This is a genomic window from Bdellovibrio sp. HCB117, from assembly GCF_047305915.1.
In the GTDB taxonomy this organism is placed as follows: Bacteria; Bdellovibrionota; Bdellovibrionia; order Bdellovibrionales; family Bdellovibrionaceae; genus Bdellovibrio; species Bdellovibrio bacteriovorus_B.
The window spans coordinates 3495936-3611278 of record NZ_CP178622.1; the positions used below are offsets into that span (position 1 = coordinate 3495936).

The 115343-nt window shown below is 44.7% G+C and carries 107 protein-coding genes, 1 tRNA gene and 2 other RNA genes (2 of these 110 cut by a window edge); 63 read left to right on the forward strand and 47 right to left on the reverse strand.

Annotated elements, in window-relative coordinates:
• Positions 1-305 carry the 5' portion of a YciI family protein gene (locus tag ACLWBD_RS16535; RefSeq protein WP_413569030.1) on the reverse strand. 49 nt of this gene lie to the left of the window's left edge, so only the first 305 of its 354 coding nucleotides appear in the window; it begins with the start codon at positions 303-305; the stop codon falls past the left edge of the window.
• Between the two features lie 151 nt (positions 306-456).
• Between ACLWBD_RS16535 and ACLWBD_RS16540 the strand changes: the two genes are divergently transcribed.
• From ACLWBD_RS16540 to ACLWBD_RS16550, 3 genes are all read left to right on the forward strand, one after another.
• On the forward strand, positions 457-1359 hold the full coding sequence (locus tag ACLWBD_RS16540) for a sigma-70 family RNA polymerase sigma factor (RefSeq protein WP_413569031.1): 903 nt from the start codon (positions 457-459) through the stop codon (positions 1357-1359).
• Positions 1360-1361: 2 nt separating this feature from the next.
• Entirely contained in the window at positions 1362-1733 is a 372-nt protein-coding gene (locus tag ACLWBD_RS16545) for a DoxX family protein (RefSeq protein WP_063205443.1), read from the forward strand.
• A gap of 119 nt (positions 1734-1852) precedes the next feature.
• Complete coding sequence (locus ACLWBD_RS16550) at positions 1853-2311, forward strand: PepSY domain-containing protein (protein ID WP_063205444.1); 459 nt, start codon at positions 1853-1855, stop codon at positions 2309-2311.
• A gap of 62 nt (positions 2312-2373) precedes the next feature.
• Here the strand turns inward: ACLWBD_RS16550 and ACLWBD_RS16555 are convergent, their stop codons facing one another.
• A complete protein-coding gene (locus ACLWBD_RS16555; protein ID WP_413570744.1) occupies positions 2374-2850 on the reverse strand; it encodes a nuclear transport factor 2 family protein in 477 nt (158 codons plus the stop codon).
• Positions 2851-3178: 328 nt separating this feature from the next.
• Between ACLWBD_RS16555 and ACLWBD_RS16560 the strand changes: the two genes are divergently transcribed.
• The 7 genes from ACLWBD_RS16560 to ACLWBD_RS16590 all read left to right on the forward strand — a co-directional run bounded on the left by ACLWBD_RS16560 (position 3179) and on the right by ACLWBD_RS16590 (position 12576).
• Positions 3179-3475, forward strand: coding sequence for an ArsR/SmtB family transcription factor (locus ACLWBD_RS16560; RefSeq protein WP_413569032.1), 297 nt, complete (start codon positions 3179-3181; stop codon positions 3473-3475).
• 194 nt (positions 3476-3669) lie between these two features.
• On the forward strand, positions 3670-4419 hold the full coding sequence (locus ACLWBD_RS16565; RefSeq protein ID WP_063205447.1) for an SDR family NAD(P)-dependent oxidoreductase: 750 nt from the start codon (positions 3670-3672) through the stop codon (positions 4417-4419).
• Positions 4420-4960: 541 nt separating this feature from the next.
• Entirely contained in the window at positions 4961-5803 is an 843-nt protein-coding gene (locus ACLWBD_RS16570; RefSeq protein ID WP_413569033.1) for a hypothetical protein, read from the forward strand.
• Positions 5804-5807: 4 nt separating this feature from the next.
• A complete protein-coding gene (locus tag ACLWBD_RS16575; RefSeq protein ID WP_413569034.1) occupies positions 5808-7277 on the forward strand; it encodes an Eco57I restriction-modification methylase domain-containing protein in 1470 nt (489 codons plus the stop codon).
• Positions 7278-7280: 3 nt separating this feature from the next.
• A complete protein-coding gene (locus ACLWBD_RS16580) occupies positions 7281-9758 on the forward strand; it encodes a DEAD/DEAH box helicase family protein (protein ID WP_413569035.1) in 2478 nt (825 codons plus the stop codon).
• A 387-nt stretch (positions 9759-10145) separates the two neighbouring features.
• Positions 10146-10883, forward strand: a complete 738-nt coding sequence (locus ACLWBD_RS16585; RefSeq protein ID WP_413569036.1) for a PaeR7I family type II restriction endonuclease — start codon at positions 10146-10148, stop codon at positions 10881-10883.
• A 1-nt stretch (position 10884) separates the two neighbouring features.
• A complete protein-coding gene (locus ACLWBD_RS16590; protein ID WP_413569037.1) occupies positions 10885-12576 on the forward strand; it encodes an Eco57I restriction-modification methylase domain-containing protein in 1692 nt (563 codons plus the stop codon).
• A 330-nt stretch (positions 12577-12906) separates the two neighbouring features.
• Here ACLWBD_RS16590 and ACLWBD_RS16595 read toward each other — a convergent pair whose 3' ends face one another.
• From ACLWBD_RS16595 to ACLWBD_RS16610, 4 genes are all read right to left on the reverse strand, one after another.
• A complete protein-coding gene (locus ACLWBD_RS16595) occupies positions 12907-13311 on the reverse strand; it encodes an Arm DNA-binding domain-containing protein (RefSeq protein ID WP_413569038.1) in 405 nt (134 codons plus the stop codon).
• A 162-nt stretch (positions 13312-13473) separates the two neighbouring features.
• Positions 13474-13819: a transfer-messenger RNA gene (gene ssrA, locus ACLWBD_RS16600) on the reverse strand.
• A gap of 344 nt (positions 13820-14163) precedes the next feature.
• Entirely contained in the window at positions 14164-15273 is a 1110-nt protein-coding gene (locus tag ACLWBD_RS16605; protein WP_413569039.1) for a TIGR02147 family protein, read from the reverse strand.
• Between the two features lie 175 nt (positions 15274-15448).
• On the reverse strand, positions 15449-16306 hold the full coding sequence (locus tag ACLWBD_RS16610) for a hypothetical protein (RefSeq protein WP_063205463.1): 858 nt from the start codon (positions 16304-16306) through the stop codon (positions 15449-15451).
• Between the two features lie 241 nt (positions 16307-16547).
• Here ACLWBD_RS16610 and ACLWBD_RS16615 point away from each other — a divergent pair, with 241 nt between their 5' ends.
• Positions 16548-16835 (forward strand): hypothetical protein, encoded by a 288-nt coding sequence (locus tag ACLWBD_RS16615; RefSeq protein ID WP_413569040.1) that lies wholly within the window; start codon positions 16548-16550, stop codon positions 16833-16835.
• A 60-nt stretch (positions 16836-16895) separates the two neighbouring features.
• Here the strand turns inward: ACLWBD_RS16615 and ACLWBD_RS16620 are convergent, their stop codons facing one another.
• Positions 16896-18317 (reverse strand): hypothetical protein, encoded by a 1422-nt coding sequence (locus ACLWBD_RS16620; RefSeq protein ID WP_253696501.1) that lies wholly within the window; start codon positions 18315-18317, stop codon positions 16896-16898.
• A gap of 124 nt (positions 18318-18441) precedes the next feature.
• On the opposite strand from ACLWBD_RS16620, the gene ACLWBD_RS16625 reads away from it, so the two are divergent.
• Positions 18442-19134 carry a phosphatase PAP2 family protein gene (locus ACLWBD_RS16625; protein WP_063205465.1) on the forward strand — a complete coding sequence of 231 codons (693 nt, stop codon included), beginning with the start codon at positions 18442-18444 and terminating at the stop codon, positions 19132-19134.
• Here the strand turns inward: ACLWBD_RS16625 and ACLWBD_RS16630 are convergent.
• Positions 19131-19910, reverse strand: a complete 780-nt coding sequence (locus ACLWBD_RS16630; protein WP_253696503.1) for a M48 family metallopeptidase — start codon at positions 19908-19910, stop codon at positions 19131-19133. The two genes, ACLWBD_RS16625 and ACLWBD_RS16630, sit on opposite strands and share 4 nt — an antisense overlap.
• Before the next feature lie 71 nt (positions 19911-19981).
• Here ACLWBD_RS16630 and ACLWBD_RS16635 point away from each other — a divergent pair, with 71 nt between their 5' ends.
• Complete coding sequence (locus tag ACLWBD_RS16635; RefSeq protein WP_413569041.1) at positions 19982-20959, forward strand: serine/threonine protein kinase; 978 nt, start codon at positions 19982-19984, stop codon at positions 20957-20959.
• On the opposite strand, the gene ACLWBD_RS16640 is transcribed toward ACLWBD_RS16635, so the two are convergent.
• The gene (locus tag ACLWBD_RS16640) at positions 20950-21747 is read right to left on the reverse strand and encodes a prolyl oligopeptidase family serine peptidase (protein WP_413569042.1); all 798 of its coding nucleotides are present in this window, start codon (positions 21745-21747) and stop codon (positions 20950-20952) included. The two genes, ACLWBD_RS16635 and ACLWBD_RS16640, sit on opposite strands and share 10 nt — an antisense overlap.
• Positions 21748-21952: 205 nt before the next feature.
• Between ACLWBD_RS16640 and ACLWBD_RS16645 the strand changes: the two genes are divergently transcribed.
• A complete protein-coding gene (locus ACLWBD_RS16645; RefSeq protein WP_413569043.1) occupies positions 21953-22612 on the forward strand; it encodes a hypothetical protein in 660 nt (219 codons plus the stop codon).
• 60 nt (positions 22613-22672) lie between these two features.
• On the opposite strand, the gene ACLWBD_RS16650 is transcribed toward ACLWBD_RS16645, so the two are convergent.
• Entirely contained in the window at positions 22673-23170 is a 498-nt protein-coding gene (locus ACLWBD_RS16650; RefSeq protein WP_413569044.1) for a hypothetical protein, read from the reverse strand.
• Positions 23171-23281: 111 nt separating this feature from the next.
• Between ACLWBD_RS16650 and ACLWBD_RS16655 the strand changes: the two genes are divergently transcribed.
• Together ACLWBD_RS16655 and ACLWBD_RS16660 are read left to right on the forward strand one after the other, a co-directional pair.
• Positions 23282-24151, forward strand: a complete 870-nt coding sequence (locus ACLWBD_RS16655) for a LysR family transcriptional regulator (RefSeq protein ID WP_063205470.1) — start codon at positions 23282-23284, stop codon at positions 24149-24151.
• A 562-nt stretch (positions 24152-24713) separates the two neighbouring features.
• Positions 24714-25013 carry a hypothetical protein gene (locus ACLWBD_RS16660; protein WP_063205471.1) on the forward strand — a complete coding sequence of 100 codons (300 nt, stop codon included), beginning with the start codon at positions 24714-24716 and terminating at the stop codon, positions 25011-25013.
• Between the two features lie 40 nt (positions 25014-25053).
• On the opposite strand, the gene ACLWBD_RS16665 is transcribed toward ACLWBD_RS16660, so the two are convergent.
• Together ACLWBD_RS16665 and ACLWBD_RS16670 are read right to left on the reverse strand one after the other, a co-directional pair.
• Positions 25054-25632, reverse strand: coding sequence for an NAD(P)H-dependent oxidoreductase (locus tag ACLWBD_RS16665; protein ID WP_413569045.1), 579 nt, complete (start codon positions 25630-25632; stop codon positions 25054-25056).
• On the reverse strand, positions 25629-26075 hold the full coding sequence (locus tag ACLWBD_RS16670) for a DoxX family protein (RefSeq protein WP_413569046.1): 447 nt from the start codon (positions 26073-26075) through the stop codon (positions 25629-25631). Before ACLWBD_RS16670 ends, ACLWBD_RS16665 begins: the two co-directional genes overlap by 4 nt.
• A 63-nt stretch (positions 26076-26138) precedes the next feature.
• Here ACLWBD_RS16670 and ACLWBD_RS16675 point away from each other — a divergent pair, with 63 nt between their 5' ends.
• Positions 26139-26741 carry a TetR/AcrR family transcriptional regulator gene (locus tag ACLWBD_RS16675; RefSeq protein ID WP_063205473.1) on the forward strand — a complete coding sequence of 201 codons (603 nt, stop codon included), beginning with the start codon at positions 26139-26141 and terminating at the stop codon, positions 26739-26741.
• On the opposite strand, the gene ACLWBD_RS16680 is transcribed toward ACLWBD_RS16675, so the two are convergent.
• Positions 26742-27536: a M48 family metallopeptidase gene (locus ACLWBD_RS16680; RefSeq protein WP_063205474.1), complete on the reverse strand. Its 795-nt coding sequence runs from the start codon at positions 27534-27536 to the stop codon at positions 26742-26744.
• A gap of 318 nt (positions 27537-27854) precedes the next feature.
• On the opposite strand from ACLWBD_RS16680, the gene ACLWBD_RS16685 reads away from it, so the two are divergent.
• On the forward strand, positions 27855-29084 hold the full coding sequence (locus ACLWBD_RS16685; RefSeq protein ID WP_063242449.1) for an isocitrate dehydrogenase (NADP(+)): 1230 nt from the start codon (positions 27855-27857) through the stop codon (positions 29082-29084).
• A 51-nt stretch (positions 29085-29135) separates the two neighbouring features.
• Here ACLWBD_RS16685 and ACLWBD_RS16690 read toward each other — a convergent pair whose 3' ends face one another.
• Complete coding sequence (locus ACLWBD_RS16690; protein WP_063205476.1) at positions 29136-29741, reverse strand: ankyrin repeat domain-containing protein; 606 nt, start codon at positions 29739-29741, stop codon at positions 29136-29138.
• Between the two features lie 146 nt (positions 29742-29887).
• On the opposite strand from ACLWBD_RS16690, the gene ACLWBD_RS16695 reads away from it, so the two are divergent.
• Entirely contained in the window at positions 29888-30457 is a 570-nt protein-coding gene (locus ACLWBD_RS16695; protein WP_063205477.1) for a lipocalin family protein, read from the forward strand.
• Between the two features lie 54 nt (positions 30458-30511).
• Here the strand turns inward: ACLWBD_RS16695 and ACLWBD_RS16700 are convergent, their stop codons facing one another.
• Positions 30512-30877: a hypothetical protein gene (locus ACLWBD_RS16700; RefSeq protein WP_063205478.1), complete on the reverse strand. Its 366-nt coding sequence runs from the start codon at positions 30875-30877 to the stop codon at positions 30512-30514.
• A gap of 397 nt (positions 30878-31274) precedes the next feature.
• Between ACLWBD_RS16700 and ffs the strand changes: the two genes are divergently transcribed.
• From ffs to ACLWBD_RS16740, 8 genes are all read left to right on the forward strand, one after another.
• Positions 31275-31373, forward strand: an RNA gene (gene ffs, locus ACLWBD_RS16705) — signal recognition particle sRNA small type.
• A 35-nt stretch (positions 31374-31408) separates the two neighbouring features.
• Positions 31409-33190, forward strand: coding sequence for a DNA polymerase III subunit gamma/tau (gene dnaX, locus ACLWBD_RS16710; RefSeq protein WP_413569047.1), 1782 nt, complete (start codon positions 31409-31411; stop codon positions 33188-33190).
• A 1-nt stretch (position 33191) separates the two neighbouring features.
• Positions 33192-33515, forward strand: a complete 324-nt coding sequence (locus ACLWBD_RS16715; RefSeq protein WP_063205480.1) for a YbaB/EbfC family nucleoid-associated protein — start codon at positions 33192-33194, stop codon at positions 33513-33515.
• 3 nt (positions 33516-33518) lie between these two features.
• Positions 33519-34133: a recombination mediator RecR gene (recR, locus tag ACLWBD_RS16720; RefSeq protein ID WP_063205481.1), complete on the forward strand. Its 615-nt coding sequence runs from the start codon at positions 33519-33521 to the stop codon at positions 34131-34133.
• The gene (locus ACLWBD_RS16725; RefSeq protein ID WP_063205482.1) at positions 34133-34726 is read left to right on the forward strand and encodes a GTP-binding protein; all 594 of its coding nucleotides are present in this window, start codon (positions 34133-34135) and stop codon (positions 34724-34726) included. The genes recR and ACLWBD_RS16725 overlap by 1 nt, the downstream gene beginning before the upstream one ends.
• 326 nt (positions 34727-35052) lie before the next feature.
• Entirely contained in the window at positions 35053-36018 is a 966-nt protein-coding gene (gene nadA, locus ACLWBD_RS16730; protein WP_063205483.1) for a quinolinate synthase NadA, read from the forward strand.
• Between the two features lie 23 nt (positions 36019-36041).
• Positions 36042-36572 carry a hypothetical protein gene (locus tag ACLWBD_RS16735; protein ID WP_413569048.1) on the forward strand — a complete coding sequence of 177 codons (531 nt, stop codon included), beginning with the start codon at positions 36042-36044 and terminating at the stop codon, positions 36570-36572.
• A 66-nt stretch (positions 36573-36638) separates the two neighbouring features.
• The gene (locus ACLWBD_RS16740; protein WP_413569049.1) at positions 36639-37031 is read left to right on the forward strand and encodes a hypothetical protein; all 393 of its coding nucleotides are present in this window, start codon (positions 36639-36641) and stop codon (positions 37029-37031) included.
• 129 nt (positions 37032-37160) lie between these two features.
• Here ACLWBD_RS16740 and ACLWBD_RS16745 read toward each other — a convergent pair whose 3' ends face one another.
• Positions 37161-37796 carry a hypothetical protein gene (locus ACLWBD_RS16745; RefSeq protein ID WP_063205486.1) on the reverse strand — a complete coding sequence of 212 codons (636 nt, stop codon included), beginning with the start codon at positions 37794-37796 and terminating at the stop codon, positions 37161-37163.
• Positions 37797-37898: 102 nt separating this feature from the next.
• Entirely contained in the window at positions 37899-38639 is a 741-nt protein-coding gene (locus ACLWBD_RS16750; protein WP_063205487.1) for a L,D-transpeptidase, read from the reverse strand.
• Positions 38640-38894: 255 nt separating this feature from the next.
• Between ACLWBD_RS16750 and ACLWBD_RS16755 the strand changes: the two genes are divergently transcribed.
• Positions 38895-40109: a hypothetical protein gene (locus tag ACLWBD_RS16755; RefSeq protein ID WP_413569050.1), complete on the forward strand. Its 1215-nt coding sequence runs from the start codon at positions 38895-38897 to the stop codon at positions 40107-40109.
• An 85-nt stretch (positions 40110-40194) separates the two neighbouring features.
• Here the strand turns inward: ACLWBD_RS16755 and ACLWBD_RS16760 are convergent.
• The 3 genes from ACLWBD_RS16760 to ACLWBD_RS16770 all read right to left on the reverse strand — a co-directional run bounded on the left by ACLWBD_RS16760 (position 40195) and on the right by ACLWBD_RS16770 (position 42027).
• Positions 40195-40270, reverse strand: a tRNA-Val gene (locus ACLWBD_RS16760).
• 65 nt (positions 40271-40335) lie between these two features.
• Positions 40336-40914, reverse strand: a complete 579-nt coding sequence (locus tag ACLWBD_RS16765; RefSeq protein ID WP_063205493.1) for a hypothetical protein — start codon at positions 40912-40914, stop codon at positions 40336-40338.
• Positions 40915-40923: 9 nt separating this feature from the next.
• Positions 40924-42027, reverse strand: a complete 1104-nt coding sequence (locus ACLWBD_RS16770; protein ID WP_063205494.1) for a helix-turn-helix domain-containing protein — start codon at positions 42025-42027, stop codon at positions 40924-40926.
• Between the two features lie 355 nt (positions 42028-42382).
• Between ACLWBD_RS16770 and ACLWBD_RS16775 the strand changes: the two genes are divergently transcribed.
• Entirely contained in the window at positions 42383-43735 is a 1353-nt protein-coding gene (locus ACLWBD_RS16775; RefSeq protein ID WP_413569051.1) for an SUMF1/EgtB/PvdO family nonheme iron enzyme, read from the forward strand.
• A gap of 142 nt (positions 43736-43877) precedes the next feature.
• Here ACLWBD_RS16775 and lon read toward each other — a convergent pair whose 3' ends face one another.
• Positions 43878-46382 carry an endopeptidase La gene (gene lon / locus ACLWBD_RS16780; protein WP_413569052.1) on the reverse strand — a complete coding sequence of 835 codons (2505 nt, stop codon included), beginning with the start codon at positions 46380-46382 and terminating at the stop codon, positions 43878-43880.
• A gap of 406 nt (positions 46383-46788) precedes the next feature.
• Here lon and ACLWBD_RS16785 point away from each other — a divergent pair, with 406 nt between their 5' ends.
• Together ACLWBD_RS16785 and ACLWBD_RS16790 are read left to right on the forward strand one after the other, a co-directional pair.
• Positions 46789-48240, forward strand: coding sequence for an ATP-binding protein (locus ACLWBD_RS16785; RefSeq protein WP_413569053.1), 1452 nt, complete (start codon positions 46789-46791; stop codon positions 48238-48240).
• The gene (locus tag ACLWBD_RS16790; protein ID WP_413569054.1) at positions 48240-48632 is read left to right on the forward strand and encodes a response regulator; all 393 of its coding nucleotides are present in this window, start codon (positions 48240-48242) and stop codon (positions 48630-48632) included. The genes ACLWBD_RS16785 and ACLWBD_RS16790 overlap by 1 nt, the downstream gene beginning before the upstream one ends.
• Positions 48633-48686: 54 nt before the next feature.
• Here the strand turns inward: ACLWBD_RS16790 and ACLWBD_RS16795 are convergent, their stop codons facing one another.
• From ACLWBD_RS16795 to ACLWBD_RS16810, 4 genes are all read right to left on the reverse strand, one after another.
• Positions 48687-49109, reverse strand: a complete 423-nt coding sequence (locus ACLWBD_RS16795; protein ID WP_413569055.1) for a cysteine rich repeat-containing protein — start codon at positions 49107-49109, stop codon at positions 48687-48689.
• A 151-nt stretch (positions 49110-49260) separates the two neighbouring features.
• Positions 49261-50352 (reverse strand): hypothetical protein, encoded by a 1092-nt coding sequence (locus tag ACLWBD_RS16800; RefSeq protein ID WP_413569056.1) that lies wholly within the window; start codon positions 50350-50352, stop codon positions 49261-49263.
• Positions 50353-50919, reverse strand: a complete 567-nt coding sequence (locus ACLWBD_RS16805; protein ID WP_413569057.1) for a YceI family protein — start codon at positions 50917-50919, stop codon at positions 50353-50355. It abuts the gene before it with no gap.
• A gap of 9 nt (positions 50920-50928) precedes the next feature.
• Positions 50929-51612, reverse strand: a complete 684-nt coding sequence (locus ACLWBD_RS16810; protein WP_413569058.1) for a hypothetical protein — start codon at positions 51610-51612, stop codon at positions 50929-50931.
• Positions 51613-51711: 99 nt separating this feature from the next.
• Between ACLWBD_RS16810 and ACLWBD_RS16815 the strand changes: the two genes are divergently transcribed.
• Positions 51712-53514 carry a DeoR family transcriptional regulator gene (locus ACLWBD_RS16815; RefSeq protein ID WP_413569059.1) on the forward strand — a complete coding sequence of 601 codons (1803 nt, stop codon included), beginning with the start codon at positions 51712-51714 and terminating at the stop codon, positions 53512-53514.
• Complete coding sequence (locus ACLWBD_RS16820; RefSeq protein ID WP_063205505.1) at positions 53511-53957, forward strand: hypothetical protein; 447 nt, start codon at positions 53511-53513, stop codon at positions 53955-53957. Before ACLWBD_RS16815 ends, ACLWBD_RS16820 begins: the two co-directional genes overlap by 4 nt.
• An 87-nt stretch (positions 53958-54044) precedes the next feature.
• On the opposite strand, the gene clpX is transcribed toward ACLWBD_RS16820, so the two are convergent.
• Complete coding sequence (gene clpX / locus ACLWBD_RS16825; protein ID WP_063205506.1) at positions 54045-55337, reverse strand: ATP-dependent Clp protease ATP-binding subunit ClpX; 1293 nt, start codon at positions 55335-55337, stop codon at positions 54045-54047.
• A gap of 6 nt (positions 55338-55343) precedes the next feature.
• Positions 55344-55949 carry an ATP-dependent Clp protease proteolytic subunit gene (locus tag ACLWBD_RS16830; protein ID WP_063205507.1) on the reverse strand — a complete coding sequence of 202 codons (606 nt, stop codon included), beginning with the start codon at positions 55947-55949 and terminating at the stop codon, positions 55344-55346.
• A 152-nt stretch (positions 55950-56101) separates the two neighbouring features.
• Between ACLWBD_RS16830 and ACLWBD_RS16835 the strand changes: the two genes are divergently transcribed.
• Entirely contained in the window at positions 56102-57598 is a 1497-nt protein-coding gene (locus ACLWBD_RS16835) for a leucyl aminopeptidase (protein ID WP_063205508.1), read from the forward strand.
• Positions 57599-57675: 77 nt separating this feature from the next.
• Here ACLWBD_RS16835 and ACLWBD_RS16840 read toward each other — a convergent pair whose 3' ends face one another.
• Positions 57676-58308 (reverse strand): hypothetical protein, encoded by a 633-nt coding sequence (locus ACLWBD_RS16840; protein WP_063205509.1) that lies wholly within the window; start codon positions 58306-58308, stop codon positions 57676-57678.
• Between the two features lie 247 nt (positions 58309-58555).
• Between ACLWBD_RS16840 and ACLWBD_RS16845 the strand changes: the two genes are divergently transcribed.
• On the forward strand, positions 58556-59305 hold the full coding sequence (locus ACLWBD_RS16845; protein WP_063205510.1) for a TIGR02147 family protein: 750 nt from the start codon (positions 58556-58558) through the stop codon (positions 59303-59305).
• Positions 59302-60558, forward strand: a complete 1257-nt coding sequence (locus ACLWBD_RS16850) for a hypothetical protein (protein ID WP_063205511.1) — start codon at positions 59302-59304, stop codon at positions 60556-60558. The genes ACLWBD_RS16845 and ACLWBD_RS16850 overlap by 4 nt, the downstream gene beginning before the upstream one ends.
• A 2-nt stretch (positions 60559-60560) precedes the next feature.
• Here the strand turns inward: ACLWBD_RS16850 and gshA are convergent, their stop codons facing one another.
• Genes gshA through ACLWBD_RS16870 form a run of 4 tightly spaced genes read right to left on the reverse strand, consistent with a single transcriptional unit; the run spans position 60561 to position 64907 of the window.
• The gene (gshA, locus tag ACLWBD_RS16855; protein WP_063205512.1) at positions 60561-61820 is read right to left on the reverse strand and encodes a glutamate--cysteine ligase; all 1260 of its coding nucleotides are present in this window, start codon (positions 61818-61820) and stop codon (positions 60561-60563) included.
• 23 nt (positions 61821-61843) lie between these two features.
• Entirely contained in the window at positions 61844-62968 is a 1125-nt protein-coding gene (locus ACLWBD_RS16860; RefSeq protein WP_413569060.1) for a tetratricopeptide repeat protein, read from the reverse strand.
• Entirely contained in the window at positions 62965-64044 is a 1080-nt protein-coding gene (locus tag ACLWBD_RS16865; RefSeq protein WP_063205514.1) for an ArsA family ATPase, read from the reverse strand. The genes ACLWBD_RS16860 and ACLWBD_RS16865 overlap by 4 nt, the downstream gene beginning before the upstream one ends.
• A complete protein-coding gene (locus ACLWBD_RS16870; RefSeq protein WP_063205515.1) occupies positions 64041-64907 on the reverse strand; it encodes an ArsA family ATPase in 867 nt (288 codons plus the stop codon). The genes ACLWBD_RS16865 and ACLWBD_RS16870 overlap by 4 nt, the downstream gene beginning before the upstream one ends.
• Positions 64908-65022: 115 nt before the next feature.
• Here ACLWBD_RS16870 and tig point away from each other — a divergent pair, with 115 nt between their 5' ends.
• A complete protein-coding gene (gene tig / locus ACLWBD_RS16875; RefSeq protein ID WP_063205516.1) occupies positions 65023-66336 on the forward strand; it encodes a trigger factor in 1314 nt (437 codons plus the stop codon).
• Between the two features lie 48 nt (positions 66337-66384).
• Here the strand turns inward: tig and ACLWBD_RS16880 are convergent, their stop codons facing one another.
• Positions 66385-67242 (reverse strand): LysR family transcriptional regulator, encoded by an 858-nt coding sequence (locus tag ACLWBD_RS16880; RefSeq protein WP_413569061.1) that lies wholly within the window; start codon positions 67240-67242, stop codon positions 66385-66387.
• Positions 67243-67331: 89 nt separating this feature from the next.
• Between ACLWBD_RS16880 and ACLWBD_RS16885 the strand changes: the two genes are divergently transcribed.
• Positions 67332-67628, forward strand: coding sequence for a hypothetical protein (locus tag ACLWBD_RS16885; RefSeq protein ID WP_063205518.1), 297 nt, complete (start codon positions 67332-67334; stop codon positions 67626-67628).
• A 12-nt stretch (positions 67629-67640) separates the two neighbouring features.
• The gene (locus tag ACLWBD_RS16890; RefSeq protein WP_413569062.1) at positions 67641-68825 is read left to right on the forward strand and encodes a helix-turn-helix domain-containing protein; all 1185 of its coding nucleotides are present in this window, start codon (positions 67641-67643) and stop codon (positions 68823-68825) included.
• On the opposite strand, the gene ACLWBD_RS16895 is transcribed toward ACLWBD_RS16890, so the two are convergent.
• The 7 genes from ACLWBD_RS16895 to ACLWBD_RS16925 form a co-directional block, all read right to left on the reverse strand.
• Entirely contained in the window at positions 68822-69157 is a 336-nt protein-coding gene (locus tag ACLWBD_RS16895) for a KH domain-containing protein (RefSeq protein WP_063205520.1), read from the reverse strand. The genes ACLWBD_RS16890 and ACLWBD_RS16895 overlap by 4 nt on opposite strands.
• Before the next feature lie 100 nt (positions 69158-69257).
• Positions 69258-69821 carry a hypothetical protein gene (locus ACLWBD_RS16900; protein ID WP_063205521.1) on the reverse strand — a complete coding sequence of 188 codons (564 nt, stop codon included), beginning with the start codon at positions 69819-69821 and terminating at the stop codon, positions 69258-69260.
• Between the two features lie 71 nt (positions 69822-69892).
• Positions 69893-71272, reverse strand: a complete 1380-nt coding sequence (locus ACLWBD_RS16905) for a S41 family peptidase (protein ID WP_063205522.1) — start codon at positions 71270-71272, stop codon at positions 69893-69895.
• A gap of 6 nt (positions 71273-71278) precedes the next feature.
• Positions 71279-72394 (reverse strand): murein hydrolase activator EnvC family protein, encoded by a 1116-nt coding sequence (locus ACLWBD_RS16910; protein WP_413569063.1) that lies wholly within the window; start codon positions 72392-72394, stop codon positions 71279-71281.
• A gap of 2 nt (positions 72395-72396) precedes the next feature.
• A complete protein-coding gene (locus ACLWBD_RS16915; RefSeq protein WP_063205524.1) occupies positions 72397-73290 on the reverse strand; it encodes a cell division protein FtsX in 894 nt (297 codons plus the stop codon).
• Positions 73287-73949, reverse strand: coding sequence for a cell division ATP-binding protein FtsE (ftsE, locus tag ACLWBD_RS16920; RefSeq protein WP_063205525.1), 663 nt, complete (start codon positions 73947-73949; stop codon positions 73287-73289). The genes ACLWBD_RS16915 and ftsE overlap by 4 nt, the downstream gene beginning before the upstream one ends.
• An 82-nt stretch (positions 73950-74031) precedes the next feature.
• The gene (locus ACLWBD_RS16925) at positions 74032-74304 is read right to left on the reverse strand and encodes a hypothetical protein (protein ID WP_063205526.1); all 273 of its coding nucleotides are present in this window, start codon (positions 74302-74304) and stop codon (positions 74032-74034) included.
• A 96-nt stretch (positions 74305-74400) separates the two neighbouring features.
• Here ACLWBD_RS16925 and ACLWBD_RS16930 point away from each other — a divergent pair, with 96 nt between their 5' ends.
• The 10 genes from ACLWBD_RS16930 to ACLWBD_RS16975 all read left to right on the forward strand — a co-directional run bounded on the left by ACLWBD_RS16930 (position 74401) and on the right by ACLWBD_RS16975 (position 89453).
• Positions 74401-75126 carry a YdiY family protein gene (locus tag ACLWBD_RS16930; protein WP_413569064.1) on the forward strand — a complete coding sequence of 242 codons (726 nt, stop codon included), beginning with the start codon at positions 74401-74403 and terminating at the stop codon, positions 75124-75126.
• 15 nt (positions 75127-75141) lie between these two features.
• The gene (mscL, locus tag ACLWBD_RS16935; protein ID WP_413569065.1) at positions 75142-75576 is read left to right on the forward strand and encodes a large conductance mechanosensitive channel protein MscL; all 435 of its coding nucleotides are present in this window, start codon (positions 75142-75144) and stop codon (positions 75574-75576) included.
• A 149-nt stretch (positions 75577-75725) separates the two neighbouring features.
• On the forward strand, positions 75726-77135 hold the full coding sequence (locus tag ACLWBD_RS16940; protein WP_413569066.1) for a hypothetical protein: 1410 nt from the start codon (positions 75726-75728) through the stop codon (positions 77133-77135).
• Between the two features lie 83 nt (positions 77136-77218).
• Complete coding sequence (locus ACLWBD_RS16945; RefSeq protein ID WP_063205529.1) at positions 77219-79879, forward strand: penicillin-binding protein 1A; 2661 nt, start codon at positions 77219-77221, stop codon at positions 79877-79879.
• Positions 79876-82821 (forward strand): excinuclease ABC subunit UvrA, encoded by a 2946-nt coding sequence (gene uvrA, locus ACLWBD_RS16950; protein WP_413569067.1) that lies wholly within the window; start codon positions 79876-79878, stop codon positions 82819-82821. Before ACLWBD_RS16945 ends, uvrA begins: the two co-directional genes overlap by 4 nt.
• Positions 82822-82833: 12 nt before the next feature.
• Positions 82834-84552 carry an ABC transporter ATP-binding protein gene (locus ACLWBD_RS16955; protein WP_373998514.1) on the forward strand — a complete coding sequence of 573 codons (1719 nt, stop codon included), beginning with the start codon at positions 82834-82836 and terminating at the stop codon, positions 84550-84552.
• A gap of 138 nt (positions 84553-84690) precedes the next feature.
• Complete coding sequence (locus ACLWBD_RS16960) at positions 84691-86247, forward strand: sigma 54-interacting transcriptional regulator (RefSeq protein WP_063205532.1); 1557 nt, start codon at positions 84691-84693, stop codon at positions 86245-86247.
• Between the two features lie 268 nt (positions 86248-86515).
• Positions 86516-87385: a hypothetical protein gene (locus ACLWBD_RS16965; protein ID WP_413569068.1), complete on the forward strand. Its 870-nt coding sequence runs from the start codon at positions 86516-86518 to the stop codon at positions 87383-87385.
• A 32-nt stretch (positions 87386-87417) separates the two neighbouring features.
• Positions 87418-88452 carry an aminoglycoside phosphotransferase family protein gene (locus ACLWBD_RS16970; RefSeq protein WP_253720790.1) on the forward strand — a complete coding sequence of 345 codons (1035 nt, stop codon included), beginning with the start codon at positions 87418-87420 and terminating at the stop codon, positions 88450-88452.
• Complete coding sequence (locus ACLWBD_RS16975) at positions 88449-89453, forward strand: sugar phosphate nucleotidyltransferase (RefSeq protein WP_413569069.1); 1005 nt, start codon at positions 88449-88451, stop codon at positions 89451-89453. The genes ACLWBD_RS16970 and ACLWBD_RS16975 overlap by 4 nt, the downstream gene beginning before the upstream one ends.
• 53 nt (positions 89454-89506) lie before the next feature.
• Here ACLWBD_RS16975 and ACLWBD_RS16980 read toward each other — a convergent pair whose 3' ends face one another.
• The 3 genes from ACLWBD_RS16980 to ACLWBD_RS16990 form a co-directional block, all read right to left on the reverse strand.
• Positions 89507-90538 (reverse strand): hypothetical protein, encoded by a 1032-nt coding sequence (locus ACLWBD_RS16980; protein WP_413569070.1) that lies wholly within the window; start codon positions 90536-90538, stop codon positions 89507-89509.
• Positions 90539-90547: 9 nt separating this feature from the next.
• Positions 90548-92101: a hypothetical protein gene (locus ACLWBD_RS16985; RefSeq protein ID WP_413569071.1), complete on the reverse strand. Its 1554-nt coding sequence runs from the start codon at positions 92099-92101 to the stop codon at positions 90548-90550.
• A 93-nt stretch (positions 92102-92194) separates the two neighbouring features.
• Positions 92195-94423: a Tad domain-containing protein gene (locus ACLWBD_RS16990; RefSeq protein ID WP_413569072.1), complete on the reverse strand. Its 2229-nt coding sequence runs from the start codon at positions 94421-94423 to the stop codon at positions 92195-92197.
• 121 nt (positions 94424-94544) lie between these two features.
• Between ACLWBD_RS16990 and ACLWBD_RS16995 the strand changes: the two genes are divergently transcribed.
• The 8 genes from ACLWBD_RS16995 to ACLWBD_RS17030 all read left to right on the forward strand — a co-directional run bounded on the left by ACLWBD_RS16995 (position 94545) and on the right by ACLWBD_RS17030 (position 104878).
• The gene (locus ACLWBD_RS16995) at positions 94545-95423 is read left to right on the forward strand and encodes a hypothetical protein (RefSeq protein WP_413569073.1); all 879 of its coding nucleotides are present in this window, start codon (positions 94545-94547) and stop codon (positions 95421-95423) included.
• Between the two features lie 3 nt (positions 95424-95426).
• Positions 95427-96542, forward strand: coding sequence for a beta-N-acetylhexosaminidase (gene nagZ / locus ACLWBD_RS17000; RefSeq protein ID WP_063205540.1), 1116 nt, complete (start codon positions 95427-95429; stop codon positions 96540-96542).
• Between the two features lie 66 nt (positions 96543-96608).
• A complete protein-coding gene (locus tag ACLWBD_RS17005; RefSeq protein WP_413569074.1) occupies positions 96609-97601 on the forward strand; it encodes a ligase-associated DNA damage response exonuclease in 993 nt (330 codons plus the stop codon).
• Complete coding sequence (locus tag ACLWBD_RS17010; RefSeq protein WP_413569075.1) at positions 97598-99220, forward strand: ATP-dependent DNA ligase; 1623 nt, start codon at positions 97598-97600, stop codon at positions 99218-99220. Before ACLWBD_RS17005 ends, ACLWBD_RS17010 begins: the two co-directional genes overlap by 4 nt.
• The gene (locus ACLWBD_RS17015) at positions 99217-101658 is read left to right on the forward strand and encodes a ligase-associated DNA damage response DEXH box helicase (RefSeq protein ID WP_413569076.1); all 2442 of its coding nucleotides are present in this window, start codon (positions 99217-99219) and stop codon (positions 101656-101658) included. The genes ACLWBD_RS17010 and ACLWBD_RS17015 overlap by 4 nt, the downstream gene beginning before the upstream one ends.
• A complete protein-coding gene (pdeM, locus tag ACLWBD_RS17020; RefSeq protein ID WP_413569077.1) occupies positions 101627-102280 on the forward strand; it encodes a ligase-associated DNA damage response endonuclease PdeM in 654 nt (217 codons plus the stop codon). Before ACLWBD_RS17015 ends, pdeM begins: the two co-directional genes overlap by 32 nt.
• Positions 102281-102370: 90 nt before the next feature.
• Positions 102371-103345 carry an SDR family oxidoreductase gene (locus ACLWBD_RS17025; protein ID WP_413569078.1) on the forward strand — a complete coding sequence of 325 codons (975 nt, stop codon included), beginning with the start codon at positions 102371-102373 and terminating at the stop codon, positions 103343-103345.
• A gap of 150 nt (positions 103346-103495) precedes the next feature.
• Positions 103496-104878, forward strand: coding sequence for an energy transducer TonB (locus ACLWBD_RS17030; RefSeq protein ID WP_413569079.1), 1383 nt, complete (start codon positions 103496-103498; stop codon positions 104876-104878).
• 130 nt (positions 104879-105008) lie between these two features.
• Here the strand turns inward: ACLWBD_RS17030 and ACLWBD_RS17035 are convergent, their stop codons facing one another.
• Complete coding sequence (locus ACLWBD_RS17035) at positions 105009-105137, reverse strand: hypothetical protein (protein ID WP_291516163.1); 129 nt, start codon at positions 105135-105137, stop codon at positions 105009-105011.
• Between the two features lie 36 nt (positions 105138-105173).
• On the reverse strand, positions 105174-105998 hold the full coding sequence (locus ACLWBD_RS17040) for a hypothetical protein (RefSeq protein ID WP_063205547.1): 825 nt from the start codon (positions 105996-105998) through the stop codon (positions 105174-105176).
• Between ACLWBD_RS17040 and ACLWBD_RS17045 the strand changes: the two genes are divergently transcribed.
• Positions 105997-107103, forward strand: a complete 1107-nt coding sequence (locus tag ACLWBD_RS17045; protein WP_063205548.1) for a M23 family metallopeptidase — start codon at positions 105997-105999, stop codon at positions 107101-107103. The two genes, ACLWBD_RS17040 and ACLWBD_RS17045, sit on opposite strands and share 2 nt — an antisense overlap.
• Here the strand turns inward: ACLWBD_RS17045 and ACLWBD_RS17050 are convergent.
• The gene (locus ACLWBD_RS17050) at positions 107100-108359 is read right to left on the reverse strand and encodes a hypothetical protein (protein WP_253696517.1); all 1260 of its coding nucleotides are present in this window, start codon (positions 108357-108359) and stop codon (positions 107100-107102) included. The two genes, ACLWBD_RS17045 and ACLWBD_RS17050, sit on opposite strands and share 4 nt — an antisense overlap.
• A gap of 152 nt (positions 108360-108511) precedes the next feature.
• Between ACLWBD_RS17050 and ACLWBD_RS17055 the strand changes: the two genes are divergently transcribed.
• From ACLWBD_RS17055 to ACLWBD_RS17075, 5 genes are read left to right on the forward strand one after another with little or no spacing between them, the layout of a single operon-like run.
• Positions 108512-109396, forward strand: coding sequence for a UTP--glucose-1-phosphate uridylyltransferase (locus tag ACLWBD_RS17055; RefSeq protein WP_063205550.1), 885 nt, complete (start codon positions 108512-108514; stop codon positions 109394-109396).
• 9 nt (positions 109397-109405) lie between these two features.
• Positions 109406-110254 carry a hypothetical protein gene (locus ACLWBD_RS17060; protein WP_413569080.1) on the forward strand — a complete coding sequence of 283 codons (849 nt, stop codon included), beginning with the start codon at positions 109406-109408 and terminating at the stop codon, positions 110252-110254.
• Positions 110251-112290, forward strand: coding sequence for a primosomal protein N' (priA, locus tag ACLWBD_RS17065; protein WP_413569081.1), 2040 nt, complete (start codon positions 110251-110253; stop codon positions 112288-112290). The genes ACLWBD_RS17060 and priA overlap by 4 nt, the downstream gene beginning before the upstream one ends.
• Positions 112291-112334: 44 nt before the next feature.
• Positions 112335-113171, forward strand: coding sequence for a CFI-box-CTERM domain-containing protein (locus tag ACLWBD_RS17070; protein WP_413569082.1), 837 nt, complete (start codon positions 112335-112337; stop codon positions 113169-113171).
• Between the two features lie 55 nt (positions 113172-113226).
• Positions 113227-114351, forward strand: coding sequence for an NAD(P)-binding protein (locus ACLWBD_RS17075; protein WP_063205555.1), 1125 nt, complete (start codon positions 113227-113229; stop codon positions 114349-114351).
• A 125-nt stretch (positions 114352-114476) separates the two neighbouring features.
• Here the strand turns inward: ACLWBD_RS17075 and ACLWBD_RS17080 are convergent, their stop codons facing one another.
• A protein-coding gene (locus ACLWBD_RS17080) for a sensor histidine kinase (RefSeq protein ID WP_253696520.1) crosses the window boundary here: on the reverse strand, positions 114477-115343 show its 3' portion. The gene runs 471 nt beyond the window's last position; the window shows 867 of its 1338 coding nt (coding positions 472-1338); its start codon lies off the right edge, out of view; it ends in the stop codon at positions 114477-114479.

Sequence of the window (115343 nt, forward strand, 5' to 3'; positions counted from 1 at the left end):
GCCGCGGGAATTCTAGAAGCTACGGCTACTGCGGCTTCGATATTATCCGCCTCTAAAATGCAGTATCCACCGACACCTTCAGGCATGTAAGTTCCAGTTTTTACTTCTGGCTTGCCGTTGCGAACTTGCACCGTTTTCGCAACATTCGGAAGCCCCAGCGGAAGACCCGATACAAGGCCGGCAGTTTTATTAAACTCGGCATAGTCGGCGTAAATGGCCTTTTGCTCTTCATTAGATAAGGCATTCCATTCCTTTGTCCCTGGGAGTGGCGAATATCCCTGGTAAATTAATAATACGAACTTCATAAATAGCCTCCTTTTATTCGTGATTCCAATGGGTTAGGATATAGCAAAAATAATTGCAGTATCCTGTCACATTCTGTAGTGCCCATTCGTCATCCTTCTGACGAATGAAAGTTCACCGATGTGACAAAAAAAAATAAAATGTTGGCGGAGCATGGATAAAAAAGACTGGCTTACAAAAAATTTCGAAGACACGCGCACTCACTTAAAAGCCGTGGCTTATAAAATGTTAGGTTCTGCCGGCGAAGCGGAAGACGCCGTTCAAGAGGCGTGGATTCGATTGAATCATTCTGAATCCGAAAAAATTGAAAATCTAAATGGTTGGTTAACAACCGTTGTCGCCCGAGTTTGCCTAGATATGCTTCGCTCGCGCAAATCGCGCCGAGAAGAGGCTTTGGATCAAGACGACTCAAAAATGCAGATTCAGGATCCGGAAAACTTAGAAGCGAAATTTCTTATCGCGGATTCGGTCGGACCAGCTCTGCTAGTCGTACTAGATCATCTAACACCGAGTGAAAGAATTGCTTTTGTACTTCATGATCTTTTTGAAGTTCCTTTTGAAGACATCGCTCCTATTATTGACCGCACAGAAGAAGCCACAAGACAGCTTGCCAGCCGAGCACGTCGGCGCATCCGCGGCGTCAGTCATTCGCAACAGGATATCGAACGCCAACAAGAAGTTGTGGCGGCGTTTTTAGCGGCATCGCGCGAAGGAAACTTTGAAGCCCTTCTTCGCGTTCTTCATCCAGATGCTGTTCTTCGTGCGGATGAAACGGCGATTAAAGTCGCTGAGATGAATAAAGCTAGGGGCGCACCGCAATTCAAAAAAGAGATCAAAGGTGCTGCCGGTGTGGCAAACACTCTTAAAGGAAAAGCATCAGAGGCAAGATTGGCGTTAATTAACGGCGTTCCGGGACTGACTTGGGTTCCTGGTGGAAAACCCGTCGTTGCGTTTTGTTTCTCTGTCGAGGACGAAAAAATTTCCGCCATCGATATTGTTATGGATAAAGATAAGCTTACAAATATTGAAATTGAAATCATCGAAGCAGGAGAATAAGCATGAGCATTTTTTTATGGGTCCTTCAGTTTGCACTCGCATTTCATACGATCATCGGTGCAGTTTGGAAGTTTTCAAACACCGCAGAAGCCACGATGCCGACCTTAGCTTCCATTCCTCAAGGGGCCTGGATGGCCCTGGCGGTTGTGGAGATCATCGCGGGACTTTGTTTGATCCTACCTCTGTTTAAAAGAAATCTTGCGAAAGTCGCACCTATGGCGGCAGGCCTTATTGCCGTAGAGATGTTAGCGTTCTGCGCTCTTCATTTATTTTCGGGCAGTTCAGAATATGGTCCGATGATTTATTGGTTGATCGTTGCAGCACTCTGCGGATTCATCATTTATGGTCGCTTAGTACTAAGACCTATCAAGTAAATTTGTCATTCATCGGCGACGAATTTGTGTATAAGCAATGAGGTCGCGAATATGTCCTCCTTTGGTTGAGCTTTTCTAGAGTCAAAAATAAAATGACTCAAAACAATCAAGGAGGACAAATGCGTTTAGCAATTCTTGTGACTACGGCCATTTTAGGACTTTCTCTTCCTGCACTTGCCGAAAAAGTTTCTGAAGGAAAAATGAAAGAGAATTTAACCAAGCTCGTGCCTGAATCTAAAGTTGTAAAGCAAGACGGAGATGAATTCGAAGTCTCTACAGCGAAACAAACTATCGTTGAAGTGGAATTCAACCGTGATGGAACGGTGGAAGAGGCTTCCGGAGACGCCGCCGTGGCGGGTGACGTTTTCACTCCCGGAAACAATATGATCACTTTGCAACAAGCCGTCGATTCATTGAAAAAAGCCGGTAAAACTCCAAAAGGTGATTGGTCCTATAAGAAGTCCTTCACGAATGGATGGGTTTATGAATTTGAAGGCGTTGAAAACGGCAAAGACATGGAATACGCCGTGAGCGCTAAGGACGGTAAGATCGTCAAAGACAACCGCGATCTGCTTTAATATTTACTAAGCAAAGTCTTTTCATCTTCGCGTGAGAAGACTTTGCTTTTTGTCTATTCAGATCAATCTGCTTTAGACCCTTCAAACATTGTATTTCCGTTTGCCGTTTCCGCAGGAACAGGTTGAACGACATCAAAGTGCTCAACGATCTTTCCATTTTCGACTCTGAAAATATCCACGATAGCTCGGCCTAAATCTTTTTCATCCTTCTTTGAATGAAGATGAAGCGCCACCAAATCACCGTCAGCAATCGCGCGATAGATTTTTACGTGCGACTTCGGATTTTCTTTAAAGTAGCCCTCGAAGTAATTGTAAAAGGCAGCTGCTCCATTGGGAACTTGCGGATTGTGCTGGATGTATTTATCACCGATGTATTTCTTTGCGGCCTCAGTGGGCTTGTGTTTGTTGAACGCAAGTTCGTAGAATTCCGTGACTACTTTTTTATTCGCCTCTTCAGTTTTTTGGGCATTTTGAGTTTTAGCCCCAAGTGCCGTGACGGAAAAGAATAATACGGAGAAGATGCATAGGACTTTTTTGATATTCATTTCAATGCTCCTGTTAAAATTTTTGTTTCGATTTATTTCACCATAGGGAATTTCAAGTGACTAGCCCCTGCGGTCTTCAGTTTGTATATGAACATCAATTAGGACCAATACCGATGCTTATGCCCGGCTGGAAAAGCAACAGGTGGATTAAGTTAACCAAGCTTCGAAGGTTGGAAGGTTGGATTACTAAATATTCTTAATATAGAGATGTATAATAGATTAATACTCAATTCTCGTAAGACATCTTGCGGAATTCGAGTCTGAGGTCAAAATATGCGGCTATCTGGACAAAATTCATCATTTCCAGTATGATCACTGTATTATGACGACAAAAACAGTTCGCTTAACAGACAAACAGTTTGAGCAAATCGGAAAGGCCCTGGCGGAGCCTCGTCGTTATATGATTTTAAAGCAGATTGGCTCTTGTAAGAACGACGGTACGATGTCTTGTAGCGCCCTCCAGGAAGTGCATGAAATTTCCGCCGCCACTCTTTCCCATCACATCAAGGAACTTGAAACGGCAGGTCTTATTGAGATCACTCGCGAAGGCAAGTTCATGCGTATGTCCATTCGACGTGAAGTTTTACATGCCTATTTAGATAAGCTCGCAAAGATTTAATTCGCACCCCATTGCATTTTTAAACATCCCTTTAATTTTTAAGACATTTATATCTATTTGATTTAACTGAGCATTATAGAACATTTCGATAATTATCTAATCGTCGTATTGACAAAATAAATTTCATTTCGATATTTGTCTAAGTGTCGAACAATCAACCCGGTTTCATCCGGACCAATCAATGGAGTTCTTAAATGAAGAAGTTAAACGGAAAAGTTGCAGTAGTAACTGGAGCCTCTAAAGGCATTGGCGCGGCGATCGCAAAAGAATACGCCGCCCACGGCGCTTCGGTGGTGGTGAATTATTCATCCAGCAAAGAAGACGCGGATCGCGTGGTTAAAGAAATCATCGCTAATGATGGCAAAGCTATCGCCGTTCAAGGTAGCGTTGCCAACGAGAGCGACGTTAAAAGAATTTTTGAACAGACCAAGCAGGCTTTCGGAAAATTAGACATTCTAGTTAATAATGCCGGCGTTTATAAATTTGGCTCCATCGAAGAAGTTACCGAAGAAGAATTCCACCGCCAGTTCAACATCAATGTTTTGGGAATCCTTCTATCTACCCGCGAAGCTGTGAAATATTTTACCAAAGAAGGCGGAAGCATTATCAATGTCAGCTCCGTCGTAAGCACCAGCCCGATTCCAGGCACAGTGATTTATGCAGCCACCAAAGGCGCCGTTGATACGATGACCATCGGACTTGCTCGTGAGCTTGCTCCACGCAAGATTCGCGTCAACAACATCGCTCCGGGCGGCGTCGAAACTGAAGGCTCCATCACACTAGGTATGATCGGTTCCGACTTAGAAAAACAGATCGTTGCTCAAACACCACTTGGACGTATCGGCCAACCACAAGATATTGCAAAAATCGCGTTATTCTTAGCTTCCGACGAAGCTGGTTGGGTTACTGGTGAACGCATTCATGGCTCCGGTGGCGCCCGTTAATTAATTTTTTTTTCGAACTCGAAGAGGTGCAGGTTGGAACATTTCAGTAGCGAAAACTTAATAGTGATTTTGTTAGCGGGATTTTCCTTCTTGGACCTCTTCAAGAGCAGTGTGGTGCGGATACTTTCTTGGCGCAAGAATAGGTTTCTAGATATTGGATTTTCAACAAGAACAAGGTGTAACGAAAATTTCTGAAGGTTTCTAATTAAAGCCTAAAATCCGCAGTGCTTCTTTTGCGACTTGTCGTTCAGCTTTTTGTTCATCTTCATGTGCAAGTTTAGTGGGCTTTTCCTTTCTAATCTTACTTTAAAACCTCCGTGGTTATGATATTTGCAGCCGCAGCTGATCTGCTTTCATGGCTTTATCGATTGAACAATTTTGGAACCGTTCATGTTCAGGGATCCGAGAATAAGAAGGACCAATTAGATACCGTCTTTAGGCTAGAGCTCATTGTGTGATTCAGCTACTTAAGAAAGTCAGAAAGAAATCTGCTTAAACTGGAACGCATATCTGGCCTCTCGTTATAAACAAACCTGACGATATGTATAAGCAAATTAATATTGTTTGTTTATTGGGAGCAGCCATGAAAAACCTATTTTTTCTAGAAAATATGTATCATCGAAGTCGTGATAGAATTAAAGATCTCGGTGAGGTCTTCACACCGGAGGCGTATGTCGAGGACATGTTAAATTTGTTAGCAAAAGATAAGCGTGGGCTGTGGTCCGATGAGGACACTATATTTTTTGAACCTTGCGCGGGTCACGGAAATATAGTCATACCAATTTATAAAAGACGACTTGATGGGATTTACACGAAAGCTGTAACCAAAGGTTTATACAGTAAACCTGAGAGCCCTTTTTATGCAGTGGCCAGTGCTCTTAATACTTTATGGGCAATTGATATCGATCCTAAAAATGTTGAAAATTGTCGTTCCCGTGTATTGTCAGCGACCTTGAATTTCTTAAAAGCAAAATTAGAAATTAAAAGCGATGCAGTTCTATTTTCAAAAAACCGGATTTTTTTCGCTCATGTTCTGTCGGCGATCAAATGGCACGTCGATGAAAATGAAACCCTGTCCGCATTAAGTGCCCCCGAAAACGCCGAGGCCAGTGGCAACCTTACAAAAGCAGGGGCCAAGTGGTTTTCACAGAATGGCCACCACCCGATGGACTTTGATTTATCGTGGGTGAATTTTTACAAATCCTGCGAAGCCTCTAAAACTGTACCTTTAGAATACGAACGGTCCGTTCGTTTTATTGATGCCATTATTTCAGGAAATTTAAGAGGCTTTGAAGATTATGAATTTGCCAAAGCCGTTATTGAAATCACTAAACCACAAGATACCGCTCGCAAACCAAGCAGGACGCTGTCAGCTGGAGCCTAATTGAATGCATGCCTTAGCGATCAAACCCACAGCCCATATCGTTGATGTTCTGGGGAATGTAATTGGCCGAGATCAACCTATTTTACGAATGGAAAAGGCCCTTGAAATGGTGGCCCTACTAGGAGAAGAAATTTTCGCCAACGAAAATGTGGTTTTCTTTGACCCGTTCTGTAAAGCGGGTGAGCTACTGCTTGCCTGTGCATTTCATAGTTGTTTGGCCAAATCAAAAGGCCAAACCAAGTTATTGGATATAGATATGGTGATGAAAGAAATTTTCCAATCCAATAGATATTTTGGTCTTGCTCCCGATGAGCGACACCACCGCCTTAGCATACGCACTTTTTTAGGAAACGAACATTCACATAACGAAAAATTTAACCATATCATCCGTGATGGGCATTATTTGTCCGAGGAAGACGGAACACTCGACAAAGAGAAATTTGAAAGAGAGTTCAAATCTATGATCGAATACATCAGTTCAAAGGCAAAAAATAAAAAGGTAATTGCAGTGGGAAATCCGCCATACAGTGAAAACGATAATGGCGGAAATGGCTCAGGAGCAAGAGCCATATATCCATACTTTGTCGAATCACTGATAAACGCAGATATTATAGAAAAATCTATACTGGTGATACCTTCCAAGTGGTTTTCATCGGGTCGCGATCTTGAAAAATTTAAAAATAAAATCATTAACTCAAATCACGTAAAATCCATTACATATTTCGAAAATTCAAAAAATGTATTCCCTACTGTCAACATTGACGGTGGCGTCTGTTATCTAAATCTTGATAAATTTCATAATGATATCCCTTTATTTTTCGATGGTCTGTCACCTGATGTAGGATCAAAACTTGACCTCACCGGACTCGATATTATTCCAGATGATCCCAAGGCAATTCCGATACTGAAAAAAGTTAGGAGTAAATGGACCGGGAAATTTATTTCAGATAAATCAATCAAAGGCCGAGCCTTTGGCCCACGAACATTCTACTTCAAAAGAAATAGAGCCGAAAATAAGCCATTCGCGGGATCAATTGGATGCATTGGAACAGGAAAGGTTAAAAAGTATATTGACCGTAGTGCAGTCACAAGTAATCAAGATAAAATCGATCACTACAAAATATGTGTGCCAGTTGTCTATGGAGGGCGAGTTGGTGATCAAAAGACAACACTTCCACCACATGCAATTTGGATTGCTGAAGCAGGAACAGTTGTCACTGAGACTTACATGGTAGTTTATTCCTCCAAAAATAAAAAAGAGGTCGAACGAGTAGCTACCTACCTAAGAAGTGACTTCTCCCGCTATCTTTTTGGTTTAAGAAAACTCACAGCCAGCATTTCTTGGGAAAAATGGCTATGGGTTCCTCTTTTAGAAATGAATCGAGATTGGTCAGATGAAGATTTATTTGATTTCTTTAATTTTACAAAAGAAGAACGATCCCACATTAAAAGGAAAGTTAAGGAATGGTCCTAAATCATGGGAAAACTATTACTCTATGCCTACACCACTGAAACTTATTTAAGAGATGGTTGGATTAAAGTAGGCCACACAAAGAGTGAAATTGGCGAAGAGAGGATTTGGAACCAATTTGGTTCATCAAACCCTGAAAATCCAATTTATCAAATCATTGGTGAACTTCCTGATGGAATGCAGGATCACAACATCCATAAACAGCTACAAAGAAATGGATGTAGACCTATTGAAGGTGGTCCGGGTAAAGAATGGTTTAAAGCTAAAAATATCACCGACCCGTTTAAGGACGTGCGCCAGGCCTATAATGAAATTGTAAATAACTGCTCACGGACGGAGCATTATAAACTACGCAAAGAGCAAGAGAAAGCCGTTGAAAAAGCAAGTAAATGGTTTAATAAGGTATATCCTAAAGAAGTCATCGAGTCCGCTACTCACCCAGACCGTTTCCTTATAAATGCTAAGATGCGATTTGGTAAATGCTTTACCAGTATTCATTTGGCTAAAAAAATCAATGCACGCACAACCTTAATCGTTACCTATAAGCCCGATGTTATCGGTGAATGGATTGATACCGTAAATGAACAGGTGGATTTTAAAGAATGGACAGGAATTAGAGCCAAAGCGAAAAGCGACCGTCCCGCAGATCCCTGTTTAAGTGATAATGGTGAATTTCCCCGCTCAAGCGGCCCGATTGTTTTATGTGTTTCTTTTCAAGATTTATCTATTGGCGAAAATGGTGAAATCAAACCAAGACTTCAGCAAATCCCAGAAATTGAATGGGACTTGATAATTTTTGATGAAGTTCATTACGGGAATACTGAACGGGCCAATAATATCCTAAGTAAACTTAAAATTTCAAAAAGGCTTTACTTATCAGGGACACCATTCCGATTAATCGAGCAGGACGATTTTTCTGCCCAACAAGTTTATACTTACAGCTACTTAGACGAACAAAAAAATAAACGAGAAGAAATTGCATCGGATCCGGACGAGCAGGCAGAAAAAATTTACCGCTTGATGCCCGATCTTAATATGTCGGTCATTGAAATTACCGACCATGATATTTCTGAGCAGCGAACAACATTTGAAACTGATGATATTGATTTCTCTTTAAACCGACTTTTTGAAACTGAACGAGCTGACGATACAAAAGAACTTTCTTTTGTTTATGAAAATGCCGTCGATCATTTTATTGAAGGATTACATAAAGAGGGCCACGATGCCCGCTCAATCAGTGTTTATGGAAAATTAGGCCAGCGATTAGGATGTCCCGTTAAAAGGCACACAGTTTGGTGGATGAATCGAGTTGATGGTATATCAGCACTTATTGAAAAGTTACAAAACCACCCACACTTTTCTAAGTTCATTTTAATCAATGCTTCAGGTAGTGATACCATCCGTAATGGTGAAAGCGAGGCTATTTTAGCGAGGGAAAAAAACTCAGTACAAAGAGCCATTAATGATGCGAATGAAGATCCAACAAAGCTAGGAACAATTACCTTTTCTTGTGGCCGTTTCTTAACAGGGGTAACGATTAAGGAGTGGGACAGTATTTTAATTTTAAACGATATTAAATCGGGCGAGAGTTATTACCAAGCGATCTTCCGCGTGCAGTCCGCTTGGGTAAACGAAAAGACAAAGCAACCCATAAAAACCAAAGCGTTCGTCTTTGATTTTGCCATTAGCCGATGTCTTAAAGTGACGTACGATTGTGCTTACAATATTGCTGATCAAATAGACCAAGAGCGAAGTTACGAGCAACAAGTTAATTTGAATAATAATACCCTCGAAATTGTAGCCAAGGGTCTATGCGATACCTTGGATATTAAACGATTTTATGAGGGAAGTTTGACCTCTGATCCCACTACAGCCCAGGATATTTTAGAGGCAGGAAATTACGACGGCGGACGCATGGCCCTAGCTCGCAGGATTACATCCAATATGCTTGTGAGCTTTAGTCACTTACGATTGCTAGAGCAATATCCAGATGTCTTAGAAATTCTAAAAAAGGTGAAAGGTTATCGTACTCAAGAAGTAGCCGATATATCCGCCGATGATCTAATCCAAATAGGCCTTGACGCTGCTGACCTAGATGTAGTGAAGGATGATCCAAATATTCCTCCCGAAGACAAAGAGAAAGTCATTGAGGACTTTGCTGAGAAAGATCGGGACAAGGAAAGAAAGAGTCTAAAAAAATGGTATGCCACCCAAATCAAAAGATTAGCTATCTGCATGGCGGATTTTATTTATATGACCTATGAACGAGAATATAAAATTGATCACGTTATTCAAACAAAGTCCCCACAATTCTTTAGAGTTATGACTGGAATTACTAAAGAGGATTTTGTCTTGCTTTGCGATATGGGGTTTATCAAGAAGCCTGCCCTTAATCGGATCGTACGCGAGTTCAGTGATCAAGAGTCCTCATCTCTTGAACCCGAAAAGTATATTCTGGAAAATTTGAAAAAAGTCGCGTCCTAAATCACTACATTTAGAATGCGTGCCACCACAAATATCGTGAAGTCCTGTGGAATGCCTCTTATTTAGACTTAACCTCTCCTCCGCCAAATTAGGCGAGGTAAATGGTGGAACGGAGGGAACTGAACTAATCTGATTGGGTTCTACCGTGGCCTACCCCTAAAGTTAGCCCCCGAGGGGTCTTTATCTACCTAATGAATGAAATCCGTCTAAAGTACTAAGATCTCTGAATTACCTCATTTCTATTCGATGTTAATTCTAGTTCTTATTGCCTCACTATCCTGCACATTTGCTCAGTAAATAGGCATCATGACTCAACTTATGTAATTGGTCTTCCGCGAATCTGAACCTCTTTGACTAGGCTTACCACCCTGATATACGTTTTTTCCCATGAGCACAAAATTCAAAAAATATGAGCCTCTAATTGCTAACGCCGTCGGTATTTATTGGCAGACGCTGAAGAAGCAATCGGCCAAGCAGGCACAAGGAAGTGCGGATCGTGGAAACCGCTCCGCGGTCACTGGCGGAAAGCAAATGGACGGATTTTGTGCTTTAATTCGCCAAGTCCTACTTGATGCAGGGTTAAAAGAAGCACAAATCCACCTAAAGAAGAAACTAGAGCTTCCCGGTTATTATCGTCCCACAAAGAACTGGGACATGCTCATCGTCTCAGACGACACTCTGCTAGCCGCTTTGGAGTTCAAATCTCAGAGAGGTCCGTCCTTCGGCAACAATTTTAATAATAGAGCAGAAGAAGCCATCGGAACTGCGACCGATCTATGGGTTTCTCATCGAGAGGGAGCTTTCGGGAAAAATGCTCAAGCACCTTGGCTTGGCTGGGTGATGCTGCTTGAAGACTGCAAAGGCTCGACCGAACCTGTCGCTGTTGCCGAACCTCACTATAAGGTGTTCCCAGAATTTCGCGGGGCCTCGTATGCGAAGCGATATGAAATACTGCTGCGTAGACTTGTTGCGGAACGTTTATATAATGGGGCCGCATTCTTAATGGCGACCGATCAAAGCGGCCCGGAAGGCAAGTACGCAGAGCCCGCGAAGGACCTGGGAATGCTTACGCTGTTAGCTGGGCTCGCTGGTCATATCGGCGTGCATCTTGCTTCGAAGGAATAGAATGGAAAATCAGATCGAATTATTGCCTACAACATTTCCGAAAGAAGCATACCAGTACGGCCAGAGGTCGGACGGCGAAGTTCATGGTGTTGTTCTTACGAAGCCACATATCGTCGATCTAATCCTTGATCTTTCTGGCTATAAAGTCGGAAAAGACCTTCCCAACAAGCGTTTGCTTGAGCCATCATGTGGTCACGGTGTATTTCTAATTCAAGCAGTGAAGAGGCTAATGAAATCCCTCAAGCTTTCGAGCCTGCCTCTTGAAAGCACTAAGGACTCCATTACTTCATTTGATATCGATGCCAAACATGTGGAAATAACTCGAAAGGCCCTTGCAGACATAGTTGCGAGTCACGGGTATCCAAAAGCTGAAGCTAAAGAGCTAGCAAAAGGATGGGTCCATGAAGGAGATTTTCTGCTTGCCGCACTTTCGCCAGTCTTCGATTGCATAATTGGCAACCCTCCATACATAAGAATCGAACAAATATCTCCACAACTTCAAACTGAATACCGTCGTCGATATGCCTCTCTTTATGATCGCGCAGATCTTTACGTCGCATTCATCGAACGTAGCCTTGCCCTTCTTTCGAACAAGGGGATGCTATCGTTTATCTGTGCTGATCGGTGGATTTTGAACAAGTACGGAGCACCTTTACGAAAGAAGGTTTCAAACGGCTTCAAAGTTCACAGCTACATCGACCTTCATCAAGCGTCGCCGTTCGACTCGAATGTAATTGCTTACCCTTCCATATTCCTTGTTTCAAGAGGAGTGACAGAGCAAGTTCACGTGTTGTCGATGAAAGCAGCCTCGAAGGAAGATTGCGACGCGGTAACGACGGCGTTAGCTGGAAAGTCACCTTCCACTGATATTTCTTACGCTCTTTATGATCGTTGGTTCGAAGGTGACGAACCTTGGACGCTTGGATCTCCTGAACAACTTCTTGCGCTCCGTGATCTTGAAGCGAGATTCGACGAGTTAGAAGCCGATGGCACAACCAAAGTCAAAATCGGTGTCGCCACCGGTAGTGATAAAGTCTATGTTGTTCCAAAGAACGCTCCAATTGAGAAGAGTCGCCTTCTACCCCTTGTTATGAGAGCGGACCTAAGACAGGGACAGATTGAAAATGCTGGCCGTTGTGTGATCAATACCTTCAAGAATGAAGGCGGCGTCGTTGATCTAGCAGACTATCCCAAACTAAAAAAATATATCGAGGAACACTCAACGGAACTCAAGAAGCGACATGTCTCAAAGAAGGGTGGAGCTGGCTGGTTCCGCACTATTGATCGAGTTTATCCTGAGCTTGTTACGCGTCCCAAGTTGCTTATTCCCGATATTGCCGGATCTAATGAAGTAACTTTGGATTCAGGAAATTACTATCCTCATCATAATCTCTACTTCATCGTTTCGGACTCTTGGGATCTTGAGGTCCTTGGCGGATTACTGAGTTCGCGAGTTGCCCTGTTCTTTGTCTGGTCTTATGCGGTTAAAATGCGCGGTGGATACCTTCGATTTCAGGCCCAGTATATTCGTAGGATACGCCTGCCGAAGCCAGAAACACTCTCACGGGAACTAACAAATGATATTAGACACGCGTTCCGTAAACGAGATTTCAAAGAGTTAGACGAACTTGCACTTAAGGCATTCGGACTCAAGAAGCTACCGACATTTGACTTTGTAGATACGCGACGCTAAAGGCGGAGGCGCGGTCTATAAGCTTCTGTGACCACTGCCTGGGACCTCTAGCAACTTTATACACTTTAAAGCGATATCGACACGGAGAAGTCGGATTCGTTCAAACAATAATGGTCAACTATCGGCACTATCAAGCAAGGCCTTAAGAGTGAGAGTGGGCTAAATATCCAAACATTGTTCAGACTTTCAAAGGTCTTCAAGGTCCGCATATCGAAATATCAGACTACAGTTTTGCATAGGCCTATGGGAGGCTTCGATAGTCCCGCGCTTTTCAATACGACGGATACAATCAGAACATCATTTGGATTGATCTCTTTAATTGGCGTTTACCTAGCCTGGAAAAATATCTTTTTCTAAGCGGCTAAGAATTCTATTCGCGTAACTTGGAACCCAAGAATTAGAAAATCTCAAATGCCACTCTCGTACAATCGCCTCTAACGTATTAGCTGAGCTTTCGATATGAGCTTCTTTAAGAGCTTGGCGTTGTGCACTGGGATCAATCCCCTCTGCAACCTGACGGCGAAGATCATCACGGCGCTCACGAGCAACCTTAAGGGTAATCTCAGGATACAAGCCGACAGACAAAAGCTTTTCTTTACCCATAAAGCGGTATTTAAACCGCCAGCGCTTACTTCCATTAGGGGTAACTTCCAAATACAGCCCATTGCCATCAAATAGCTTCTGAGTCTTCACTGTAGCCTTTGTATTCTTAATTAGGGTATCCGTTAATGCCATCTGGGGGTAACTCCCTAATCCCCAAGTAGATTACCCCCAAGGATACCCCCCCAGAACTCGGCTGTGATTGGATGATGTCGGACAATACTGGATGATTTCTCTATGAAAATAGCCCCCAAGAGGGGAAGACTGGTATCTATCGGATTTTCTCGGAAAAGTAATTGGTGGAGGCGGCGGGAATTGAACCCGCGTCCGCAAGAGATCCACGATAAGGCGCTACATACTTAGTCAGTGTTTTAGTTTGTCTGTACAGCTTCCCCTGACAAAATCAGCACAGACACTCCCCCAGTAAATTTAAGCGAGTCTGCTGGAGAAAACCCAACTCACCGAGGTCCCTAAATGACGATCAATCCAAGCGCGGAACCACCGCAAGGTTGATCGTGCGAGCTAATTAAGCTGCAAGTGCGTAATCGTTGCCAATTACAAAATGGACGTTTTTAACGAGGTCCTCATCCGCCCCGGTATGCTCCTTATGCTTCAGCACCCACGTCGAAGCCAGTACGCCCCCATGTGTGAAAAACATCTTTTCATTCTACCACAAGATTCGCGGCAAAATGAAAATCGTTTATCCTTCCGATTTTGCACCTCACATTCAATGATTAAATTTTTCGTGACGCAGTACTTTGGTCTTGGTGAACTGGTGTCATCCTAACAAGATCTTAATGTTAGCAAGAGACAATTTACGCCAAAAGGTCGAGATATCCACCATTTATGGGTGTATTCCACAGACTTATCCACATTGCATCCGCAAATTCGGGGCAGAAATGACACTGAAATTTAAGAATCTTAAATTTTCGCGAGAGGCTTTCGCGTTTGTCGAAAGCCTTTGTTGCGGTGGGACATAACGAAGTTTTAACGGAAAAGATCAGCTGCGGAAGCAGCTGTTGCGGCCAACGAACTCACATTTGCACGTGAATCTTTGTCAGCAGGAGCAGCCGTTACAGGTGCCGCCTCCGCTGGAGCCGCCATCACAGGAGCTGGTGTTTCAATGATCGCCGTCTCGGTTTTGATATCAAGAGCAGGCTTAATCACTGGAGTCTTCTCTACACCCTCAACCGCGTTTGTGACTGGGAACAATTGAATGTTCAACTGATACACGCGCTCACCCTTTTGCTTCATACGAGCAATTGAGTTGTCTTTGTGAAGAGCTTTTCTCATCTGACGAAGTTTGAATTTGATCTCTTCAAACTCTGTCTTTGTTAAAGACAAAGTCAAAGTGCCGAACTCACGCTCTGTCGGTTGATCTTGATACAAAGACTCTAAACCTAAGTACATAAGCTGAGATTGAAGCTTACGAACAAGAGCGACTGGAATCTCTTCTGGAGATTCAATCAAACTGCGGTTCTTTTTAAGTTCGCCTGTCACTTCGTCACGACGAAGCTCGCCAGAAGCTAGCAAAGTATTTAAAGCTGCTTCAATTTCATCTTCAGAAGCTTTTCCACGAAGAAGAGCTTTCAACGCCGATGTATCAAAGCTAACGCCCTCTTGATCCACCATTGCATAGATGATCCAAGCAACCCAGTTCGGAACTTTTTCCCAAGTTTTACGATCGATCTCGCCGGATTTTAATTTTCCAGCCACACGATGCTCGCTGAGCTTCTTAAGATACATGTTACGTTCAGCAGGATCCGTTGCTTGAGTAAAGTGAACAAGCAAACGGAACTCTTCTGTTTGATCTTTCATGAAGCTCAAAGCTTTACCGAATTTGCCAATCATATCGTCAGAAAGATTTCTTTTTCCTTCGATGATCATTTTTAAGTAATTCGGAGATTTGATATTCGCCGCCGCTGAAAAAACAGCATAGTTATACGCACGCAAAGAGCCTTTTGAACTCTTACGTTTGAACTGATAAAAATCAGCCAAGAACTGGCGATAGTTCATGTAATCAGATAGCACCGGAGCAATCACGGAAGCTGTTGAAATTTCTTTGCCTTTGTTAAACTCAGGATGATTGTTTTGCATAGAAATCGGATCTCCTTTGTACTGGAATAGTTCACCCGATTTAAATTCTCAAAACAAGCGGATTCGTTAGATGCGACCCTTAACTTATTGCAAGGCATTATCTAAAGCCTCGCAGAAATAAAAAAAGGACTCTGGGTAGAGTCCTTTTAAGTCGTCGAATTTTAAAACTTATTTACTAGCGAGCAGACAATCTTAAAGTCACGCGATGGATATCAAGATCTCCACGAGTGTAAAGAACGATGCTGTCCGCTCCGTACCCGATCACTGCATTTTGCGGAACCACAGTCTGACGAGTGTTATAGCGATCCACTTGCAAAGTTTGGCCTTGATTGAATCCGTTAATAAGAACATCGATCAAAGCAGTATTGTAAGCTGGAGTTGCCTCAATCACGATCTGCTGGATTCTGTAACCACGGTAGCGTTGAGCATCGAGGTATTGGGAAAGATCTAAGCGATCATTTCCATACATGCGACGTGACACATAAAGTGGAACATCAATACCGCGATCAGGACGGCCTGGGCGATCCGGGCGACCGATGCGATCACCTTCTCTTAAAGAGATGCGAATCGAAGCAATATCGGCGTTACCACGAACTAAAAGCTGCAAAGTGCGGATATCTTCGCCGATGGTAGCTCTGTAACGAGGACGAAGAAGAATAGATCCTTGCGGAGAGTAAGAAGTTTCATCCACGCGACCATCTGTTAGCAAAGAAATTTCAGCGCGAGGTCCGCTGCGATTGATTTCAACTTCTACGGACTCGACTTCATAACCACGGTAGCTTTCACCGATACCGGCAAGTTGACGAAGTTCTAAAGTCTCATTTGAAACGCGGCGACCGACATAGATGATTCTTTGATCTAAACGACCACTGCCGTTTCCGAAATCATCTTGTCCTGGAAAAGGAAATTCAGGCCCCACATCAGGACGTGGAATGGGCGCAGGCCCGCGACCTGGAACGATATAAGCTTCCGCGATAGCCGCAGTCAGAGTGATGGCAGAGAAGGCAACTAACAAACTAGATTTAAAAGTCATTGTATCCCCCAAAAAGATTCAGTGATTCCCCACTGACCGCTAAAGCAACCAGCGTACCAAATGTTTCAAGGTCACTTCGACACCAGATTCGCGCGGTATAACAGCGTTTAATTGCAATTGAAGGTTCAAACAGCCAAAAAGTGGGACCTGGCAAAATCTTGAGCGTTTCTGAAACTAAAAAGAACACCGGCCGGTGCGGTTCTGACCTTGCAGTAAAAAATGCCATTAACAGGAGACTTATATGAAAAGTGCCATGATCGCGATTTCCGTATTCTTTGCTTCTATGACTGTAGCCCAAGCCGGGGAATATAGCGGACTTGTTCAAAGACAGGTTCGTCAGATCACCGAGCAAAAAACCCTTATTCAACAGTTGAACCACGAACAAAACGGTGAAAAAGAAAACCTTTGCGGATATTTCTTAGAAAATCTGATTGAACAAAAACACTCTGCCATTAAGCTTGCTGCCACGTTGGGCGAAGACCCCTCCGAGCTTCTGCAAATCGAAATTGATTCGAACCTTTGCAGATAGAAAAAGGGACCACGGTTGGAGGTCCGTGGTCCCAGGGAAGATCTATTATTTAAGATCAAATTACTTCAAGTTATCGTCAGTCAAATCCACAAGAGGTTTGATTCTTCTCATGAAAGTGATCGCAAGTTGATCTTGAGCGTAAGCGCCACGCTTTCTCATTTTCAACGCGATACGAACCTGACCTAAACCGTTATTCGCAATCAAACGCGCTTCACCAATGTAGTTTGCATAATTCAATTTCGTGTTGTTCAAAGAGATCAAATCCAAAGTGTCTTCCTGATCTTTCGCGATACGAGAAAGATTGATGTTCACACCCGTACCCGCTTCAGGAGCAAGCAATGGACCCGCGAAAGCCAGAAGCTCTTGGTTCACGCCTTTTAAAGATACATTAAAACCAGAGCGACCGTTCACAACTTCCCATGAAGAGATTTTTGAAGTCTTCACTTTGTTTTCAACATTCAATCTTTGGATCGTGCTTAAAGCAAACTCTTGGATCAACAAGAACTCTGGGTTGTCAGAGTGAGCCCCTTGAGCCGGCAAGTGGAAATACAAATCAGCAGGTGAGTTTCTGAAAACCAAGTTGATGATCGCTGTATTTGGAGAAGTACCAATTTGAAGTCTTACGAAAGTAGTTTCACAACCACCATCAAGATCCAAACATTTCAAAGTACCAGAAAGAGCGCGTGCTCCTGTGGATTTTTCTCCGTTACCAGCGCGAACTGATTTAACTGGAGATGCGTAACCACCGTTCACACTTGCGCCGGCTACGTTATAAACTTTAACGTCACGGCCTTCTTGAACTTTCAAAGTCACAACCGCGTCGCCAGACAAACCGTCTACAGACATTTTTGCAGACAAGATAGAAGCAGCTGCCGCCAAATTAGCACGACGAGATTCAGCGCCGACTTTTTCGTTACGAGCTCTAAGATAAGTTAAAAGATCATCTGTTGAAGAAGAGGTATAAACCAAACCATCCTCAGTCACTGCACCCGTCATACGTTTAGAAAGTGCATCGTTCGTCGCATTTGAAGCGTCGTTTGAACGATAGTCTGAAGGCAAACGATTTGTGCCTGGAGCTGGAACCGGAAGAGTGTCCACAACAGGAGGAGTTTGCTTAGGAATCTCTGTTGTTGGAGGAGGAGGAACCGGCGTCGACGGTTTAGAAGGAGCACCACCACCTGTAGAAGGAGGAGTTGTCGTTTTTGGTGGGTTCGCTTTCGGTGGATTTGCCTTAGGCGGATTCACTTTTGTATCAGGGATCGGCTCTGGAAGAGGCGGCAAAGTATCATTCGGATTGCTAGGATCTGGCAATTCACCTTGACCATTTGTATTTGAAGTTTCGGAATCGGAACCCGTCTTTTGTGTAGTTTGCTGCTCTGTCGGAGGAGCAAGAACGTCTTTTTTCTTACCGCAAGCAGTAAGACTTAATGATGCAAGCAAAGCTGCGGTAATCACAGTGTGCTTATGAAGCATTGGTAACATGAAAAACCTCCAAGTATTCTGTCGCTGGACCAATAAGCAAGCCTTGGGCCAGTTTTCGTCACCCCTCATCAGGGCTTGTATTGCAATACGGTTACGTTTTAGACTCTGCTTTGGAAGGAATTACATGCCTGTACAACAATTCGGCGAGCTCGTCGGCGACCCTCAAAAACTGACAAAACATATTATCAAAGTCATTCTTGGCTCATTCATTTTAGCTATTTTGGCGATGTATTTGTTCGACCAAAACCTTTCTTTATACTTCGCGAATGAGCAAGTTAGAACCGCATTAAGAGAACCTGCACGGGAGCTGACTGATGTTGCGCTTTCAGAATACTGGTTCGTATTGGCGTTAGCGACTTGGGGATTTGCAGCGTGGATTGCTCCACGTATTTCGGCTTTTCGCAAGCACTCAAATACAGTCGATTTCTTTCGTCGCTGGGGTCTTAATTTTTTTGTTTCCCTGATCGTGTGTGGAATCATCACGCACATTATTAAGTTTACAGTGGGACGTCAGCGCCCACATAAAACTCCGGATTTTGATCCTTTCATCTTCACACCAATGACGACACATTGGCATTGGCATTCGTTTTCTTCAGGACACTCACAAGTGATCTTCACTGTAGCGACAATGATGACTGTGGCCTTTCCGAAGATGCGTTGGTTTTGGATTCCTGCGGCAGTGATGATTTGCCTGACTCGCGTTGTGGTTCACGATCACTTCTTAAGTGACACTATCTTCGGTGCTTGCGTCGGTTATGTGGGAACATTGCTTGCGATGTCCTTGATGCGCGCAAAAACAGCGAACGGTCTTTATTAGTTTTGTTCAGATAAAAATTCGACTAAGTACTGCGACTCTTTAAGGGATTTCATAATCCCTTTATAGTCTGCCACATACTTTTCTACTAAAGACCAAAAGCGATCCGAGTGATTCATGTGCTGCAAATGTGCCAACTCGTGCACGATCACATAATCAATGATTTCTTGATTAAACACGATTAAACGCCAATTCAGATTGATGATCTTACGAGACGAGCAACTCCCCCAGCGGGTGCGTTGCTCGCGGAACTTCACTTGCGCTGGATGCAGGTTCATTTGTTCAGCCCAGAACTTGATTCTTTCAGACAATAATTGAACGGCTTCGCGTTTATAGAAATGGCGGATTTCTGTCAGTGCCGTGGGATGCTCTTCTATCAACGAGTTTGCACTCCAATCGTTTCTTGGAATATGCAAAAGAAGATTTTCTTCTGTCACGGACACGAACGGTTTTTTATTCAAGGTGATGACAACCTTGAGCTTGCGGTCTTTCCCTAAGAAAGGAAAGTTTTCGTAGGCCTTGATCTTCTTTTCAGGGAATTTTTCAGCGATCTCAGAAAACTTTTCGAAGTTCTTTTCGATCCAGTCCTTTTTCGCCATCAAAAAGTCGGTGATCACTTTTTGCGATGTGCTTTTCGCCGCTACGACCTTAATAGGCTTATTAGGATAAAGATAAATCGAAACCGAGCGACGAAAGTTGCGCCGATGCACTTCAACAGGCCATTTAGCAAAGAGGAAAGTTTCTTTATCGCTCATCCAGTCAGAGAATGACTTACCCACAAAAAACTGGCAAGAAAAAGGTACCTGCTTCCCTTTGTGAAGAAAAGGAAGCAGGTACCTTTGGGAGCAAAATGGATAAAACCTCTTCTTTCTATAGTTTAGATCCTGAAAAAGTTCTGCAAGCGGCGGAAAATGCAGGGTTTTATCCGACGGGAGAGTTCACTCAGTTAAATTCCTATGAGAATCGCGTTTTTGATATCAAGCTAGAAGAAGCGCCCGAACCAAATGGCTCTCCCAAGAACGTCATTGCGAAGTTCTATCGCCCCAATCGCTGGAGCAAGGACGCCATTTTAGAAGAGCACGAGTTTCTGCTTTCCTTAAAAAATGAAGGCATTCCTGCCGTCGCTCCCCTTTTTCAAGGGCATGACAGCACGGTTTCTGAAGTTGATGGGATGTATGTCGCGTTTTTTCCAAAAGTTTTAGGAAGAATGCCGCAAGAGTTTCTAGACGGAGAACTTAAAAAAGTCGGCCGCCTGATGGCGCAAGTCCATAACATTGGCGCAAAGAAGAAAGCTCTTCATCGTCCGACGTTAGATACCAGCTATTATGGCGGTTGGGATACGATTGATTATTTGCATGACTGGATCATCCCCGAAGTTCGCAATCGTTACCTTACGGCGGCGGAAGACATTCTTTATGCTATCGACGATAGTTTTAATCCCTCTGAATTCATTCGCATCCACGGCGACTGCCATAAGGGAAATCTTTTAAATAACGGAAAAGAATTTTTCTTAGTCGACTTCGACGATTTCGTGAACGGCCCGGTGATTCAAGATTTCTGGATGCTTCTTTCCGGAGACAACGACACTTTGGATGAAGAGAAGTTTCAAATCATCGAAGGTTATGAAGAGCTGCGCGAGTTCCCAGATCACCAATGGTCCTGGGTCCCACTATTGCGCGGCCTTCGTATTATTTCTTACGCGGGATGGATTGCAAAGCGCTGGGAAGATCCAAGCTTCCCCCGTCTTTTCCCTGAGTTTAATACGTACAGATATTGGGCCGAAGAGGTCGAAGCTTTAGAAAAAATCGCCTGGCAAATTCAAGGGTGATCTAAAAACCATTGAGTGATGAGTTCAGGTGCCTGTTCTAACCACTGATGTCTTGCTGTGGGATCAACAAAAAATTCTGTATCGATACCGTGAGCCTTTAATGTATCGAAGTAGGGATACATGGTTCCCACTGGAACAACGGTATCTAGTTCCCCGTGTAAGAAAAGTGTTGGAGGATGATTTTCTGGAATCGCCGTTGGAACAAAACAAACAGGCCCTTTGCAATCCGCAAAGGATGCGGATTCCACGGCCAAGGCCTTAAAGACACCTGGAAAACTGACAGCCATGCGGCTTGAATGATAACCTCCGCTAGAGATACCGGTGGCATAAAGTCGCTTCATGTTTAATTTACCTAAACTCCCCTTTTTCATTTCTGAAAGCATCTCGGTAATAAAATAGAAATCTTCCGACGTTTCGTAGTCAACGCCGATGAGATTTGTCATCCAAGCAACACCAGCAATGGCTCGGGGAGCAACGACGGCAAAGCCGCTGTCTAATAAAGATTGAATTAGACGGATCTCGTTATAACCGCCAAAAGGCATAAGCTTTTGTCTTGAAAACTCAACATCAAAAAAACTTCCTTGATAAAGAACGACTGTGGGCCATCCTCCACGCGGAGTTTTACCTTTTGGAAGGGCGTAGCGAACTTCGCGAGTTAGGTGCGGGCCCGAAATCTCAAGAGTTTGAGACGGACATGTGATGCGATCCAAAACCCCGCTAGTCTCACAGTTTGAAGCCTGCGCATTTACAGAGAACGCTGCGATTAAAGTTAAGAATGCGAATTTCATCCGGGCCGCCTCCATCAAAAGTTCCAAGGCTTTTATAGGAGAAAGAAAATACTTTGTCCCTTAAATCAGTTGACGGTTTCGCCGAGTATTTGTCAAAAGTGGTCTTAATAGAGGTCCACAATTACCGTTACGTCTGTGAAAAACAGCGCACAAAGGCCTGACAAGCTCAAAGACTTTGGTAGTATCGGCCTCTTTGGGAGGACCTATGAAATCAGTATTAATCATGGCTGCATTACTTTTCACTTCTTTGGCGCAAGCAAACAGTGGCGTTTTGGGCGAATACAAGGGGACCTTGAAAGGTCAACTTCAATACAATCCCGCAAAAGGATCTAGCACTCTTCGTGATATTCAATGCGACTCTGCTTTAAACATTGAACTGACCGAGCAAGGTCTTTCTATTCCTTTTTCTTACTATTCTTGTAGCGACGATATCTTTAACGAATTCTTGGCTTACGTATTTGATGGAAACGACATTTACGTGGCCGATCGAAATGGAAAAGCCGATACCGCTAAAGGTGTCGTGGGCACGATAGAGCAAGATGGAACAATTCGCATCGCACATCCGACACAACGTCAGTTTCGTTTAGAAACAGGTTACATCAAAGAACCTTACTGCAATTTGCACATGGGTGTGAATAAGTTCACTTATACTTTGCACACGACTTTGACGATGGTGCTTAAGAAGACTTCGACGAACTCATACTATTTTGAAAGAACTCAATTGGCAGAGAACATCCACACGGTTTACATGGGCCTTCCACCAAGAACGGAGCGTGGTGCCTGTGAGAAGATTCGCAAATCTTTGTCTCGCGAAAATCTTGTTTCTACGCAGCTTCGTGCGATCTCTGGTACACTCGTAAAGTAATTTCATTTTAAGCTGGCGATAGGCCTTCCATTAAGACCTATCGCCCTTGATCTTTCTTCCCTAGTTATGGGAAACAAGCTGACATTTTAAAGTTGAACTGATGTCAGAATTTTTTTGCCCTCTTAAAGTCAAAGATTTCAAATTTACATTTGAGCCGTTAATTTCATAAACAGCTTCAAAATCATTTGCAGGGTTCGTTGCACTCTTTAGGTAAATGTGATGGATGCCTTCTTCATTCTGATTGTAGAACGCTGTCGCATCTACATTATTAATGCTTGTACCACTATGGTTGTAATACTGAGTAGAACCGCAGTTTCTTGAAGGGCATTTACCTGCAATCGCAAAGACTGCGCTGTATTCCAGATCATAACTCACTTGATGCAAGCGTGGTGCAGAGAGTTCCGTTGCAATCACTTTAAAGGATACGTCAGAGAGTCCATAAGAAACATCTGCGGCTTCTACGCATTTAATTTCTTGCTCACTCACTGACTTTTCCACAAGTGCATGTGCATAACTTCCGACGAACAACGCTGCGATCAACAAGATTTTTACTTTCATTTTTCCTCCTAGGATTTGTTCCTACATTTAGTGTCTATGTTGCGTTGATCTTAAATATTCTTAAATTATGTATTTGTATAATTCATATATTTCAGTTTATTATCATTTTTAATGAGTTTACTCAGCCCTTCCCTTGAAGCTTTCTGGGCCGTCGTCCAAAAGGGCACGGTCCTGGAAGCGGCTAAAATGGTGAATCTCACGCAGACAGGCGTGACCCAAAGAATCCGGAGCTTGGAAAAGCAACTGGGCGTTACTTTATTCACCAGATCTAGAAAGGGAATGCGTTTAACAAGCGAAGGGGAATCTCTTCTTCGCTATGTGAAAGCGGCCCGTGACTTAGAAGGCGAAACCCTTTCAAGCATAGGTGGACAAAAACAGAATACTTATTTTGAAGTTTGCATAAGTGGGACTTCCACGCTGATGCGCTCGCGCATGATTCCGAAAGCTGCTGCCGTGATGAAGAAATATCCGAACCTCAGAGTTCGCTTTGATCTTACCGACACAGACAGCATTCTCGGAAAACTAAAGACAGGCTTTGCTCAAATGGGTGCCCTTCCCGTTAACCATGTGGGCTTAGAGCTTGATTCGAAAGTAATGCTGCCAGAACGCTATTATCTTGTTGGGCCATCAGCGTGGAAGAAAAGAAAGCTTGAAGACATTCTGGCGAATGAAACCATCATGGATTTTGATCCTAACGACACCATGACGTTGGATCTTTTAAAGAAATACAAAATCACGAAATTTCCAAAGCACCGCCATTATGCCAACAACATTGATGCCTTGACGTCTTTAATGATTGCGGGTGTCGGGTACTCAACCTTAACTGAAGAGTTTGCGCGTCCTTTTATTAAAGAAGGTTCGCTGACATACTTATCACAAGAAATGTATTTGGAATATCCCGTTGCGCTTGCTTGGTATCCTCGCAGCGAAATGCCGCCCTACTTTAAAGCCTTGATTGATGCGTTCACAAAAAAATCTTAGTGGCGCATTGTGCGGTTCCAAGTTGCCACTCCCATTCTGGAACTGATTTTCAAAACGAAACCCGCATTTAGCCTCCAGTTCCGTTAAAACAGTTGTGATATATGTTTGTGTGTGGCTTTGCCTTTGCAACGCGCTTCTGCAGCTGATCTTAAGATCGGTCTCAAGTAGAGTTACGAAAAAATAAAAAAGTATTTCGTTTACTTTCCTCGAGAGATCACAGATATTAGAGATAACTCTTATGAAAGGAGGCCATCATGATTATTATGATGTTGAATAATAAAAACCTGAACGATTCCAACGTGCACGGACAAGACGTGGCCTCCGACAGCCAATTCTAGAGACCAAGTTCTGTTCTAATCCACGATAAAATCGAACTTACATCACCCAAGTTATGACTTGCTTACCGGCATTTTCATTCTTGGCTTAACCCAAAATAATTTTAAACGTTTTTCAGGACGATTTTCGTCTTGAAGGCATTTTTATTTCAACTCTTGCCTAAGCGTAGATCAGCGGCCTTTTGATCGGCGCTTTTGCAAGCATTATCAATCCTGAGGAGGAAGCTATGAACGCGTTATTGCGTAAAAAGAAAGAATGGGAATTCGAAAACGAGCGGTATTTACTGAAACTCGTTTCTACCTCTGCGGATGTGACTGTTGAAAGCGTAAAAAGGGCCGGTCTGATAACAAGCTTCCTCGCGTACCTCGTGTACAAATCACTGGGAGTGATGCTTGCAATAGCTGCTGCTATTTTCAGAGGACCGCAACTTGTGCGCTTAGTTTCTCCACAACATGCTTTTGAGCCTGTGGAGGCAACGTCTCATCTGCTTGAGTCCCAAATAAAGAACCCTTATTCCTTAAGGTAATTCTTTTGGGGGGACCCGTCGGGTCCCCTTTTTTTGGTGACTACTTACCTTTGCTGCCAAGGCCTTGCACCTTTTGAAGAAATTTTTTGATTTCTTCGGGCTTTCTATTTTTCACAGAGTCAAACTGCGTGACACCGACGGGTTTAATGCCACAAAACTCCATGACGGTTGTTTTCATCATCCGAATGGCAGGATCACGATTCACAATCCAGTTATACCAAGCAGGTGCATCGGTCGTAAAAATAATCCGCCCCGTTCGTCCTTTCAGCAGTCGATCCCAGAACGGGTCATCTTTATGATATTTAAAAGCAAAGCCCGGTAGCAAAGTGCGATCTAAAAATCCTTTTAGTAAGGCGGGCACGGTTCCCCACCACATAGGGAAAGTTATAACGATGTGTTCAGCCCACAAAATCTCTTTCTGGGCTTGAAGAAGATCCGGCTCAAGTTCTTGGATCTTTAAATAGCCTTTATGAAGAATCGGATCAAACTGAAGATCTGCGATGTTCATGAGTTTAACTTCGTGGCCCGCTTCTTTTGCGGCGCGCGTGTAAACTCTTGCGAACTCACTTCCTAATGCTTCCACGTTAGGATGACCGTTAATCACGAGGATCTTCTTCATAAAATGCCTCCCACATAAAGTGCGACAATAAAAAGAATCTGAATACTTCCGCGAACGAGTGCTGACGGAGGTTTTACTCCTCGAAAGCGAATCCCGTTTTTCGCGGCGTAATAGTTTGCCGGAAACACAAGAACTAAGAAGGCAATAAGAGCCCAAGCGGCATAGGGACGAGTGACGGGGTCTATTAAATCAATGGCTCCGACAATTTCAAGAACGCCTGTTAAGTACACCCAGAACATCTTCCAAGGAATCATCGGAGGAATCATTTTTACGAATTCGTGGCGCAGCGGTGTGAAATGACTGATGCCGGCAAATAAGAACATCTGAATCATCACCCATAGGGGCACTTCTTGCCAGTTCTTTAAGAACCCGAAAAGCTTAGCCCCTAAGGCCAAGAGACAAAATACAATCAACATTCGGTAAAACGCGTTTAGCTTCTTCATGTTACCAATGTTAACATAAATGTGACCATTGTAAACATGGATAAAGCATGCTAGACTTTTTTCATGGCAAAAACGTATCATCATGGCGATTTAAAATCTGCGGCGATTAAAAAGGCTGTTGAAATCATTCACAAAAAGGGTGAGGTTGACTTTACGTTACGTGAAATCGCTCAAAGCCTTAAAGTGAGTCACACGGCCGTTTATCGTCATTTTGCCTCAAAAAAAGATCTATTGTCCCATATCGCAGAAGAAGGTTTTCATTCCTTTAGCGCGAAGATGCTTAATGAAATCCCTAAAGGAAAAACCGTCCGCCAGAAACTGCGTTTGGCGGGCAAAACTTATATAGAATTTGCGATAAGCAACACCGGTCACTATCGCAGTATGTTTCATCAAGAGTTGCGCTGTTTAAGCGAACAGCGTCCGGAGCTTGAAAAGGCTGGCGCAGAAGCTTTCATGACTCTGATGGATTTAATTTCTGAAGGTATGAAGAATCAGGTTTTTAAGAAGGATGACCCGAGAACCGTCGCACGCTTTGTTTGGTCTTCTATTCACGGGTTTGCGATTTTACTTTTAGACGGTCAGTTTGAGAGTCTGCAAAGCAAAGCATCCATCCAAGATGGCATTGATCACCACCTTGAGATGATAGAACGCGCTCTTTTAAAATAATTATTTCTTTTTTACCTGCTCATACAACGGCATCACTTTGGGTAAAAGTGCTGTGATCTTTTTGATACGCGTTTCGTCGGCGGGATGTGTGCTTAGAATTTCAGGAGGTTTTCCTCCCCCTTGAGCCGCCATCTTCTTCCAAAGATTTACGGCTTCCTGCGGGTTGTACCCGGCGCGTGCCATCAGCTCAAGCCCCATATCATCAGCTTCGGTTTCTTGACCACGACCGTAGGGAAGTAAAATTCCTAACGTCACTGCTTGATCGGCGTAGCCAATGTATGCAGGATCCACCTTCCCCGTTGCTAAGACCACTTGAGCAAGACCACTTTTAATCAGCTCTTGCGACATTCTTTCACGACTGTGCTCACGCAAGGCATGCGCAATTTCATGACCCATGATGGCGGCAATCTCTGCGTCGGTCAGTTGAAGCTTATCGATGATGGCTGAATAGAACATGATTTTTCCGCCAGGCATGCAGAAGGCGTTGAGTTCATCTGACGTGATCACGTGAACTTCCCAATCCCACTTCAAGGCATCTGAACGATAGACAGAAGTCTGCGGGATGAGTTTTTTTGCGATAGCTTGGACTCGCTCGACTTGTTTTGGATTTTTATCCAAAGCTCCTTTTTTCTGGGCATCGGCTTTCATCTGATTGTAAGTCTGCGCTGCCATGTCGTTGATTTGACCTACGGGTAAAAGCAACTGCTTACGGCTAACACCGATTTCACCCTCATTGGTAGAAGTGGCACAAGAAGCGATAAAAAACATGAATGGTAAGATAGCTAAAATTCTCATCCCTCAAAGCTAGCACAGGCCGAAGACTCCTCAAAGAATCCGTCTGATTTTTTGTATCGCTGCAGAACTTTACGACCGAATTTTTGCTTTATTAGAGCGCCAAAGGAAGGCTTCAGAATTCCCAATTTGGTTTCATCTTTGCCGCATAGAACAGCCGCAAGCTGCATCAAATCAGAACACCGTGGTCGTGACCAAGCTTGTCATGGGTATTTTTCTGCGAAAAGGCCGCACATTCGGGTTATTTCCTTTGAATGAGTTTAAACTTCATTCTATATTTTCAAGGCTTTAGACATCCTAAAACTGGAAAAAGGACCGACTATGAATAAGATCAAAGTTGCTAATCCCGTCGTTGAACTCGATGGCGATGAAATGACAAGAATCATCTGGAAGTTCATCAAAGAAAAATTGATCCTTCCTTACCTAGATATCGACATCAAGTATTACGACTTGGGCATGGAACATCGTGATGCTACGAACGACCAAGTGACTGTAGACGCTGCAGAGGCGATCAAAAAGTACAACGTGGGTATCAAGTGCGCGACAATCACCCCAGACGAAGCTCGCGTAAAAGAATTCAACTTGAAACAAATGTGGAAATCACCAAACGGCACTATCCGTAACATCTTGGACGGTACTGTTTTCCGTGAACCTATCATCTGCAAAAACGTTCCTCGCCTAGTTCCTAACTGGACAGCGCCAATCTGTATCGGTCGTCATGCATTCGGTGACCAATACCGCGCGACAGACTTCGTAACTAAAGGCAAAGGTAAATTGACTGTCACTTTCCAACCTGAAAACGGTGGCGAAACGATCACTCACGAAGTTTACAACTTCAAAGGTGATGGTGTTGCGTTGACTATGTACAACACGGATGAGTCTATCACTGGCTTTGCTCGCTCTTGCTTCAATATGGCTCTTCAAAAGAAATGGCCTTTGTACCTTTCTACGAAGAACACAATCTTGAAAAAATACGATGGCCGTTTCAAAGACATCTTTGAAAACATCTACCAAACTGAATTCAAAGCGAAGTTCGATGCTGCCGGCATCACTTATGAGCACCGTTTAATCGACGACATGGTTGCTTCTGCATTGAAATGGAATGGTAACTTCGTATGGGCTTGTAAGAACTACGACGGTGACGTTCAATCTGACACTGTTGCACAAGGTTTCGGTTCTTTGGGTCTTATGACTTCAGTTCTTGTGACTCCAGATGGAAAAACAATGGAATCTGAAGCGGCTCACGGAACAGTGACTCGTCACTTCCGTCAGCACCAACAAGGTAAACCGACTTCGACAAATCCAATCGCTTCTATCTTTGCTTGGACTCGTGGTCTTGAGCACCGTGGAAACTTGGATGGCAACACAGATCTTGTGAAGTTCGCACAAACTTTAGAAAAAGTGTGTGTAGAAACTGTTGAAGCTGGTTTCATGACAAAGGACTTGGCTGTTTGTATCTATGGCGACAAAGTTCCTGCTGATAAATACATGAACACTGAGCCGTTCCTTGAAAAGCTTGATTCAAATTTGAAAAAAGCTCTTTCAATGTAATTAGATTTTAAAATCTGATTCTTCAAAGCCCTCGTGCAAACGGGGGCTTTTTTATTTCGCCTTTACGCTCTCTAAAATTTCTACGATCTTATTCAGCTTCTTTCTTCGCGCATGGGCGAGTGGCGTGATTCCATCGACATCGGGAATATTTGGATCCGCACCGGCCTCAATAAGAATTTTTACGACTTCTTGATAGCGAGGACTTCCGTCGCCAAGAACCACGGCCTCCATCAAGGCTGTCCATCCGAGTTGATTGCGGTGATCTAGATTAATCTTAGTTTGTACAAGTTCACGCACGACTTCGACATGACCCTTTTCCGCCGCAGGAATCAGCGGAGTGGCTCCATGGCGATCAAGAACTTTGAAATTCGGTTTTGCTTTCAACATGAATCTTAGAATCTGCAGACGACCGTCAGAACCCGCACGCAGAAGTGGAGTTTCATGTTTGGCATCCTGTGCATTTACGTCGGCTCCGGCAGAGATCAAGAGCCACGCAATTTCGACGTCGTTGTTTTCAGTGGCGATCAAAAGCGGCGTTCGTTTTTGCGAATCGGTGATCTCTAAGTTCACACGTTTTCGCAAGGCCTCTTTGACTCCCGCCACATCGTGTTTCTTTACGACATCCAATAAGGAAATAGGCCGAGGAAATGCTTCCATGGATACCTCCCCTCCAATGACTACACGCTCTTTTAGTATAAACCTTTGGCTCAAAGCGAAGAGTCCTGATCGATGACAGATGTTTTTTAACACTGGCGGATGCGTCAATGTTGATGAGTTTTATAATAGGTATAAAAGGAGTTGTTATGAGAATCGTAGCAGTTCTGATCTTTATTTTTGCCGCCGCAATGGCTGAAGCCAAGCCCTTGCAAACCGTTAAATACGTCGACCTGACAAGGTATCAGGGTGTCTGGCACGAGATAGCCTCGATCCCCCAGTTCTTCCAAAGAAAATGCGTGAAGGATACGACGGCTGAATACACCGTCTTATCCAATGAAGAGGTCAAGGTCCTGAATTCTTGCACAACTGCAAAGGGCGAACGCCTTTCTACGGAAGGCCGAGCTAAAGTCGCGGACGCAGAAACCAACGCAAAACTTGATGTCACGTTTGCAAACTTCAAAGATAAATACTTTTATCTGTTAGCGGGAAAATACTGGATTATTTACTTAGATAACAACTATCAGGTGGCCGTCGTAGGACATCCGACTCGAGATTACGGTTGGATTCTTTCACGAACTCCGTCACTGCCCGACTCCACCTTAAGAGATCTTGCCGATTTCCTTTTAATTCGCGGCTACGATACTTGTAAATTTATGACGACTCCTCAAGAAGGCGGGCTGACAGAAAGAACAAAACTTTGCGAGTGGAATAAATAAAAAAAGCTCAGTCACATCGACTGAGCTTTTTTTTATTTTTGTTCCACGAGATAATTATTTTACACGAACTTTCAATTTGTACTTCGCATTTGAAGTGCAAGTTGATTCCATCGCGACCGTTGAGCATTGCATTTTGCCGCAATTCAAAGAAAGAACCTGATTTTCCTTATTCAGTTCTTTGATCTCTTTTTTCCAATCAGCACAAGCCGTCTTCCAGTTAGCACGAGCCTCTTTCAAAAGCGGCGCCGCCTCCCCCTCAACTTCATCCTCACCGTTCACAATTTCAAATTCATTGTCCGTCTTTTTACCCTTTTTAATCTCAATAGTAGTATCCCCATCCGCCGGAATATCTTTAACCCCCACAGACTGAGCAAAAGCAAAAAGAGGAAGCATCAAAACCAAAATCAAAATCTTCTTCATAACAAAAACTCCTATAGACCCCATTAATCCTACCCGAACCCAACAAACCGACAAGAAGTGATTCAATACCGACGACCTCTCTCCAAAAAATCCCGATTGCCGCACCGAAGTGCAAAAAAGAAACAGGCACCCCTAAAGAATGACGCGCCGTAGACCCAAAAAGTAAGCAGGCACCTCAGGTTGAGGTTTTCTGTTCGAGAGCTTCGTCCATAGAGAGAAATTTGGGTAAATATTCCTGATGAGCGGCCTCAGCGGGGCCTGGATGGCCCTCGCCGAAGGCGAAGCTGCGAGGGCTGGAAGCCCGTGCCGATCAGCAGGAATATTTACCCAAATTTCTCTCTATGGCACGACGAGTTATCGAATGTAATGAACCCGTCCGTGAGTTACACCTGCCCATGGCCGGGTCCCATACAATAGCACCCTTGACGAACCCCGCTAGGTCCGGAAGGAAGCAACGGCACTCGAGGGACTATGTGATATGGGGTGCTCGGCCACTTTTGTTTTCGCGAAAGTTTTCTTGAGGGGTGTGTTTTGTCTTATCAGGTGATTGCACGCAAATGGCGTCCACAATCTTTCACTGACGTTGTCGGGCAAAACCATATTACCCAAACTCTGACGAATGCTCTGAACAATGGCCGTCTGCCTCACGCACTTTTATTCACAGGTCCTCGCGGTACGGGAAAAACTTCTTCCGCGCGTATTTTAGCGAAAGCTTTACGCTGCCCGAATGCCGTGGGTTTTGTTCCTTGTAACAACTGTGATTCGTGTAAAGAAATCGCTTCCGGTTCCAGCGTCGACGTTATGGAAATCGACGGAGCTTCGAACAACGGTGTCGATGCCATCCGTGAACTTCGCGATACTGTGGCTTTCATGCCTTCCAGTGGAAAATACAAAATCTACATCATCGACGAAGTGCACATGCTTTCCACAAGTGCCTTCAACGCCCTTCTAAAAACTTTGGAAGAGCCGCCTTCACACGTGATCTTCATCATGGCGACAACCGAGGTTCACAAAATCCCACAAACGATTTTGTCTCGCTGCCAACGCTTTGATTTTAGAAGAATCAGCACTCGTCAAATCACGGAAAGATTGAAAATGATCTGTGATGCAGATGGAGTTTCGGCTGAAGAGGAAGCTCTGTGGGTGATTGCTCGTCAGGGTGATGGCTCCATGCGTGACTCACAAAGTTTGCTGGATCAAGTGATCACGTTTGCCAACGGCCCTTTGACTCGCGCTAATGTGGTGGAAATTTTAGGTTTAACCGATCGCACATTGTTGTTTGAAGCTGTGAACGCTTTGATCGACAGAAACTCTCAAGCCATTTTAAGTGTGTTAGAGAAAATTTCTGCTGCCGGATTTGAACCGCATTTATTCTCTCAAGACTTGCTTGAAACAATCCGCAACTTGCTTTTGGTGAAAGTCTCCCAAGCGCAAGCCGCGCAAATGTTAGAAATGCCTGAGTCAGAAATCCAAACTTTGAACGAAATGTCGCAACGACTTTCTGAAGAAGACATTCACATGCTCTTCGACATGGCGTTAAAGGGTGGCAATGATATTCCTCGCGCTCAGGATCCAAGAATTGTTTTAGAAGTTACTTTGTTAAGAATGGCGTCTGCGCCGAAGTTGGTGGACCTGAAGACTCTGTTGCAAAATGGTGTTCCCACCTCTCACAGCGCAGGTGGGGCCAGGCCCTACACTCCGCCGGTAACTCCCCCTGCAAAAGGTCACGATCGTTTAGCTGAAGCGCAAAAAGTTGCTGAAGTTCCAAAAGGCATCGATGCAATGAAAGCCGCTTTGGAGAAAGCTAAGACGACGCACGTGAAAGCGGAAGCGGCGGCGAAACCTGCGGCCCCGGTAACGAAAAGTGCAGAACCTGTTAAGAAAATGGCTGCGGGAAATACACCTGCAGATAAGTGGGTCGATTTTGTCGATCTGATTCGTCAGGATGATGCCCTGTTTGCAGCGAAGGTGGAAAACCTGCTTTTCTCGAAGGAAGAGGGCAAGCTTTTAACCTTGGGAGTTCCTCCGAAGCTTACGTTCTTGAAAGAGCAAATGGCTGACACTCAGGTGCGTAAAAAACTGCAAGGATTTATTGATTCGTACTGGGGTGCTGGGTATTCTTTTGAAGTTATTATGGGTCGTGATCAAACCGGAGAATCCGCTTCGTCTTTGCAGCAGAAAAAGCAGCAAATGGCCGAAGAAGATCTTCGCAATAAGATCGCAGAAAATCCGATGGTGAAAGCCGCCCAGGATGTTTTCAAAGGGCAGATTAAATCCATCGTAGACACGAAGCGCGACGGCGCAGGGAGATAGTATGAAAGGCATGCAAGGCGGAATGGCTCAGCTCATGAAGCAAGCCAATCAAATGCAAATGAAAATGAAAAAAGCCCAAGAAGAGCTTGCGAAAAAAGAATACGAAGCAACTTCTGGCGGTGGCGCAGTTAAAGTAAAAGTAAACGGCGACCACATGATCACTGCATTGACTATCGATGCTGAAGTTCTAAAAGCCGGCGACGTAGAAATGCTTCAAGACATGATCTTGTCTGCAACTAACGAAGCTATCAAAACTGCGAAAGATACATCTTCAAAAGAGATGGAAAAAATCACTGGCGGTTTGAATATCCCAGGAATGTTTTAATTAATGCTACACATTGGTGCTTTAGAAAAATTAGTCCATGAATTGAGCCGTCTTCCCGGTATCGGGCCGAAGACTGCTCAGCGCTTGGCTTATTTTATTCTAAAGACCAATAATGACTTCCCCGAGCGTTTAAGCGAAGCGCTTTTGCGCGTGAAAGCGGAAGTTCATGAATGCCCTCGCTGCTTCAACTACACGGACACGGATCTTTGCCGTTTTTGCGAAGATCCTCACCGCTCTGATGAATCTATCTGCGTGGTTGAAGAACCTGCTGACATTGTTCGTATCGAATCTTCCGGTGCTTTCCGTGGTCGCTACCATGTTTTGCATGGTGCGATTTCTCCTCTAGAAGGCATCGGTCCTCAAGATCTGAAAATCAAAGAATTAGTTGAACGTGTGGAAGCTGGTTTAAGTGGCCAGGGTCCCGTCATCAAGGAAATCATCCTCGCATTGGATGCCGATCTTGAGGGCGACACGACGATTTTGTACCTAGCTAAGCACCTTCAGGGCAAAGGTTTGAAACTTTCTCGCATTGCCCATGGAGTTCCTATTGGCAGCGACATCGATTTCATAGATGATAGAACTATGGGTCGTGCCCTGCAAAATAGAGTGGAGCTGTAATGTCCTTTATTAACTACAATGCTAAAGAAATTCACTGCAAGGTGGTCTATTACGGTCCTTCATTGGGCGGTAAGACGACGAATATTCAGTGGGTTTATCAAAAAACGGCGGAGGATCAAAAATCCAAGCTCGTAGCATTGAATACAGACATTGAGCGCACTCTGTTCTTCGACTTCTTGCCTTTGAACGTTGGTGATATTCGTGGCTTTAAGACGCGTTTTCATCTTTACACCGTTCCTGGCCAAGTGGTGTACGATGCTTCTCGTAAATTGATCCTAAAAGGTTTGGATGGCGTTATTTTCGTCGCCGACTCGCAAATCGAGCGTATGGACGAAAACTTGGAATCTCTTCGCAATTTAGAGCGAAACTTGGAACAACAAGGCTACGACATCCGCGAAATCCCTTTGATCATGCAATATAACAAGCGTGATCTTCCTAATGTGGCCTCTTTGGCTGAACTTCGAAGTGCTTTGAATCCTTATAATGCGCCAGAAATCGAAGGCTGCGCATCTGAGGGCAAAGGCGTTTTTGAGTCTTTGAAGACGGTTTCTAAGTCTATTATCAACGTCCTCAAAGGCGGAACGACTTTATAACGATCGACCGGCTTCTGGGATGGAGGGGAAATAGCTTCCTTTCCCTCGGACAGTCCTCGCTCGTTGTTTTCTCCTGCTTTTCACGTCGTATTAAACCTCGCTGCGGAACTCGGTGCAGGAAGCTATTTCCCCTCCATCCCAGAAGCCTCAATCGTTCTAAACTCTCGTGTTTTGGTAGTTAATTTCGCTTTAGCAACGGCTTCAACTCTGGTTGCCTTTTTCCCTGTCAGGTTACGGTGTGTTTGGGCTGGTCAAAAGGGTTGGATGGCAGTATATGAGGGCTGTTGTTGGTCAATTGGGTTACAATTGGGGCCCGAGGTTTTTTTATGTCTTATGATATCGTGGCTGATATTCAGCGTTTAAAAAAAGAGAAGAATGCCGTTATTTTGGCTCACTATTATGAAGATGGTGATATTCAGGATGTGGCTGATTATGTTGGCGACAGTTTTTATTTGGCTAAGATGGGGCAACAGGTTCAGCAGGATGTGATTCTTTTGGCTGGTGTTGTTTTCATGGCTGAAAGTGTGAAGATTTTAAATCCTACGAAGACAGTTCTTGTTCCTGATATGGAAGCCAGTTGTTCTTTGGTGAAGGGTGCTCCTTACGATAAGTACTTGGCTTGGCGTCGTCAGCATCCGGATGGGATTGCGGTTACTTACATCAACTCTTCCGCAGAAGTGAAATCTATTTCTGATGTGATTATCACTTCTTCAAATGCTCAGCAGATTGTTGAGTCGATTCCTCAAGATCGCAAAATTCTTTTTGGACCTGATCAACACTTGGGTCGTTGGTTGTCTAAGAAATTGAATCGTCAGTTCGAATACTGGAATGGCGCTTGTGAAGTGCATGTTCTTTTCAATGCGAAAAGATTGGTCGAGCTTATTGCTCAACATCCAGATGCAGTTGTTATCGCGCACCCTGAGTGTGACGAGTCTGTTCTGCAGTATGCTTCGGTGATTGGTTCGACTTCCCGCTTGCTTGAAGAAGTTGAAAAAAATCCGGCGAAGAAATTTATCGTTGCAACAGAGACAGGCATTTTCCATCAGATGCAGAAGAAGCGTCCTGACGTTGAGTTAATCCAGGCTCCGGTTCTGGATTCTGGCTGTTCTTGCAACAACTGCCCTTACATGAAGATGAACTCGATGGAGAAGATCAAGTACGCGCTTGAGACCTTCAAGCCGCAAGTTCACCTAAATGAAGAGTTGCGTTTGAAAGCTAAGACGTCTTTAGATCGCATGATGGATATCACTAGCGGTAAAGAAGTTTCTTGGCCGAAAGAATTTACGGTTTAATTTATTAAAAGGGACTCGAAGTCATGACACTTTCTGAAAGCGTTATCGAGTCCTTAAAAAAGCACCTTCCCTGCTCTGATCTTGAAGTGCTTATGCACACTGAGTGGGGAAGTAAAAATCCTGAAAATCGCCCCCTGATTCGTAGCGAACTCTTGAAAGCCCTAAACGGCCGCTGTCTATACACTTCTATTTCTCATTGTCCTGATCTTGGTGTTGCGGTGATTGCGCCTTCTTCGATCGGTGTTGATGTTGAAGTTCGTGAGCGTGTGACGGCTCCGGTGATGGCCCGCATTTCTAAAGAGGAAGAGATGTTGGTCGCCCCCAGTCTTTCTTCTTTGTGGTGCGCAAAGGAAGCTGCTTTTAAAGCGCTTCGCCCCTATGAACAGCCCTCGGTCCTTTCGAAAATTTCTATAGGGGACTGGCAAAATATTGATTCTCAGATTGAGACATATCGACTCATAAATGCTTCAGAGTTTAATTCTCCCTCTGAAAACAGGGGTGTTATCATTCACTCCGCAACACACACGTTCAGCTTTTTTCTTTTTTACTCTTAACTTTGGTCTGGTCCTGCCGAAGAGTTTATTACAGATGTTAATGTACTCGTTCGAAGGCAGGTAAATATGGGAAGTGCAAAATACAATCGTAGAGTGGCTCCAAGGAAAGAAGTCTCTCCCATTCACATTTCGTATCTAACATCACTGGATGATTTCGCAAAGATCGCGAAAAACTGCGAGATCGTAGAAGCTTCTTCAACAGGACTTCTGTTGTTGATTAAGCGTGACGATTTGATTCCAACGGCTCTTCGCAAGAATTTGACCTTGGATGTTCTGATTGGCGACCGCGTTTTCATGCACCTTGAAGAAATGAACTTAGAAATTTCTGGTGTGATTACTCGCACGCAGCTTCTAGGTAAAAAAGGTTTCTACGTAGCCGTAGATTATAGTGAAGAAGCTCCAGAGTACTGGAGAGAGTGCTTGATGGATCTATTGCCTAAGCCAGGTGAATTGGACTAGTCGCTTTTTAAATTCTTTCGTTAATAAAAAAGCCTGCGGTAAAAACGCAGGCTTTTTTATTTTCAACCAAAAGTCCCCTGGCACCTTTTGGTTTTAATGCACCGTAGACCCAAAAAAGAAGCAGGCACCTTAAAGATCGGTGAATGGTGGGAGGCCGATTTCTGAGACTAGCACTACGGAATAGTGTGGTGGCAGGAACCAGCTGATGGCTTCGGCGATGCCTTGGTGTTCTTTGGTTGGTGGGTTTCCTAGGGATTCTAGAGAGAATGCTAGGTCGTAGTGTTTGCGGTCCGTGCTCATTACGAGGATACGCGGGCGCAGCACGGCTTGGTCGCGGAAGAAGTCTTTTAAGATGTTGCGCACGTATTGTGGAAGGTATTGCGGACTTGGTGGGCCAGCGTGCAGCTTTTGACCTGTTGGCATTTCTACGGTGCCGACGATGGATTCGTCAGCAGATTGGTAGAACAAACCTGTCTCTTTGAAATTCCACAGCATGCCGTAGGTGAACACGTAGTCAGGATAGTTTTTGCGAGGGTTCACGGCAATACCGACACCCTTCATCGCAGACCATTGCATGACTTTGTTCGCATTTTCGGTCGCATCTTCGCCTGTCTCGACCAAAAGATACGGCCAGCCATCGGGACCTTTTTGAGGAGCTTCATGCAGAAGCTTTACGTTTCCTTGAGTGATCGCCATGAAAAAATCGATTTCCCATTTATGATCGCGTTGCTCATCTGGGACATTTACCAACTCAAGAAGACTCATTTTAAACTCCTAAAACCCTGGGCCTAAAAATAAAAAAGGCCGGGTGAACCAGCCTTTTTTTATGACCATTTATTGAAGGGGTCAAGACGAGGACCGTCGGGATTAGTATTCCTCTACGATCACGATGGTTTTATAGCCACGCTCGTATCTAACTTCGCCGTATTTATCCACTAAAGGACGGCCAGAGCGTGTATCAAGAACTGGAACTTGGCCTTTATCTGCTGCCAAAACTGAGGAATAGATCGTGTAGATGTGGTTCTTGTGAACGCGCACGCAACCAGAAGAAGCACGTTTACCTAACATCGCTTCACCCGCAGCTTCACCGCCAGAAAGATCTGGTGGTACTTGGTGAACAGCCAAACCGCGTTTTTCATTGAAGAACATTGCGTAAGGCATTTTGAATTTGCTTTCGCCAGAACGGTAGTTGGCGTTTTCAACGCGCTTGATTGTGTAGAAACCACGAGTTGTGTGTCTCCAGTGAGACTCTGTAGAACCTTTGAAGATTTTATTGATCACGCCACGGATCGGAGTGATGTACTCTAGATCTTCGCGACCTGTAGATACTTTTGTTTTCAGCATCAACTGACGGTTTGTGTAAAGGCGAAGAGACTGTGCCATCGGGCCGCTAGCCGCTTTGTTGATCACGATCACGTTTGTGTATTGGTTCAAGTAAGTTTCGCCACGGAAGTAAGCTTCTTCGTCGAAAAGTTGACCGCGAGGAGCTTCGTAGCTGTCTTCGACCATCAAACGGCGTTCAGCTTCGTTACGAGATTGTGCGAACGAGTTTACAGAAAATAGAGTCGCAAGTAACAACAACGAGAAAATCGTCAAAAGGCCCTTCATGAATTCTCCCCATCAAAGTTGGCAAAGATTAAGATTTGTTAAAATCAATACCCCCGTGGTCTAACAAAAATTTTTCCAAGCGCGTACAAATTTTGGTCATCTTGTAACAAATCAGAGATTAGGAAAATAATTCCACATTTGACATAAGCCCTTCGTCAGCTCGTTTTAAATGACATCTGAATCAAATTTGCGCCCGTATCAAAGACTTCCTAAAATTTCATCAATATCTACGCGATCCCAAAAATGGAGTGTGAAATGAAGTTCGTTATGAAATTTCTTCCTGCCCTATTCGCAATCGTATCAATTGGATGTTCTGGTGGTGGAGGCGGAGGTTCTGATACTCCCGGCCAAAACTACAATAAGCTGAACCTAGGCGACGGACAGCTTGCCTCTCGCGTGATTGGGCAAGCCAACCTCACTTCGGACTCTTCGGGAACCACGCAAACAAAGTTGAAAACTCCCTATGGTTTGGATTTAGATCCTTATGGAGTATTAAGGGTCACCGAGTTTCTAAATAATCGCATTACGACCTTTGCGACCATTCATGCCAGCTCCGGCTCTGGCGCAGAATCCGTATTGGGTCAATCTAGCTTTACCAGTGGTGGAGCTAATGGTGGAGCCGGTGCCGGTCGCCCTGCTGCAAATACTTTATATCGCCCTACTTCCGCAAAAACCTTCGGAAGAAAACTCATCGTTGCCGACTCTTTCAATCACCGTGTGCTCATTTACAATTCGATTCCTACAACCGGGAATCCGAATGCGGACGTTGTTATTGGTTCGCTTGATTTTGTCACACCGATGCCAGGCGTGTGTGCCGCGAACACACTGCACTTTCCGTCGCATGTGACTGTGGTAAATGGAAAATTAATCATTACCGATAGTGGAAATCACCGCATCTTGATCTTTGATTCTGTGCCCATTGGAAACTTGCCTTCACCTTCGTTGGTGATTGGCCAACCGGACTTTACTACTTGTGATTCAACCACGATCAACGGTGCTACCGCCTCAAGACTTTATGGACCAACAAGTGTTTGGTCCGACGGTAAGAAGTTCGTCGTTGCGGATAGAGAAAATCATCGCGTGCTCATTTGGAATTCCTTTCCCACACAGAACGGCCAACCCGCAGATCTTGTTTTAGGTCAGCCTGACTTCGCTTCCAACACGGCGAACATTGGCGGGATTTCAGGAAGCAGCATGAATCTGCCGTTTTCGGTAAATTCAAATCCTTCGGGCCAGCTCTTTTTGTCTGAACAAGGAAATAATCGCGTGCTTATCTGGGACCGCTTTCCAACAAGTACGCAACAACCGGCAGATCGCGTGTTAGGGCAAAATAGCATGACGACGAATTCGGCACCGAATCCTCCGAACGCGGGCTCTATGGCGACTCCCGGAGAAGTGATCTTTGCGGAAAATAGTTTGATCGTCGCTGATTCGATGAACAATCGTGTTTTGATTTTTGATAGTAAATAGTGGGCGAAGCCGAAGTGCAAACAGCACAAATAAAAAAACCACCGTGGTCGGTGGTTTTTAGTGCGAGATAAATTTTGAAGAAAAATGGTAGGGAATGCCGGATTCGAACCGACGACATCCACCTTGTAAGGGTGGCGCTCTACCAACTGAGCTAATTCCCTATCGTCTCGAAGGACCATTTTGTAACAATGGTCCTTCTTAATAGCAATATCTTTTTTAACGTTTCTTACTTTTTTATATCTTCAAGGCAGACTTTTTGAGTCAAATGGGCAGAGATCTTCATAATTTGCATATGAACCATGCCTTCGATGCCTTTATTATCAAGCGCACCCATTGAAAGAACCATAACCGCCTCTGTCGGCATATCGCCTTTAAGAGGTGGGATCGTAAGATCCTGCAAGTCCTTCTCACTAAATGCTGACAATTGAACTCTGTAAGTCGCGCCCAATTTGCTTGTCATTTGAGCAAGCACTTTGTTGCTTCTTTCGATACCAACACCCGTCGCAAGGACACGGCAAGTATCGCCGTCGAATTGCTTCACTTGAAGCTGACGGATGCCCGTTGATTTTTGACGAACGACTTTCAAAGCAAAGTAAGAAGTGAAGTCCCCTTGCTCTACTTTCCATAAACCTTGAATATCAGACCATGGGAAAGGTTGAACCATTGCCCAAGGCCATGGAACCCAACGGTCATCGCCAGCCGGCATGATGTGTTCTTCTTCAGTCGTAGTCTCAGAGTAATTTGCAGCCGAAGCTGTAAATCCCATGAGTCCGATCATTGTTGCTAACAATAAGCTGCGTAACATGAATCCCCCCTAGTGCTCGAAATGAACTCGAGCCGCTTTATTCATGTAATAACCATTTTTGGCTCTAAAAATATATTTTGGTTTCTCGTAGTCCGGTTCAATTAATTTACGCAGACGTTTGATCGTGACGTAAATTTTATTGTCGTGGATTGCAGGATCGTACGGTTGCTTCCATACGTTTTCAACCAAGAATTCTTTTGAATAAATGTGACCTTGATTCTGAACAAACAGACGCAAAAGATCCAAAAGAATGAATTGGTTTTTGAAATCGATGCGTCCCAACTTTTTCTCAATAACTGAGTGGTTTGGTTCATCGAAAATAAGATCGAAGTTAGTTTGTGTCTCACCGCCGATTTTTTCCGCCAAAGCTTTCACCATACGGCCCAAGCGACGGTGATTTTCGGCATCGACGGATTTCTGAGCAAGAGTAATATATGTTCTTGCCATATCCTTATCGCCGATCTCGAAGTACGCATCAGCCAAACCACCCATGAGGTAGTTCGACATCACGACATTGCGAGTTTCCTTAACGATGTCATAAGCTTTCCAAAGTACTTCGATAGCTTCGTCGTACTTTTTCATTTGCTTTAAGATGTCCGCGTTCAAGAAAAGTGAAGACGCCTGAAGATCCGGCATTTGATACACTTGGAAGAACACTTGAAGATTGTAGATTTCTTTAAGCGCATCAGAGTGACGAGCGGTCGCCGGATGAGAATAAACCATCGCAAGACCGAAGATCGCGTGACAGATGTCTTCTTTATTGTCGGAAGCAAGACCGATAGCTAATGCTTTTTGCAAATAGTCCATCGCTGTCTCTAGTTGACCCTTATAAGAAGCGCACACTGCGAGTGTGTAGTATGTTTTGGAGTTAAGTTCGAAGCCTTCTTTAAGAACTAGATCTTGAAGTTTTTCTTTTGTTGAATTGATTTCTTCAAATTGCTCGCGCTCAGCAAAGATACGCAATAGCAAATTAAGGCACTTTAAGTATTGAGAGAAATTTTTCTCAGCAAAGTATCCTTTGGAAGCCTCTTGAAGATGCTCCACCGCCGGAGAAAACTCTCCGCGATCACAGTATAACTTGCCGAGCTCAAAGGCACGATCTAGTTGGTTCATAAGTTCCTAAAACTCCAAAACAAATTTCGAATTACTCGCAGGGATACAGGTTTTTACAGATTGTCAGGATTTCGTCAATGTAAGACGCAGACAGTTGCTCATTAAATGAGCAGGTTGAGAATTGATTTCAGGAATGTAATAGAACCCGCTTCCAGCGCGGGAGTTAACGCGCTGGGCTTGTGTCAGATTTGGTGATTTTTTCTTTGCCAAGATCGGAATCTTACTTTTGTTAGCCTCGATCATTGTCCAAACACACTGTTCCGAAAGTCCGAATTTTGCGAGGGAACACAAGAGAAATTCGTAAGCACGTCAAAAATCAGTGAAGATATTTTTAACTCCTAACAAAGGCTGATGAATGAAGACGGCTCGCTTGTGTCTGCTTGCGCTCACGCTAACAACTTTTCTTTCGGCGTGTTCGTCTTCTTCAGATGATAACACTTCTCCCACGGATAATTCTTCAACGGTGAAACCTCCAGTGACTTCGCCGTCGCCGTCGCCTTCTCCTTCTCCGAATCCTTCGCCAACGGATCCGAGCACTCCAACGCCGGAAGAGCCAACACCTATTCCAAGCCCAGCTCCAGGGCCGACTCCAGAAGAACCGACACCGACACCTGCACCACAGCCGGTGCCAAGTCCTGTACCAGCGCCAGAGCCAGAACCAAATCCTGCGCCGAACCCTTCGCCGTTGCCATCACCATCTCCAGCGCCAGAGCCTACACCTGCTCCGTCACCAGAACCTAGCCCAGGGCCGGTTCCAACGCCTCAGCCTTCGCCAGAGCCGGCTCCAGAACCGACGCCCACTCCGTCGCCAAGCCCTTCTCCGCAACCAGCACCGGAGCCGAGTCCTGCGCCATCACCAACACCAGTTCCGGAACCAAGTCCTGCTCCACAACCAGAGCCAACTCCAGCACCTCCGGTGGGAACGACCTGTCCTGTGAATTATGAGTACGTCAATGCGAACGCCATCGTTGGAACAAGTGCTTTCTGTCTAGCGAAGTTTGAAATGAAAAATGTGAACTCGATCGCGAAGACTCAAGCTGCGGGCAAACCTTGGCTTGCTGGAAAAGCGACGGCGACTGCGGCTTGCGCTGCTTTGGGATCCCAATATCGTTTGCCGACAAATGCCGAATGGAATGCGGCGGCCTTAGAGATTTATAACAACGCTGCCAACTGGTCGGGAAATGCGCACAAGACAGGAAGACTTTATACCGGATTTTATTCAGGCTGGACTGAGCCGATCGAAATTTCTGATATAACAAATCCATATTCGGGCACTGGAAAAACCAGCGGCTTTGAAAGAAGAACTTTTGTTCTTGCGAGTGGAAATGTGATTTGGGATTTTGCAGGGAATGCGTGGGAGTGGGTCAGCGATACAATCTATGGCAACTCGTACACGCCGGATCTTTCTAGTCCTTACGGACGCAGTTATCACAATAATAACTGGGACGTAAAACCTGGCTCAAAACAACTCTTCGACTTTACAGGAATGACATCGGTGCCGAAACAAGATGTTTACCTCGGTAATCTTTTTGGTGGAAGCAACGGAAAGGTCATTCGCGGAGGAGCGGTGTGTATTCACTCTCCGGGAACAACGGGCATCTTTACAGCGAATATCGGTGATATCACTGCCGATGACTTGCAAGCACCCGCTTCATGGAATCTACGCATGAATAACGTAGGCTTCCGCTGCGTGACCACCCCTCAATAATTTTTAGCGGGGGAAGATATCGTGGAACTTTTTAGTAAGATATCTTCCCCTCACCATTTCTTCAGATAAAAAAGAAAAGCAGGTACCAAAAAAAAGGGCCGGTATTTCTACCGACCCTTTTTAGTTAAATTGTTCTTTGATCTTAGTGATGATGGTGAACTGATTGGCCCGTGTATTGAGCTTTGATACCGAACTCAGTCTCTTTTTGAACTTTGAAAAGTTCTTTTGGAGTCTTGATGTCCAAAGCGTTGATCAATACTTGGTCCACGTGGTCTACCAAGATGACTTTCAAGTCTTTCATCACTTCCTTAGGGATGTCCTTAAGATCTTTTTCATTCTCTTTAGGACAGATGATGATCTTGATGCCACCGCGGTGAGCCGCAAGGATCTTTTCTTTCAAACCACCAATCGCCATCACGCGACCGCGAAGTGAAATCTCGCCCGTCATTGCCACGGTTCTTTTCACTGGAACTTTCATGATTGCCGAAACAATCGAAGTCGTCAGTGCGATACCTGCTGAAGGACCGTCTTTAGGAACAGCGCCTTCTGGCAAATGGATGTGCACGTCGATGTTAGAGAAGTACTCTTTATCCAAACCGAACAAAGGACCTCTTGAACGTACGTAGCTCATCGCTGCGGAACATGATTCTTTCATCACATCACCTAACTGACCTGTGACTGTGAATTTACCTTTACCAGGCACCACACTCACTTCGACAGCTAGAAGGTCACCGCCCACTTCCGTCCAAGCCATACCGTTCGTCAAACCGATCTCGTTTTCTGTCTCGATCACGCCGAACTTGAACTTGTGAGGACCCAACAAGTCGACCAGTTTTTGTGGTGTTACCACGTAACCGCCATTCTTGTTGGTCGTAGCGGATTTTTCTGTCGTTTTCGAAGCTTTCTTTGCAGAGCCTTTTTTAGCGGCCTTAGCACCTTCAGCTTTGAAGTTTTCAACAGTTTCACCCATCACGATTTCCTTAGCGACTTTACGGCACACATTGGCCATTTGTCTTTCTAAGTTACGGACGCCGGCTTCTTTCGTGTAATAACGAATGATGTCGCGGATCGTTTCGTCTTTGATCGTGACTTTATAATTTTTCAAACCATGGTTTTCCAATTGCTTAGGAACTAGGTAGTTCTTAGCAATGTGGAATTTTTCCTGCTCAATGTAACCTTCAAGATTGATGATCTCCATACGATCCAAAAGAGGTCTTGGGATTGTATGCAATGAGTTCGCTGTCGCGATAAACATCACTTTTGAAAGGTCGTATTCAAGCTCCAAGTAGTGATCTTGGAAGTTGTTGTTTTGCTCAGGATCCAAAACCTCAAGCATTGCGGCTGCTGGGTCACCACGGAAGTCATTCGCCATTTTGTCGATCTCATCGAGCAATACTAGCGGATTTCCTTTGTCCACTTTACGAAGTGCTTGAAGGATTTTACCTGGCATCGCACCTACGTAAGTTTTTCTGTGACCGCGGATCTCTGCTTCGTCACGCACGCCGCCTAAAGAGATACGCGCGAAAGGACGATTCAAAGACTCTGCAATCGATCTTGCAAGAGATGTCTTACCAACCCCTGGAGGACCTGCCAAACAAAGGATTGGACCCTTCATGTCTTTCGAAATCGAAAGAACGGCTAGGTATTCAAGGATACGGTCTTTAACTTTTTCCAAGCCCCAGTGATCGTCATCAAGGATGCGTTGAGCATTCTTAAGATCATGCTTCTCTTCATTGTAGTCATACCATGGAAGAGAAAGAACCCAGTCGATGTAGTTACGAACGACTGTGGCTTCCGCAGACATAGGTGACATCATTTTGAGCTTTTTAATCTCTTTCATGACCTTGTCTTTGGCTTCTTGGGACATTTTCTTAGCTTTAGTTTTTACTTCTAAATCCTGAAGCTCTGCTTGGTAATCGTCTTTTTCACCAAGTTCTTTTTGAATCGCCTGCATTTGCTCATTCAAATAGTACTCTTTTTGAGAGCGCTCCATTTGTTTCTTAACGCGAGTGCGGATCTTTTTCTCTACTTCAAGGATCTCGATTTCACCTGTCATTAGATTCAACAAGTGCTCAAGACGTTTTGAAGGATCAATGATCTCTAGAACGGCTTGCTTGTCTTCTAGTTTCAAGTTCAATTGAGCAACGATGATATCTGCCAACTCACCTGGATTCTCGATCGTAGATACACGCATCAAGATTTCTGGTGGGATGCGCTTATTCAGCTTCACGTAAGTTTCGAAAGTCGATTTTACGGAGCGAACAAGAGCTTGGGCTTCTACGATGTTTGTAGAATCTTCATCCAAGGCCTCACAAGAAACCATGAAGAAGTTGTCGTTGTTTACGAAATTCTTAATCTTTACACGACGTTTACCCTCAACTAGAACTTTCACAGTTCCATCTGGCAAACGAAGTAATTGGATGATTGTACCGACTGTACCGATTGCAAAGATATCTTTGGGCTCGGGATTGTTCGTCTTAGCATCTTTTTGTGCCGCCAGAACGATGTCAGTTTGTTTGCTCATCGCTTCTTCAAGAGCATTGATACTCTTTTCGCGACCTACAAACAAAGGCATCATCATATGCGGAAAAATGATGAGGTCTCTTAGGGGCAAAAGTGGTAGTTGTTGAACTTTTCCCTCGCTCATATATCTCCCTCCCTTGGGTTAACGAGCAGACTCGTTCTTCTCAGACTCGAGCCAAATCAACTTCGGTTAAAAATCCGTTTCAACCCAAGTTAGATTCCTGTACTCAGTCTAACTATGAGTACGATTACTGGGAAGTAAATATATTCGGAAAAAAAAGAGTTCTGGCCCTTGCCATATTTTTGTTTGCTTATTTATTGGGCATCATAAAAAAGGCTGATGTTAGCCGAAAAGTATTCTTATTTGTGTCGGATTTTGAGAATCTTTCCTAAATGTAATACCGTGCTATTCGATTTTCATGCCAATTTTCAATAAATTGTTCGATAAGTGCTCTGTGACACCCAGAGACTCCAGACGTTGGTTCCGCAGAAATTCTCTCTCTTTAAAGCTCCTCATTGCGACATGGGCCGTGAGCTCCTTTGCCACGTTGATTCTGACGGCTTTCCAGCTGATCATGGACTACCAACGAGACTTTGATAAACTACAAAACAACTTCGTGATCATCAAAAACTCCTACCTCGACTCGATGGCAGAACACTTGTGGTCCTATGACACAAGACTGTTAGAAATCCAGCTCGATGGACTTAGCCGTCTGCAGGGGGTTAGTTACCTTCGTCTTGTGGCAGACAACAAAACAATCTACGAGTCCGGAAAAACTGAGCCCACCGAAGAAAACCATAAACGGTTTGATATCTATCACAAAAACACGAATGAGATCCTGGGTACTCTTGATGTCGAGCTTGATGTCCGCAGCTTACGTCAAAAATATTTTGAAGAAGCGTTTCTAATCTTCATCCGTCAGGCAGCTAAAACTCTGGTGGTCGTATTCTGCTTGTACTTCATCTTCAATCGGATTCTTGTGGTTCACATCCAGCACATCGCTGATTACCTGAAAGGCATTGGCTTACGGGATAAACGCAGCCTTGAACTCAAGCGCCGTTCGCACAAAGGCGAAGACGAACTGGATGTTCTTGTCGATTCGATCAACCAATTCCGGACTGAGCGGTTGGCCGCCAACGAAAAGTTAGAAACGTTGAACGTAGCTCTTGAGCAAAAAGTGACTGATCGCACTCGCCAGCTAACAACGAAAAACGAAAGCCTTGAAAAGGCCATGCTGCAAATCAAGCGCATGCAAGCGACTTTGGTAGCGCAAGAGCGCTTAGCGTCTTTGGGAAGTCTGACTGCCAGCGTGGCGCACGAAATTCGCAATCCGCTCAACTTTGTTTTAAATTTCAGTGAGCTTCTAACGGACTCTGAAAATCTGGATGAGGTCAAAGAAGTTAGCCGTGTGATTCTAAAGCACAGTCAACGTATCGATCAGATCGTACGTTCTATGCAGATTCTTTCGGGTTACGACAGTGATGTGCTGGAAACCACGGACATCAACGAAGTGGTAAAACGGGCCTACCAAGATACTGTTTCTAATCGCGCTCTGGGTTCGGCTTATGTGCCGTCAAAGGTGAACTATCGCCTTGCCGACAGCATCATGGTGCCGGTGTATGCGACGTCTTTACTGCGCGCTTTGACGAACGTGATTGATAATGCCATTCACGCCTTGGAAAAGAAGGCTTTAGCGAACAAAAATTTCGAGCCCGAACTCACATTGGCAACTGCCGTTCGTGGGGACATGGTGGAAATCATCATTCGTGACAATGGCGTCGGTATTCCTGCCATCTTAGGCGAAAAGATTTTTGACCCATTTTTGACAACGAAGTCCGCAGGCGAAGGCGCGGGCTTGGGTCTTACTGTTGCATTTAATATTGCTCAAAAACACGGAGGCACTCTAAGATATACGAGTGAGTTTGGCCAATGGACGGAGTTCGTTATGGCCATCCCACTTGTACATGAAAGATTGACCTAATGATTCATATCGTGATCGTGGATGATGAGGCGGATACGCACCTTCTCTACAAACTAAAATTCAAAAAACTCTTCGCGACATTAGGCGAATTGAATCTCGTGTCCTTCTTGGGTGCTCAAGAATGTTTGGACTATTTAAAGCGCAAAGACATTCCTCACGTCGACCTTGTTTTATCCGACATCAACATGCCGGGAATGGACGGTTTTGAACTGCTTCAGAAGATTCATGAAATGGATCGCTCTATTCCGGTCTATATGGTCAGCGCTTACGAGTCCCCTGAATACCGAATTAAAGCCGACAGCCTTGGAGCTTCTCGATTCTTAAGCAAACCGGTCGACTTTCATCTTCTGATTGAAATGCTTCGCAAAGACCTTGCGATTTTACCCTCTTAAATTTTCTAAAGTGGAAAACGGTGTGGAAAACGAGCGGAGAATCCGCCCGTCATTTTATGGCCACTGACTTTGTAAAAGATTTTTTCTGTTCTGAAGTGAATTATCGATACCCACTTTGCAGGCGTTCGATAGGTCTGTCGTATGATCACGCAGACACTTGATAATGCGACCGCCACCTGCACTCACGTTATCACAGAATTTCAAAAGGTCGTTGTTACACGCCCCTTGAAGCTCTATCACCATTTCGTGCAGTTTTTTATTTCTTGCACGACACTCAGGTGAAAGTTTGTCTTTGTTTTCGTCTAAACATGTTAAAAAAGCTCCCCCGCCCGGCTCCGCATTCTGGCAATACTTTTGAAGGTCCGATACACACGGATCCAAAAGTGTTCGATTGTTTTGTGCTAATACTTCGATGGAAAAAATAAATCCCAGAGCTAAGGACAGAGTGAGCATGCCAGCAATGACTTGCTCCTTCATTGATCCCCCTTTTCCGAAATTGATCTTAAAAAAGGGTTCTTAGAGTATAAATAAGAAAGCAGACGCCGTGTCTTTATACAAACAGACTCTTAAAAAGATTTCGGCGTCGCAATTTTCAGAGGAGAAATCAGCGTTTTTGACCGATTTCTCGTTAAAAATAGTAATGTATCATTAAGTAGGCATAATCTTCGAAGTCGTCCCCGACAATTGAGATCTTCTTTTTTGTATACAAACCTTCAAACTCGAAATGCGGGCGCGGGTAAAATAAAAATCCGGGGCCGTAACTTTCGAATTTCGATTTGTCGTTACTAAAATCACTTTGCGAATACTCTTGCACGAATTGCGCGTGAATTCCTTTGTAAAACTCGTATCCATACTTCGAAAACTGGTAAAGTCCGTACTGAGTTCTTTGCGTCGTGGCTTGATGCCTGTTTTGATAATCAGCCTCTGCAAGAATAAAGAATCTTTCAGTGAATCCCAGAACGGCGTGAAGGCCAAGGATCTGTCTATTCTGAGTATCACTAGTACCCAACCAATAGCTTGCGCCGACACGATAGGAGTCGGCGATCGTGTAATTCAGCTGAGCGGTCATCGCTGTTTCCACCTCACTTACGGAGGCGCTTTTTACACTCTTAGAAACAGTAGAAACAAAATTCCATTTTTCACCACTCCACATGCCCTCTAAAGCATCGCGCTCAGTTCCCTGGTTAAATCCCAGGTTGGCTCTGGTCACCATAGTGTGTTGTGGGATGTTTAACCCAAAAACCGGAATAAAGCGGCCCGCACGCACTGTCAGCTCATCAAGTATTTGATACATTATGTAGTAGCGAGTTGCGATGGGTTCGACCTTCCAATCAGAATTCAGCTTTCCATAAAAGAGATCGACGGTCCATTTACCCACTGTCACCGCAAGTTCTATCCCCGCTTGCATGGGGATAGTTCGACCTTCCTTGACGTTCGCGGATTCATGATGAAACTGCAAAGCACGTACGTTACCACCCACCTGCAACCATTGATTGAGCTTTTCATTATCTAAAGCGCCATAGAAGGAACGCGCTTCCTTTTCCGTCCCCCATGTGGATAGAACTTCGCTAGAAATGGTTCGACCATAAGGCGTTAACAAGCCTCCCCCACTCGGAGAAAAGTGGCAGGCCGTACAGTTTACGTAATGATGACGAATCATTTCTGGAAAAGCATATGCCTTCGTCGCCAGCGAAATCGCAATTAAAAGTATTAATTTCATTTACTCCTCACGCGTGATGAATTCATTGATGAGGACCTGTACTTTCACGACGTCCGCCACTTTGATTCCCAGGTAAGACGGGATATCAATCTTGAAATCAGAAATTTTAATTTCAAATCGAGCTTCGGTTTTAAGTTTTTCCGAAATGCTTAAAGTTCCTTCCACTTCTTTTTCCACACCGTGCAGGTGAAGGAGTCCTTTGAATGGATGATCTTGAAGTTTTGCATTTTGCGGATTCCACGAAGAGGGCATAGAAAGATCTTTGATGATGAGCTTCGCTTGAGGATACTTTTTAACCTCAAGATATTTTTCCTTCATGTGTTCATTGCGAAGATCGATACCAGTATCTAAAGTCTCTAACGCGAAGTTCATCTCTCCTTGGACTTTTGAATCTGCTAAAGTCAAAATTCCACTTGGACCCGCCGCCTGCCCTTTAATCTTCATCATGCTGGGCTTGCCAATGGCTTCAAACTGAACAGAGCCTTGAGAAGGCACAGACTTCATTTCGATAGCAGCCAGGGCTGGCAGATTGAAAAGTGCGATTATAATGATGATGATTGATTTCATAAATCCTCCTTAAGGTTTTCTTTGTGAAAATTCAGGAGCGCCCGCAGCGATCCAATCTAAAATAAGTTTCTTTTGCTCTGGAGTGAGAGTCGTACGTCGAGGCATTGAGCCGTCGCGTATCGTGGCGTCGACATCCGCGATATTAGAAAGAACATTTTGGTATGTTTCTAAATTTACACCACCGCGATTCGTAGGCGCTGAATGGCAGTTCAAACACTTGGGTTCGATGACAAGCGTTCTGACTGTAAGCCAATCTAAAGAAGGTCCGACGACTTCTTCTGGAGGCACATCCGGTGGAGGAGTGGGAGTCGGCGCTTGCACGGGAGGATTTTCGGTCACAGTTTCTGGCGCGCCAGCTTCAATCCACTTATTGAGAAGCGCTTTTTGGCTCGCGCTAAGGGGTTGCCGATTAAGAGGCATAGAATTATCCGCCACTGTACTTTGAATCGCTGCGATTTCAGCTTTGACGTTGGCGTAAATCTCTAGATTGACACCGCCACGATTGCCTCCCGCAGAAGAGTGGCATTCCAGGCATTTCGGCGCGACGACCTCGGACATGACAAGAGCAAAGTCCACTTGTCCTGCGCCAACGTTGCCATCATCCGCCACCCCCGAATCTTTACTGATCTTATAATGGCAGCCGGAAAAGACAGAAAACATGCTGATAATCAGCAGCAGATATGAAAATTTCATAGGACCCCCGATCCTTCAGGGTCAATCTAGAAGAAATCCTTTGAGTTTGAACTAAGGCCATCTTAAAACTATGATTGGATTTGATGGGATTAGGTATAAATGTCTGAAATTACTAAAAATAAGACATCAAAGCAGCGACTGTCAGAGCTCTTCTTTCTTGGGCACTACACTACTATTTTACAAATCTACAAAGACCACCCCTTAAGCCTCGCGGAAAAAGACATTCCGTTTCTGATCGGTGCACTTTCGTTTCTGGGTAAGACCTTAGAGGCCGAAGAAATTTTTAAAACCCGACAAACCAGCTTTTCAGAAAAAGAACAGGCGGCCTCTTTGTTTTATTTAGGTGTGGGTGTCGCTCGTAAATCGAAATACAAAAAGGCGCGAAGATTCTTCCGTGAGAATCAAAAGCGTTTCGGCAACCACGATCAGGCAGAGATTTCTTTTTACACTTATCAAGGCATTGCGTTTTACTTGTATTTCACGGGCCAATTTTTCCGCAGCGAAAAGTTTGCCACCAAAGCCTTGCGTCTTGCCGTACGCGCACAGAATCCCCACATCAAAGTTCTAGCTCAAGATTTACTGGCGCACACTTTAGTGCAAACCGGTCGCGTTTATTCCGGTTTGGAGCTTTTGAAAGAAGCCCACGATATTGCGCTAAGACTTGGGAATGATGCTTTCGCCTCGGCCACGCAAGTTTCCATTTTACTTTATGAAGCGACATACGGCCATCGTCCCGAGTCTATAGTTCCAGATCTAGAAAAATGCCTCCACAACTTAAAACCTCAAGATAGCTATTCGAAGTCCAATGTCGTATTGGAATTAGCTCGCCAAAAAACCTTGCGAGGCCTCTGGAAAGACGCCGAAACTTTATTGAACTTGCAAGCTCCCGTTATTTTTTCGAGTGAAAACCGTCGCCAAGAAATCGCTTTAAACTTGCGCTGGGCAGAGCTGGCTTATCTTCGCGGTCAAACCGTTTTAGCCTGGCAATATTTGCGAGGAGCCAATCTTCGTTTAGATCAAGAGGCCGATAAAAATTTTGCTATTCAGATTCTAGGCCTGGAACACAAAATTCTGACAGAACAAAATAATCCTTTGGCATTGGAAAAGAAAAAGCAATTGCTTGAACTGAGCCGCTCTTTTTCAAGTAAAATAAATCGCAACATGCTTTCACGCCGACAATGGATTCAGGAAAAAGATTTTTCTGAAGATGACCATATTCACACGCTTCTTTCGCAAATTGGTGATAACTCGGGTATCGAACTGGTTCACAAGTCGGGCTACTATTCGTGGTACTACAAGTGCCTTCCTTTGCAAAAAGGCGTGAACTACTTGGTTTTAGGTCTTTCTAAGAATCGTGCCGTTACGTTCTCTATAGACGGTATTGAAGTCATAAAGCTTGCGGATTTTTCTGCGCGAATACTTGAAGTTTTAAGGCAAGGTCCGCTTGATAAAGCGACGCTCGTCGAAAAAGTCTGGGGCTATGAATATCACCCTTTACGTCACGATAGTTTGGTTTACGCAGCCATGAGCACGCTTCGTCGAAACTTAGGAAGCAAACACACCTGGATTCAAACTTTGGATTCAGGCTACCAACTAGAAAAGAACGTCAACATTCTGCAAGCCCGAGGCTCGATAAATGAGTCTAAAAATTCGGGAAGCATCCTTTTAAAAAGCTCTTCTTTGCGTCCTGTTGATGCAGAATTGAACTACCGCCAGCTTCAGGCTTTGGATTATTTGCAAGAAAACAGGTTCCTAAGCACGCGTCAGTACAAGGATTTATTTAAAACTACAGAAATCACGGCCTGTCGCGACCTTGCCGCTTTAAATAAAAAAGGCCATGTGGTAAGAATCGGGTTCGGTAGAGCCACCCAATACACCTTGGCTCAGGGAGATCGAAAATGAAATCTTTCGTTCTTATAGTTTCCTTCTTTATATCGTCCATTTGTAGTGCGGCTTCACCCAGCGCCGTTTATGAAATCCCAGGCGTTGAAGATCCCGACCTTGCTCACTATGAAATCGAATCGTTGAAGCTGGATATTAATGAGGATGATATTCGCATTGATTACGTTCTGCCTTTAGATTTGACCGGGGCAAAGAATCGCATCCGCGCCGAAGGCGTGATTGGACCTGATAGTAAAGCGAACCTGCGCGGCCCCCACAGTGATTTTGTTTGCGATTTAATCCAAGAAAAGTGCGACGTTCGCTACAACGATTTAACAATTGATGAGTCTTTGGTGCGCGCGCGTTTGGAAGGAAAAAAACTTTCCTCTACGCAAATAGAACAGCGATTGCAGGTCACCCGCCGTTTCTCTGGCGACCCCATCGGAATCATTCACCTGAAATAGGCGTGAAATAAAAAAACCCAAGGTCGAAACCTTGGGTTTTTTGTTTTTAAGACAGACCAGTTGGCAAAGTCCCCTGGCACCTTTTGCCTAAGCGGAACTTTTCTTTTTTGCTTCTTCTTCAGCTTGGATTTCTTCATCGGTTTTGTAAACCAACATTGGCTGTGCGCCGTCGTTGATTACGTTATCGTCGATGACAACTTCCTTCACATTATTTTTAGAAGGAATGTCGTACATAATATCCAACATCGCTGTTTCAAGAACGCCGCGCAGACCGCGGGCCCCTGTTTTACGCTTCAACGCAAGTTGAGCGACAGCGCGAAGAGCTTTATCTGTAAACTTCAGTTCAACGCCTTCGAAGCTGAAAAGTCTTTGATACTGTTTTGTGATCGCATTCTTAGGGCGAACCAAAATGTCCATCAAAGCTTCTTCGTCTAGAGGAGCCAGAACTGCGATCGCTGGAAGACGACCGATGAACTCTGGGATCAAACCGAACTTAGACAAGTCATCGGGTTCTACTTTCGCAAGTAGGTTTGAAGACTTCTCTACTTCTTCAGAAGTACGGATGTCCGCGGCGATACCCATTGTCTTGTTTGAAGTTCTGTTTTCGATGATCTTATCCAGACCCACGAAAGCTCCACCCACGATGAACAAGATATTTGTCGTATCCACTTGGATGAACTCTTGTTGAGGATGCTTACGACCGCCTTTTGGAGGCAAGTTCGCCACAGTACCTTCTAGAATTTTTAGAAGGGCTTGTTGCACACCCTCACCGCTCACGTCACGCGTGATCGATGGGTTTTCAGACTTACGAGAGATCTTATCAATCTCGTCCACGTAGATAACGCCACGTTGAGCTTTTTCTACATCATAGTCTGAAGCTTGAAGTAAGTTTAATACCACGTTTTCAACGTCCTCACCGACGTAACCCGCTTCAGTCAATGTCGTTGCATCCGCCATGGCGAATGGAACGTTTAAGATCTTAGCGATAGTTTGCGCCAACAATGTCTTACCAGAACCTGTCGGCCCGATAAGAAGGATGTTGGATTTTTGCATTTCCACATCTGTCGTTTTTTTACCGTTCGACATTGCGTTGACACGTTTGTAGTGGTTGTGAACCGCTACAGCCAATGTCTTCTTCGCTTGAACTTGCCCGATCACGTAATCATCAAGGTAAGTTTTGATGTCAGAAGGTTTTGGAACTTTGAAAGTTCCTTTGACCGCGGTCTCGCGCTCTTTTTCCTCGTCAATGATGTCATTGCAAAGGTCAATACACTCATCACAAATGTAAACGCCAGGGCCGGCAATTAGCTTTTTAACTTCTTTTTGGCCTTTGCCGCAGAAGCTGCATCTCAATGCGCCGTTCGTGTCTTTCGTGGTCATCTGCTCTTATCCTTTTTTCACTTTACGAGATTCAACGACATGATCAATCAAGCCGAATTCTTTCGCTTGGTAAGGGTCCATAAAGTTATCCCTTTCCATTTGCTCTCTCAAGAATTCATAGCCTTTGCCCGTGTGCGTTTCATAAATACGAGTGAGCTTCTCTTTAGTTTTGATCAGCTCGCGCGCATGAATTTCAATATCAGTCACTTGTCCTGACAACCCGCCTCCAGCAAGAAGAGGTTGATGGATCATGATACGAGTGTTCGGAAGGCTGTAACGCATTCCCTTCGTACCTGCCGTTAGCAATAGCGAGCCCATACTTGCCGCCATGCCCATGCAATATGTCGCCACATCGCACTTTACGAATTGCATAATGTCGTAGATTGCCAAACCCGCTGACACGCTTCCACCCGGAGAGTTGATGTAAAGGTGGATAGGCTTTTCTGGGTTATCAACCTCAAGGAACAGGAATTGCGCAATGATTGCGTTAGCGATTTCGTCCGTCACTTGGGTGCCGAGAATCACGATACGGTCTTTCAATAAACGGGAGTAAATATCGTAAGATCTTTCACCCTTTGATGTCTGCTCTATGACGTATGGAATGAGTGCCACTCTGCTGTCTCCTGTGGTTGTGATTGAGGTGTCATACTGTGCTACCTATCGGAATACTTAGACAAGACTTTATCAAAAAGCCTTTGACCCGTAAAACTGCTGTGCTACATCTAGTTGATCAGCATAAAACCGAATCATTTTAAGGGGTTCATATGGCTTTCAACTTGTTAAATAAAGACATCGAGACTTTGACTTGCCCGGCTTTGGTCGTGTTTTCAAAGGCGTCTTCTCAAAAAGATAAACCACCAAAGGTGACTCATTCTGAGCTTCACAAAAAACTGGCCGCATCTTTAGAAGATAAAGCGATCACAGGCAAACACCAAGAGGTGGTTCTTTTCCGTGAAATGAACTACAAGGGTTTCCGTCACGTGGTTGTTGTTGGTCTAGGAAAAGACAATCAACAAACTCACGAAAATGTTCGCCAATCTATGGCGGCGGCTTTTGAATCCATTAAAGCTTTAGGCGTTAAAGAAGCTGCGATTCACTTCGATGGCGTAGCGACAGGCAAAAAAGACGCGGCTGATTTCGCGAAAGCCACAGCTGAAGGCTTGATGCTGACTTCTTACGTTTTCAACGAATTGATGTCTGGTAAAAAAGAAGAAAAAGAAATCGACGTTCACGTAGTTACGAAAGTGAACGACAAAGCCATGAAAGCGGCTTTTGCTGAAGGTATTATCCTTGGCTCTTGCGTAAACTTCTCTCGTCGCTTGGGTGATATGCCAGGCAACTTGATGACTCCAGCGATCTTAGCTGACACGACAGTGGAAGCAGCTAAAGGCACAGGCGTTAAAGTCACTGTATGGGACAAAGCTCGTATTAAAAAAGAAAGAATGGGCGGTCTTCTTGGCGTTTCTAACGGATCTGCACAAGAGCCTCGCTTCATCATCATGGAATACCGTGGAGCTGCTGCTTCTAAAAAGCCAGTGTGCTTCGTAGGTAAAGGTCTGACATTCGACTGCGGTGGTATCTCTATTAAGCCATCTGCGGGAATGGAAGAAATGAAATTTGATATGTGCGGTGGCGCAAACGTGATCGGAACAATGCTTGCGATCGCTAAGTTGAAACTAAAAATCAACGCAGTTGGTTTGGTTGCTTCTACAGAGAATCTTGTAGGTCCTGCAGCGACAAAACCAGGCGATGTGCACACAGCTCGTAACGGTAAAACTTTCGAAGTGAACAATACAGACGCTGAAGGTCGTTTGATTCTTGCAGATGCTCTTTCTTACGCGACTGAACTTGAGCCGCAAGTTATTATTGATGCTGCCACTTTGACTGGTGCGATGGTTGTTGCTTTGGGTAACACGCACACAGGTTACTTCACTCGCAACGGTGGATTGAAAGGCAAAATTGAAAAAGCTGCTGTTCAATCTGGTGAGTGGGTTTGGAATATGCCTTTGACGGACTTCCACGTGAAAGACATGAAGGGCACTTACGCGGATCTTTCTAATATCTCTGCAGGTAAAGGCGCAGGCTCTGCGACAGCTGCAGCGTTTCTAGAGCAGTTCGTGGGTGAAGGTATTCCTTGGGCTCACTTTGATATCGCCGGCACTGGCTGGGCGGTAGGCAACCGTCTTCCATACTGCCCTAAAAAAGGTGCCTCTGGCGTGATGGTTCGTACTTTCGTTGAAATTGCGAAAGCACATATCTAAGAATTAGTATTTCACAAATAGAAAAACCCCTCTTGAGATTTCAAGAGGGGTTTTTTATTTTTCAAAACTATTTAAAACTACCAGGCAAACACCATTGGATGACCTAGGTATTTTGCCACTTCATCGCTTTCAATCACTAAAGCCTCTGAATCTCTTTCATTCACAAGCTTCACTGATTTCAAAAGCCATGTGCGTGGCCATTCTTCAGGAAGATTGGTAAAACGAACTGTGATCATCGAACCTTCGTTGAATTGAAACTCGCCATCACCGGGGCGCTCTCCAATAATTTTTGCTACTGGCACATTCAGCGGGTTAATCTTAGACATATCAGGCGAAAACTCACAGCGACCTTCAACTTCCATCAAAGGTTTATCACCTGCGACAGAAACGCCTTCGGCTTCAAAGCTGATCGACACTTTTCCGAATTCCTGACACGCTAATCTTTTTTCGCCGCTGTCGTTTAAGAAAACGAAATGGCCTAAACCAATACCAGCACCGTTTTGCGTTTTGCGAAACTCAAGACCGGTCAACAAGCGTTGCTTAACCGCTTCTTGAAGTTTGTCGCCACGAAGATGTGAAAAGTCGAAATTATTTCTGATAGCGGCGGGATCTCTATGGATTTGTGATTCATCTGTATGGAACTGCATGTGCCCGTAACCGAATGCGAAGCAAAGCACGAACAACGCAAAAACACCGTAAAACTTTCTCATAATTTTGCTATCCCTCTTCCCTGTAGGATAACATGCGAACCCTTGAGGTCCTCTGAATTTTTCCTCTCTGGTCTATAGTCCTGCATGTCCGCAACACCATAAAAACAATGAAAAATTTTCTTTCATCCCACTTTGAGAGGATGAAAAAATCTTAAAACACGGTAATTACCAACGCGATAAAGGCTCTCTTTTCCCAGGCTTATTTCACCTTTGACTGACTATAAACTATTGGTATTTAACCTTCCCCATGAACAAGACCTCAGAATTTTTATTGAACGAATACCAACGCCGAAGATCCAGTTCGCCGGAGCTAACCAATGCTCAATTCGCAAGAATCCTGGGCATTCCTTCCAGCCGTTTGAGTGACTATATCAATGGTCGCCGCATCATGACCCAAGCCGTGGGCCGTCAAGTTATCAAGGGCCTAGGCATGGCGGACACTGATTTTGAGCATCTAAAAAATCTGATCGAATTTGATAAGCGCAAAGTTAAAACACTTCTTCCTGAAGGCCAGTTGAAAGAAGATGAATTTGGAGTGATCTGTGATTGGTATCACTTCGCTATTCTTGCATTGGTTCCTGTTAAAACATTCCAACCCAACGCAAACTGGATCGCCGATCGCCTGAACATTCCTTTGGAAGTCGCTAGTGCGGCAATTGATCGCCTGTGCCGACTTGGTCTTCTGATTGTTGAAGATGGAAAATTCACGGTCACCAAGAAACAGCTTGAGACAACACATAACATTCCTTCTGAATCTTTGCGCCGTTCGCATAAACAATCCATCACGCAAGTTTTGGATAACATGGACCGCATTCCTTTGGATTTGCGTGACGTAACGTCCATCACCTTCCCGATGAATCGTAAAAAAATTCCGGAAGCAAAAAGATTGATTCGCAACTTCCGCCGTAAAATGGCGACCTTGATGACTCAAGGACCTAAAACGGATGTTTACAACTTGAATGTGCAACTATTCCCCGTCACGAAGGTGGGCAAATGAAACTTCTAAAACTACTAACACTTTCCTTGCTTATTACTTCGTCTGCGTGGGCTAACAATTGGTATGACCGCGGGAATGCCGGATTTGCGCTATTCTGTAGTGACCGGACTCCACAAGTTCTTGATCTTTACGAAGCTCAACAGCGTGACGGCTACACCATTGTATTTTCCAAACAGTTTGGCGTGATCGAAAAAGTTTATGACTTGATTTCTCGCTTTGAAAAGTTGGATCCAAAGAGAGCAAACATGTACCGCGCGTGGGCGCAAGAGTTCTTTTCTGAATCCACAGCTTTAAGTCCTTCTACAGAAATCGTACAAACTCCGGACCTGGGTTATGTATCTCTTCCGCAGGCTTGTCGCTTAGAGCAAGTGGTGTTCCAAAGAAACCCATCGGTTCTTAATAAGTATCGCTACATCATTAACACCGATCTTTGGAACAAACTCGACACCAATCAACTTGCGGCTTTAGTGCTTCACGAGATTGTCTATCGTGAATTCATGAATTCCCGCACGAATGAAATGACGTCCGAACGAATTCGCATGTTTAACGGACTTGTTCATGCGAATAAATTTGCGAGCCTGACGATCCCGGAATACGTGTCAATCCTGCAAGAGCTTCACTTCACAACTTACAGCTATAATGGTGTTCTGTTGTCTTTGGGTTCTGCCAATACAGTGGGAGCATGGACGACGAACTCGATCCAGTTCCATGCTGACTCGGTTCTAGAAAAAGCGGTCCTTGCGGGCGAACAGGCCTTTGAACTAAATGGTGTTAAATTCGTGTGCTTCCAATCCGACATGGATTTGGGTGAAGCGACTTTCCAAGGCTCTGGAAAATTGAAATCTCTTCGTGTCGCGACGGATTTCGCAGCTCAAACGGAATGCGCTCTTCCATTCATGGAGTACAGCTCCGAGAAGGGACGCTTCACTGTTTCAGGTACTGAATGGACTTTCCATGACAATGGCGCTCCGCTTGTGGTTAAGGGTAGTTTAAGACTGACAGAGCAATTGCAAATCAATTACGCCGGCGTGACATATTCATCCTTCTGGAATCCATTCATGCAAAAATCTGTGGAAAGCTTTTTTGAGTTTGATACAGACTTGAATTTGCGTGCCTTGGGCCTAGGTGGCGCGGCCTGCAGAAATCCTTTGAACAACTCCGTACAATTTAATCCTAAACCGTACGGCACAGATACGATCGTAAGCTTAACAGCTGCGGGTCAATTGGAAATTGAACCGCCCGCTTGTTTCTAATCTTACGTTTTATCGCACATACTTGAGGGCTGATATCCTTTGAAAACGGCATTCAGCTCTTGAGCCTCGTGAGCAATCGCTAACAACCCTAACTTCGCTGTCCAACCATAAACGTTTTCTTGCGGGCATCCCGGCGTATTGATCGCTAAATCCGAAACGCAGAGGCGTTTGTAAACCGCTCCTGGGCTATTTAAGCTGTCTGTAGAGCTTTTTTCTGCATGCGTTCTTAAGAAGCCTCCGGCAAGCTCGCTACCGATCATATAGATCACAGGCTCCGCACTGGCGCCGTCGGCTTGAACCACAGAAGGAATGCCTTCTTGGATGATCACTTCTTCAACGTCGCGCCCACCTTTTGCGGCTTTCATTTTCTTGCGAGATTTGTAAGACCACTCTTTAACTTCCGCACCCGAACCCACACGAATCACCGCTAAGCCATAAGTACCAGCATTGTTTTTTACGAACACAAAAGGTTCTTGAGTGATTCCACGCTTTTGGTATTCCGCTTTTAAGTGTGCAAGCATCGCGTCCACTCTGGCGGCAAGCTCTTCACGGCTTTTTTCATCACCGATATCAAAGTGCTCGAAAAGTTCAGTTTCCACACGAAGTAAGAACGGATCAATCTTAGTGATTGCTGCGAATTCATTTACAAGTTCGTTGTAATACTTAAAGTAAGTGCTTTTCTTACGCTGATACCACCCTAGCTCTCGCGGTGGATTCATTGGGAAGTCCGTGACGGTTTTTGCCCATTCTTCATAAGCTTCAGAAAAGTCGTTGTTGCTGATGATAAGATCGGGCTTGAAAGTTTTTAATAGCTCCCCGTCCTTCAAAGCAGAGTGCACGATCACTTCGTTGCCTGCGGAACTTGTCAGCTTCAACGGCTCCGGCAATTCGCGAGGAATTGCAACCTTCACGGTGCGACCACCCGCCTCGATGAGATTACGGATTGTGTGTACGTTTTCCCAATAGAAAGCGTTATTCGTGTGCTCTTCTGTCACAAGCATGATGCTTTTCACATCGGCACCATAGTGCTTCACAATGTACTTATTCATCAACGCAATCGAAGTCTCTTTGTCCGTTGGGCAGATGTTGTTAAACCCCGCTGGAAAGATATTCGCATCAACGTTAGACACTTTGTATCCAGAATCGCGGATGTCGTAACTTGAATAAATAGGATATGAAAGATTCGCCGTCTTTGAAGAAAACCAAGCGCAAATTTCATTCATGTTGGCGAGAGTTTGTTTATGTAGCGTGAGTTTCGCCATGGAATTTCTCCTTCGATCTTTTCCTACAGATTAGGATCTTCTTCAGGAACAACTTTGGGAGGAAGAGGTATAGGCGACTTCTGTTCCTCTGGCAAGAGAGAGTCGGGTTTGACTCGCCCTGCTCGTTTGATGCTGTTCAATCGTTGTGATTCTTCAGTGAGCGACATCGTTTCGCCACTGCCGTATAAAACATTATCTAATTTCTTTCTAACTTCAGCTAGATAGCCGAAAAAGTTTTTCTCGTACGTCGTTTCTTTCTGGCCAAGAATAGGCTTATAAAGCTCCGCTTGATCCATCAAGTCTAAAAGATCCCCACCCAAGCGACTTTGTACGTCACGATTTTTTGAGGACTCTACTAATGTAAATAAATCGCGATACACGTTTTGAAGCTCTTCTTGCGCACGCAGCGACCAAATTTCATCGTTTTGCTTCATAGCCTTAAATAAATACACCTGAATCCATCTTTGACCTTGTGCGAACTCCGAAAAGTTTTCTTCAGAAATCTGGTTTGTCGAGACAAGGCCCATCTGGAAATAAGTTTTCGCCAACCATCCTGGTTGAAGTTGCGGACGCTGTTCTTGAAGTACCTTCGCAATTCCCTTATCGGCCTGTCCAAGATAATCCACGGTCTCTTGTTCACGTCCCTGACGACCATAGATCGCTGCCAAGCGCGCGGGAATTTCAGCTTCGGCCACTTCCAAAGGTAAATGCTCGCTGAGCTTTCTTGCATCCAGCAGCGCCGCGATTGTTTTTTCATCATCGCCCAAGGCTTCGTAGGTGAAAGACATTTTGTACAAAGCTAAAGCAGCTATTTGTGGCTGACTTTGAATTGTGCGCAAGTAAACGTCGCGGTAAAGAGAAGCCGCTTGTTGATATTCTTCCATGCCGTCCAATGCTTCTGCTTCACCCAAGCGTGCCGCTTGATAAAAAGAAGATTGTTGGTGACGACCATAGAAGTCCTTAAAAAGAATCTGCGCCTCTTTGAATCTTCCTTTTTCAAGAACTCTTTCCGCATTTTTAAGTTCGGCTTCTTCAGCCGCTCTTTTGGCAAGGATGACGGCTTGTTCGTCTTCGGTGGCAGAGCGTTTACCTAAAATAGTTGCACACCCCGCAAGCATGAACGGTAAAAGGATCAAATATTTTTTCATGCTCTCTTTTCCCCTTCGACGATCAACGCACTTAATTCTTCAAGTCCTTTCAAGTCAGAAATATCTTTTACCAAATCAGGAATACGAAAGACCCGCGCGTCTTTCTTTATGCTGGATTCAAACTTTGAATAAAGGACTTCCTTCTGATTGTAGTAGCTTCGCATTTGTGAGTACAAGCGAAGGAGTTCCTCATGCCCGTTTTGATCTTTCTGTGCCGAACGGAGGTCTAGCCAATAAGGAAAAACACGGTTCAAAACCACCGTCGTCAGATGATAGCCGCCTTTTTTGATCTCTTTAGAGAAGTACTCCGCTTCTTTTAGTTTCGCTTGGTCAAACGCCGTCACCAGACAAAAATGAGTTGTCGGCGAAACGAGCATACGATGCACATCGACCGTTCTTTTTAAAAGCTGACTTTGCCATTGTTCGATATTGAGGAAGAAATCTCCAAGTTCACGAATAAAGTTAGAACCCGTCAGTGTTTCAAGAATTTTTAGAACTTGGCGTGTTCCTGTCTGTAAAAGCTGTCCAAAGAAGCCGGACTTTTTTCCCTCAGGATCACGGAACCATTTCGCGACACCTTCGTTGAACAAAGCGGACAACTTTTGCGGCGCTTGCAGGAAATCAATCGCATGTTTCGTCGGTGGCGTATCCAAAATAATCAAATCAAATTGTTTTGATTCATAGACGGAATAAAGTTTTTCAAGGGCCGTGAATTCTTGAGAGCCGCTGAGGTTTGTTGAAAGCTGTTGGTAAAGACGATTCTGATAAATTTTCTGAACGGCTTCACTTTTCTTAGCTGCTCTGGCCACAAAATCATCAAATGTCTTTTTATGATCTATGACCGAGGCGTAAATTTCGCCTTTGAAATTTTGGTTGGGAACTTTGGTGATGTCTTTGGTTCCTTCGATACCCAAAGTTTGCGCCAGGCGCTTAGCCGGATCAATGGTGAGAACCAAGACTTTCTTTCCTTCTTTTGCCGCAATCACGGCCAATGAAGCCGCAACGGTAGTTTTCCCCACTCCCCCGCTGCCAACACAAATGAGCACTTGGGTGTTTTTAAATATCTCTAGACTCATAAGGTGTCCCCCACTTTTTCTACGAGGGTCCACGGATCGGTTTCAAAAAAAAGTGGTACTGCTTTCATCGCAGCGGCTTTGGCTTGTGCTTTGTTCCACATTTCTTTTTGATGGGTGATCTGATGCTCAAGGTATTCGGCAAATTTTCCTAAATCGGAATTTTCGTTCTGGGTGTTTTTGAGCTCTGCTTCGGAAATAGAGGTTTGCACCATCTTATTCACAATCAGGCTTGCTTCAATTGAAAACTCTGCCTTCAGTCTTTGCAAAAGTTCCGTTGCTTCTTTGACCGGAAGCTCTTCAGGCAAAGTGACAATATGGTATTTAGAAAGATCTGAGTTTCGAAGACATGCATCGATACTACGACTTTGCTCTCCCATCGGACCAAACTGCACGGCTTGCGCCATGCCTTTCGGCGCCTCCAAAAGCGCAATAAAGTGACCCGTTGCAAATGCATCAACGACAAGAACATCAAACGGCAACGGAGGTCCGTGCTGTCGAGGCCCACTGGTTACTTTACCTAGGATCGCAAGTTCGGGAAGACCCGGGGCCACGTTGATGAACGCGCGCATAACGGCGTTTTCAAAAAAGAGTTTTGCCAGACTTTCCACCTTGATCAGATGGCGTGCGTATTCCTGCAAACAGGCTTCCCCGGTCCACAAGGCGACGGATAGATTCTTTTTGATTTCAGTAGGCTTAAAGCCAATGTCCGGAAGATCAAAAAAGTCTTTATAGAAACTTTGATCCCCTAGTTCGACTAAAAGGACCTTTTTTCCCTCTCGACTTTTCTTGAGTGCCAGGGCCGCCGCGACAACCGACTTTCCCACGCCCCCTTTTCCGGTCACAAAGTGAATCTCTTGCTTCATACGTTCTAAGAGTGTCGCTGACCTCCGAAATATAGGCATTACGCGGTGCGATAGCGTTGCCTTCAGTCAGGGACTCTTCTAATATCCATCGGTTTTTATATTAGGAGAAAAAGACATGAAATCGAATGTAGAAAAAGTCTCTAATCTTTCCCGCAAATTGAGCATCGAAGTTCCTGCGGCTGCCGTGGCATCAGCTTTCAATAAAATCTACTCTGGCATCCAAAGAGACGTAACAATCAAAGGGTTCCGCAAAGGTAAAGCGCCTTTGGCAACAATCAAAAGCATTTACGGTGACCGCGTAAAACAAGACGTTGTCCAAGAACTTGTTCAAAAACACTACGCGATGGCATTGAGCGAACACAAACTTGAGCCCATCAGCTATCCAGAATTTGAATTCGCTGATCCAACAGAGAACAAAGACTTCTCTTTCTCTGCAAACTTTGACGTGCGCCCTGAAATCACTTTGAAAAAGTACGAAGGTTTGGAAGTAGAAAAAGAAAAGTTCGAACTTGATAATGCAAAAGTAGATCAAGTTTTGGAAAACATCCGTTCTTCACGTGCTACTTTCGAGACAGTGACTGAAGGTCGCGCTGTTAAAATGGGTGATATCGCAGTTATCGATTTCGAAGGCTTCATGGGTGGCGCGCCACTTGAAAACGGTTCTGGCAAAAACCACCACCTTGAATTGGGCGCAAAACAATTCATCGAAGGTTTTGAAGAAGGCATCGTAGGAATGAAAGCGGGAGAGACTAAAACTCTTTCTTTGAAATTCCCAGATCCATACCACTCTGCAGACCTTGCAGGTAAACCGGTAGAATTCAAAGTTACTTTGAACGAAATCAAAGCAAAAGTATTGCCTGAGTTGAACGACGAGTTCATCAAAACTTTGGGCGGTCCAAGCGATCTAGAAGCTTTGAAAAAGACGATCAAAGAAGATCTTGAACAAACTGAACAAAAACGTATCGACGACGCTTTCAAAAACCGTCTGTTGAAAGTTTTGGTTAAAGAAAACCCAGTTGAAGTTCCTCCATCTTTGTTGAAAGAACAAAAAGCTTCTTTGGTTGAAGACTTCAAAAAACGCATGACTGAACAAGGCATGGGTCCGAATGATTTCGCTTCTTACGTTGATAAATGGGACAGTGATTTCGAAAAAACTGCGGCGGAAATGATTCAATCTTCTTTCCTAGTTGATACTATTGCGAAGAAACACGATTTGTTCGCGAAAAAAGAAGATCTTGATGCTAAATTTCAAGAGTATGCTCAACAAACGAACATCGAAGAAGCACGAATCCGTGAATTCTATGGTCGTCCAGAGCAAGCAAGCCGTTTGACTTACATGATCACAGAAGAAAAAGTGATCGATTTCTTGAAAAAATCAGTAAAGGTTAAAGAAGTACCGGCTGGTTCTTTGAAAGAAGAAGGCAACTAAGCTGACCCTCAAATCTGAGATAAAAAAGGCTCCCCCTGGGAGCCTTTTTTATTTTTCGGGCAAGACTTCCAAAAATGCTTCAGCCTGGCGGGATAGCTGATGCGCTCCTTTATGAACGACGTACATTTTGTAACGAATCTTTTTGCCTAACTCCTCAAGCTGCGGGATCACTTTGACCTTAGAATGATAATCCAAAATGAACTCGGGGATAAAGCCTACGCCTAAACCCATTTGTGCCATTGAAACAATCGCTTCCCAGCTTTCGACCTCTACGCCAATGGCAGGCTCGCTGTGGAACCTCTTTTTGTAAACCTGGCGTAACTCTTCAACACCGGGGCTTTCGCGCGTGACCAGGAACTCTGGCTTTTTAAAAGACGCTTTGATTTCTGCACTGGTAATGCAGGCAAAACTTCCTTCCTTCAGGAGCTTTCTTTCTAGTCCCGCAAAGTGACCATCATCAATGACGATACCCAGTTCCGCGCGACCGCTTTTTACTTCACCTACGATAAATGCGACGTCCCCGATCGTCACGTGCAGTTGAATCTTCGGGTAACGTGTTTTTAAATCCTTCAATAGGGAGGGCAGAAGAAATTGCGCCACCGTGGAAGAAGTGGCAAGCGTGACTCTTCCCGCGACTTCACTATTGAGGCTTTGAATCTGATCTTTAAGAAAATCGATTTGCTTAAAAATGCTTTCTGAATTTTCTACAAGGTATTCGCCTTCTTTTGTGAGTTTGAAAGAATTGCGGCTGTGGATGAGAAGATCGCACCCCAAGGACTCTTCAAGCTTGCGAATTGCCTGGCTAATTGCGGACTGGCTGACATTATGAGCTTTCGCTGAAGCGCCCAAGCCGCCAGCTTTTGCCGCTGATATAAAGTATTTTAAATGGTTTAAATTCAATTCCATAGATTAAGTATTACTTAATATTATATTGAATTTAATGAATTTTACTTATTAGTCTAGTCGCGTTAGCTTCCGCGCCAACAGGAGATCTTATGAAATCTTTGATGGCTGTAATCACTCTTTTTTCAGTAAATGCTTTTGCTTCTTATCCCCAATGTTCAATCAATGGCACGATCGTAGACCTTCTTCCAGAAGTTCATCCGCGTGCCGACATCGCCAGCTATGTGTTTGAAGGCGCGGTTTCTGGTGGCCACGTTCGTATTGCTGAAGTTGATGGAAATTATTTTCTATCTATTAGAAAAGACGGACAGTCCGTATTGGTTCAAGGCGAAAATATTAACAACTCATTTGTAATTGCTAATACCGAATTCGCTATTCAGTGCCCATAATCAGGTGATCCCGTGGCTACCGAATCCTTTTCGCTCTGTCATGATACTCTCAACAGTCTCTTTCGAGAAAAAGGTCTGTCGCAAACAGCGGTAGCCGAAAAACTGCATATCTCCACAAAGACGGTTCAGCGCTGGTCAAACCGCACTGCTCGAAGAATTCGCTCTGAGCTGCTGACCAATCTTGCCGCGCTCCTCGAAGTTCCTGCTGAACAGCTTATTAAAAATAGCGAAAGCTTTAAGATGCGCCCTCACAACCCTTTGCTTGAGGAGCTTTTACAAGATTCGTATTTGCAATTCGTTCGGGTTACCGACAGCTGGAGCAGCTACTTAAGAATGTTACGTTCATTTCAAAGTGAAGAACTTCCCAGCTCGCAAGCTTTAGGTCTTTTTTTGCAGATGGGTGCCGCAACTCTTCATGTCGGACAAATGCGGGCTAGCCGCTTCTATTTACAAAAAGCCCACGACCTTGCGGTGACTTTGAATGACCCACGGGCTCTGACAAAATGCTATATTTTGTCTGCCTTCCGAGAAGAACAGGCGGGCAGCTTAAGTGTCGCACTTTTACATCTCGAAAAAGCTCAAGGTTTTTTAAAATCCACGAATTCATTGTCTTTAGAAGCCGACTTTCATTTTTGTTATGGCCGAATCCATGCCCATCTTCGCAACTTTCACATGGCTAAAACGGCTTTTCGTAAATGCCTCGTGATCGCCGTAAAAAATAAATTCACCGCTCGCGCAGCCGTGACGTATTTAGAGCTGGCTCATTTACAGTTTAAATTTGGCTTTTATAAACAATCCTATCTGTCATTTCAGCGTACATCGAAATATGCACAGAAGAGCGGATGGGCGCACGGTATTTCAGTTGCAAAAGTCGGTTTGAATCTTGTTCAAAGTATTAAAACGAAGTCCCACTTTCCTCAGGTCACAAAAAATTTGATGTTCGCCAATACGAAAGTTGACGTACGACTTGAAGACCTTTTGTTTCAAGGTGCCGTATTAAATGGTGACATGGAAAGTGCTAATAAGATGGCATTAGCACGTATTAAAAAATCCCGCACAACACCTTTGCATTTTGCTTACGCGATCTTAGATGCCCAAGTTCTTGCAGAAAAGAATCCATCGAATTATTCTTTCAGGGAAAGTCTGCTGTCTAAAGCCCGGGATACACTGAAAAGAAATGGGATCCCCGCTAATTAATCTTGAGGATAAAACGGTATATCGACAATGGCTCTCAGACCGTACTTGGAAGTGATCGCCGTGACGATGTTGCGAATGCTCGTAATAGTTTTTCCGTTTTTACCGATGAGTCGGGCCATATTCTGCTGACAGCAGTCCACTTTGAAAGTGGTGGTTCTATCACCGGGAATCACTGTCACTGTCATTTCTTCGGGAACATCGGCATTGAGTTTTAGTAAACCCTCTATAAGATCGCGGCATTGATTGATCACGCCTTCTTTCGAGGGGTTTTCGAGCCTCCAGGGATCGCGGCTTTGACGTTTGATAACAAGTGGTTTTTCTGATGAAGACATAGTTAAGCTCCTGATCCCATTCAAAAGTGAAATCTAGGGAGCAACAATCTTCAGTTCAAGAGACTGGCCTAAATAGTAATGCAGTCCTGTATGTCCGTTATTACTGACAGTTATTATATTCTTCGAAATATCTCTGGCAGATTGAGTATTGTGAATTGCAATCGTTAATATCCGAGGATGTGTACTGAGCTGTAGGACATTGGCGAGGAGCACCTCGTTTTACGTTCGCAACAAAAGTTCCTTCTGCCATTGGTTCGATGTTACGGCTGTAGATTCGGTAGCGAATCGTGTTCACTCCCGCTTCCAACAAAGGCTTTTGAAAGATCGTTGAAATCCAAAGATTGAAAGCCTCTTTGCTTTTGCCGCGGTATCCGTCGTACTCTGCAGTCTTTGAACGAGACGAGCCGTCAGCATGAGTCGCCACCAACTCAACACGGTCCGTGCGAGAATCTTGAGGACCTACGAAATGATCATAAGCCGCTGGGTTTAAAGCCATGTCACGGCAAGTATAGATAGCAGAGCCGCTTCCGTTAAAACCACTGCAGATAACTTTGACTGTGCCAGAGATGGCCGTCGCCGATAATTCATTTCCGTGAGAAAAACCCACGAATTCGGCCGACGCCATGGATGAGAATAATAGAATTGAAGCAATCACCTTCAACATGAAAGGCCCCCTCTGCCTGCCACATCTTGTAGTGGGCGTAGAGTAGGGCCTCTAATTTTCAGAAGCAATAACTAGCGCGTCAAGGCCTTCAGAGTACCCCATGCCTTAAGATAGCTAAATGCCTGATATGCCTGATAATCTCGCTTAAATAATGCTTCGCGCGGAGAAAGCTTTTCTTCCTTCTTAGAACCCACATCTTTCCACCAAGCAAGGGCGCCTTCTTCAGTTCCTTGTTTTGTGTCAAGTTTCTCTGCGGCTTTTTCGCGGTCGCCTTTTAAGTGCCCAGCGATGTCACCTTCGCGAGTTGTTTGCGATTTTACGACGGCTTTAGAGAATGCTTCTGGATCCACATCATCGATCTCGATATCAGGATGGATTCCTTCTGCTTGGATCGAAACGCCACTTGGAGTGTAGTAACGAGCCACCGTTAATTTCAAACCACTGCCATCACCTAATTTAATAACGGACTGAACAGAGCCCTTTCCGAAAGTTCTTTGACCAACAATCAAGGCACGTTTGTTATCTTGAAGCGCGCCGGAAACGATTTCACTAGCACTTGCCGTGTACTCATTGACTAAAATCACAACGGGGAAGTTCGTGTACTGACCACGACGAGTCGCCACCGCAACTTCTTTGTCATTTTTGTTGCGACCAATGGTGCTTACGATAGTTCCTTCTTTTAAGAACATATCGCTGACTTTCACCGCTTGATCCAACAATCCACCCGGATTTCTACGTAAATCAATCAGAAGTCCCGCGGTATTACCGTTATTTTCTTTCATGTGTTTTTCAATCGCTTTTTGTAAATCCTTCGCCGTATTTTCTATAAAGCTTGTGATTTTCACGTAAGCAAATCCATCGCCCAAGTCCGTGTATTTCACAGATTTGATTTTTACACTTCCACGAGTCACCGTGATATCGCGAGGTTTTTCTTCACCTTCACGCACGACACGAAGAATGACTTTGCTACCACGTTTTCCACGCATCAATTGCGAGGCTTCAACTAAGCTGACACCTTTCGTGCTATGTCCATCGACTGCAATCACTTTATCTCCGGCTTTGATTCCGGCTTCCCACGCAGGCGCATCTTCAATTGGAGAGATGATAGTTAAGACACCATTTTGAATGGAAATTTCAATTCCCAGTCCGCCAAACTCGCCGCTTGTCTCAGTTTCAAAATCTTTAAAGATGTCAGGAGACATGAAGTTCGTGTGAGGATCAAGTTCACGCAACATCCCTTTAATAGCCCCATAGACTAATTTTTTAGTGTCTACCGGCTCTACGTAATATTGCTGAATAAGATTTAAAACTTTCGAAAAGTTTTGCAAATCCGCATAACGCTCTTGAGCGAATGCGCGAACCTGAAAACCCGTTTCAGCCATAATAAAAATTGTTAATAAAAGAACGAATCCGAGGATGTAGGTTTTCCAGTAACGTTTAATCGATTGCATAGTGTTTTAGAGTCCTTTCATCCACTGCTGCGGGTCGTAGGGTTCGGAAAAATGTCTAATTTCAAAATATAAACCAGGGTTGCTTTCGCGAGTCGGCTCACCCACCTGGGCAATGACCTGCGACTGGGTGATCTCATCACCGACGCCAACTTTTACTTCTTCAGCGTGAGAATAAACGGTGTAGTAGTGATCGCCGTGATCCACAATCAATGTCGTGCCAAATCCGGGCAGTTCACCGACATAAGAAATACGACCTTCAAAAACAGATTTGATCGGACTTCCTTTAGCTGCGGAAATGAAAATTCCCTTATGAGAAATAGTATAGGGGTGATCCTCCCCTTTCATAAGTCCAAATTTCCGAGTAACTACACCTGGAAGTGGCTGAGGCAAGGCGCCCTTTTGATCTGCGAAAGAGGGTTTAAACAAAAGGTCAAAAAGTCCGGCGTCTTCAATATTGTACTGCAAAGATTTTTCACGAAGACCGTTAATCTTGTTGATCGCGAATAGTTTGCTTTTGCGAATGCCATCAAGAAGTTTGCCTTTAAGCTCTTGTTCTTTGCGAAATTGCTTTTCTTGCGCGACGATTTTGTTTTCAACAGACTTAAGGCTTTCCAAACGTTGCGCTAGCATTTTCTTTTTATTTTGCAGTTCTTTAAGATCGCGTCCGTAGTTCTTTATAAGATCTAGATCGCGGGCCGCTACAATCCCTAAGATCTTAAGATTTCTTTCCAAAGATGCTGAACTATTTGATGAAAACAGAAAACGTGCGACCGAAGGGCCGCCTAGTTTATAGATCGCTCTTAATCTTTCGGCGAGGAGTGCTTTCTGCGATTTTGAGCGTTGATCCAACTCATCGACTTTTTGAGAGAGGTTTTTAATATTGACCTCTAAGAAAGCGCGCTGTTGAGACAGATCCCCTTTTTCGATAACAATCTTTTTGATTTTCTTATTGAGCTGATAAAGCGCGGAAAGGACTTGGCGCTGCTTAAGTTCTGCGTCCTCAAGTTTCTTTTTCTGAGTTTCAAAGTCTTTAGCAATAGAATCCGCCTCCGTCGACGCCACCGCCGTGGTTGCCATCGCCGCCGAAAGGATTATTGCTAAGAGCAGTTGAAAGAGCTTCAAACCTACACCCGACTTCCTGCATATCCGTCGTTAAGGCGACGAACGCAAAGATAGGAAGCCAGCGCACCTAAGAAAGTGCCCCCGACGACAAAAAGGAAAAGGGCCGGGTAACTGATGAAGTGAATGTGTTCACCTAGCTGTAAGAAACTAAGTTTGGTAACCAAAAAGCCTTTAAGACCCGTGTATAATAAAAGACAGAAAACCAGGCCAAATATAGAGGAGCTAAATCCTAAGATAGCCCCTTCCACCATAAAAGGTTTGCGAATCATTCCCGCCGTTGCACCGATCATTTCTAAGACGACGATTTCATCTTTTCGACTTTGAATCGAAGCACGAATCGCATTGGAGATCACAAACAGAGCCGCAGCCAAAATCACGAACCCTAGTAAAGATAAAGTCGTTTCAATCGTTGTGACAAGAGACGCGTATTTTTCAACCCAATCCTGACCGTAGCTAACTTCATCAACTCCCTCTAGCCCTTTGACTTCGGCTGCGAGCGACTTGAGGACCTGCATCTGATCCGATGTACTGACGTTAGGTGCTAAACTGACTTGAAGACTTGCCGGAATCAATTTCAAAAGCTCTTCATCTTGAGAAATGTCCGGAGCGTAGCTTGCCATTTGCGCACGAAAATCATTCAAAGCTTTTTCTTGATTTACCAAGTGAATGGCACCGACTTTACCAGTCTCTTTGAGTTTGTTTTCGATAAACTGACGACCCTGATCCGAAAGGTCTTGTGAAAGATAAACCGTCATTTGCACGTCTTCCCCCCACAACGTCAGAATATTTCTGAAGTTTTGAGAGATAAGAAGACCTGACCCCATAACAGCGAAGCAGGCTGTCACAACAATCAGTGTAGAAATTTTTAGAGCCCAATTTTTTTGTGGAGATCTCATTTCTTGTCTCCCACAATCATTCCGTCGCGAAGTTCCAAGGTGCGTTTGTTGCGACGTTTTACCATTTCATGATCGTGAGTAGCGACAAAGACTGTCGTGCCTTGAGCACAGACTCTCTCAAGAAGATCCATAATTTCTTCACTGAGTCTCGGATCTAAATTCCCTGTCGGCTCATCGGCGATAAGAACACCTGGCTGATGAATGATGGCGCGGGCGATCGCCGTGCGCTGCTGCTCACCACCTGAAACAAAATCCGGATACTGATCATGTTTGTGGGCTAATCCCACTTGCTCTAAAACTTCAGATACACGACGAGTAATGGCTGGGGTCTTGTCGCCACGGACCACTAAAGGAAGTGCTACGTTTTCAAAAATAGTTTTGTCTTTAAGAAGTTTAAAATCTTGAAAGACCACGCCGATCTTTCTTCTAAATAAAGGAATTTGACCTTCTTTGATTGAAACTAGGTCATGGCCCGCCACTTTAACATCACCGGATGTCGCAACATCGTATGCAGAAATCATTTTAAAAAGAGTTGTTTTACCCGCACCACTCGGACCGGTAAGAAAAACGAATTCACCTTTGTCGATACGCAAGTCGACATTCTTTAAAGCGTGAACCGGGCCGGGATAAGTCTTGTAAACATGAGAGAATTCAATCATCCCTCTATCTTATGAAAGAGTGACTGGGATGAATACTCGCCGGAAGTCGAGGTTTTGTACCTAATTGAAACTTTTCGCCGGATTAAGGCATTCCTCCAGCCATCAAAGTATCAATAATCGTCGAGTGTTGACGACGCAGAGCCAGTTTTATGGCCTCTTCACTTTGGTTGGAACCCGTACGCAGAACGGAATCATAAGGTGTTTTGATAGTTTTCATCACAGCGCCATTACAGAAAATACGGCTCACTAGAAAAGGATTCTGTAAACCCCAGTCTTCTGTTTGCACATGATATTTTTGTCCACGCACGGTGATGTCGGAATTAAAACCTTTTTGCACTTCAACAAACCTCGGCAAAGAAGCTATCAGAAATTCTTCGCGTACTCATCAAATTTTTCTTGGTGTCATTGTGAATTGAAACTAAAGTTAAGTCTAAATCGAAGGGAATTTACAATGAATGCAGTACGTTTCACGCTTACAAGTTTGGCATTTTTATTTTCTGTTTCTGTGATGGCACAAGAAAACCCGCCACCACCTTGGAAAGGCGAGGCAGAGGCCGGTGTGATTGTCGTCAGTGGTAACAACGACTCTGAAAGCTACAATGCGAAGGCAAAGACGGAATACACAGTTGATAAAAATCTTTATGCTGCTTTTGGTCGATATCTAAAAACAACGTCATTGGGTGTTGAAAGTGCGCGAAATTGGGAGGCCGGTGTTCGTTACGAACGACAATTCACTGATTACTTAAGTGTGTTCGTTGGACAAAAAGCTGAAAGCGACATTTTCAACGGCTATTTGCAAAGGGACTCAACCGACGCGGGTCTTAAATATTTTCTGACAAAAACGGATGAATTCACCTGGACCCTGGAAGCCGGTTATCGCTATCAAAAAACTCTTCCTACGACAGGACAAACAACTCACGACAACTTGGGACGTATTTACACTGAAGTTAACAAAGCTCTAGATAAAACTTTGGCATTTAAGTATTGGGCAGAATATCTGCCAAACTTCACTGAGCCTGAGGCTTTCCTGGCGAATACCGAAGCCTCACTTAACATTATGTTAAACTCGGTTTTCTCTTTGAAGCTTGCTTATCTTCTTCAATATCAGAACCAGCCTCCGGCAGATGGAAAGTATTCAACAACCACCACGACAATGAACCTTGTCGCAAAATTCTAACCAAGGACTCGACAGATGTTTAAAGAGTTTAAAGCCTTTATCATGAGAGGAAACGTTCTGGATCTGGCGGTCGGTATTATTATCGGCGCCGCTTTCGGAAAAATCGTTTCATCATTTGTTTCAGATATTCTGACTCCAGTTATTAGTATTGGCGCAGGAAAAGTCGACTTTTCAAATTTATTTTTCGCCTTGAATGGCCAAGATTACGGCACTCTGGAGGAAGCAAAGAAGGCTGGTGTTGCAACCATCAACTATGGCCTCTTCATGAACGTCGTTTTGGACTTTTTAATTGTCGCCTTTGCAATCTTTTTGATTGTTCGCGTGGCGAATCGTCTGAAAAAAGAAGATGCTCCACCACCACCGAATAGCAAGGAGTGTCCTGAGTGCCTTTCCAATATTCCACTTAAAGCCCGTAAGTGCGCACAATGTGGAAGCGCTCAGGCCGTCTAATATATAAGATAAATTCTTCGGTGCTTTGTCAGATCCAATCTAATAAAGCGCCGCTCTAGCATCTCAATTTGAGACGTAAACCTTTTGTTCATCCCTGCCGATAATTGGTACTGGTATTGCACCACCTATTTTCATCGGGGAGGAATCAAATGAATAAGATTTCAAGCACAACAGACAGAACAGTTGTCAAAATCTTTATCAACATCATTGCCACCGCATCTTTGCTTTCCTCTGTAGCTTCGGCTCAGAATACTGGCAATGGAAATAACAACAATCAGAACAACAACAACAACAATAATAACTCGCAGAGCGTGACTCCTATTATAGCAGGTCAGGCTTATGATCAATGCCGAGACGCTCGTGATAAACTGGCAAGAGCCGAAGAAAAAATTGGTGACGCCTGTAAAAAGGCCGGGTTGGGTTCAGCGAAAGACTGTATTTCAAAGGCAAAATCCTGCGGAACGGCTTCCGGTGAGGATTCATTCGACACAACTGCTGCATTTGCTACAGTACTAGGTCTTTCATCAACAGCAGCAACGGGCCTTCAAAATATCAGCAATGCTTGCCCACAGATGAATGGTCGTGACTATTTTACTGAAAAAAACAACATCCAAAAAGAGATTAAAGACACCGAAAAAGAATTGGCTGAGCTGAATGACGACAAAGCTCAAATCCAAGAAGACTATCAAAAAGAGATGGATAAAATCCAAGAGACTTTAACTAAAGCTCAAGAGGACTATAAATCCAAATCACTTGAAATCGACGCTAAAGAACGCGAGCGTATTGCTGAGTTCAATAACAGTCAAAACCAAGCCAAAGAAGAGATGCGCAAAAAAGGCGCGGATATCTTAAAGTTGCGTGGTCAAGTGACTCAATCTCAACGCGATAAGGCTTTGAAATTGATCGCTATGACAGATGCTTCCGGTAAACGCGCTTGTATGAAGGCCGTTACTGAAGCTAAGAAATCTTATGAAAGTGTTTCTGCGAGCACGAGCTCAAACCACATCGCTCAAGCTAAAAAGAAACGTCAAGAGCTGATCAACATCTATAATGATTGTATGGATGCTTTTGACCAGCAACGTATCGCTTTGAATGAGTCTAAAAAACAAGAACAAGATGAATTGAATCGCCAAATCGCCGACCTTCAATCTAGCTATGATGAAATTCAAAACAGCTTGAACCTCGCTTCTTCTCAACTTGAAGAAATGAAACAGTCTTCATTAAAAGAAAAATCAGATGCTCTTCAAAGCGTGATTGATTTGGGGACTCGTTCGCAAACTCAGATGCAAACGGCCTATACTAAGATGCAAGAGAACCTAAAAACTCTAGCTTCAAAACAAGCCAGCCTGACCGCCGCGTTGAATCGCGCGAACCAATCACTTATGACGTTAGGCCCTGCTCCGAAACGTAGTGCGGAAGACACTGCGGATGAGGCATCCAGTGAAATCTCAGCACAAGTTAATATCATTAAGAGTGTTGAGTCAGATTTTGCAAGCTGTTGGAGTGGTACATCAAAAAATTCAGCAACTGAAACATTAAAGAGATTGGGTGTGAAGTAACCCGTCTTCCGACTAGTCTAGTATCCCTAGACCCTTACGGGTCACACTGTTAGAATGGGGGCTTATTAAAGGAGCCCCCACTCGTGTTAAAAAAGATCGCCCTGTTTATTGTCGCGCTTGGCCTCATCGGAATTCTTAGCGCCTACCTTATTGTTAAATCCGTTCAATCCGGTCTTCCACAACTGATTACTGTCAAAGACTATCAACCTCTTTTGGTAAGCCAAGTTTATGATCGCCACGGAAAAAAGATTGGCGAGTTCTTTCGCGAAAGAAGAACACTTATCCCTTACGATAAGATTCCTAAACATGTCGTGAACTCCTTTCTGGCAGCGGAAGACGATCAATTCTTTGAACACAAAGGGATCAATCCTCAAGCCATCTTCCGTGCTGCTTTAGCCAATCTACGTGCAGGCCGTTCCGTTCAAGGGGGATCGACGATCACACAGCAGGTTGCTAAAACACTTCTTTTAACGGACGAGAAAACTTTAACTCGTAAAGTTCGTGACATCTTACTGGCGATCGAGATGGAAAAGAACTTAAGCAAAGAAGACATTCTGTTCCTTTATTTGAACCAAATTTATTTCGGGCAAGGTGCTTACGGAATTGAACAAGCAGCCCAGACATACTTCCATAAACCCGCGAGTAAACTGACTTTATCTGAAACTGCTATTCTTGCAGGCTTACCTAAAGCACCGAGTGCTTATAGCCCGGTTCGCAACCCGGTGCGCGCGAAAGAGCGTCAGATTTACGTGCTTCGCCGTATGGCTGAAGTGGGTTACGTGAAAAAAGAAGAATCTGAAGCGGCCATCAAAGAACCCGTGAAAGTTTTCGTTCGCGAAAACTACGAAGAATACGCGCCGTTCTTCTTAGAAACTGTTCGTCAGCTTTTAGTGGTTCAGCTAGGTGAAGACATGGTTCTTGATAAGGGCCTTCGTATTCACACAAGCTTAGATCTAGAAAAACAATTGGCAGCTCAAGAATCAGTTCTTGCGGGCCTAAAGGGTTTAGATAAACGCCAAGGTTACCGCGGACCGATTAAAAACATCACTGATGCTGAAGATGTTGAAGAGTTCTTAAAAGAAACTCAGAAAAAATTAATTTCTGACTTCACTCCTGAAAGAACTATTCTGCCGGACGGAAAATTTGCAGACATCGTTCCACCTAAAGATACGAAAGAAGGAATTCTTCCAGCGTACATCAAAGTGAAAGACACTGTGCAAGGTGTAGTTCAAGAAGTAAATGATGACACCGGTTTGGTGACGGTGAAGCTGCCTGAAGGCCAGGGTCTTATTGATATTGACTCGATGACTTGGGCTCGTAAGCCTGACACGGAAGTTCGCTATGATTTAGGCGCAATTAAAAAGCCGTCACAGGCTTTGAATAAAGGTGACGTGATCTTGGTCAAAGTTGTTGCCGAAAAATTCTCTTCAAACCGTTTAGCGAATGCGAAGAAAAAACCAACAGCAGCCCTTCCTGATTTCAATAAGTTTGTTGCGTTAGAGTTAGATCAAGAGCCCCTAGTAGAAGGCGCATTGATTTCTTTTGACCAAGATTCACAAGATGTGGTCGCGATGGTCGGCGGCTCTAGTTTTGCAAAAAGTGAATTCAACCGTGCAATTCAAGCTCCTCGTCAGACAGGCTCGGCGTTTAAAGCCATCGTCTATGCCTCGGCTTTAGAAAAAGGCTACACACCTGCAACTCCGATCATGGATGCGCCAATCGTTTATGAAGAAGGTGGCGCGGCGGATGATTCAGAGGGACAAGGTGATCCAAAAGTCTGGAAACCTTCCAACCACTCGAAAAGTTTCGGTGGCGATATCATGTTCCGCAATGCCTTGGTGAAATCATTGAACATCCCGACGGTGAAAATCATTGAAGACGTTGGTGTTCCCTGGGCCATGGATTATGCCAAACGCTTGGGAATCTATTCTCCACTGAATCCAGACTTCACGTTGGCACTGGGTTCAAGCAGCGTGACTTTATATGAAATGACAAAAGTATTTGCTGAGTTCGGTCGCCTTGGAAAAAGAATTTCTCCGCTGTTGATTCACAAGGTGGAAGACGCTCAAGGTAAATCATTGTTAAACACAATGAGCCTGGACACTCGTTTTGAAAAAGAAATCAAAGCAATCAACGACGAATTTGAAACTCGTCGCAAGGCTTATATGGAGATCGTGAACGATCCAGCCAAAGTCGAAGAGCTTAAAAAGAAAGATCCTAAGCACGCGAAACTAGATGAAAGTATCTTCTTCCAAGATGCAGATCAGCTAATTCGCCCCACAACTGCTTACGTGATGACGACACTTTTGAAGGGTGTCGTTGAAGATGCTGGTGGTACAGGTGGAAGAGCTCGCGCTGTCGGTCGTGAGGTTGCGGGAAAAACGGGATCGACAAACAACTACTATGACGCGTGGTTTATCGGATACAGCCCACAAATCGCGACAGGCGTTTGGGTGGGTTTTGACAAAGAAAAGAGTATTGGTAAAGGCGAGGTCGGTGGACGTGCGGCGTTACCTATATGGGTAGATTACATGAAAGCCGCTCATGAGGGACTTCCTCAGATGACTTTCCCGGTTCCTGAAGGTATCGTATTTGCTAATATCGACGCTGACACCGGAAAACTGGCTTCAGCTTCTACTAAAAAAATTATTCGTCAGGCCTTTGTTGAAGGAACCGAACCAACTCTTTCTTCAAGCAAAGCAGAAGAAGCAACAGACTTTTACAAACAGGATCTCTCTGAATGAAAGATATTCACCTCTGGGGGGTGAAACAAAACAATCTAAAAAACATTGAGGTTAAAATTCCTGTCGGATCTATGACAGTGATTTGCGGCCCCAGTGGTTCAGGAAAGTCTTCGCTTGCCTTCGAGACTCTTTTTGCCGAAGGCCAGCGCCGCTTCATCGAAAGTATGTCGAACTATGCTCGACAGTTTTTGAATAAAGCCCCAAAGCCTGACATCGAAGGCATTAGCAATATTCCGCCAGCTATTTCGATTGAACAAAAAAACACGGTGAAGAGTTCGCGATCTACTGTAGGTACAACAACAGAGATCATCGACTATCTGCGCCTGCTTTATGAAAAAATCGGAAAATCTTACTGCCCGACTCATCACTGCCCGACTGAAAAAGAAAGTGTGACGGAAGCCACGGCGAAAACGATCAAAGAGTTTTCCGGCAAGCGCGGTTACATTTTAGTCGAGATCAGTGAAGATGGACGTGTTGCTGAAGGCAAAAAACTTCATTCCCTTCTTTTGCAAGATGGTTACTTGCGTATCTATATTCCGAAAGGAACAGATACGAAACCTGCTCCTGAAAAAGCAGCGACAAAAAAATCCGCAAAAAAAGCTTCTAAACGTGCGACACCTGAATTTGTACCGGCGGCTCCCGTTGTTCCCAGTGGGTTGACTCACGAAGAAATGGGCACGGTGGTCGAAATTGGTGATGCGGCGGCCATTAAAAAAGGTCTTCCGAAAGAAACGTTCTATCTTGTCATTGATCGTATGAGCTTTAACGAAGATGAACATGGGCGTATCGCGGACTCTTTAACTCAAGCTTACGAAGCAAGTATTAAGTACAATACGACAAACATCACTCGTCGTGCGACAATCTTGACCACTGAAGGTCAACGCTTGCAAGTGAGCGAAGAATCTTCTTGTCCTGTCTGTGGATACACTCCACCACCGTTAAGCTCTCGTCTTTTCAGTTTTAATTCTCCGATCGGAGCTTGCCCGACATGTAAAGGTTTTGGAAACACGCTGGATATCGATGAAGGCAAAGTCATTCCGAACCCCAATATGAGTTTGGCACAAGGGGCTTTGAGTCCTTTCTGGATGCCTAGTGCCGCGCATGAAAAGAAACAGCTTCTTAGCTACTGTAAAAAAGCGAAGATCGATGTTCACACTCCGTGGAAAGATCTTCCCAAAGCGCAACGCGATACTATTTGGAATGGGAATAAAGAATTCTTCGGCGTGCGTGGTCTTTTTGAGTACTTAGATCAGATTAAATATAAAATGCATGTGCGCGTTTTCATTTCGCGCTTCCGCAGTCCTTTCTTGTGTCCAACATGTAAAGGGGCGCGCCTTCGTCCTGAAGCGAATAACGTTTTAGTGGCGAATGCAAATATCAACGATCTTTCAACAATGACGATTGAAGACCTTCATCAGTTTTTCCAAAAACTGGAAGTGTCGGCTCATCATCAGGAGCTTGCGGGCGAAGTCTTAAAACAAATTCGCTCCCGTCTTGAATTCCTGATGCGAGTGGGAGTTCACTATCTTTCGTTAAGTCGGGAAACTAGAACTCTTTCTGGTGGTGAATACCAACGTTTGATTTTAGCGAATCAATTAGGCATGGGATTGTCGCAAGCCTTGTATGTCCTGGATGAACCGACTGTAGGCCTTCACCCTAGAGATAACGATCGTTTGATTTCTATTCTTAAAGATCTGAAAGAACTTGGTAATACATTGGTGATCGTTGAACACGATCACGATGTTATTAAATCCAGCGAGCATATTATTGAAATGGGACCTGGCTCTGGTTACCTTGGTGGCGAAGTCGTTTACTCTGGGGCGACAGAAGACTTCTATGACTTTGATAAGTCGGTCACCGTTCCTTATCTAAAACCGGATAAAAATAAAGCTCCACTTCGCGTCTCTCGACCCGTGGATGTTGATTCCTACAAGGTGAAGCTCGAACTAAAAGGGGCCAAAGGTCACAATCTAAAAAATCTAGATGTGACGATTCCGCTCAATCGTCTGGTCACAGTCACTGGCGTCAGTGGATCTGGTAAATCGACCTTAGTAACGAAGACACTTTATCCTGCATTGGCGCGCGCTTTGGATTTAGAATATCTTCCGGCGCAAGAGTACGCAGGCCTTGAAGGCACAGAGCATATTAAGAACGTGCTTTTGATTGATCAATCTCCGATTGGTAAATCAGCGCGCAGCTCGCCGATCACTTATCTTAAAGCTTTTGATGCCATTCGTACAATCATGGCTGGCACGCAAGAAGCGCAAGCTCGTGGATACACTCCTGGAACATTCAGTTTGAACGTTGATGGAGGACGCTGTCCTGCTTGTAAAGGCACGGGTTATGAAGAGATCGATATGATGTTCATGGATAACGTTGTTATTCCGTGCGATGTCTGCGATAGCAAAAAATACCGCCCTGAAATTCTAGAAATTCAGTACAAAAACAAGAATATTCACGAAATCCTGTCGATGACCGTGAATGAAGCTATGAATTTCTTCGTGGCTCACCCGAACATTCGTAAGCCTTTGAGTGTCCTTAAGGAAGTGGGCTTGGATTACCTTCAATTGGGCCAGCCAGCGAACTCATTAAGTGGTGGGGAATCTCAGCGCTTGAAAGTTGCTAAAGAGCTTTCTCAGGTGAATCAGAAGGCAACGCTCTACATTCTAGATGAGCCGACAACAGGGCTGCATTTCCGTGAAGTCGACCTTTTGATGAAGGTTCTAAGCAAACTCATTGAAACTGGCGGCAGTGTCGTCGTGGTTGAGCATAATTTGGATGTTATTCGTGGTTCTGATTATGTCATTGACCTGGGGCCTGAAGCGGGTAAAAAAGGCGGAAACATAGTGGCTGTGGGGTCTCCTGAGGACATCATGAAGACCAAAAAAAGTCTGACCGGCCAGTATTTAAAGCGCTATTTAGAAGACCAAAAAGGTCCTTAAAGTTGGAATAAGATGTTACCTGAGATTAAGAAGTTAGTTGCCGAGCTGAAACCGTACAAAAAAACAATCGCCATCGTGGCCGTCACAGGGATTGCGTACGCATTAGCGGCTGCTCAGTTTGCCTTCCTCACAAAGTCTTTGTTCGATGCTCTTTCTGGCTCAAAACATGATGAGATCATGAACTTAGTTCCCCTAGCGTTGGGACTTGCCTTAGTCATGGCCGTGGGTCGTTACTATCATATTTACCTTATGAATTACGTTGCTGAGTGCGTGGTGCAAAACATCCGTCAAAAGCTTCAGCAAAAATTCATGAGCTTAAATCTATCTTTCCATAATAACTATCATGCTGGTTCTGGTGGCCTGATCAGCCGTATATTGAATGACATCCGCACTATTCAGGATGGCTTGCGTGTTGTTGCCGATATCTTCTTGCATCCTCTTTTATTGATCGCACTTATTACGAATCTTTTCCGCATCGACTGGAAGCTGACGTTGGGAACAATGATTGCGGTCCCTTTCATTGCGGCGATTTTGAAATCGATCTCTCGCAGTATGAGAAAATATATTCCACAGGAAAGAGACGCTTTGGAATATATGACTTCGACAATCAAGGAAAGCTTGGATGGAGTTCGCATCATTCAATCTTTCAACCTTGAAAAAGATATGGCCAAACGCCTTATCGATGATTCCAATAAGTACTTGGACATTCGCAAGACTATTTACAAACGCCAGGAAGCTGCGGGTCCAGCAACTGAATTTATCGCGACGATTATTCTTTTAAGCGTTCTGCTTTACACAAGCTTTGAAGTGGCCGCAGGAAGAGCAACGCCGGGTACATTCATCGGATTCTTAACTTCATTGTTGATGATCAATCAGCCGATCAAGCGTGTGCAAGAGGCTTACGTTCGTATTCAAGAGGTTACAATCTCTGTACAGCGTATCTTCTCTATTATCGAAGATCCTTCTGAAGTTCCACAAAGCCCGCTGAATAAGCCTTTTCCGAAGAACTGGAAAAAAATCACTTACCGCAATGTCAGCTTTTCTTACGGTAAAGATATGATTCTTAAGAATATCAATCTTGAGATCAATCGCGGCGAAGTTGTCGCTCTGGTTGGCGCCAGCGGAAGCGGTAAATCCACGATCGTGAACTTGCTTGAACGCTTCTTTGATGCGACTTCAGGTGAAATTCTGATCGACGATATTAATATCTTAGATTTGAACCTAAAAGACTTGCGTCGTAACGTGGCCCTTGTCACTCAAGATGTGTTCCTATTCAGTGACACGATCGAAAAGAATATCTGGGCGGGTGATTACAATAGAAACCGCGCCGATGTTCTAGCGATGGCAAAATTGGCTAACGCCCACGACTTCATTATGAAGATGCCTCAAGGTTATGAAAGCCGTGTTGGCGATCGCGGCAACCTTCTTTCTGGCGGCGAAAAGCAGCGTATTAGTATTGCGCGCGCCATGTTTAAAGATGCTCCGTTGCTGATCTTGGATGAAGCTACCAGTGCTCTAGACACTGCAAGCGAGATCGAAGTGCAAAAAGGTTTAGATCATTTGATGGAAGGCCGTACAGCCCTTGTGATCGCTCACCGTCTATCGACTATCCAAAAAGCTGACAAGATCGTCGTTTTGAAGAACGGTGAGATCGTCGAAGTTGGAAATCATACTCATCTTCTAGGCCAGCAGGGCGAATACTTCCGTTTTCACAGCCTTCAACACACCTAAATCTCACTCTGAGACACGCAATCTGGCCTTTTGCCAGATTCGCACTCATTTTAGACAGTCCCACCTAAAGTTCGTCTACTTTCTTGACGATAAAAGATTTGACACTTTTTTCGTCACTGAACTGAAAGGAACGGACTTATGATTAATTGGGATGAGTTTGAACATATACATGTGATCAACAAGCTCAAACAGATTCTCAGCGCATGGTGGAACATTGACGTTGTCTTCACTGACGAGCGCGGTGCTTTGAAAGGTTATGACTCTGATAAAGTCACCTTCAACAATCCTGCTATCACGGCTCTCGTTAAGAAAGAAGCGGGTCAAGCTAGCATTGCTGAGCTAGTAACAAAATCTTTGGATGATCTTCGCACTTCTCAAAACCGCTATAGCCTTCGCAAGTGGGACATGGTTGGTTTTGACACGGGTGTATTCCCGATCATGATCGACAATGACTGTGTAGGTACGGTTGTTGCGATGGGCTTCTTCCGCGACTCTAACTACACGGCTCGTTTATCTGAGATTCGTGACCGCTTGGCGGCTTTTGGCTTGTCCGGCGAAGTTATCGAAAAATGTTTGGGCAAATTGAAATTCTTGGACGATCAAGAACGCGCTCACTTCAGCGAGCTCTGTGAACTGGTGGCTCAAGAGATCGTGACTCTTCACTTAGAGATTTCTTCTCGTGAAGATCGCATCAAAGAATTGAATAAAGAACTTGGCAATCGCTTTAAGTACGACAACATGATTGGTAAATCGAAACCAATGCAATCACTGTATGCTCTTTTGGATAAAATCAAAGGTGCTGATTCAACAGTGCTTGTTCAAGGTGAAAACGGTACGGGTAAAGAGTTGATTGCAAAATCAATCCACTACAACTCAAACCGCAAAGACAAACCTTTCATCATCCAAAACTGTTCTGCATTCAATGACAACCTTTTAGAATCAGAACTTTTCGGTCACGTTAAAGGATCGTTCACGGGCGCTCTTAAAGATAAAAAAGGTCTTTTCGAGATGGCTGACAAAGGAACATTCTTCCTGGACGAGATCGGTGATACGTCTCCACAAATGCAAGTGAAGCTTCTTCGCGTATTGCAAGAAGGTACATTCACTCCGGTGGGTGCGACTGAACAAAGAAAAGTCGACGTGCGTATCGTTGCGGCGACAAACCGTAACTTAAAAGAGATGGTTGAACAAGGCACTTTCCGTGAAGACTTGTACTATCGCTTGAACGTTATCAACATCCGCGTTCCGCCTCTTCGTGAAAGAAAAGAAGACATTCCATTCCTAGTGGACTTCTTCTTGGGTAAGATCCACGATCAACAAGGTGGACCAAAACGTCAGATCACGAAACGTGCTTTGGAAAAATTGTATGATTATCCATGGCCAGGTAACGTGCGTGAATTGCAAAATGAAATCGAAAGACTTTGTGTTCTTTCCGGCGACGAAACGAAGTTGATGGCAGAATTGCTTTCTCCAAAAGTTTTGGAAGCAGGCGAAAAGAACAAGGTTCAAGGTTCTCGTTTGCAGGGTAAGTTGAAGGATGCGTTGGAAGATCTAGAGCGCGAAATGATCCGTGAAGGTCTTCGCCGCACAGGTTGGAACAAATCCAAACTTGCTAAAGAATTGGGTATCAGCCGCGCTGGTCTTATCATGAAAGTTGAAAAATACGGTCTTGATAAGCGTAAGCTTGCTCGCTAATTCTTGAAATTCTAAATGAATCAAAAAAGGGCTCTGCTAAAAACAGAGTCCTTTTTCTTTTCTGAAACGACAGTGACACTCCCCGCACCCACCCTAAATATTTTACTGGTATGATCGAAACTTAGCGGGTTTTAAGACCTCTTTTTGCCGCCATTTTTTTAATCACCTTTATAGCTTAAGCCCATGAAATTACGGGTAAATCACCTAAGCGCCAAAACTTGGCACTAGTCTTGTATTAATGGGTTTTGAGTGTAAGGGGTACGTGGGTATGCAGAACTCAACATTGGATAGCTCATTCGTAAATCGATTGAAGCAAATTCTCGCCAGCCGCTATGGGAAGGGTTTACAGGTTCGTCAGTTGATGGATCTGGCAGAGCTTAGTGCGGAAGATGTGTTCACGCGGGGGCGTGATCTTCACATTCCGATTCGTGTGAACGGATCTATCTTAGGAACAGCCGTTGTTCCTTCCGCCGATGATCTCAACGCAGAAAAACGCCAAGGGGTGGCGCAATTAGTGCGCATGGTTTTAGAGCCAGCCATGTACAAATGGTATCTCGATCAAAAAGAGTCGAATCTTTTAGAGCTGAGCAAAGCCAACCTGACTTTGGATAACGTGGCTTTATTTGGCGAAGACCCTTTGCCATCTATTGATGAAATCTTAAGTGATACCGAATTAGACCTCAACGAAGGTCTAGCTACGGAGCTGATTTCTCAGCTTATCCATCTTGAAGGTCGTTCTGAAAACACCAATAAGAAAGTAGCCCTTCAACTTCACGAAATCACGGGACGCTGGGCTTTTGTTCCTTTCAACGATATCAAAGGGCAGCTGCACTCTGCGCAAGACATTGCGAAAATGGGTGCGATGACAATCTTTGTGGAGAATGTTGAGAAGCTCAATGCGGCTGAACAAGAACTTTTGATGGATTACATCGCTGAAGAGCGCTCTTCAGAAGAGCCTCTAATAATTACGAGTTCCGCAGTAACTTTGGACGAGCTGACTCGCTCAGATTTGGCCTCAGATCTTGTCGATGAACTTTCTGTGAACTGTTTTGAAGTGGACCGCGCTCCTCTGACGACTCAGGGTCTTAAGGAAGTCCTGGAACTCTTTTTTATGAAAGATTCCACGATCGACGCCTAAAAGTTTAGTTCTTGATAATCATCTGAGTGTCTGTGAGAATTTTTCTTATGGTCACTCATGATGAATACTTAGTTCCATTTCTTTCTCGCTCGCTGCAAAGCGATTCCTATAAAGTCTTCTCTTTAGCTGGAGATGCTTCCAACCGTCGCTATTACCGCGTGGTCTTGGACAATCAATCATGGGTCCTCATGCGTTGGGAACCTTTTCAGCCCGACAACTATCCGTTCTTAAGCGTTTTAAATCATTTTGCTAAAAACGGAGTTCACGTACCCCAGGTGGTTTCCATGTCCCCGGAAGAGGGATTGGTTCTTCTGGAAGACCTCGGTGATCTGACTTTGGAAAGAAAATTCTGGGAAAGCCAGCATCAAGAAGCTTCGATGGATTTTTATCAGATGGCCGTCGATGAGATCGTAAAAATTCATCATCCTGCCACTTTGAATAAATCGGACTGCACGGCTTTTAAAATCGAATTCAATACTGAAAAGTTCTTGTGGGAAATGAACTATGGTAAGGACAACCTTATCCATGGTGTTCTGAAGTTTTCATTCAACGAAAAGCTGCAAAAAGAAATCTCTGATATCTTTTTAGATGTCTGCACCCGCTTGGATAAAGAGCCTAAACGCATTGCTCACCGCGATTACCATTCTCGCAACCTGATGATTAAGCTGGATCAAATGAGCGTGATCGATTTTCAAGATGCGCGTTTAGGACCGATTCAATACGATCTTGTCAGCCTGATGCGCGATTCTTACGTCGACATGAACGACGAAATGGCGAATAAGCTAATTAATTACTACTTGGATCAATCCAAGCAGTACCTGCCAAAAGATTTCTCGCGCGAACACTTTGATCGCATCTATGAACTTCAATCGATTCAACGTTGCTTCAAAGCTTGCGGAAGTTTCGCTAGCTTCTTCCATTTGCGCCAAGACCGTCGCTATTTGAAATATCTTTCAGGGACACTTCGTCGCGTGATGAAGGCGATCAATGAGTTCCCAGAATACAAAACATTTGCGGATGTCTTGATTGATTCTGGCGCCTTAGAAAGAAAGTACGAATCACTATGAACGTGATGTTGCTCGCGGCTGGCGAAGGCACCCGTCTTCGTCCCTATACCACTATTTTACCCAAGCCCGCGATTCCGTTTTTGACGATTCCCTTGGCGGCTCACTCGTTAGGTTTCCTGCGAGAAATTAGTATTAATAAGCTCGTGGTGAATACTTATCACCTGCCAAAGAAAATCCACGAACTTTTCCACAGACTTCCACACAAAGCAGAAAGCCTGCATTTTTCGAACGAAGTCGGAGCCATTCTTGGCAGTGGTGGCGGATTGGGTAAGGCTCGCGATCACTTCAAAGGCGGCGGCGACTTTATTATGATGAATGCGGATGAAGTGATTCTTCCGCAAGATTCAGCCGTTCTTAATAAAGCCATTTCTTTGCATTCACAATCGAAAGCCATCGCAACATTGATGGTGATGGACCATCCAGGGGTTGGAACACAGTTTGGTGGCGTCTGGACAGATGCTAACAACAACGTGTTAGGTTTTGGAAAACAACCTATTCAGGGAAGCGTGAAGGCTTGGCACTTTGTAGGTGCTCAAATTCTTTCTGAAGAAGTATTTTCGTTTATTCCATTAGAGGGTGAATCCAACATTCTTTATGATGCTTTGACCGTCGCTATTCAAAAGGGTCACGTCGTCAAAGCCTTTCCGTTTCAATGCAGTTGGTTTGAAACCGGAAATCCCGGGGACTTTCTGGAAGCCAGCCGAAAATGTTTTTCTTATTTGGCGGCGGCAGAAGATTCTTTTCAGAAAAAGGCGTTAACCGCAAACATCCAAGACTATGCTCCAAAACCTGTTCATGTGACTTCTGAATTTGGCGGACAAAGAGTCATTTCTGAAGGTGCAAAGATTGATATCTCTTCAAAGATTCAAGGTCTTTTCTGTATTGGAAGTGGAAGTTCCGTCGCGTCGGGTTGCCAGTTAGAGAACGTGATTGTAGGGGATGGTGTTCAGGTCAGCGCGGGAACTCAGATCGCAAATACTTTGTTGCTGGAAAGTATTTAAATGAAAAAACGGTGCTTGTTCAGAGCACCGTTTTCTATTTTTCGATTTTTTAATTACTTTTGCAGTGCCAGTTCCGCATCCGTGAAGAAAGACTCTTGGCTTTCTTTCACTTTATATCTTCGAGTCATCATTAAGAAGATACTGTCAGCAGCGACACCGATCGGTTCACCATTATAGTTTTTCTGCATTCCCGCAAGACTTGAAGGATCACGGTCTAAAGCACCGCGACCTGCACCATCATTACTCGCGTAAGCACCACCAGCCGTGCTGTCGTCTGTAGACTCCGAAGGACCGGAGCCAGAGACACCTCCGCCGCCGCCTTCTTCAAACCCGTTCGCTGCTGTCTTTGAACCAAGTTTTAGCTTTTCCATTTTTTCTGCGGCTTTTTTCTCGATGGCTCCTGCGAGCGACATCAAACCATCAATCGCGCCTGGAGGAATCCCCGCGGCCGCCATCGATTCTTTGGAAGCGAAGTCAGAAAGCTTGTACGTCTTTCCGTTTACGGTCGCAGTTCCTTTTTTAGCGTCTAAGACGCCCATGCTTTCAAGTTTCTTAATGTTATTTGCAACTGCAGCGGTGTGTGGGTCTTTAGCAGTTTCACCTAGATCACTTGGATCGTAAGTTCCACCGCCAGTATTTAGATCTCCGAGACCATCGGTATCAAAACCGGTTAAGCCTGCCATATTTGATGACTTACCGTGGGCTCCCCCTTGCTTCATAGAAAGAAGGCCCAACATCACTTCCATCACACCTTTTGCGACTAGGCCCCAACCCACTGGAGAAGAGCTATATCCCGCAGAAATATCCGCCGTTCCCATCGCGATAAACATCCCGCCTGTGAGGAAAGACATGGCCTTACCATCGCTATTTGAATCCTTTGTTTTATCGGCAGAGTCATTGACGGAGGGCTGCCCACCACCCGTTGTTTCAATACCATTCGATGCTCCAGAGCCGGTTTTAGTTCCCGTTCCTGGTCCCTTTTGCGTTGCAGCCGACGGAGTTACAGTTGCTGCACCCCCGAATGCCACATTCGAAGAGAGCCCCACACTTAGTGCACAGATGTATTTTAAGAATGTTTTAGTCATTCGTGCCCCCTAGTTATTCAACAGAGTGTTTTTATTATCACGGTAGCGCTCTTTGACTTTTTCCCAGTTGGATTTACCACCCTGGCCCGTCACTTCGTTTTTCCAAGCTTGCTGTTGTCCCGCAACACCTTTGCTTGGATCTTTCGCTCCGCCTGGAAGATATGCGCGATATTTATCTCCGCTGCCACCACCGAAGCTGCCGAAGCCACCGCCTCCGCCGCCACCACCGGTGCCGCCAAGAATATTTGCATCAAGACCTTTTGCCGCCGCTTCAGAAGGTTTGTCGCCGCTGGCACTGATACCACCGCCGCCACCTAAACCTGCGCCACCGCCTGAAGGTGCGCCGGGCATACCACCACTGTCGCCGCCGCTACCGCTTGCTCCACCTGTTGGTGAATCAAGCCCTGGAATGCTTCCGCCGCCAAGACCGGCAACACTGCGGTCACCTGAGATATTTGATTTATCAGTCGAACCTGTTCCTACGCCACCAACGACAGAACTTTCACCTGGTTTTTCATAGTTGTTAGAACAGCCCGGAGTTCTGGGATTTGCCAAACAAATACACTCTGGCAAATTTGCATTGGCAGCGACTTTACATTTTTCTTCAGTGGATGCTGTTGTGGTTGGAGTGGTACTACCGCTTGTGTCTTCGTCACACTTCTGACCTTGCTTCATTGAATTTGCAAGGGACATGATACCCGAACCTGCAGAGGCTAATAGCTGAGCGTACTTGCCAGTGCAAAGACTGACTTTTCCAGAGATCGAGCGTTTGTCACCCTTCTCTTGCTCTTGTTTCACATATTGCATGATATTTTTTAGGTCATTATGATAAGAGGCTTTATACGATTCACATAATTGAGTTTGTCCAGGATTCGGATTGGGCGCACACTGCGCACTTTTTTCTGCAGCAGCCGCATACTTTTGCATATCCTCTAAGCCTGAACGGGCTTTTACACACGAAACACCGCAGCCCGCTTTCATTACACCACAAGCAGATGTATAAGCAGTCAAACCCGCTTTTGCGATATCCATGGCTTTAGCAAAACCACTACAAGCATCGTTAACAGCCATCCCGCCTAAGGTTGAAAGCAGAATGTTAATATTAGATGCTGTAGATGCAAGATCAGGACTGTATTCTTCAAGGCATACAGTTGAAGCACGAGAGTGATTGTTTAAGCAAGATTGTCTCCATCCCGTGTACTGCTCAAAACCCTTTTTAATTTGCTCATATTGATCATTAACGAGGCCGCCCTGCTTGTAACCCTGAATATTGGCATTCAGGTTCTCCATCATACTTTTCATCTGGTTGCAGGTTTCTTTTTTTCCTTTACCTGCTAAGTCTTTATCTGGAGTTGAACCGCTAATACCACCCGAGGTGACCCCGGATCCAGCCGGTGCCGCATTTGCTTTATCATCATCGGTATCAGCGCAAGGGTCACCACCGCCGCTACCTGCACTTGCTTCAGTTGGAGGGCTTTTCGGAGCACCATCATTTGCAAAAGAATGAGGAGTATAGAGACTCATCGAGCCCAATAATATATAGGTGATAAATAGACTTTTCATGAGATTCCCCTATGTCTCACTTTTCGGACAAAGGTCTACCGTTCTTGAGTATTTTCTTGGCGTATCAGAATGAGACGCTCTAGATAAATTTATTTAGAATTCGTCGTCTGGAGGTGGAGGATTCAAGAGCGGGCCAGCGCCAGAAGCTTCTCCACCCAATTTCAAATCAGCAGAGCGAAGATAATCTGACGACACCATCTTAACGGCGTATCCCGTAGTTCCACCCATCACACAGTTTCCTGGAGTTGGAGGATTAGGAGCATTGTTATCAGCCCCCTTTGGAAGATCGGTGCATTTTCCAAACTTATTTGTATCTAAGGAATAGTTGTTCAAACCGACGGGAGCCCATGATGTGAGAAGATGCTTCCAGTCACTCAAAGTAAATGTAAACTGCTCTTTCACTAAGCCTTTCGTGTTTACTAGATCCCCTGGATCGTTGATAACTTGAAACTGATCTTTGACGCCAAATTTTTCGTAGTCGTAAGCTCCTTGTCGGTACCCTCTACGATAGCCAAGGTCAGGACGCAGATCTTGATTGCTGGTAAATGCAGATCCCGGCCCCGCAAAGAACCCATTCTTTAAGCGAAGAAAATAGTTGTGATAAAAATCGGGTTCAATCGAATAGTAGGCCGTGTCGAAAGTATCAGGTAGAATTGCCGCCATTTCTAAGATCCGCATTGGTGACGGGCGATTTGCTGCTCTATCAAATGCCATGACATCACCTGAGCCGCCTCGATTGATAAAATCAAAGGGGAGGTCATCCCAGTGTGCAAAGTTCGGGGCGTCAACCCCGTCATAAACGGAGTTAGTAGCTGAGTCGTCACGTAGCGCAGTTCCATTTCTCCAACCCGAATCCAATTCGTAGATAGCTTTACCGTAGTGACCAAGCATCTTATAAGTTTTGAGACCAAATTTATCCCCAATAAAACGGCTATAATTAGCAGCTCGATTTTCAGCACCTTCGGCGCTTTCACTGATAGTTGAAAGTGCGGAGGTGTCCGTTACTCGAGGGGCCATGTTTGGATCTGTTTTGTCATTGGGATTACCTTCAGACCAACGAGATCCCCGATTCCAATTTTTATAATACCAAGGACCAACTCGTCCACCGAAGGGTTTATAGAAAGCGCGCGCTTTAAGCGTAATCGCACCTAGTGGAGAAAAAGGAATCTTGGGTTGTGTGGTTGCAGACACCCCTGTGTAAGCCATACACCAAGGATTTTTTTCCACACCAATAGAAAAGTTGAAATTATCATTCAAGTCAGTTCGGTAGCCAATCCACTGAGCCATCTTATCGATGGAGGAACTCATTTCAGTTTCATTTTTATGATGTGGGAAACTATACGGATTATTTGAGTGCTCTTTCGCTATAATATTAATCGAATTATTGTTACCGCACTGGGTATCAATATAGCGAAAGCCGGGGTAAATACGAATAGGTGTGAGCCACTTGGCGGGAGCACCATCTGCTAATCCCTCGGCATTACAATCACCCGACCCTAAAGAGTTAAACATGTCCATACGAACAGTCGAACGATTCGCCGCCGTTAAATTATTGGCTAAGGTTTTTTCAACTCCGGTCTTTACACTTTGGCCGTCAATGTCGTAGAAATCTGACTTCGTACCACTTGTAGCTCTAGAAAGATGCTTGATAGCTTCCATGCGATTGTTTTGATCCAGGTTGTAGCCAACCACGAACTTTGCAAGCATCAAATAGTTGTACGAGCCGAAATACTTACAGCGCTCAATCGCATTTCTTTTTAGAACATCACTGGCCCTGTCAATTTGCCTTGAGAATGCTTGGTGAAACGCAATGACCCCAGGAGCGTCCCAAAGTCTGGTAGCTCTTCCCGTGGCCATATTACGACATGTATTCTCTCCCGGAGGCATCGGTTTAAAAGGAATATATGTGATGCAAAAAGCAGGAGCCGTTTGGTAATTATTAGCAATAGAGTCGGACGTATTGACTATATCATCAAGCATTCCCGACTTTAGCTGACGAGTGCTTTTATCATAAGGGTGATAAGTCCACTCCCCCGCACTCCCCAACATACGATAGCGCCAAGCTAGAAGTTTCCAACTTTGACGAATTTGATAATTCATGTGCGCAATCGCATTCATGTTTTCAGCTTGTCTTGAAGCCGCGTAGTAAGCGGCAAGATCGACGGAGTTTTGCAGATTGATTTTGTGATGAACTAACAAACCAACATTGATGACCATCGCGAAAAATAAAAACAGAATTTGAAAGATCAACGCGACGAAAAGTGCGACCTGACCTTTGCGGTTTTTTAAATTCTGATTGAAAGTGCTTCGTCTGTTCAACATTGTGTTTAAACATTGTCTCTTAGTCGGCGTCTCGAAGCAATAACTCGACCTCTAAAACTTTGACTTGTTCTATAGTGAGATGACAGACTTTTGGACATAGTTCTATGGAGGGAACTCGACGATGGTCCGATCCGTTCTCCTTGCCGTTGCTGTGTCCGTTTTTTCTTTGGCGGCACGAGCAGAAATTCTGTTTGAAGGTTACTCGAAAATTCTTTCGAACGATCAGCATATTGGGTATGTGATCAGCCGTTACGAGTTCGACGCTAAAAAGAAGCATTTTATTTCTACCTATTTCCTTAAAACAGGAAAAGGGCCGACAGAAGTCACTGAAAGTTTGAAGGCCGTAGCGGATTCCGAACTAGCGCCCATTTCTTACGAATACACAAATCTTGCTGGCAAAGAAAGTAAGACCATTGATGCCAAGTTCAAGAACGGCACAATGAGCGGAGTCATCCTTTCCGGAGGAAAAACCCAGCGAATTGAAAAGAAGATTCCTAAAGGAACCTTTCTTTCAACGTTCCTGGTCTATCTGATGTTAAAAAGTAAAGAAGGACTTCGTTCGGAAACCAACTATGAGTACCAAGCCATTGCCGAAGAAGACGCCGCGATCACTAAAGGACAAGCTTTGGTTGGCAAGGAAGAAACTTTTAATGGGTTTAAAGTATTTAAAATCCTCAACACATTTAAAGACATGAAGTTTTTAAGCTATGTGAATGACCGTGGAGAAGTTCTGGGAACAAACGCCATGGGGCAAGGGATTACTACCGAACTAGTTGCTAATCCCTCTGAGGCCACAGCAAATCTTCCTTACAGCGCCACATTATTAAAAACTTTGTTTGGCAATGTACCGGTGGGTCAGGCTAATGTTGTTTATAGATCCTTGAAGCTCAAAGAAGCTGAAGCCAATGCGCCAGCTCCTTCCAAACAAATGGGTGTTCCTCAGGGACAAGGAATTATTATTAAGGCTCAGCCCGAGAAAGCGGAAAATAAAGGAAACTAGTTCATGAGCAGCATCAGTCATATCATTGGTCAGCACTTTTTTATTGGAATCTCCGGACATGCTCTGACTGCAGAAGAAAAAAAGTTTATCGTAGAGAACAATATCGGCGGTGTCTGTCTATTCGGCCGAAATGTGGCTGAACCCAAACAAGTTCGCGAACTCTGCGCTGAAATTCAATCTCTTCGCCACCAACAAACTGAAAAAGCACCGCTATTCATCGGTATTGATATGGAAGGTGGGCGAGTTCATCGTCTTAAGTCTCCTTTCACAGTTTGGCCTCCCCTTCGTAAACTAGGTGATCTTGATGCGCCTACCGTGTCTTTTCATTTCGCAAACCGCATGGGTCAAGAAATGAAGGCTGTCGGTATTAATTTAGATTTTGCCCCTTGCGTAGACATCTTTACGAACCAAGCAAACACTGTCATCGGAGACCGCTCGATCGGAAGTGATCCTGAATTGGTCGCAAAACATGCTTCCGCCTTGGTGCGGGGTTATATCAAATCTGAAATCATCACTTGCGCAAAACACTTTCCTGGTCACGGCAACACGATTGTGGATAGTCATGAAGATCTTCCCGTTGAAAACTTGGATCTTGAAAGACTTGAAGCTTGTGAACTTATTCCTTTCAGAAAAAGTTTTAAAGCTCGCGTAGATATGGTGATGACTTCACATATTAAGTTCCCAAAAATTGATCCTGATTGGCCAGTGACGTTGTCTGAAACTTTTATTCAAAAAATCATTCGTGATGAATGCCGCTACAAAGGATTGATCGTCACTGATGACTTAGGAATGAAGGCGATGACGAAGCACTATGGAATTACAGAGGTTCCAGTGCGCGCGCTCAAAGCCGGTGTCGACTTACTTCTTTACTGCAACGATCCTGAGGTTCCTCCACAAGCCTACGAAGCAGTATTGGAGGCAACAGCTCAGGGTTCTTTATCCAAAGAACGTCTTGAAGACAGCTATCGCCGCATCATGGATTTGAAAAAAACAAAAATTCCGAATCCCGAGCCTTTGCCACTTAACGAAGTGGTGAATATCGTAGGACACCCAGACCATCTAAAAATTGCAAAAGCCATTGCAAATGGTCAAGTTCCAGACGGACTTCTTCCCGAATAGTTATCGCTGCCAAAACACAGGCGTCCTTTCATAGGACGTTTTCTTTCGCGGTGTTACGCTTAATAAATGGATCTTATTCGCGTAACACCCGAGGGACTTTATTGTGATTTAGGCGAGTTCTATATAGACCCGTGGCGCCCTGTTCGCCATGCGCTGATTACGCACGCACATTCCGATCATGCCCGCTGGGGATCCAAAATCTATTATGCTCCCGAACGAGGTTTAGCATTGCTCAAATCAAGATTGGGCGAAGGCCTGCACGTCGAAGGTAAGAAGTGGGGAGAAAAATTTCGGATGGGTTCTGTTTGGGTGAGTTTCCATCCTGCGGGACACATTCTGGGCTCGTCTCAAGTGCGTATAGAATACAAAGATCAGGTTTGGGTCGCATCAGGTGATTACAAAAGAACGCCGGATCCATCTTGCGACGCTTTTGAGGTTCAACAATGTGACACTTTTATTTCTGAAGCAACATTTGCCTTGCCGGTTTATAAATGGGATCAAGGCGAGGTCACAGCAAAAAAAATCTTCGATTGGTGGCAATCGGATCTGGATAGACCGACCTTAATTTTCTGCTATGCCTTAGGAAAAGCGCAAAGAATTCTGGCAGAACTTAAAAGATTCACCGATCAACCCGTTTATCTTCATGGAGCGGTCGAAGGCCTTACACAAATCTATCGCGATGCTGGGATTGCAATGCTTCCGACCGTGTCCGTTATGTCCAAGGAAAAAGGATATAACTTTAAGGGTGATCTTATCATTGCTCCCCCTTCAGCACACCGCTCTCCATGGATGAAAAGATTTAAAGAGCCACAAACAGCTTTTCTATCCGGATGGATGCAAGTTCGGGGAACGCGCAGAAGGAAGGGTTATGAAAAGGGTTTTGCACTTTCTGATCACGCGGATTGGAACGAGCTCAATCAGACCATCCAAGAAACAGGAGCCTCAGATATTTTTTTGACTCACGGAAGAACCGACGTCCTTGCCCGCTTCCTAGAAGAGCAAGGCAAAAGTGTTCGCTTCTTTGAAACACAGTTCACCGCCGAAGAGGAGGCTTCATGAGAGCCTTCGCACAACTTTACGATGAATTGGATTCCACGACATCGACGAATGAAAAAGTCTCTGCTCTTAAAAAGTACTTCGAAAGAGCCAAAGCAGACGATGCAATGTGGGCAATTTTAGTTCTTACCGGAAAAATATCGAAACGCATTCTTACATCGCGGGATTTAAGAAAATTATTTTTAGAGGCCACGAAGTATCCAGAATGGCTGTACGATGAAAGTTATCATCACGTGGGTGATACCGCAGAAACATTGAGTTTGCTTGCGCACTCACTCAACCTCTGCCGAGAAGAATCTTCTTCCAAACAGAAATCACTCACGAAGTGGCTTGAAAAGGAAATTCCCAATTTAGCCTCACTGAAAGACGATCCCGCACAAACCGAAAGGCTTCTGGAATGGTGGCAAGACCTGACTTACCAAGAGGTCTTTATTCTCAATAAACTTATAACAGGCGCCTTCCGGGTGGGAGTGAGTGACAAACTCGTGATTAGGTCCATCGCGGAAGTATACTCTCTTCCCACTGATCAAGTGGCGCACCGACTGACCGGAGATATTAAACCCGGTAAAGAAACTTTTGAGCAGCTAATCTCTGCAGAACCAACAGAGCTCAACTTTTCTCAGCCTTATCCATTTTGCCTAGCCCATGCTTGGAGTGATCGCAGCGAAAGCTCCTTCAACTCGGAGGACTGGTGTTTAGAATGGAAATATGACGGGATTCGAGCTCAAGTCATTCGCCGCGAAGACAAACTCTGGATCTGGTCGCGGGGTGAAGAGCAAATTACTCACGCTTTTCCCGAAGTCGCTTCGGAATTACAAAAGCTTGAACCCGGAACCGTCTTAGATGGAGAGATCCTAGTTTTCGCAGAAGGTCGCATTAGACCCTTTCAAGACCTACAAAAAAGATTGGGACGAAAGAAGGTGAGCGCCGCTCTTCTGAAAGAAAAACCGGCGGGCTATATTGTCTATGACTGTCTTGAATATGAAGGTGTCGATCTTAGAAATCGTTCCTTACGTGAAAGAAAAGAGTTTATTAAAAAGGCCTTAGCGAAAATTAAGCATCCGAATATTCGCGTTTCCTCAATTCTGCACGCAGAAAACGTTGCAGCATTAGATCAGTTGCGCGCTAATGCGCGAGAAAATGATGCCGAAGGATTGATGATTAAGCACTGGAATGGCGCCTACACGGTCGGACGAAAAACGGGTAACTGGTGGAAGTACAAAGTGGAGCCATTAACTTTAGATGCCGTGTTGCTTTATGCCCAGGCTGGCACAGGCCGCAGATCCAATCTTTACACGGACTATACTTTCGCACTCTGGAATGAACAACACGAGCTTACACCGTTTGCAAAAGCCTATTCTGGATTAGACCAGACTGAGATTGATGAGCTTGATAATTGGATTCGTCGTAACACCGTTGAAAAATTCGGACCTGTTAGATCGGTTCAGCCATTTCACGTTTTTGAAATCGCTTTCGAAGGTATATCAGAATCCACAAGACACAAATCGGGACTGGCGGTGCGCTTCCCCCGGATCTTGAGATGGCGTAAAGATAAGAAGCCCGATGATGCCGACACTTTAAAAACAGCGCGAGAACTTTTAGACGCCGCAGGGAAATCATGAAGGAGTTAAAGCCCATCCATGATTTTTTCAAGAACCGCAAATGGAAGCCTTTTCCGTTTCAGGTTCAAGCTTGGGAAGCCTTCCTAAGAGGCGAATCGGGCCTGTTACACATTCCCACCGGTTCCGGAAAAACTTATGCCGCCACTATGGGCCCTTTTGCAAAGTTTCTGAATAAACCGCGCAAAGGCTTAAAGGCTCTCTACATCACTCCCCTTCGCGCCCTCACGCGCGATTTGGAGCTTGCTCTGTTAGAACCCATTCAACAGGAAAAATGGCCGCTTAAAATCGCTTCCCGAACCGGAGATACGGCTTTGTCGGCAAAGAAAAAGCAATTGAAGGAACCCGCCGACTTAATGCTGACGACCCCAGAATCCTTAGCCGTACTCATTTCACAGTTAGATGCCGAAGACATTCTAAAAAACATTGAAGTCGTTATTCTCGATGAGTGGCATGAGTTGATGTCCAGTAAACGAGGCAGTCTTATTGAGCTGTCTCTTTCTTATCTAAGAAGTCTCAACCCCGAGGTTCAAACCTGGGCGATGTCGGCTTCGATCTCAAACCTTAATGAAGCCGCTCAAGTTGCCGTCGGTCGCGCGCAAGAGCCGGTGATAATTTCGGGAGGCTCGGACCGAAATTTGGATTTGGATACGCTTCTTCCGAAAAAAATCGACCGCTTTCCCTGGGCCGGACACTTAGGTTTAAGCCTGAAAGAATCTCTTTTAGAAGAACTTGATCCCGATGTCTCGACTTTGATTTTCACGAACACGCGTTCACAAGCAGAAAAATGGTTCGAAACAATTCTTTCGATGAAACCCGAGATGGAACCTCTCATGGCTTTGCATCACAGCTCTTTAGAAAGAGAAGAGCGCGAGGCCGTCGAAGAGGGAATTAAAGAAGGGCTTCTTAAATGGGTGATCTGCACTTCTTCATTGGATTTAGGTGTCGACTTTCAACCTGTCGAACGTGTTGTACAAATCGGAAGTCCGAAGATGGTCGCGCGCATGATTCAAAGGGCAGGTCGTTCCGCCCATCGCCCGGGTGGTAAAAGCCGGTTGCTATTTGTACCTACAAACTCTTGGGAAATTTTAGAGTTAGAAGCCGTAAAGAAAGCCTTAAAAGACAAGCGCATCGAGCCCCGACGCCCTTTAAAGAAACCCATCGACGTGCTATTGCAGCACATGATGACGTTGGCCTGCGGACCGGGACTGCGCTTAGATGAGCTGTGGCTATCATTGAAAGAGACCTATTCTTTTTCAGACATCACACCCGAAGAACTGAACTGGTGCCGCCAGTTTTTAACTAAAGGCGGGGAAACACTGCAGTCCTACCCGCAATTTCACAAACTCACGTATGACGAAGAGACCGGCAAATATCGACCTGCAAATTCTCGTGTCGCCAGTCACCATCGGATGAGTATTGGCACTATTGTCTCTAGAGAATCCGTTCGCGTGTCTTATACGAACAGATCCCGTATTGGCTCCGTCGAAGAAAATTTTATTTCTAAGCTCAAAAAAGGCGACGTTTTTCAATTTGCCGGCAAGAAACTCGAGTTCGTTTTACTCAAAGACATGACGGCTTACGTAAAGGCCAGCAAAGCCACTACAAATGTGATTCCTTCGTGGGACGGCGGCCGCTTTCCCATTTCAGAAACACTAGGGCAAGCTCTTCGTGAAGTTCTCACCATGAAGCATCCACGACTTGATAAGCTCCTTCGGCCTTTATTAGGAACTCAAAAAGAGCTGTCTATACTTCCCGACGAAAATACTTTTCTGATAGAGAATTGGCATTCTAAAGAAGGAGAACATCTTTTCGTCTATCCTTTCGAGGGAAAATCCGTGCACGAAGGACTGGCGCAACTTTGGGGATATAGATTCGCTCAAAGAAAACCCACGACCTTTTCTTTTTCAGTGAACGACTATGGATTCGAGATCGTCGGCCCCGTTAATTACGGATTTCAAGACTTATTCGACGATGATTTCTACAGCGAAGATCAACTGATTGAAGAAATAGGTCAGTCTTTGCAGATTGGACAACTTTCACAGCGCCAATTCCGCGAAATCGCTCAGATTGCGGGGCTGGTTTTCACCGGATTTCCCGGATCTCCAAAGACTGGAAGACAATTGCAGATAAGCTCCTCACTCCTATATGACGTGTTTAAAAAGCATGAACCCAACAATTTACTAATAAAGCAAAGTCTGGACGAGGTGCTTTCGAATTCTTTAGAAAGCAGTCGAATCAAAAAAACTTTGCGCCGATTGCAAACCATGAAGACAGAATGGGTGCGTTTAGACTCACCTTCACCTTTGGCCTTTCCTCTTATTGTTGAAAATCTGGCTATCGGTAAATTGTCTAATGAAAGTCTTGAATCGAAAATCGCCCGACTAAAAAAATCCTGGGAAAAGAAAAATGAAGATTCAACTCGCGAGCGAAGAAATTGAACTTCTTCCAGAAAAAGCTTTTCATTGGCATAAAGAAAGATTGTTAGGTCTTTCAGATATCCATATTGGGAAAGCGGAAAGCTATCAACACGCCGGAGTTCCACTGCCATCGGGAGCCCACCGCGAAGATTTAGACAAAATGAGCTTTCTGATTGAAAGACATCATATTGAAAAAGTCGTCATCCTCGGTGATTGGATTCACACACAACACAGCATCAGCGAACTCGTCTTCCGCGATCTGCACAGGTTTTTCCACAGGCACAGCAACGTTCATTGGACTCTGCTTCTGGGAAATCACGAAAGAAACGCCTTCGAGCTGTTAAAGGATTTCCCGTTCCACATGGTCAGCGAAGATTTGGAATATCCGCCGTTTCTTTTCACGCACGGACACAAGTATCGCAGCTCGCCTTTCTTTCAGATTCAAGGACATACTCATCCGCTGGTCTCTATTCACGAAGGACCTTTAAGAATGAAACTTCCGTGTTTTCATCTCGAAAAAGATTGTCTGACGCTTCCCGCGTTTGGAAGTCTTACGGGCGGTTACGTCATTCGTCCTAAAAGAACAGATCAAGTTTTTGCCGTCGCTGAAAATGAAATTTTTGAAGTACGGACCAGACCTTAGAAAGAATCAGCGTTGCTTGTCAGCAAGGAACGGCATCTTATCATCTCTCTCCCTATGAAAGGAGTAACCTTTTAAGCTGAGGGGGTGCTCATGAAGTTCAAAGATTTCAAACCTAAACCACTCAAGCAACAGACGATAGTTATCACGGGTGCAACAAGCGGCATCGGTCTTGCGACGGCCGAAATGGCTGCTAAGCGCGGTGCGCGTGTAGCCCTTTCTTCGCGCAACACAGATGACTTGGAAAAAATCTGTCGGCGCTTGCAAGAGCAAGGATGCAACGTCATCGGCGTTAAGGCCGATGTCCGTAGAATTGAAGAATTAAAAGAGTTGTGTGAACAAACGAAGATGGCTTTTGGCAATATCGACACTTGGATTAATAATGCTGGCGGTTCCATCTATGGGCCCCTTTTAGAAATCCCCGAACGAGAAGAGCGAGAGCTTTTTGAGATGAATTTCTGGGGGGTTCGTCACGGCTGTCATGTCGCCGTCGAAGCACTCAAAGAAAAAGGAGGCGTGCTGATTAATCTGGGCAGTGAAGTTTCTTTACGCTCTATTCCTCTTCAAGGTATGTATTCCGCAAGCAAACATGCTGTGAAAGCCTACACGGACGCATTGCGGATGGAATTAGAGCATGACGAAATTCCAATTCAAGTTTGCTTGGTACGACCCACAGCCATCGACACTCCCTTTCCAGATCATGCGATCAATCACCTGAAATCGGGTGAGCCATCATTACCTGATCCAGTTTATCATCCCGACTATGCCGCAGAGGCGATCTTAAGATGCTGTGAAAAACCTGAGAGAGACGTGTGGGTGGGAGCTCCTTCAAAGATGCGAGCCATCATGGAGTTTTTGGCGCCAGAACTAACTGATAAAATGATGGAAAAATCTGCTTTCAAAGATCAATCCAAAGGAACCGATGTTCCCCACAGTGCAGAGAACGAAGGACTGTTTGCCGCCCCTGTGCAAGAGGGAGAAATTCAAGGTCATCACAAAAAGAAAGTCAAAGCAACCGACGAGATGAAGAAACCCCATGTTTCGGATCCCCGTCCTTCTCATCACTAACTAGGATGTCAGGCTCTCTTTGCTGAGGGCCTGACAATCGGCCGTACAGCCCTGAAAAATATTCCTGATCTTTCTGCCCCAGGTGGCCCTGGATAGTTCTGGGGTGGCCTAGGAATTGATAGTGCACTCCTTGATAGGACAGGAGTTTTTATGGGTTTTAACTTTGATAATGATAAGTCAAATAAAGCTGATGATCAGCTAAGTCTTTTTGACTTTCAAATGCCGAAGGCCGATTTCACAAACGAAACTCCGAAACAATCTCGTAGTGAAAACACCGCTGTTGATTTCGATATGTGGATGATGGCGCACAAAGAACCTGAGGTTAGCAAGACACCAAAGTTCGTGACTTTATCTGCCGCTGTTCACGCCGCCGCGATCTTAGCCATCGCCGTGATGACAGTGCCACTGGTTGAGACCGCAAAAACAGAGACGATCACGATTGAAATTGAAGACGTTCCCGCTCCTGTTATGAAAGCCCCTCGCGGAGCTCGCGTTCCTCCAACTCAAGGCGGAACTCCCGTGGATCAAAGCACTCCCCTCGTGGAGAAAATGGAAGAGGCTGGCAGCCCCGGTGATATCGTCGTTGCAAAACCTTCAGCGCCGACGAAAACGAAAGCAAAAGCCGCTGCTAAATCTGTTGCCAAGGCTTTACCTGCGAAAGCTCCCAAAGCTTCTTCACAAGCGGTGGCAGGAAAAGCCGCACGCAGTATCGCCCCTAAGACGACATTCAAAGCCGTTCCAATGACAATTGATGATATTGAAGCTCCTGAATTAGATCAGGGAGAACTTTCGAAAGCCGCTGTCGCTTCAAATTTAAACGAAGACTTCAACGACGATTTTGAAAACATCGATCGTTCGCAAAGATCTGCTATTGAAGGTGAAAAGCGCTCTATGGAGGCTATGGCAGCAGCCCTCGCCGCTGAACAAGATGAAGATCTAAATGCTTTAGCGGATGCAAATCAAGAAGAAGCCGATCGCTTAGCGGCGGCCCAGAATTCTTTGCGTGAACGAAACGCTAAGTCTATCGCTTCAGCACTTGCCGCAGAAAGAGCGGCCGCCGCAGCTGCCTCAGCAAGACAGGCCGCGGCTCGCGAAGCAGCCGCTAAAAAAGGCGGCCTTGGCGGTAACGGCAATGGTCTTGGAATGAAAGATGGCGAAGGTGCCGGAAACTCTGGCTCAAAAGGGCCTGGGACCCAACTTTCAGGAATGCCCTCAGGCGTTCGCAGCCTTGATCAACTTCGCCAAATGCCAGGCAACCCAAGACCGCAATACGATCGTGAAGAACGTCGTCGCGGCGACCAAGGTGAAATTGCTTTCGTCGCTTATATCAATAAGCAAGGTTATGTGTCTCAATTCAAAATGTTGAAATCGACAGGATTCAGAAACCTGGATTCAAAAACCTTGGCGGCACTGAAAAAGTGGCGCTTTTATCCCGGCCAAGAAGGTTGGGTGGAGCTTCCATTCCGCTGGGACCTTAAAGGTGGAGTTCAGGAAGACGGTGGTCTGCTTCGTCGAAGCGTGAGCCGCAGATAAGATTTAATTCTTAGAACGAAAAAAGGGCCTTCAATGGGCCCTTTTTCTTTTTCCGCAGTCGACAGAAAAACGAAAAGCCCTTTGGAGTTCCCGCAGGGCTTAAATCTAACTACTTGAAATAACTAAGCAACTAGTCTTTGAAAAGAGCTTTAGCTGATTTTGTCGTACCTTTAGTGCGAACAGAAGCTTTACGCTTTTTGCCGCTTGTCGTTTTTTTCTTTTCGCGAATGTACTCAGTACGTTTTGTTTTAGAAGCCATGGTATCTCCTGCGTTTTTAACGGAACGAGTTAATTATCAAAACGGAATCTCCAAGTCAACCGAATGGCGATAATCTCCCGAGAATTTCTGATTTCCTTGATAAGCATAGCTTAAAGCGAATCTAGGGCCTTTAAAGCCAAATCCGGCCGTTAAAAGCTCTCGTTCATCGTCGGTATCGTTGGAATAACCGATGCGGGTAATTAGAAAGCGGTTCACGTAAGTCTCAAGGCCGGCGCCGAAAACAGACTCTGAGGTCGCATCCACGCGGAACCTCATGGCTTCTTTATAGATATAGTTAAAGCCTCCACCCACCGAAGTTTTTTGGCGGATATTTTCTGGAGCGTCTTTGTTTTCACCAAACACATTGTAAACAACCAAACCCCAACCAATATAAGACTTCGGAGTGTACATGATACCGATGTCGGCGTTGGGTTGACGGTATGATGAGTCCGGAAGTTTTTGTTCGATGTAATGGCCAGTAATTCCAAAAGCCCATTTGTCGACGATGAATTCCGCCAGCGACAACATGATATCACTTTGTTTCAGTTCTCCTTGTGCAACGTCAGTCGTTCTTTGCACGTAACCTAAAGTTGCTGGGAACATGCTCTCTTCAGTATTGTCACTTAACGTGATTGCAAATTCGTCTTCGGCACCCGAAGCAAAGAAGTAATGTCCTCTAAGATGCACTTGGGATGCGGGATTCAAGAAGGTGGAGTCGCCTGCTTCTACCGTCGCACGTCCAGTTCCTCCCGTTGCTGCAGAAATTGATGAATTATAAACTTGGGCTGCGGCCAGGTTCGCGATAAGCTGGACAAGCAAGAAAACAGAAAGTTTTTTTAAGCTCAAAGGATGGGGCAACATGATTTTTCACCTCGCAAGCATCGTGAGTGCGTTCGTTTTAGCATTCACATCCTATCAATCGGTCCAGGCTGCCGCCAACACATTTACTGCAAAACCTGTTCGTCTTGGCGACAACTTACTTTCAATTCTTCGTCAAAATGGATTTTCTGAAAAAGAGCGCGAGCAAGTTCTTGCTTCACACAAAGGACTACGCCACCTCTTTCTGACTTTAGATACGAAATACTTAGTGCGCCGTACAGCGGGAGAAACAGAACTGCGCATGTTTGATTCCCAGACGTCGGAGGCCTTTCGTATTCTAAAATCCGGCAAGAAGGTGACGGCCCTCCCCTACAATCCAGAATATAAAACTTCTTTAATTCGTATTGATGGTCGGGTCTACGGCTCGCTGTTGGGAAGTATTCTTGCGAAAATCAATTCCAATTGGGTCGCAACGCGCTTTATGGATGCCTATGTTTTCGATATGGAAAGTTCGCGTGACGTCGCTCGCGGTGCGCGCTTTTGGTTCACGGTCGAAAAGAAGTTCGAAGCTGGACAGTTTGTAAAATACGGAGAAGTTCTGCAGACTTCGCTAGAGATTGACGGCTCTCCAGTTCAAAAAAGGTTTGTTCGTTATAAAGATGGAGGCGTGTTCTTTAATGCCCAGGATCTTTTGGAAGATCGCCCCTTTTATGCCCCCGTTGAGTACATTAAAGTCGCAAGCCGCTTTAAACCCAATCGCCTGCACCCAATCACAAAACGTCTGCAACCTCACTTAGGAATTGATTTTGAACTTCCGGTAGGTGAACCAATCTTTGCGCCACGCAAAGGTATCGTGGTTCGCTATGGTCACAATCGCGCAGCAGGAAATTTTATTATTCTTCTGCACTCGAATGGCATGGAGACAGCTTACAATCATCTTCACCGCATTGATAAACGCATTCGTCGTGGTTTGTCTGTGAAAGCAGGAGAGCGCATTGGTGAGGTCGGTTGCACGGGATATTGCACTCGTGCGCATTTGCATTTCGCGGTAAAGAAAAAGGGTCGAATGGTCGACCCTGTGAAATACATTAAACCTTTTCCGCCCCAAATGGAGCAGTTGTTAGAAGCACGCGTTGCTAGCAACTAGTCACGCGTACACACAGTTACGTAGTGCATGCACTTACTGCTGGGAATAGCACCACTGTATGTGCCGTTTGTTCTGAAGCACTCTTTTGTCGTATCGTACTCAACTTCCGCAAAACCTTTAGCCGCCATGTTTTCTTCTTTATAGCAAGACGTGGCTCCCTTAGGAACTACACAACGGTAAGAGACATTCACATCCCATTGATCCGCACGAAGATGACGGCGCATGACTGCTAATTCTTGTCGAATTGAGCTATTAGAAAGATCTGCGAATGTATGCTCTGGGCAATAAGAAGCACGGTCTTCCTTGCGAACCACGCGATAGGCACGGTTGCAATTCCAGTTTTTAGCGCCAACACCGGAACCTGAAAGATCTGTTTCCAAAACCGAAGCTAGTACGCGGTTGGGATTTCCCGAATGAACACCCGCAGCTGAAGAGCCTGGCACGAATGCCAATGAATAACCCTTACCGTAAGCCGATTTTACTGGATAAGCATCTGTCGCTGCACGCACTTTATAAATTTCAGCATTATCAGCCATGTAAGTTAAAGCCAACACACCCGAAGACATGAAGATATTGCGATACTCCTCTGCCAATTCCTCACTCGTGTTGAAATTTAAAGACGCTTCGATGACACGAGATTCTGGAGAGAATGGGAAGTAATTCGCCGTCACACCCTTCGTGCCATAAGCATCCATCACTAAACTGTCAGTTAAATTTCCCACTAGAGGAACGATGTCAGTCCACAAAACAACATTGTTCGTGGCTGTGTAAACATCCGTCAGACTATTTTTCACACGGATTGCCATATTCGCTACAGCACCATTATTCGCTGGAGAATCGGCCAAGTATTCTTTGTACTGATTTTCAGTTAAAGTCGGTTCCGGATAAACTGGCTTGAAGTTTTGATCGGCGTAGGTAAAGAACTCATCTTTAATTTTAATGCCGCCGGAAGTAAACGCACCGACCTTGAGGGAAGAAAAAGCCGTATTATTGCGTAAACTCGTATCAGCACAGGAGTTATAGGTGATTGTGTCGATCGTCGATTCGAAAGCAAAAGGAATTGCCTGAACCTTCGCCGCTGTGGATTCACCATACTTCGCAGCCAAAGCTGCATCTGACATTCCAGAATCCAGAGTGCTATCTAGATCTGCATCAAAGCCCGCTTTACCGCAGTTTTGAAACGACACTACGAGCACAAACGAGGCAAGAATGCCACCTGCTGCACGCCACGCCGTTTTATTAAAACGTACTTTCATGGATTGCTCCCCCAAATACAAGGCTATCACACAACTTTTCGGCAGATTTACTAAAATTAACAAGGATTCTCACTCTGAAACGGACATTGTTTTAATGAAGCCGGGCCCCGTTAAGACTTGTCTTAAATTGAAACGTTTGAGATCAATGAAGCATGTCTAAAATTAAAAAAGCCATTATACCTGCTGCCGGACTTGGAACACGTTTTCTTCCCGCAACAAAAACAGTTCCCAAAGAGATGCTCACTATCGTAGACGCTCCTATTATTTTATATGTCGTCGAAGAGGCTGTGCAGGCAGGCATTGAAGACATCGTACTGATCGCGGGTCGCTACAAGTATGCGATCGAGGATTTCTTCGACACATCTTATGAACTTGAAGACAAACTTCACAAAGATGGTAAAGAAAAACTTCTTGAGCGTGTGATTAAAATCCGCGACAAGGCAAACATTATCAGCATTCGTCAAAAGCATGCACTGGGTTTAGGTCACGCGGTTCACTGCGGCTTACCCATTATCGGCAAAGAACCTTTTGCCGTCTTACTGGGTGATGAAATCACAATGGGATTCCACGGACAGCCCAACGTAACTTCGCAGCTTGTAAAATCTTTTGAAGACACTGGCACATCGACGATCTCAGTCATGAAAGTTTCGGACAAAGATGTTTCTAAGTACGGCATCGCCGAAGTTGAAGATACGAATAAAGGTTATTTCCACGTCACTTCTTTGATGGAAAAACCCAAGCCAACGGAAACGAAAAGCCGCTGGGCTTTGCCGGGTCGCTATGTTTTTGATAATCACATCATGGATATTCTTCACAATGCGAAGCCTTCATTAAATGGCGAAATTCAGCTGACCGACAGCATGAAAGTTCTTTGCAATGACAAAGGCCTAAATGCCATGACATTCACAGCAGAACGCTACGACGCAGGTGATAAGCTGGGCTATCTTCAGGCAAATATTGAGCTTGCCTTACAAAACCCGGAGCTTGGGCCTGAGATGAAGCACTATATTTTGCAACTCGCGCAAAAATTGAATTAGGATCAAGACATGAAGAAGTTCATCCTTTTATTGTCCGTTGTAGTTTCAGCTCAAGCTTGGGCGTACATCCCCCCTACCCGCACTATTTTGCAAAAAACTGTGGAAAACGCAGGGTCAGGCATTTACGCCATCGAGCAAGAAGTTCAATTCTCAAATGGTGATGATACTTTGTCCGTTAAAGAAACCTGGCTGATTGATAGCGACCGTACGATGCGCCTAACGGTGACTGGTGGAAAAGACCTTCAGAACAGCTTCCGACTTCAGTTCCTTTATAATGGCGGTCAAAAATGGAGCATGACAGGCAATAATCGCAAAAGCGAAAAAGCCCCGGATGATTTTCTTGAAAAGTATTTAAATTTCCGCAACGCCGAGATTTTCGCAAACACTTTGGCGCATTTCAAAATCATTCCGACAACGGCTTACAACAAAAAGGCCTTGCCTCGCACTGGTGCAGAGATCAAATACGAGCCCGAAACTTGGGTTCGCTACTCTCGCACCGGCGGTGTCGTGAACTATGCTTTGGGAATTCCTACTCCCGTAGAAAAAGAAATCAACTATCCAGGTTTGTGGATCGAGCAGGACCAGTTCGTGGTTCGTAAGCTGCGCCTACCTAGTCAGGTTGAGATGAGTGCGGATAACTATAATCAATTTGCAAAAAATCTATCTTATCCTCGTTCTCGCACCATCCGCTGGGGCAACAACACTGTAACAATTCGTTTGATCAGCGCTTCGGCTCGCCCACAAACGGCGGTCAGCCTTTTTCAACCTTCCTCATTAGATTCAAACCTGAAGTGGGACGGCATTAGCGGTCTTCCTGCAAAAGATGTCGTTACGGAGTTCTACACGAGGTTTAGATGAGTGATGTCCAACTGTGGAGAGTGGCCGTCGACGCTCCTCTCCCAGAGGCTTTGACGTACAGCTTTGCACATCCTTTAAAACGCGGCCAGCTAGTAAATGTTCCTCTTGGTCGCCGCAAAGTTAAAGGCCTTGTTCTAGGTCCGACGGATAAAGTTCCTGACTTTGAAATCAAAAGCATAGACTCGATTGACGAAGAGTACTCTCCCCTTCCTGAAGCCTTCATGAAGTGGCTCGAGTGGCTTGCGCAGTACTATATCCATCCCATTGGACAAGTCGCGCAGTCTGCTTTTCCTCCGCTGAAGAAAACCGATAAACAGCGTCAATCAAAGCGACCGCCCGTTATTCCAAAGTTGGAAAGTGATACCAATTTAAACTTAACGGAAGAGCAAAGCGCTTGCTTCGAAAGCATTTCACAACATCATAATTTTTCCACGCACCTTTTATTCGGTGTAACAGGCTCGGGTAAAACAGAAGTCTACTTGCGCTTGCTTGAAAAAGTACTCAGCGAAGGAAAGCGCGGTCTTGTACTGGTACCCGAGATTTCGTTAACGCCACAATTGATTCAACGTTTTGCCCGACGCTTTGGCGATAAGATTGCCGCACTTCACTCTCAACTGACGGATCGTGAACGTACGAATCAATGGTGGGATATTGTTGAAGGCAGAAAATCCATTCTGATTGGCGCTCGGTCGGCCCTGTTCTGTCCGATTGAGGACTTGGGACTTATCATTGTTGACGAAGAGCATGAGCCCAGCTTTAAACAAGATGAAAAATTAAAATACAATGGCCGTGATGCTGCGGTGATGATGGGCAAAATGATGAATTGCCCGGTCGTACTCGGTTCTGCAACACCGAGTCTGGAGACTTGGAAAAACGCAGTGGATGGAAAATACCATCTGCACACTCTCCGTCATCGCGTTGCTAATCGCGCTCTCCCAGAAATCGAAGTCATTGATCTTCGTAAGCAAAAAGACGACAGCGAAGAACAGAAAAAAATCGTCGAAAAGTATTCGCACCTTCCCTTCTGGCTCAGTCCAAAACTTTATGACCGAATGCATGAAGTTTTAGATCGCGGCGATCAAGCTGCTCTTTTCCTCAATCGTCGGGGAATTGCGCAAATGGTGGTCTGCCCGGCTTGTGGTCACACACGGGAATGCCCCAACTGTGATATTTCACTGACATTGCATGCGCATTCTCATTTGATCTGTCACTATTGTGACTATCACGAAAATTTTAAAACCAAATGTCCTGACTGTAAAGAAGGACAACTGGAAGCTATCGGCCTGGGCACCGAACTTGTTGAGACGGATCTAGCTCGTCTATTCCCGGGCAAAACGATCGCTCGCGCGGACCGAGATGAAATTCAAAGCCGCGCGGACCTGGAAGATTTAGTTCAAAAAATGGAAAGTGGCGAGATCGACATTTTAGTCGGAACGCAAATGATCGCCAAAGGCTTAGACTTCCCAAAGCTGAAACTCGTGGGACTTGTCTTAGCTGATGTGGGATTTAATCTTCCCGATTTTCGTGCGACCGAAAGAAGTTTTCAGTTGATTACACAAATGAGTGGTCGCGCTGGTCGCCACGTTCAGGAGGGCGAAGCTCCGGGAATGGTCATCATTCAAACATTCAATGCAGAACACGACAGCATCACTTTCGCCCGAAATCACGACTTTGAGGGCTTCGCCAAACATGAACTCGAAATTCGTGGCCAGCTTAGCTATCCACCTGTTGGACGTTTGGTGAGTTTCAGAATTCAAGGGACGCACTTAGGAAAAGTCGAAGACACAGCCGGACTTTTAGCGAGACGAGCGCATGCTTTGAAAGCTCAGTTTCCTCAGTACAACTCCATTGAGATTTTAGGCCCTGCAGAAGCTCCACTTTCGAAGTTAAGAGGACAGTTCCGATTTCATCTCCTCATAAAGACGACTCAGGTTGCAGCTGCCAATCCCTTTTCAAGACAACTTCTGGGTGATCAAGAGTGGATTCCGTCGGGTATAAAAATTTTGATCGATATCGACCCAATGAGTTTGCTTTAATTCCCTTACTTTCCTAAAATGGGAAGTTAAGGAAACCTTGATTCATGATCCAATGTCCCCGCTGTGGAATACAAGTTACTGAACTTCATCCGGTAGATGCTGACCTCATCACGAAGTTGCAATCTATTGGTGAATCTAATTTACCTCCACAAGTCTGCGCGGGATGTATTTCCGATTTACGCCGCACAGTCGCTTCAAGCAGTGGTGGTGTTCTTATGGCGCAAGAGCGCGCCAAAGAACAACATCGTCTGCAGCTTTGGAAAAGTCGCGTGATGCTAATCAAAAAAGCGCGCCTGTGCATGACTCAAAAGCTTTATTCCGAAGCCGCGATGTCGTATGAAAAGTACTTAAAAATTCTCGACATCGTTTTCGATATTAAAAAAGGTGAACGTCTTAAGCCAGAAGCTTTCAAGGACAGTGCTCGTACGACAGAATTGACCGTAGTGGCCTCTGTGTACTGGGACTTGATGCGTATTTATGATACTCACGAAAAATACGCGGATCGCATGATGAATGCCGCAAAACAACTGGCGATGTTTATTCAATTCACGCCTATTTATCCGGACATTATTCGTAAGGCAGAGTCTTTTCAAAAAACCGCACGCAACCCGCATATCGTGAAACAGTTTTTGAAGATGTCCGACAAAGAACGTCCTCGCTGTTTCATCGCGACTGCCGCCTTCGAAAACTCTCAGGCACCCGAGGTGATGAGCTTACGCGCTTTCCGTGACTTCACTCTTCGTCGGTCAGCATGGGGGCGTAAATTTATTGCCATTTACTATAAGTTTTCGCCTCACATTGCTTGCTTACTCGATAAGCAACCACGCATGAAACCCGCAGTCAGAGCTCTTCTCCGTCTTTTGATTAAATGCGTTAGCTAAGTTTCTCACGCTTTGATGCTTGCAAAGCAGCTACGTTTTAAGGGAATGTATTTGCATGGCTCATATCTACGACTATGCAATTATTGGTAGCGGTTTAACTGGTCTCAGTATCGCAGCGGCTCTTAGCCGTGAAACTAAAAACATCGCCCTTATCGAAGGCGCCGATGTTCCGTTCGGAGTGAACAAGAAAGTCAACTTTCCTACAGGCCCCATGAACAATGGCCTTCGTTTTGTTCCTGATTCTGTGCTTTCCGAAAAAGCTTTGCGCTTTTTAGAAAATCTTCTGAATACAAAAGTTGTCGACACAGTTTCTGAAGAAGCTCCTATCACCTATGAATCTGGTGGCTTCAAAACTTTCTTGGGTTTTGGTGACACTCCACCAGCGTTCTATGAAGAACTTGCTTACTTCACTTCTAGCAAGCGCTTGGATTTGGCGATGGAGCCCTACGAGTGGACCCAAGCTTTGTTTGAAAAATTCCAAGGCGAGTTCATGCAACGCTCTTACGTGACTAAGTTTCACCAAGAAGGTGAGAAAGTAACTCACGTAACTATCAATGGCTCTAAAACATTGCATGCTCACAACTTTATTTTTGCGGGCACTGTGAAAGATTTAGCGATTCTTCTTCCTGATGACGCTATTTCTATCCGCGCACGTTCAAAGCTTTCTAAAAATACTTACTGGACGGCTTTGTGCTTAGATATCTGCCACGCGAAACCGGTGACAGACTCGACAGCTATGCACATCTTGAATGGAACGACTCAAGACGAAATCGGTCCTTGTGCGGGGCGCTTCCTTCCGGCAGTGGAAACTGAAAATGGTCCTCTTCAAACTTCTCAATGGATGACTTTCATTGAGCAAGAAGTAACTGAAGATTCAGAGGTCGTTGGCATGGCTTTGAAAAAAATCAAACGCCAAATCAAACGCGCTTACCCTGAAGCTTTGGACAACTTGAAACTGGAAAGAATTTTTGTTGCTCCAATCATCGCTGGCAACGGCGATATTAAATTGAGCGCGAATATGACAATTCCAGAACTTGAAAATCTTTGGATTGCTTCATCAACTGTGAATGAACAAAAGAACCTTGTAGGCTCTTTGCTACAAGCTGAAATGATCATTGCGTCTTTAGGATTTAAAGTCGAAGCTTCAGAAGAAGCTCCAGGGGCGGAAGCTACAATCTAAAAATAAAAAGGGTGCGCCAAGCACCCTTTTTTCTTTCTCTGTCTTCTTCTAAATTGCCAATGATTTTCGCTGCCACGCTAGCAGCACCAGTTCCTCGGATATTTTCTTGCACTTTTACTTAAAAATTAAATCTCTTCTAATGGAAGTGAAAAAGAGAACGTAGTTCCTTCGCCGAAGTTGCTAGTGACAGAGATCTGTCCACCCATAATCTCTACCAAGTTCTTTGAGATCATTAGGCCTAAGCCTGTGCCGCCATATTGGCGCGCGATGGAAGGATCTTCCTGATAAAAACTGCGGAAAAGTTTTTTAATATTTTCGCGCTTAATGCCACGACCCGTATCAATGATGTGCCACGAATAAGTGTTCGCAATAGAATCTTTTTTCACTTCAATGCGCACTTTGCCTTTTTCTGTAAACTTCACTGCATTTCCGACCAGATTCATCAACACTTGGCGCAGACGATGCGAATCGCCTTTAGCTCGTGCCGGAATACCCTCATCCATGTGCAGCTCTAGCGAAAGACCTTTTTCCTGACATTTGATCGAAAACATTTTTTGAATGTCATTGTGAAGCTCTTTAATATCAAACGGATGACTGTCCACCTGAAGAAGTCCATTTTCGATCTTTGAAACATCCAAAATGTCATTCACAAGATGCAGTAGAGAATCAGAACAACGATGAATGGTGTTCACGTACTCTTGCTGTTCTTCATCGAGTTTTGTATCACGAAGGATATCTGAAAATCCCATGATACTATTTAGAGGCGTACGAATTTCATGACTGACATTGCTTAAGAAGCTGGATTTCACCGAAGCCAGGCGCAAAGCCTCTTCCCGCGCATGCATCATTTGTACTTTAGAGCTAGCCACTTCCCGCAGCTCGACACGGTGGCGTTGAATTCCTAAAATAAGTACGAAGTTTTCAAAGATAACCCAAGCGGTGTGTTCAACCCATCGCCACTCAACATCCGCATTAACTCCATAAATGGACAT

Bases quoted from the DNA above. Each gene is read 5' to 3' on its own strand.
- ACLWBD_RS16540 (WP_413569031.1), top strand. From the start codon at position 457: ATGGATAAAAAAGACTGGCTTACAAAAAATTTCGAAGACACGCGCACT.
- ACLWBD_RS16545 (WP_063205443.1), top strand. From the start codon at position 1,362: ATGAGCATTTTTTTATGGGTCCTTCAGTTTGCACTCGCATTTCATACG.
- ACLWBD_RS16550 (WP_063205444.1), top strand. From the start codon at position 1,853: ATGCGTTTAGCAATTCTTGTGACTACGGCCATTTTAGGACTTTCTCTT.
- ACLWBD_RS16560 (WP_413569032.1), top strand. From the start codon at position 3,179: ATGACGACAAAAACAGTTCGCTTAACAGACAAACAGTTTGAGCAAATC.
- ACLWBD_RS16565 (WP_063205447.1), top strand. From the start codon at position 3,670: ATGAAGAAGTTAAACGGAAAAGTTGCAGTAGTAACTGGAGCCTCTAAA.
- ACLWBD_RS16570 (WP_413569033.1), top strand. From the start codon at position 4,961: ATGTATAAGCAAATTAATATTGTTTGTTTATTGGGAGCAGCCATGAAA.
- ACLWBD_RS16575 (WP_413569034.1), top strand. From the start codon at position 5,808: ATGCATGCCTTAGCGATCAAACCCACAGCCCATATCGTTGATGTTCTG.
- ACLWBD_RS16580 (WP_413569035.1), top strand. From the start codon at position 7,281: ATGGGAAAACTATTACTCTATGCCTACACCACTGAAACTTATTTAAGA.
- ACLWBD_RS16585 (WP_413569036.1), top strand. From the start codon at position 10,146: ATGAGCACAAAATTCAAAAAATATGAGCCTCTAATTGCTAACGCCGTC.
- ACLWBD_RS16590 (WP_413569037.1), top strand. From the start codon at position 10,885: ATGGAAAATCAGATCGAATTATTGCCTACAACATTTCCGAAAGAAGCA.
- ACLWBD_RS16595 (WP_413569038.1), bottom strand. From the start codon at position 13,311: ATGGCATTAACGGATACCCTAATTAAGAATACAAAGGCTACAGTGAAG.
- ACLWBD_RS16605 (WP_413569039.1), bottom strand. From the start codon at position 15,273: ATGCAAAACAATCATCCTGAGTTTAACAAAGGCAAAGAAATTTCAACA.
- ACLWBD_RS16610 (WP_063205463.1), bottom strand. From the start codon at position 16,306: ATGACTTTTAAATCTAGTTTGTTAGTTGCCTTCTCTGCCATCACTCTG.
- ACLWBD_RS16615 (WP_413569040.1), top strand. From the start codon at position 16,548: ATGAAAAGTGCCATGATCGCGATTTCCGTATTCTTTGCTTCTATGACT.
- ACLWBD_RS16620 (WP_253696501.1), bottom strand. From the start codon at position 18,317: ATGTTACCAATGCTTCATAAGCACACTGTGATTACCGCAGCTTTGCTT.
- ACLWBD_RS16625 (WP_063205465.1), top strand. From the start codon at position 18,442: ATGCCTGTACAACAATTCGGCGAGCTCGTCGGCGACCCTCAAAAACTG.
- ACLWBD_RS16635 (WP_413569041.1), top strand. From the start codon at position 19,982: ATGGATAAAACCTCTTCTTTCTATAGTTTAGATCCTGAAAAAGTTCTG.
- ACLWBD_RS16640 (WP_413569042.1), bottom strand. From the start codon at position 21,747: ATGAAATTCGCATTCTTAACTTTAATCGCAGCGTTCTCTGTAAATGCG.
- ACLWBD_RS16645 (WP_413569043.1), top strand. From the start codon at position 21,953: ATGAAATCAGTATTAATCATGGCTGCATTACTTTTCACTTCTTTGGCG.
- ACLWBD_RS16650 (WP_413569044.1), bottom strand. From the start codon at position 23,170: ATGAAAGTAAAAATCTTGTTGATCGCAGCGTTGTTCGTCGGAAGTTAT.
- ACLWBD_RS16655 (WP_063205470.1), top strand. From the start codon at position 23,282: ATGAGTTTACTCAGCCCTTCCCTTGAAGCTTTCTGGGCCGTCGTCCAA.
- ACLWBD_RS16660 (WP_063205471.1), top strand. From the start codon at position 24,714: ATGAACGCGTTATTGCGTAAAAAGAAAGAATGGGAATTCGAAAACGAG.
- ACLWBD_RS16665 (WP_413569045.1), bottom strand. From the start codon at position 25,632: ATGAAGAAGATCCTCGTGATTAACGGTCATCCTAACGTGGAAGCATTA.
- ACLWBD_RS16670 (WP_413569046.1), bottom strand. From the start codon at position 26,075: ATGAAGAAGCTAAACGCGTTTTACCGAATGTTGATTGTATTTTGTCTC.
- ACLWBD_RS16675 (WP_063205473.1), top strand. From the start codon at position 26,139: ATGGCAAAAACGTATCATCATGGCGATTTAAAATCTGCGGCGATTAAA.
- ACLWBD_RS16680 (WP_063205474.1), bottom strand. From the start codon at position 27,536: ATGAGAATTTTAGCTATCTTACCATTCATGTTTTTTATCGCTTCTTGT.
- ACLWBD_RS16685 (WP_063242449.1), top strand. From the start codon at position 27,855: ATGAATAAGATCAAAGTTGCTAATCCCGTCGTTGAACTCGATGGCGAT.
- ACLWBD_RS16690 (WP_063205476.1), bottom strand. From the start codon at position 29,741: ATGGAAGCATTTCCTCGGCCTATTTCCTTATTGGATGTCGTAAAGAAA.
- ACLWBD_RS16695 (WP_063205477.1), top strand. From the start codon at position 29,888: ATGAGAATCGTAGCAGTTCTGATCTTTATTTTTGCCGCCGCAATGGCT.
- ACLWBD_RS16700 (WP_063205478.1), bottom strand. From the start codon at position 30,877: ATGAAGAAGATTTTGATTTTGGTTTTGATGCTTCCTCTTTTTGCTTTT.
- ACLWBD_RS16715 (WP_063205480.1), top strand. From the start codon at position 33,192: ATGAAAGGCATGCAAGGCGGAATGGCTCAGCTCATGAAGCAAGCCAAT.
- recR (WP_063205481.1), top strand. From the start codon at position 33,519: ATGCTACACATTGGTGCTTTAGAAAAATTAGTCCATGAATTGAGCCGT.
- ACLWBD_RS16725 (WP_063205482.1), top strand. From the start codon at position 34,133: ATGTCCTTTATTAACTACAATGCTAAAGAAATTCACTGCAAGGTGGTC.
- nadA (WP_063205483.1), top strand. From the start codon at position 35,053: ATGTCTTATGATATCGTGGCTGATATTCAGCGTTTAAAAAAAGAGAAG.
- ACLWBD_RS16735 (WP_413569048.1), top strand. From the start codon at position 36,042: ATGACACTTTCTGAAAGCGTTATCGAGTCCTTAAAAAAGCACCTTCCC.
- ACLWBD_RS16740 (WP_413569049.1), top strand. From the start codon at position 36,639: ATGGGAAGTGCAAAATACAATCGTAGAGTGGCTCCAAGGAAAGAAGTC.
- ACLWBD_RS16745 (WP_063205486.1), bottom strand. From the start codon at position 37,796: ATGAGTCTTCTTGAGTTGGTAAATGTCCCAGATGAGCAACGCGATCAT.
- ACLWBD_RS16750 (WP_063205487.1), bottom strand. From the start codon at position 38,639: ATGAAGGGCCTTTTGACGATTTTCTCGTTGTTGTTACTTGCGACTCTA.
- ACLWBD_RS16755 (WP_413569050.1), top strand. From the start codon at position 38,895: ATGAAGTTCGTTATGAAATTTCTTCCTGCCCTATTCGCAATCGTATCA.
- ACLWBD_RS16765 (WP_063205493.1), bottom strand. From the start codon at position 40,914: ATGTTACGCAGCTTATTGTTAGCAACAATGATCGGACTCATGGGATTT.
- ACLWBD_RS16770 (WP_063205494.1), bottom strand. From the start codon at position 42,027: ATGAACCAACTAGATCGTGCCTTTGAGCTCGGCAAGTTATACTGTGAT.
- ACLWBD_RS16775 (WP_413569051.1), top strand. From the start codon at position 42,383: ATGAAGACGGCTCGCTTGTGTCTGCTTGCGCTCACGCTAACAACTTTT.
- lon (WP_413569052.1), bottom strand. From the start codon at position 46,382: ATGAGCGAGGGAAAAGTTCAACAACTACCACTTTTGCCCCTAAGAGAC.
- ACLWBD_RS16790 (WP_413569054.1), top strand. From the start codon at position 48,240: ATGATTCATATCGTGATCGTGGATGATGAGGCGGATACGCACCTTCTC.
- ACLWBD_RS16795 (WP_413569055.1), bottom strand. From the start codon at position 49,109: ATGAAGGAGCAAGTCATTGCTGGCATGCTCACTCTGTCCTTAGCTCTG.
- ACLWBD_RS16800 (WP_413569056.1), bottom strand. From the start codon at position 50,352: ATGAAATTAATACTTTTAATTGCGATTTCGCTGGCGACGAAGGCATAT.
- ACLWBD_RS16805 (WP_413569057.1), bottom strand. From the start codon at position 50,919: ATGAAATCAATCATCATCATTATAATCGCACTTTTCAATCTGCCAGCC.
- ACLWBD_RS16810 (WP_413569058.1), bottom strand. From the start codon at position 51,612: ATGAAATTTTCATATCTGCTGCTGATTATCAGCATGTTTTCTGTCTTT.
- ACLWBD_RS16815 (WP_413569059.1), top strand. From the start codon at position 51,712: ATGTCTGAAATTACTAAAAATAAGACATCAAAGCAGCGACTGTCAGAG.
- ACLWBD_RS16820 (WP_063205505.1), top strand. From the start codon at position 53,511: ATGAAATCTTTCGTTCTTATAGTTTCCTTCTTTATATCGTCCATTTGT.
- clpX (WP_063205506.1), bottom strand. From the start codon at position 55,337: ATGACCACGAAAGACACGAACGGCGCATTGAGATGCAGCTTCTGCGGC.
- ACLWBD_RS16835 (WP_063205508.1), top strand. From the start codon at position 56,102: ATGGCTTTCAACTTGTTAAATAAAGACATCGAGACTTTGACTTGCCCG.
- ACLWBD_RS16840 (WP_063205509.1), bottom strand. From the start codon at position 58,308: ATGAGAAAGTTTTACGGTGTTTTTGCGTTGTTCGTGCTTTGCTTCGCA.
- ACLWBD_RS16845 (WP_063205510.1), top strand. From the start codon at position 58,556: ATGAACAAGACCTCAGAATTTTTATTGAACGAATACCAACGCCGAAGA.
- ACLWBD_RS16850 (WP_063205511.1), top strand. From the start codon at position 59,302: ATGAAACTTCTAAAACTACTAACACTTTCCTTGCTTATTACTTCGTCT.
- gshA (WP_063205512.1), bottom strand. From the start codon at position 61,820: ATGGCGAAACTCACGCTACATAAACAAACTCTCGCCAACATGAATGAA.
- ACLWBD_RS16860 (WP_413569060.1), bottom strand. From the start codon at position 62,968: ATGAAAAAATATTTGATCCTTTTACCGTTCATGCTTGCGGGGTGTGCA.
- ACLWBD_RS16865 (WP_063205514.1), bottom strand. From the start codon at position 64,044: ATGAGTCTAGAGATATTTAAAAACACCCAAGTGCTCATTTGTGTTGGC.
- ACLWBD_RS16870 (WP_063205515.1), bottom strand. From the start codon at position 64,907: ATGAAGCAAGAGATTCACTTTGTGACCGGAAAAGGGGGCGTGGGAAAG.
- tig (WP_063205516.1), top strand. From the start codon at position 65,023: ATGAAATCGAATGTAGAAAAAGTCTCTAATCTTTCCCGCAAATTGAGC.
- ACLWBD_RS16880 (WP_413569061.1), bottom strand. From the start codon at position 67,242: ATGGAATTGAATTTAAACCATTTAAAATACTTTATATCAGCGGCAAAA.
- ACLWBD_RS16885 (WP_063205518.1), top strand. From the start codon at position 67,332: ATGAAATCTTTGATGGCTGTAATCACTCTTTTTTCAGTAAATGCTTTT.
- ACLWBD_RS16895 (WP_063205520.1), bottom strand. From the start codon at position 69,157: ATGTCTTCATCAGAAAAACCACTTGTTATCAAACGTCAAAGCCGCGAT.
- ACLWBD_RS16900 (WP_063205521.1), bottom strand. From the start codon at position 69,821: ATGTTGAAGGTGATTGCTTCAATTCTATTATTCTCATCCATGGCGTCG.
- ACLWBD_RS16905 (WP_063205522.1), bottom strand. From the start codon at position 71,272: ATGCAATCGATTAAACGTTACTGGAAAACCTACATCCTCGGATTCGTT.
- ACLWBD_RS16915 (WP_063205524.1), bottom strand. From the start codon at position 73,290: ATGAGATCTCCACAAAAAAATTGGGCTCTAAAAATTTCTACACTGATT.
- ftsE (WP_063205525.1), bottom strand. From the start codon at position 73,949: ATGATTGAATTCTCTCATGTTTACAAGACTTATCCCGGCCCGGTTCAC.
- ACLWBD_RS16930 (WP_413569064.1), top strand. From the start codon at position 74,401: ATGAATGCAGTACGTTTCACGCTTACAAGTTTGGCATTTTTATTTTCT.
- mscL (WP_413569065.1), top strand. From the start codon at position 75,142: ATGTTTAAAGAGTTTAAAGCCTTTATCATGAGAGGAAACGTTCTGGAT.
- ACLWBD_RS16940 (WP_413569066.1), top strand. From the start codon at position 75,726: ATGAATAAGATTTCAAGCACAACAGACAGAACAGTTGTCAAAATCTTT.
- uvrA (WP_413569067.1), top strand. From the start codon at position 79,876: ATGAAAGATATTCACCTCTGGGGGGTGAAACAAAACAATCTAAAAAAC.
- ACLWBD_RS16955 (WP_373998514.1), top strand. From the start codon at position 82,834: ATGTTACCTGAGATTAAGAAGTTAGTTGCCGAGCTGAAACCGTACAAA.
- ACLWBD_RS16960 (WP_063205532.1), top strand. From the start codon at position 84,691: ATGATTAATTGGGATGAGTTTGAACATATACATGTGATCAACAAGCTC.
- ACLWBD_RS16965 (WP_413569068.1), top strand. From the start codon at position 86,516: ATGCAGAACTCAACATTGGATAGCTCATTCGTAAATCGATTGAAGCAA.
- ACLWBD_RS16975 (WP_413569069.1), top strand. From the start codon at position 88,449: ATGAACGTGATGTTGCTCGCGGCTGGCGAAGGCACCCGTCTTCGTCCC.
- ACLWBD_RS16980 (WP_413569070.1), bottom strand. From the start codon at position 90,538: ATGACTAAAACATTCTTAAAATACATCTGTGCACTAAGTGTGGGGCTC.
- ACLWBD_RS16985 (WP_413569071.1), bottom strand. From the start codon at position 92,101: ATGAAAAGTCTATTTATCACCTATATATTATTGGGCTCGATGAGTCTC.
- ACLWBD_RS16990 (WP_413569072.1), bottom strand. From the start codon at position 94,423: ATGTTGAACAGACGAAGCACTTTCAATCAGAATTTAAAAAACCGCAAA.
- ACLWBD_RS16995 (WP_413569073.1), top strand. From the start codon at position 94,545: ATGGTCCGATCCGTTCTCCTTGCCGTTGCTGTGTCCGTTTTTTCTTTG.
- nagZ (WP_063205540.1), top strand. From the start codon at position 95,427: ATGAGCAGCATCAGTCATATCATTGGTCAGCACTTTTTTATTGGAATC.
- ACLWBD_RS17005 (WP_413569074.1), top strand. From the start codon at position 96,609: ATGGATCTTATTCGCGTAACACCCGAGGGACTTTATTGTGATTTAGGC.
- ACLWBD_RS17010 (WP_413569075.1), top strand. From the start codon at position 97,598: ATGAGAGCCTTCGCACAACTTTACGATGAATTGGATTCCACGACATCG.
- ACLWBD_RS17015 (WP_413569076.1), top strand. From the start codon at position 99,217: ATGAAGGAGTTAAAGCCCATCCATGATTTTTTCAAGAACCGCAAATGG.
- pdeM (WP_413569077.1), top strand. From the start codon at position 101,627: ATGAAGATTCAACTCGCGAGCGAAGAAATTGAACTTCTTCCAGAAAAA.
- ACLWBD_RS17025 (WP_413569078.1), top strand. From the start codon at position 102,371: ATGAAGTTCAAAGATTTCAAACCTAAACCACTCAAGCAACAGACGATA.
- ACLWBD_RS17030 (WP_413569079.1), top strand. From the start codon at position 103,496: ATGGGTTTTAACTTTGATAATGATAAGTCAAATAAAGCTGATGATCAG.
- ACLWBD_RS17035 (WP_291516163.1), bottom strand. From the start codon at position 105,137: ATGGCTTCTAAAACAAAACGTACTGAGTACATTCGCGAAAAGAAAAAA.
- ACLWBD_RS17045 (WP_063205548.1), top strand. From the start codon at position 105,997: ATGATTTTTCACCTCGCAAGCATCGTGAGTGCGTTCGTTTTAGCATTC.
- ACLWBD_RS17040 (WP_063205547.1), bottom strand. From the start codon at position 105,998: ATGTTGCCCCATCCTTTGAGCTTAAAAAAACTTTCTGTTTTCTTGCTT.
- ACLWBD_RS17050 (WP_253696517.1), bottom strand. From the start codon at position 108,359: ATGAAAGTACGTTTTAATAAAACGGCGTGGCGTGCAGCAGGTGGCATT.
- ACLWBD_RS17055 (WP_063205550.1), top strand. From the start codon at position 108,512: ATGTCTAAAATTAAAAAAGCCATTATACCTGCTGCCGGACTTGGAACA.
- ACLWBD_RS17060 (WP_413569080.1), top strand. From the start codon at position 109,406: ATGAAGAAGTTCATCCTTTTATTGTCCGTTGTAGTTTCAGCTCAAGCT.
- priA (WP_413569081.1), top strand. From the start codon at position 110,251: ATGAGTGATGTCCAACTGTGGAGAGTGGCCGTCGACGCTCCTCTCCCA.
- ACLWBD_RS17070 (WP_413569082.1), top strand. From the start codon at position 112,335: ATGATCCAATGTCCCCGCTGTGGAATACAAGTTACTGAACTTCATCCG.
- ACLWBD_RS17075 (WP_063205555.1), top strand. From the start codon at position 113,227: ATGGCTCATATCTACGACTATGCAATTATTGGTAGCGGTTTAACTGGT.